The 113,691-nt window shown below is 55.6% G+C and carries 106 protein-coding genes, 6 tRNA genes, 2 other RNA genes and 4 pseudogenes (2 of these 118 running past the window's edge); 56 read left to right on the forward strand and 62 right to left on the reverse strand.

Annotated features, from left to right (window positions below; translation table 11 throughout):
• The 12 genes and pseudogenes from ACA373_RS08640 to ACA373_RS08695 form a co-directional block, all read right to left on the reverse strand.
• Window positions 1-43, reverse strand: partial view of a M949_RS01915 family surface polysaccharide biosynthesis protein gene (locus tag ACA373_RS08640; RefSeq protein WP_370734336.1) — the start only. The gene continues 494 nt to the left of window position 1, outside the view; 43 of the gene's 537 nt are visible here — the first part of the coding sequence; it begins with the start codon at window positions 41-43; the stop codon falls past the left edge of the window.
• A complete protein-coding gene (locus tag ACA373_RS08645; RefSeq protein ID WP_370734337.1) occupies window positions 40-1,173 on the reverse strand; it encodes a TIGR02594 family protein in 1,134 nt (377 codons plus the stop codon). Before ACA373_RS08645 ends, ACA373_RS08640 begins: the two co-directional genes overlap by 4 nt.
• A 31-nt stretch (window positions 1,174-1,204) precedes the next feature.
• Window positions 1,205-1,714, reverse strand: a complete 510-nt coding sequence (locus ACA373_RS08650; protein ID WP_370734338.1) for a hypothetical protein — start codon at window positions 1,712-1,714, stop codon at window positions 1,205-1,207.
• Window positions 1,715-1,859: 145 nt separating this feature from the next.
• A complete protein-coding gene (locus ACA373_RS08655) occupies window positions 1,860-2,378 on the reverse strand; it encodes a hypothetical protein (protein ID WP_301253569.1) in 519 nt (172 codons plus the stop codon).
• Complete coding sequence (locus ACA373_RS08660) at window positions 2,375-4,279, reverse strand: TIGR02594 family protein (protein ID WP_370734339.1); 1,905 nt, start codon at window positions 4,277-4,279, stop codon at window positions 2,375-2,377. Before ACA373_RS08660 ends, ACA373_RS08655 begins: the two co-directional genes overlap by 4 nt.
• 18 nt (window positions 4,280-4,297) lie before the next feature.
• A complete protein-coding gene (locus tag ACA373_RS08665) occupies window positions 4,298-4,714 on the reverse strand; it encodes a DUF4431 domain-containing protein (RefSeq protein WP_301253295.1) in 417 nt (138 codons plus the stop codon).
• A 3-nt stretch (window positions 4,715-4,717) separates the two neighbouring features.
• Window positions 4,718-7,417, reverse strand: a complete 2,700-nt coding sequence (locus tag ACA373_RS08670) for a type VI secretion system Vgr family protein (protein ID WP_370734340.1) — start codon at window positions 7,415-7,417, stop codon at window positions 4,718-4,720.
• Window positions 7,414-7,615, reverse strand: a pseudogene (locus ACA373_RS08675) (hypothetical protein); the annotation flags it as partial. The pseudogene ACA373_RS08675 and the gene ACA373_RS08670, both read right to left, overlap by 4 nt.
• A gap of 525 nt (window positions 7,616-8,140) precedes the next feature.
• A complete protein-coding gene (gene hcp, locus ACA373_RS08680; protein WP_370734466.1) occupies window positions 8,141-8,632 on the reverse strand; it encodes a type VI secretion system effector Hcp in 492 nt (163 codons plus the stop codon).
• Between the two features lie 4 nt (window positions 8,633-8,636).
• Window positions 8,637-8,864: pseudogene (locus ACA373_RS08685) on the reverse strand (OmpA family protein); the annotation flags it as partial.
• 59 nt (window positions 8,865-8,923) lie between these two features.
• Window positions 8,924-9,202, reverse strand: a pseudogene (locus tag ACA373_RS08690) (type VI secretion system contractile sheath small subunit); the annotation flags it as partial.
• An 843-nt stretch (window positions 9,203-10,045) separates the two neighbouring features.
• A complete protein-coding gene (locus ACA373_RS08695; protein ID WP_369895753.1) occupies window positions 10,046-10,273 on the reverse strand; it encodes a DUF333 domain-containing protein in 228 nt (75 codons plus the stop codon).
• Window positions 10,274-10,456: 183 nt separating this feature from the next.
• Between ACA373_RS08695 and ACA373_RS08700 the strand changes: the two genes are divergently transcribed.
• The 3 genes from ACA373_RS08700 to ACA373_RS08710 all read left to right on the forward strand — a co-directional run bounded on the left by ACA373_RS08700 (window position 10,457) and on the right by ACA373_RS08710 (window position 12,866).
• Window positions 10,457-10,780 carry a hypothetical protein gene (locus tag ACA373_RS08700; RefSeq protein ID WP_253459578.1) on the forward strand — a complete coding sequence of 108 codons (324 nt, stop codon included), beginning with the start codon at window positions 10,457-10,459 and terminating at the stop codon, window positions 10,778-10,780.
• 117 nt (window positions 10,781-10,897) lie between these two features.
• Window positions 10,898-11,110, forward strand: coding sequence for a hypothetical protein (locus tag ACA373_RS08705; RefSeq protein ID WP_125290841.1), 213 nt, complete (start codon window positions 10,898-10,900; stop codon window positions 11,108-11,110).
• Window positions 11,111-11,252: 142 nt separating this feature from the next.
• Window positions 11,253-12,866: an NAD-dependent malic enzyme gene (locus tag ACA373_RS08710; protein ID WP_370734341.1), complete on the forward strand. Its 1,614-nt coding sequence runs from the start codon at window positions 11,253-11,255 to the stop codon at window positions 12,864-12,866.
• A 106-nt stretch (window positions 12,867-12,972) separates the two neighbouring features.
• Here ACA373_RS08710 and ACA373_RS08715 read toward each other — a convergent pair whose 3' ends face one another.
• Entirely contained in the window at window positions 12,973-14,892 is a 1,920-nt protein-coding gene (locus ACA373_RS08715) for a methyl-accepting chemotaxis protein (protein ID WP_370734342.1), read from the reverse strand.
• Window positions 14,893-15,175: 283 nt separating this feature from the next.
• On the opposite strand from ACA373_RS08715, the gene ACA373_RS08720 reads away from it, so the two are divergent.
• Window positions 15,176-16,420, forward strand: coding sequence for a mechanosensitive ion channel family protein (locus ACA373_RS08720; RefSeq protein WP_253459568.1), 1,245 nt, complete (start codon window positions 15,176-15,178; stop codon window positions 16,418-16,420).
• Between the two features lie 319 nt (window positions 16,421-16,739).
• Window positions 16,740-17,963, forward strand: coding sequence for an MFS transporter (locus tag ACA373_RS08725; protein WP_301253304.1), 1,224 nt, complete (start codon window positions 16,740-16,742; stop codon window positions 17,961-17,963).
• 19 nt (window positions 17,964-17,982) lie between these two features.
• Here ACA373_RS08725 and ACA373_RS08730 read toward each other — a convergent pair whose 3' ends face one another.
• Window positions 17,983-18,864, reverse strand: coding sequence for an SMP-30/gluconolactonase/LRE family protein (locus ACA373_RS08730; protein WP_369895761.1), 882 nt, complete (start codon window positions 18,862-18,864; stop codon window positions 17,983-17,985).
• Between the two features lie 290 nt (window positions 18,865-19,154).
• Between ACA373_RS08730 and ACA373_RS08735 the strand changes: the two genes are divergently transcribed.
• Window positions 19,155-19,298 (forward strand): hypothetical protein, encoded by a 144-nt coding sequence (locus ACA373_RS08735; protein ID WP_370734343.1) that lies wholly within the window; start codon window positions 19,155-19,157, stop codon window positions 19,296-19,298.
• A gap of 111 nt (window positions 19,299-19,409) precedes the next feature.
• Here the strand turns inward: ACA373_RS08735 and ACA373_RS08740 are convergent, their stop codons facing one another.
• From ACA373_RS08740 to ACA373_RS08750, 3 genes are all read right to left on the reverse strand, one after another.
• Window positions 19,410-19,694, reverse strand: coding sequence for a hypothetical protein (locus tag ACA373_RS08740; protein ID WP_253459560.1), 285 nt, complete (start codon window positions 19,692-19,694; stop codon window positions 19,410-19,412).
• Between the two features lie 332 nt (window positions 19,695-20,026).
• Complete coding sequence (locus ACA373_RS08745; protein WP_125290848.1) at window positions 20,027-20,479, reverse strand: universal stress protein; 453 nt, start codon at window positions 20,477-20,479, stop codon at window positions 20,027-20,029.
• Between the two features lie 12 nt (window positions 20,480-20,491).
• Window positions 20,492-21,274, reverse strand: a complete 783-nt coding sequence (locus tag ACA373_RS08750) for an IclR family transcriptional regulator (protein WP_253459558.1) — start codon at window positions 21,272-21,274, stop codon at window positions 20,492-20,494.
• A 162-nt stretch (window positions 21,275-21,436) separates the two neighbouring features.
• Between ACA373_RS08750 and ACA373_RS08755 the strand changes: the two genes are divergently transcribed.
• The 3 genes from ACA373_RS08755 (at window position 21,437) to ypdK (ending at window position 24,332) form a co-directional block, all read left to right on the forward strand.
• A complete protein-coding gene (locus tag ACA373_RS08755; RefSeq protein WP_370734344.1) occupies window positions 21,437-23,035 on the forward strand; it encodes an MFS transporter in 1,599 nt (532 codons plus the stop codon).
• Window positions 23,036-23,040: 5 nt separating this feature from the next.
• The gene (locus ACA373_RS08760; protein WP_301253310.1) at window positions 23,041-24,063 is read left to right on the forward strand and encodes an HlyD family secretion protein; all 1,023 of its coding nucleotides are present in this window, start codon (window positions 23,041-23,043) and stop codon (window positions 24,061-24,063) included.
• 197 nt (window positions 24,064-24,260) lie between these two features.
• Entirely contained in the window at window positions 24,261-24,332 is a 72-nt protein-coding gene (gene ypdK / locus ACA373_RS08765; RefSeq protein WP_125290871.1) for a membrane protein YpdK, read from the forward strand.
• A gap of 52 nt (window positions 24,333-24,384) precedes the next feature.
• Here the strand turns inward: ypdK and alaC are convergent, their stop codons facing one another.
• Both alaC and ACA373_RS08775 read right to left on the reverse strand, forming a co-directional pair.
• Entirely contained in the window at window positions 24,385-25,623 is a 1,239-nt protein-coding gene (gene alaC, locus ACA373_RS08770; RefSeq protein ID WP_370734345.1) for an alanine transaminase, read from the reverse strand.
• Window positions 25,624-25,728: 105 nt separating this feature from the next.
• The gene (locus tag ACA373_RS08775) at window positions 25,729-26,253 is read right to left on the reverse strand and encodes a GNAT family N-acetyltransferase (RefSeq protein WP_253459546.1); all 525 of its coding nucleotides are present in this window, start codon (window positions 26,251-26,253) and stop codon (window positions 25,729-25,731) included.
• Between the two features lie 218 nt (window positions 26,254-26,471).
• On the opposite strand from ACA373_RS08775, the gene ACA373_RS08780 reads away from it, so the two are divergent.
• Together ACA373_RS08780 and ACA373_RS08785 are read left to right on the forward strand one after the other, a co-directional pair.
• Entirely contained in the window at window positions 26,472-28,151 is a 1,680-nt protein-coding gene (locus ACA373_RS08780) for a sensor histidine kinase (RefSeq protein WP_301253332.1), read from the forward strand.
• A gap of 24 nt (window positions 28,152-28,175) precedes the next feature.
• Entirely contained in the window at window positions 28,176-28,904 is a 729-nt protein-coding gene (locus ACA373_RS08785) for a LytR/AlgR family response regulator transcription factor (protein ID WP_370734346.1), read from the forward strand.
• A gap of 28 nt (window positions 28,905-28,932) precedes the next feature.
• On the opposite strand, the gene glk is transcribed toward ACA373_RS08785, so the two are convergent.
• Window positions 28,933-29,898, reverse strand: a complete 966-nt coding sequence (gene glk / locus ACA373_RS08790; protein WP_125290855.1) for a glucokinase — start codon at window positions 29,896-29,898, stop codon at window positions 28,933-28,935.
• Between the two features lie 181 nt (window positions 29,899-30,079).
• The gene (locus ACA373_RS08795; RefSeq protein ID WP_370734347.1) at window positions 30,080-31,726 is read right to left on the reverse strand and encodes an alpha-keto acid decarboxylase family protein; all 1,647 of its coding nucleotides are present in this window, start codon (window positions 31,724-31,726) and stop codon (window positions 30,080-30,082) included.
• Window positions 31,727-31,926: 200 nt separating this feature from the next.
• Here ACA373_RS08795 and mgrA point away from each other — a divergent pair, with 200 nt between their 5' ends.
• Window positions 31,927-32,916 (forward strand): L-glyceraldehyde 3-phosphate reductase, encoded by a 990-nt coding sequence (mgrA, locus tag ACA373_RS08800; RefSeq protein WP_370734348.1) that lies wholly within the window; start codon window positions 31,927-31,929, stop codon window positions 32,914-32,916.
• A 155-nt stretch (window positions 32,917-33,071) separates the two neighbouring features.
• On the forward strand, window positions 33,072-33,413 hold the full coding sequence (locus ACA373_RS08805) for a DUF2502 domain-containing protein (RefSeq protein ID WP_253459530.1): 342 nt from the start codon (window positions 33,072-33,074) through the stop codon (window positions 33,411-33,413).
• A gap of 53 nt (window positions 33,414-33,466) precedes the next feature.
• Here ACA373_RS08805 and ACA373_RS08810 read toward each other — a convergent pair whose 3' ends face one another.
• Window positions 33,467-34,705, reverse strand: a complete 1,239-nt coding sequence (locus ACA373_RS08810) for an Nramp family divalent metal transporter (protein WP_253459527.1) — start codon at window positions 34,703-34,705, stop codon at window positions 33,467-33,469.
• Between the two features lie 363 nt (window positions 34,706-35,068).
• Between ACA373_RS08810 and ACA373_RS08815 the strand changes: the two genes are divergently transcribed.
• The 9 genes from ACA373_RS08815 (at window position 35,069) to ACA373_RS08855 (ending at window position 44,804) form a co-directional block, all read left to right on the forward strand.
• On the forward strand, window positions 35,069-36,256 hold the full coding sequence (locus ACA373_RS08815) for a NupC/NupG family nucleoside CNT transporter (RefSeq protein WP_253459524.1): 1,188 nt from the start codon (window positions 35,069-35,071) through the stop codon (window positions 36,254-36,256).
• A 165-nt stretch (window positions 36,257-36,421) separates the two neighbouring features.
• On the forward strand, window positions 36,422-36,913 hold the full coding sequence (locus ACA373_RS08820; protein WP_370734349.1) for a hypothetical protein: 492 nt from the start codon (window positions 36,422-36,424) through the stop codon (window positions 36,911-36,913).
• Between the two features lie 587 nt (window positions 36,914-37,500).
• A complete protein-coding gene (locus ACA373_RS08825) occupies window positions 37,501-38,583 on the forward strand; it encodes an LLM class flavin-dependent oxidoreductase (protein ID WP_370734350.1) in 1,083 nt (360 codons plus the stop codon).
• Window positions 38,583-39,569, forward strand: a complete 987-nt coding sequence (locus tag ACA373_RS08830) for an ABC transporter substrate-binding protein (protein ID WP_370734351.1) — start codon at window positions 38,583-38,585, stop codon at window positions 39,567-39,569. The genes ACA373_RS08825 and ACA373_RS08830 overlap by 1 nt, the downstream gene beginning before the upstream one ends.
• A complete protein-coding gene (locus tag ACA373_RS08835; RefSeq protein ID WP_301730772.1) occupies window positions 39,562-40,155 on the forward strand; it encodes a cysteine dioxygenase in 594 nt (197 codons plus the stop codon). Before ACA373_RS08830 ends, ACA373_RS08835 begins: the two co-directional genes overlap by 8 nt.
• Window positions 40,148-41,752: a rhodanese homology domain-containing protein gene (locus ACA373_RS08840; protein ID WP_370734352.1), complete on the forward strand. Its 1,605-nt coding sequence runs from the start codon at window positions 40,148-40,150 to the stop codon at window positions 41,750-41,752. The genes ACA373_RS08835 and ACA373_RS08840 overlap by 8 nt, the downstream gene beginning before the upstream one ends.
• Window positions 41,753-41,988: 236 nt before the next feature.
• Entirely contained in the window at window positions 41,989-42,852 is an 864-nt protein-coding gene (locus tag ACA373_RS08845; protein WP_125290865.1) for a glucose 1-dehydrogenase, read from the forward strand.
• A gap of 119 nt (window positions 42,853-42,971) precedes the next feature.
• A complete protein-coding gene (locus tag ACA373_RS08850; RefSeq protein WP_253459510.1) occupies window positions 42,972-44,039 on the forward strand; it encodes a class I mannose-6-phosphate isomerase in 1,068 nt (355 codons plus the stop codon).
• Between the two features lie 9 nt (window positions 44,040-44,048).
• Window positions 44,049-44,804 carry an alpha/beta fold hydrolase gene (locus tag ACA373_RS08855; protein ID WP_370734353.1) on the forward strand — a complete coding sequence of 252 codons (756 nt, stop codon included), beginning with the start codon at window positions 44,049-44,051 and terminating at the stop codon, window positions 44,802-44,804.
• A gap of 331 nt (window positions 44,805-45,135) precedes the next feature.
• Here ACA373_RS08855 and ACA373_RS08860 read toward each other — a convergent pair.
• Window positions 45,136-45,211, reverse strand: a tRNA-Ala gene (locus tag ACA373_RS08860).
• 45 nt (window positions 45,212-45,256) lie between these two features.
• Window positions 45,257-45,332: transfer RNA gene (locus ACA373_RS08865), tRNA-Ala, on the reverse strand.
• A gap of 414 nt (window positions 45,333-45,746) precedes the next feature.
• Here ACA373_RS08865 and ACA373_RS08870 point away from each other — a divergent pair.
• Together ACA373_RS08870 and ACA373_RS08875 are read left to right on the forward strand one after the other, a co-directional pair.
• Window positions 45,747-46,535 carry a formate/nitrite transporter family protein gene (locus tag ACA373_RS08870; RefSeq protein WP_125290868.1) on the forward strand — a complete coding sequence of 263 codons (789 nt, stop codon included), beginning with the start codon at window positions 45,747-45,749 and terminating at the stop codon, window positions 46,533-46,535.
• A 152-nt stretch (window positions 46,536-46,687) separates the two neighbouring features.
• Window positions 46,688-47,047, forward strand: a complete 360-nt coding sequence (locus ACA373_RS08875; RefSeq protein ID WP_253459506.1) for a YfeC-like transcriptional regulator — start codon at window positions 46,688-46,690, stop codon at window positions 47,045-47,047.
• A gap of 72 nt (window positions 47,048-47,119) precedes the next feature.
• Here ACA373_RS08875 and gltX read toward each other — a convergent pair whose 3' ends face one another.
• Window positions 47,120-48,535 carry a glutamate--tRNA ligase gene (gene gltX, locus ACA373_RS08880; RefSeq protein ID WP_253459503.1) on the reverse strand — a complete coding sequence of 472 codons (1,416 nt, stop codon included), beginning with the start codon at window positions 48,533-48,535 and terminating at the stop codon, window positions 47,120-47,122.
• 262 nt (window positions 48,536-48,797) lie between these two features.
• Between gltX and ACA373_RS08885 the strand changes: the two genes are divergently transcribed.
• From ACA373_RS08885 to ACA373_RS08920, 8 genes are all read left to right on the forward strand, one after another.
• Window positions 48,798-48,873 (forward strand) — tRNA-Val (locus tag ACA373_RS08885).
• Between the two features lie 48 nt (window positions 48,874-48,921).
• Window positions 48,922-48,997: transfer RNA gene (locus tag ACA373_RS08890), tRNA-Val, on the forward strand.
• A 32-nt stretch (window positions 48,998-49,029) separates the two neighbouring features.
• Window positions 49,030-49,105 (forward strand) — tRNA-Val (locus tag ACA373_RS08895).
• Window positions 49,106-49,109: 4 nt separating this feature from the next.
• Window positions 49,110-49,185, forward strand: a tRNA-Lys gene (locus ACA373_RS08900).
• A gap of 31 nt (window positions 49,186-49,216) precedes the next feature.
• Window positions 49,217-49,341, forward strand: a non-coding RNA gene (locus ACA373_RS08905) — RtT sRNA.
• 31 nt (window positions 49,342-49,372) lie between these two features.
• Window positions 49,373-49,497, forward strand: a non-coding RNA gene (locus tag ACA373_RS08910) — RtT sRNA.
• 164 nt (window positions 49,498-49,661) lie between these two features.
• The gene (locus tag ACA373_RS08915; protein WP_370734354.1) at window positions 49,662-51,179 is read left to right on the forward strand and encodes a hypothetical protein; all 1,518 of its coding nucleotides are present in this window, start codon (window positions 49,662-49,664) and stop codon (window positions 51,177-51,179) included.
• A 175-nt stretch (window positions 51,180-51,354) separates the two neighbouring features.
• Window positions 51,355-51,705 carry a FlxA-like family protein gene (locus ACA373_RS08920; RefSeq protein WP_253459500.1) on the forward strand — a complete coding sequence of 117 codons (351 nt, stop codon included), beginning with the start codon at window positions 51,355-51,357 and terminating at the stop codon, window positions 51,703-51,705.
• Here ACA373_RS08920 and ACA373_RS08925 read toward each other — a convergent pair.
• On the reverse strand, window positions 51,702-52,622 hold the full coding sequence (locus ACA373_RS08925; RefSeq protein ID WP_301251982.1) for a LysR family transcriptional regulator: 921 nt from the start codon (window positions 52,620-52,622) through the stop codon (window positions 51,702-51,704). The genes ACA373_RS08920 and ACA373_RS08925 overlap by 4 nt on opposite strands.
• Before the next feature lie 95 nt (window positions 52,623-52,717).
• On the opposite strand from ACA373_RS08925, the gene ACA373_RS08930 reads away from it, so the two are divergent.
• The gene (locus tag ACA373_RS08930) at window positions 52,718-53,734 is read left to right on the forward strand and encodes a bile acid:sodium symporter family protein (protein ID WP_253459494.1); all 1,017 of its coding nucleotides are present in this window, start codon (window positions 52,718-52,720) and stop codon (window positions 53,732-53,734) included.
• Window positions 53,735-53,766: 32 nt separating this feature from the next.
• Here the strand turns inward: ACA373_RS08930 and ACA373_RS08935 are convergent, their stop codons facing one another.
• The 3 genes from ACA373_RS08935 to zipA form a co-directional block, all read right to left on the reverse strand.
• Window positions 53,767-53,982 carry a DUF3820 family protein gene (locus ACA373_RS08935; RefSeq protein WP_125289609.1) on the reverse strand — a complete coding sequence of 72 codons (216 nt, stop codon included), beginning with the start codon at window positions 53,980-53,982 and terminating at the stop codon, window positions 53,767-53,769.
• Window positions 53,983-56,001 carry an NAD-dependent DNA ligase LigA gene (gene ligA, locus ACA373_RS08940; protein ID WP_370734355.1) on the reverse strand — a complete coding sequence of 673 codons (2,019 nt, stop codon included), beginning with the start codon at window positions 55,999-56,001 and terminating at the stop codon, window positions 53,983-53,985. It abuts the gene before it with no gap.
• A 73-nt stretch (window positions 56,002-56,074) separates the two neighbouring features.
• Window positions 56,075-57,103: a cell division protein ZipA gene (gene zipA, locus ACA373_RS08945; RefSeq protein ID WP_253459487.1), complete on the reverse strand. Its 1,029-nt coding sequence runs from the start codon at window positions 57,101-57,103 to the stop codon at window positions 56,075-56,077.
• Window positions 57,104-57,322: 219 nt separating this feature from the next.
• On the opposite strand from zipA, the gene cysZ reads away from it, so the two are divergent.
• The 5 genes from cysZ to crr all read left to right on the forward strand — a co-directional run bounded on the left by cysZ (window position 57,323) and on the right by crr (window position 62,289).
• Window positions 57,323-58,084: a sulfate transporter CysZ gene (gene cysZ, locus ACA373_RS08950; protein ID WP_253459484.1), complete on the forward strand. Its 762-nt coding sequence runs from the start codon at window positions 57,323-57,325 to the stop codon at window positions 58,082-58,084.
• A gap of 128 nt (window positions 58,085-58,212) precedes the next feature.
• Complete coding sequence (gene cysK, locus ACA373_RS08955; protein WP_301251988.1) at window positions 58,213-59,181, forward strand: cysteine synthase A; 969 nt, start codon at window positions 58,213-58,215, stop codon at window positions 59,179-59,181.
• 390 nt (window positions 59,182-59,571) lie between these two features.
• Window positions 59,572-59,829 (forward strand): phosphocarrier protein Hpr, encoded by a 258-nt coding sequence (ptsH, locus tag ACA373_RS08960; RefSeq protein ID WP_125289603.1) that lies wholly within the window; start codon window positions 59,572-59,574, stop codon window positions 59,827-59,829.
• A gap of 185 nt (window positions 59,830-60,014) precedes the next feature.
• Window positions 60,015-61,742 carry a phosphoenolpyruvate-protein phosphotransferase PtsI gene (gene ptsI / locus ACA373_RS08965; RefSeq protein WP_253459478.1) on the forward strand — a complete coding sequence of 576 codons (1,728 nt, stop codon included), beginning with the start codon at window positions 60,015-60,017 and terminating at the stop codon, window positions 61,740-61,742.
• A gap of 43 nt (window positions 61,743-61,785) precedes the next feature.
• Window positions 61,786-62,289 (forward strand): PTS glucose transporter subunit IIA, encoded by a 504-nt coding sequence (crr, locus tag ACA373_RS08970; protein ID WP_125289601.1) that lies wholly within the window; start codon window positions 61,786-61,788, stop codon window positions 62,287-62,289.
• A gap of 48 nt (window positions 62,290-62,337) precedes the next feature.
• On the opposite strand, the gene ACA373_RS08975 is transcribed toward crr, so the two are convergent.
• The 11 genes from ACA373_RS08975 to ACA373_RS09025 form a co-directional block, all read right to left on the reverse strand.
• Window positions 62,338-63,021: a GntR family transcriptional regulator gene (locus ACA373_RS08975; RefSeq protein ID WP_253459474.1), complete on the reverse strand. Its 684-nt coding sequence runs from the start codon at window positions 63,019-63,021 to the stop codon at window positions 62,338-62,340.
• Between the two features lie 57 nt (window positions 63,022-63,078).
• A complete protein-coding gene (locus tag ACA373_RS08980; RefSeq protein WP_370734356.1) occupies window positions 63,079-64,428 on the reverse strand; it encodes an ATP-binding protein in 1,350 nt (449 codons plus the stop codon).
• Window positions 64,425-65,105, reverse strand: a complete 681-nt coding sequence (locus ACA373_RS08985; protein ID WP_253459466.1) for a response regulator transcription factor — start codon at window positions 65,103-65,105, stop codon at window positions 64,425-64,427. Before ACA373_RS08985 ends, ACA373_RS08980 begins: the two co-directional genes overlap by 4 nt.
• A gap of 168 nt (window positions 65,106-65,273) precedes the next feature.
• The gene (gene cysM, locus ACA373_RS08990) at window positions 65,274-66,164 is read right to left on the reverse strand and encodes a cysteine synthase CysM (RefSeq protein WP_301251991.1); all 891 of its coding nucleotides are present in this window, start codon (window positions 66,162-66,164) and stop codon (window positions 65,274-65,276) included.
• Window positions 66,165-66,238: 74 nt separating this feature from the next.
• Window positions 66,239-67,333 carry a sulfate/thiosulfate ABC transporter ATP-binding protein CysA gene (gene cysA / locus ACA373_RS08995; protein WP_253459460.1) on the reverse strand — a complete coding sequence of 365 codons (1,095 nt, stop codon included), beginning with the start codon at window positions 67,331-67,333 and terminating at the stop codon, window positions 66,239-66,241.
• The gene (cysW, locus tag ACA373_RS09000) at window positions 67,330-68,190 is read right to left on the reverse strand and encodes a sulfate/thiosulfate ABC transporter permease CysW (protein ID WP_253459457.1); all 861 of its coding nucleotides are present in this window, start codon (window positions 68,188-68,190) and stop codon (window positions 67,330-67,332) included. Before cysW ends, cysA begins: the two co-directional genes overlap by 4 nt.
• The gene (cysT, locus tag ACA373_RS09005; RefSeq protein ID WP_253459455.1) at window positions 68,190-69,023 is read right to left on the reverse strand and encodes a sulfate/thiosulfate ABC transporter permease CysT; all 834 of its coding nucleotides are present in this window, start codon (window positions 69,021-69,023) and stop codon (window positions 68,190-68,192) included. The genes cysW and cysT overlap by 1 nt, the downstream gene beginning before the upstream one ends.
• On the reverse strand, window positions 69,023-70,039 hold the full coding sequence (locus ACA373_RS09010) for a sulfate ABC transporter substrate-binding protein (protein ID WP_370734357.1): 1,017 nt from the start codon (window positions 70,037-70,039) through the stop codon (window positions 69,023-69,025). The genes cysT and ACA373_RS09010 overlap by 1 nt, the downstream gene beginning before the upstream one ends.
• Before the next feature lie 345 nt (window positions 70,040-70,384).
• The gene (locus ACA373_RS09015; protein ID WP_253459451.1) at window positions 70,385-70,996 is read right to left on the reverse strand and encodes an RpoE-regulated lipoprotein; all 612 of its coding nucleotides are present in this window, start codon (window positions 70,994-70,996) and stop codon (window positions 70,385-70,387) included.
• Window positions 70,997-71,090: 94 nt separating this feature from the next.
• Window positions 71,091-71,582 carry a DUF2919 domain-containing protein gene (locus tag ACA373_RS09020; RefSeq protein ID WP_370734358.1) on the reverse strand — a complete coding sequence of 164 codons (492 nt, stop codon included), beginning with the start codon at window positions 71,580-71,582 and terminating at the stop codon, window positions 71,091-71,093.
• Window positions 71,563-71,988: a GNAT family acetyltransferase gene (locus tag ACA373_RS09025; RefSeq protein WP_125289591.1), complete on the reverse strand. Its 426-nt coding sequence runs from the start codon at window positions 71,986-71,988 to the stop codon at window positions 71,563-71,565. Before ACA373_RS09025 ends, ACA373_RS09020 begins: the two co-directional genes overlap by 20 nt.
• 276 nt (window positions 71,989-72,264) lie before the next feature.
• Here ACA373_RS09025 and amiA point away from each other — a divergent pair, with 276 nt between their 5' ends.
• The 6 genes from amiA to tkt all read left to right on the forward strand — a co-directional run bounded on the left by amiA (window position 72,265) and on the right by tkt (window position 78,814).
• Complete coding sequence (gene amiA, locus ACA373_RS09030) at window positions 72,265-73,125, forward strand: N-acetylmuramoyl-L-alanine amidase AmiA (protein ID WP_370734359.1); 861 nt, start codon at window positions 72,265-72,267, stop codon at window positions 73,123-73,125.
• 48 nt (window positions 73,126-73,173) lie between these two features.
• Entirely contained in the window at window positions 73,174-74,082 is a 909-nt protein-coding gene (gene hemF / locus ACA373_RS09035; protein ID WP_253459447.1) for an oxygen-dependent coproporphyrinogen oxidase, read from the forward strand.
• 116 nt (window positions 74,083-74,198) lie between these two features.
• The gene (locus ACA373_RS09040; protein ID WP_301251994.1) at window positions 74,199-74,732 is read left to right on the forward strand and encodes an RNase A-like domain-containing protein; all 534 of its coding nucleotides are present in this window, start codon (window positions 74,199-74,201) and stop codon (window positions 74,730-74,732) included.
• Window positions 74,725-75,393, forward strand: a complete 669-nt coding sequence (locus ACA373_RS09045) for a contact-dependent growth inhibition system immunity protein (protein WP_301251996.1) — start codon at window positions 74,725-74,727, stop codon at window positions 75,391-75,393. Before ACA373_RS09040 ends, ACA373_RS09045 begins: the two co-directional genes overlap by 8 nt.
• A gap of 376 nt (window positions 75,394-75,769) precedes the next feature.
• On the forward strand, window positions 75,770-76,720 hold the full coding sequence (gene tal, locus ACA373_RS09050; RefSeq protein ID WP_253459445.1) for a transaldolase: 951 nt from the start codon (window positions 75,770-75,772) through the stop codon (window positions 76,718-76,720).
• Window positions 76,721-76,813: 93 nt separating this feature from the next.
• Window positions 76,814-78,814 carry a transketolase gene (tkt, locus tag ACA373_RS09055; protein WP_253459443.1) on the forward strand — a complete coding sequence of 667 codons (2,001 nt, stop codon included), beginning with the start codon at window positions 76,814-76,816 and terminating at the stop codon, window positions 78,812-78,814.
• Here tkt and ACA373_RS09060 read toward each other — a convergent pair.
• Entirely contained in the window at window positions 78,811-80,190 is a 1,380-nt protein-coding gene (locus ACA373_RS09060) for a heavy metal sensor histidine kinase (RefSeq protein ID WP_253459441.1), read from the reverse strand. The two genes, tkt and ACA373_RS09060, sit on opposite strands and share 4 nt — an antisense overlap.
• Window positions 80,183-80,863, reverse strand: coding sequence for a response regulator transcription factor HprR (gene hprR, locus ACA373_RS09065; RefSeq protein WP_253459439.1), 681 nt, complete (start codon window positions 80,861-80,863; stop codon window positions 80,183-80,185). Before hprR ends, ACA373_RS09060 begins: the two co-directional genes overlap by 8 nt.
• A 134-nt stretch (window positions 80,864-80,997) precedes the next feature.
• On the opposite strand from hprR, the gene hiuH reads away from it, so the two are divergent.
• Window positions 80,998-81,408 carry a hydroxyisourate hydrolase gene (gene hiuH / locus ACA373_RS09070; protein ID WP_253461251.1) on the forward strand — a complete coding sequence of 137 codons (411 nt, stop codon included), beginning with the start codon at window positions 80,998-81,000 and terminating at the stop codon, window positions 81,406-81,408.
• Between the two features lie 100 nt (window positions 81,409-81,508).
• On the opposite strand, the gene ACA373_RS09075 is transcribed toward hiuH, so the two are convergent.
• The 4 genes from ACA373_RS09075 to ACA373_RS09090 all read right to left on the reverse strand — a co-directional run bounded on the left by ACA373_RS09075 (window position 81,509) and on the right by ACA373_RS09090 (window position 85,926).
• Window positions 81,509-82,594: a DUF1176 domain-containing protein gene (locus ACA373_RS09075; RefSeq protein WP_253459437.1), complete on the reverse strand. Its 1,086-nt coding sequence runs from the start codon at window positions 82,592-82,594 to the stop codon at window positions 81,509-81,511.
• Window positions 82,595-83,174: 580 nt separating this feature from the next.
• A complete protein-coding gene (gene nudK, locus ACA373_RS09080) occupies window positions 83,175-83,756 on the reverse strand; it encodes a GDP-mannose pyrophosphatase NudK (RefSeq protein WP_369895784.1) in 582 nt (193 codons plus the stop codon).
• Between the two features lie 116 nt (window positions 83,757-83,872).
• Complete coding sequence (gene ansP / locus ACA373_RS09085) at window positions 83,873-85,342, reverse strand: L-asparagine permease (RefSeq protein WP_253459433.1); 1,470 nt, start codon at window positions 85,340-85,342, stop codon at window positions 83,873-83,875.
• A gap of 311 nt (window positions 85,343-85,653) precedes the next feature.
• Entirely contained in the window at window positions 85,654-85,926 is a 273-nt protein-coding gene (locus ACA373_RS09090) for a YdgH/BhsA/McbA-like domain containing protein (RefSeq protein WP_370734360.1), read from the reverse strand.
• A 395-nt stretch (window positions 85,927-86,321) separates the two neighbouring features.
• Between ACA373_RS09090 and ACA373_RS09095 the strand changes: the two genes are divergently transcribed.
• Window positions 86,322-87,836 (forward strand): type IV pili methyl-accepting chemotaxis transducer N-terminal domain-containing protein, encoded by a 1,515-nt coding sequence (locus ACA373_RS09095; protein ID WP_253459431.1) that lies wholly within the window; start codon window positions 86,322-86,324, stop codon window positions 87,834-87,836.
• Window positions 87,837-88,016: 180 nt separating this feature from the next.
• Window positions 88,017-91,133 carry a multidrug efflux RND transporter permease AcrD gene (acrD, locus tag ACA373_RS09100; protein WP_370734361.1) on the forward strand — a complete coding sequence of 1,039 codons (3,117 nt, stop codon included), beginning with the start codon at window positions 88,017-88,019 and terminating at the stop codon, window positions 91,131-91,133.
• A 94-nt stretch (window positions 91,134-91,227) separates the two neighbouring features.
• On the opposite strand, the gene ypfM is transcribed toward acrD, so the two are convergent.
• Together ypfM and ACA373_RS09110 are read right to left on the reverse strand one after the other, a co-directional pair.
• Window positions 91,228-91,290, reverse strand: coding sequence for a protein YpfM (gene ypfM / locus ACA373_RS09105; protein WP_148101251.1), 63 nt, complete (start codon window positions 91,288-91,290; stop codon window positions 91,228-91,230).
• Window positions 91,291-91,710: 420 nt separating this feature from the next.
• Window positions 91,711-91,905 carry a hypothetical protein gene (locus ACA373_RS09110; RefSeq protein ID WP_125289573.1) on the reverse strand — a complete coding sequence of 65 codons (195 nt, stop codon included), beginning with the start codon at window positions 91,903-91,905 and terminating at the stop codon, window positions 91,711-91,713.
• Between the two features lie 132 nt (window positions 91,906-92,037).
• On the opposite strand from ACA373_RS09110, the gene ACA373_RS09115 reads away from it, so the two are divergent.
• The 3 genes from ACA373_RS09115 to ACA373_RS09125 are packed head-to-tail and all read left to right on the forward strand — an operon-like array spanning window position 92,038 to window position 93,725.
• Window positions 92,038-92,397, forward strand: a complete 360-nt coding sequence (locus ACA373_RS09115) for an ArsC family reductase (RefSeq protein ID WP_253459427.1) — start codon at window positions 92,038-92,040, stop codon at window positions 92,395-92,397.
• Between the two features lie 2 nt (window positions 92,398-92,399).
• On the forward strand, window positions 92,400-93,527 hold the full coding sequence (dapE, locus tag ACA373_RS09120; protein WP_253459426.1) for a succinyl-diaminopimelate desuccinylase: 1,128 nt from the start codon (window positions 92,400-92,402) through the stop codon (window positions 93,525-93,527).
• Between the two features lie 9 nt (window positions 93,528-93,536).
• A complete protein-coding gene (locus ACA373_RS09125; protein ID WP_253459424.1) occupies window positions 93,537-93,725 on the forward strand; it encodes a YpfN family protein in 189 nt (62 codons plus the stop codon).
• Window positions 93,726-93,749: 24 nt separating this feature from the next.
• Here the strand turns inward: ACA373_RS09125 and ACA373_RS09130 are convergent, their stop codons facing one another.
• The 5 genes from ACA373_RS09130 to dapA all read right to left on the reverse strand — a co-directional run bounded on the left by ACA373_RS09130 (window position 93,750) and on the right by dapA (window position 99,606).
• Complete coding sequence (locus ACA373_RS09130; RefSeq protein WP_370734467.1) at window positions 93,750-95,768, reverse strand: tRNA(Met) cytidine acetyltransferase TmcA; 2,019 nt, start codon at window positions 95,766-95,768, stop codon at window positions 93,750-93,752.
• A gap of 1 nt (window position 95,769) precedes the next feature.
• Complete coding sequence (locus ACA373_RS09135) at window positions 95,770-96,633, reverse strand: neutral zinc metallopeptidase (protein WP_253459420.1); 864 nt, start codon at window positions 96,631-96,633, stop codon at window positions 95,770-95,772.
• Between the two features lie 169 nt (window positions 96,634-96,802).
• Window positions 96,803-97,516: a phosphoribosylaminoimidazolesuccinocarboxamide synthase gene (gene purC / locus ACA373_RS09140; RefSeq protein WP_253459418.1), complete on the reverse strand. Its 714-nt coding sequence runs from the start codon at window positions 97,514-97,516 to the stop codon at window positions 96,803-96,805.
• A gap of 164 nt (window positions 97,517-97,680) precedes the next feature.
• Window positions 97,681-98,712, reverse strand: coding sequence for an outer membrane protein assembly factor BamC (gene bamC / locus ACA373_RS09145; protein WP_253459416.1), 1,032 nt, complete (start codon window positions 98,710-98,712; stop codon window positions 97,681-97,683).
• 15 nt (window positions 98,713-98,727) lie between these two features.
• Window positions 98,728-99,606, reverse strand: a complete 879-nt coding sequence (gene dapA, locus ACA373_RS09150; RefSeq protein ID WP_125289566.1) for a 4-hydroxy-tetrahydrodipicolinate synthase — start codon at window positions 99,604-99,606, stop codon at window positions 98,728-98,730.
• 158 nt (window positions 99,607-99,764) lie between these two features.
• Between dapA and ACA373_RS09155 the strand changes: the two genes are divergently transcribed.
• Window positions 99,765-100,376: a glycine cleavage system transcriptional repressor gene (locus ACA373_RS09155; protein WP_370734362.1), complete on the forward strand. Its 612-nt coding sequence runs from the start codon at window positions 99,765-99,767 to the stop codon at window positions 100,374-100,376.
• Window positions 100,336-100,809, forward strand: coding sequence for a thioredoxin-dependent thiol peroxidase (bcp, locus tag ACA373_RS09160; RefSeq protein WP_370734363.1), 474 nt, complete (start codon window positions 100,336-100,338; stop codon window positions 100,807-100,809). Before ACA373_RS09155 ends, bcp begins: the two co-directional genes overlap by 41 nt.
• A 62-nt stretch (window positions 100,810-100,871) precedes the next feature.
• On the opposite strand, the gene ACA373_RS09165 is transcribed toward bcp, so the two are convergent.
• The 5 genes and pseudogenes from ACA373_RS09165 to ACA373_RS09185 form a co-directional block, all read right to left on the reverse strand.
• Window positions 100,872-101,354: a hypothetical protein gene (locus ACA373_RS09165; RefSeq protein WP_369895790.1), complete on the reverse strand. Its 483-nt coding sequence runs from the start codon at window positions 101,352-101,354 to the stop codon at window positions 100,872-100,874.
• Between the two features lie 36 nt (window positions 101,355-101,390).
• Window positions 101,391-102,119 (reverse strand): annotated as a pseudogene (locus tag ACA373_RS09170) (zeta toxin family protein).
• A gap of 95 nt (window positions 102,120-102,214) precedes the next feature.
• The gene (locus tag ACA373_RS09175) at window positions 102,215-103,288 is read right to left on the reverse strand and encodes an AI-2E family transporter (protein ID WP_369895792.1); all 1,074 of its coding nucleotides are present in this window, start codon (window positions 103,286-103,288) and stop codon (window positions 102,215-102,217) included.
• 79 nt (window positions 103,289-103,367) lie between these two features.
• Window positions 103,368-104,966 carry a sensor domain-containing diguanylate cyclase gene (locus tag ACA373_RS09180; RefSeq protein WP_370734364.1) on the reverse strand — a complete coding sequence of 533 codons (1,599 nt, stop codon included), beginning with the start codon at window positions 104,964-104,966 and terminating at the stop codon, window positions 103,368-103,370.
• Window positions 104,967-105,202: 236 nt separating this feature from the next.
• Entirely contained in the window at window positions 105,203-105,808 is a 606-nt protein-coding gene (locus ACA373_RS09185) for a DsrE family protein (protein ID WP_253459402.1), read from the reverse strand.
• Between the two features lie 658 nt (window positions 105,809-106,466).
• Between ACA373_RS09185 and ACA373_RS09190 the strand changes: the two genes are divergently transcribed.
• Together ACA373_RS09190 and arsC are read left to right on the forward strand one after the other, a co-directional pair.
• Window positions 106,467-107,921 carry a M48 family metallopeptidase gene (locus ACA373_RS09190; protein WP_253459397.1) on the forward strand — a complete coding sequence of 485 codons (1,455 nt, stop codon included), beginning with the start codon at window positions 106,467-106,469 and terminating at the stop codon, window positions 107,919-107,921.
• Between the two features lie 7 nt (window positions 107,922-107,928).
• Window positions 107,929-108,282 (forward strand): arsenate reductase (glutaredoxin), encoded by a 354-nt coding sequence (gene arsC, locus ACA373_RS09195; RefSeq protein WP_253461249.1) that lies wholly within the window; start codon window positions 107,929-107,931, stop codon window positions 108,280-108,282.
• Here arsC and hda read toward each other — a convergent pair.
• The 3 genes from hda to upp form a co-directional block, all read right to left on the reverse strand.
• Entirely contained in the window at window positions 108,279-108,986 is a 708-nt protein-coding gene (gene hda / locus ACA373_RS09200; protein ID WP_125289556.1) for a DnaA inactivator Hda, read from the reverse strand. The two genes, arsC and hda, sit on opposite strands and share 4 nt — an antisense overlap.
• Window positions 108,987-109,071: 85 nt before the next feature.
• On the reverse strand, window positions 109,072-110,349 hold the full coding sequence (gene uraA, locus ACA373_RS09205) for a uracil permease (RefSeq protein ID WP_253459394.1): 1,278 nt from the start codon (window positions 110,347-110,349) through the stop codon (window positions 109,072-109,074).
• A 177-nt stretch (window positions 110,350-110,526) separates the two neighbouring features.
• Window positions 110,527-111,153: a uracil phosphoribosyltransferase gene (gene upp / locus ACA373_RS09210; RefSeq protein WP_125289554.1), complete on the reverse strand. Its 627-nt coding sequence runs from the start codon at window positions 111,151-111,153 to the stop codon at window positions 110,527-110,529.
• A gap of 241 nt (window positions 111,154-111,394) precedes the next feature.
• Here upp and purM point away from each other — a divergent pair, with 241 nt between their 5' ends.
• Together purM and purN are read left to right on the forward strand one after the other, a co-directional pair.
• Window positions 111,395-112,435 carry a phosphoribosylformylglycinamidine cyclo-ligase gene (purM, locus tag ACA373_RS09215; protein ID WP_253459391.1) on the forward strand — a complete coding sequence of 347 codons (1,041 nt, stop codon included), beginning with the start codon at window positions 111,395-111,397 and terminating at the stop codon, window positions 112,433-112,435.
• Entirely contained in the window at window positions 112,432-113,070 is a 639-nt protein-coding gene (purN, locus tag ACA373_RS09220) for a phosphoribosylglycinamide formyltransferase (RefSeq protein WP_253459388.1), read from the forward strand. The genes purM and purN overlap by 4 nt, the downstream gene beginning before the upstream one ends.
• Before the next feature lie 28 nt (window positions 113,071-113,098).
• Here the strand turns inward: purN and pstB are convergent, their stop codons facing one another.
• Window positions 113,099-113,691: the 3' portion of a phosphate ABC transporter ATP-binding protein PstB gene (gene pstB, locus ACA373_RS09225; protein WP_253459385.1), read on the reverse strand. The gene runs 175 nt beyond the window's last position; only the last 593 of its 768 coding nucleotides appear in the window; its start codon lies off the right edge, out of view — the gene reads right to left on this strand; the stop codon is at window positions 113,099-113,101.

Here is a 113,691-nt window from a genome sequence, read left to right on the forward strand (position 1 = left end):
GTAAAGCCACCAAAATTAAAGTAAGTGTTATTTTTAGAATCATCTTGTACTCTCACGTCCAGTTGTTTTGGAATGAATACCAATCATTTCATTGAGCTCATTTACATCAAAGGTTTCTAATTCTTTATGTGCGTTTGACTCGTAATATCCTTTGTATGCCACTGGTAAAAAAAATCTCAAACCATTAAAGGGAGAGAATTTTATCGTGTCACCTTGATTCCCTCCCAAGCAAATTAATGCTCCCGACTTCGATTTGCCATATACAAAAGTTGCGTGATGTCCTGATGATGCGGCACAACCGTAAATAGGTTTTTTGATCTCAAAAAAATTGCCCCTATCTCTAAAAAAAGAAATTGCACGATACGGGTCTGGAACTGTTTTATGATACCCACTCTCTTGAAAACAATAATTTACAAAAGACGAACACCAGGCATTTAATGTTCCAACTAGATTTTTTAACCATCCATGACCTATTAATGCATGGTAATTACTAGTGATACGGTTTTCCTTAGTCCCATGCCATTTTTTTGCCTCACTCAGTGCTATATTCATCCATGGAGCCTCTCTCTGATCATGAGGGAGTAACGCAATCGGATTACCAGAATTTTTTCCTCCAACCGGTTCTAGCGCTTTCTTATGAGTATTGATTTCGCTATTTTTTTTCTGTTGTTTACTCACTTTTTTTGAGGTTGGTGGATTAACTGCTGATTTTTTGGTCTCGCCCGCAGTGTTACTACCATTTTTGTCTATAGAAATTGATTGTCCCGGGTATATTTTATTAGGATCTGATATATTATTCTGCCGCGCAATATCTTCAACATTCACACCATTTTTTTCTGCGATCTTCGCCAAAGTGTCCCCTGGAGCAACGGTATAGATCGAATGACTATTAGCATTGACACCATATATCGTCAAATGCTGACCTGGAAAGATCTTACTCACATCTTTTATATTATTGTTTTTGGCTATTTCATCAGCGTTTGACTTATAACGTTCGGCAATTTTCGAGAGAGTGTCACCTGACATGACTATGTACTCAATCGGCTTCTGAGTGCTCTTCTCACGTGGAGCTTCGGGAGTCTCGGAAAGTGTTTTTGCAGAGAATTGCGAAAATTTTCTTGTAAGCAGTATATTCTTCGTTTCACCCCCGGCAATAGCTGAATAAACAACCACCTCTTCTCACAAGCTTTTTTTCTGCATGAATTTATTGCAGCTTTGCAAGATAAATTTCCGACGAGAAGAGAATCAAACAAAAAGGTAAAGTTATATAGAATTGTTTTTCCAATAACTTTCTTAAATCCAATAAAATACCCATAAGCATCATCATCACATTTTTTCTCATGGACTCCGGAAGTGCAAAAGATACATTCCAGATACACACTTTTTCATTTTGGAAAACTGCTGATGTATTAACAGGATATTTTGATTTTTTGTTCACATCCCAGCCATAGTAAACTTCAGATATATTAACAAGGATGATGATTTTATTTTTGATAAGTAAATCATACTCAATATAATGTTTTACTGAATCAACAACTATATCAATCAGTGATTGCTTATCATTTTTTTTGAAAGTCATAATAAATGACTCAACATCTGATATAGCTATACATTCGTTAGCCGAAGCATAGGAAGAGTAAATAAGCAATAATGCTATAGAAAGAAACTTCATATTATCCTCAACAAGCAAACCAATTAATATGGCATTTTTCATCCTTACCAGATGGTTTGCATGTCAAATGTATTCACTCTGTCATTCAATATTAGAAAGTGAAGATTATCATTTCCTAATACTCAAAAACAATTTCGATGCCATAAAATCACTTTATTAACTAACTCAGAAAAACGCCCCCATCAAATTATGGTGAAGGAGGAAGTATTTTTGAACTAATAGAGTTGCATATTGCCTCACCAAGTGATTTTTTAGATATCAAATTGTAAACTTTAATTTTAGTTGTGTACAACTTATCAGGATCTCTCGAATCAAATGTATAAATAATTATTTCATCTTTTTTTAGCTCATAGAACATAATCCCATCAAACCCAGACACTTTATCATCCTTAAACTTTGATAAAATATTGGCTACTCTTATCCGAGTTTCATGAGAATGTATAGCTTGAAGAAGGTCATGATCGCCCACCCCTTTTAAAGGGGTATTTAAATATACCTTATCTACATAAGGGTTGTAGTCATTTAAGTTACATGTTGGCGTATTTACATTGTCAATCCCATAATAATTCCTAAAAAAACCATCAATTACATATTTATAATCTATAGCTGAAGATAATGGCTTAACATACAAAGTTATTCCTCCGGGCTCACCAGAAAAAACATTCATTGAATAGAAAAAAATAAATATGGGCATTAATATCTTCATCGACCACCGCCTTCATCTCGAGAGGAAATTTCTTTATTATCAAAACAGAATAAATTATTATTTACATCATCCACATCAACAACCATCAACTCTGCAGAACTTTCTTTTGCATAGTTTTTATAAACTACTGGGACATAGAATCTAAAAAATTTTTGATATACGGGGACGTTCCTTTCCTCCTTGACCGTCATTCTAAATCTGGACACCACTTTAGTAGTGCTATATATGGACAATTTTATTGTACCTCCGCCAAATTTAGAACCACCTTGATTCCCCCCAAGCCCAGCAATATCCCCATGTATAGTTTTACCATAAACCAATGATACATGTCCATTTCCAGTAAAACGATCCCCAGAATTTGTATAGGTTCGAAATACCATTAATGCGCCATAAACTGGCTTATCAATTTCTACAAATTTTACTTTATCATATGCAGGAAATTGAGAAGACTGAGGGTAACTTTTTGAGTAATCATAAGAAGATTCTTTCAAACAATAATTTACAAATGATGCACACCATGCAGTATTCGATAAGGAACCTTTAGCGTTAATTAAATAGTGGTAATTATCTTCTATACTTTTTTCTCCAGTTCCCTTCCATTTTTTAGCTGCTTTAATTGCAACCGCCATCCATGGAGCCTCTCTCTGATCATGAGGGAGTAACGCAATCGGATTACCAGAATTTTTTCCTCCAACCGGTTCTAGCGCTTTCTTATGAGTATTGATTTCGCTATTTTTTTTCTGTTGTTTACTCACTTTTTTTGAGGTTGGTGGATTAACTGCTGATTTTTTGGTCTCGCCCGCAGTGTTACTACCATTTTTGTCTATAGAAATTGATTGTCCCGGGTATATTTTATTAGGATCTGATATATTATTCTGCCGCGCAATATCTTCAACATTCACACCATTTTTTTCTGCGATCTTCGCCAAAGTGTCCCCTGGAGCAACGGTATAGATCGAATGACTATTAGCATTGACACCATATATCGTCAAATGCTGACCTGGAAAGATCTTACTCACATCTTTTATATTATTGTTTTTGGCTATTTCATCAGCGTTTGACTTATAACGTTCGGCAATTTTCGAGAGAGTGTCACCTGACATGACTATGTACTCAATCGGCTTCTGAGTGCTCTTCTCACGTGGAGCTTCGGGAGTCTCGGAAAGTGTTTTTGCAGAGAATTGCGAAAATTTTCTTGTAAGCAGTATATTTTTCGTTTCATCCCCAGCAACACCTGAATAAACAACATCCTCTTTTCCAGCAGAATTCATATATTTGACAACAATAGCCATTCCTTGTTTCGTATGGATGATTGTCTTGAGCTTGCCGTAAGCATCTGTTTTCCACTCGTAGCTAGTGCTTCCTAGTGTCACTTTAAATGGCACATCAGCAACTGGTCGAGAGCCATCAGAAACAGTCACATTTGTCACATACACCCATTTTTCAGTGCCCGGCTTCAAGCCACCTTCCTTTTTGCTAATTGCCTTGATTACCTTACTGAATTTTGTATCGTCAAGATCTCCTACTTTCTCCCCCTTGGCGACCCCGCTTTCAGACATGATAAAATCGGCATAAGCTTCAGGGTTATTACCATCACTCCACGGTGCATATTTTTCCATCATTTCTGGAATAGTATAATCATTATATTTTCTTTTAAGAAGAGATCGTTTTGCATTATCACCAGCTTCTATGCTAGAAAATATAGCAAATGAATGTTTTCCTGGATTGTAGACAACCCCAACACCGATTTTTCCTTGCTGGTTTTTTACAGAAATGAGATTCCCTGGGTTATTGAATCGCCAATTCAGTGAGCCCCCAGTTTTTAACAATCTTGTGCCACTCGATGACTCATATTCTACCGTTTTCGTCGATGCATGATAGATAGCATTTATAAAGCGCATTTTAATTAATCCTCTCTACTATTTGCTCGCAACTTCAAACCTGGCATCATCTAATAAAACTGGCGTCATGTGATATCCGGTCTCGGCAAGAAATATTACACCATCAATAGTGACACTTTTCCCAAGAAGATTTTTATTTACTTTATACTCATTACTATCATGCATTATCAACTGAACGTCCTGATTCCAGTTTTGATTGTCAGTATCTGCGTCTATTACACATGTGAGTGGCTGTTTTAAATGCAATATCCACTCATATAGTTTCTCATCATTGATTTTATCCTCTCCCCAGCCAGGAGGGCCGTAGTATAATTCTTCGCTAACAACTCCTGTGAGACTTACTTTATCCCCTTCCTTTAGGCAAGTTGCAGATGCACTAAAGCCAGAAAGCACGATTATAAAGCAAAAAATAGACTTCCAAATTTCCTTTAACATAGTTCATCCTGTCGTAGTTAAATTTAATAGTTTTGCAATCATTGATTCAGTTAGCGCAGAAGTATGACTTTCAGCTGTCTCGGTATCATCCGAATCAGTATCAGGCTCCAGTGATTCTATATCTTCCGCACTATCTACCTCAGCCTCTGCAACTGATGTTGGAAGCTCTTCTTTAACCCAGGTTTCTCGCCCTATGATTAAGTTTAATGTATCGCTTTCAGGAAGCACTATTTTCGGGAAGCGACCTGAACTGTCTACTGTGCCGGTCGACAGGATTTTCCCATTGCTGTCAGTAATGTTGTATGGCTGATTTGTCATCCAGTCCATACTTTGAATGACACTATCGGCACCAGGGAAAGCAAAACGTAAACTTTGTTCGCCAGGTTCCATTACAGGAAATACAGGCAGCGTGACCTTTTCTGATGCGCTTGCCTTACGCCCATAGTGTCCTGCTTTCGTACGATATTCACCTGCAGTAGCAGATTCAATCGCACTTGCATCAATCCTGATATAGCTTCCACCACCATTCAGAGTCAGCTTCTTCTTTGCGATGATTTTGATCTCATCCTCAGTGCTGGTAATACTGAGTTCCCCACGCGCCACCAGTTCCATCAAATCATTCTGCGCCTGTATTTTTACCGGCCCCTGGTTCGCGATGAGCTTGATCCCCAGCTTCCGAACAAACACGCTCAGGGCATTACCCACGCCGATGAACAGATTTTTCACCACGCTGACGTCTGCATTTTTACCGGCAGTGGCTATCAGGTTCTGGCCAGCAGATACCTGCAGATGTTGTCCACTGGTCATCGCCATACCCTCCGGCGCGCTGAGCAGCAGCACCGATTTTTTGAGGCCCGTCAGCTGCTGTTCCAGCAGCGTGACCTGCGCCTGGAGATCGGCCGGGTTCGCGGTCGCCTTCTGCGCGTCATCGGAGATGGATGTCATCTGCTCCCGGGCATTACCCAGATTGCTGACCGCCGGCTGCATCTCCAGCACCTGGCCCTGCGCTTTCGTCTGGCCATCAGCGCTGATGAACATCCCTTTCTGTGCCCGGATGGCTCCCCAGCTGTCGGTTCTGAGCTCAAAACCCTCACCGCGCTTCTGCTTCTCAGCATCCACTAAATGTCCCAGATTCAGCTGACTCTTGCCGCCGTACTCGGTGGAGACCTTGATATGCTCCTGATCACGACTGTCATCGAGGCGGATTTTGTTGTTCGCCGGGGTGCGCAGGACGTTACGTTTGTAGTTTCGGATAGTGACATGGTCACCGTGGGCCGAGTCGTGCAGCACGCCGGAGATGTACGGCCGGTCCGGGTTACCGTCTTCAAAGCCAATCGCCACTTCGGTGCCCGCCAGCAGCGGCAGGTGCAGACCGTAAGTATCGCCGGCATAGGGACGTGACTGCCGGACCCACAGGCTCTCGAACCCGGTCTCCCGGTTATCACGGTCAAACAGCATGTTGACGCGGTAGCGGCCGTCTTTATCGATATGGCCGTAGGTGTCATTTTCGATGGTGCTGGTGACGCGGGCCGGTAATGTGCCGGCCATCACCGGGCGTGAACCGGGCTCAGGACGATAACAAAAGTCGGTGCTGTCCGGGATACCGTCAAACCTGACGCCGAAGTCCTCATCACGCCGCGCATGGCTGTGCATCGCCGTGATGACCACGCCATGAGCAAACACGTCGGCCACTTCGTACCCGCCGGTGACTTTCAGAACCTGCCCCGGAGAGAGCGTCGGGCAGCTGGTGATGGCATGGGTCTGCGTCTGGCCATTCAGGTAGCGCTCATGACGAATGCGGGCATAAAACACCCCGGACTCCGGTGCCGGATTGTGGTCATGGGTATCACCCGCCGTCAGATAGTTATCCGCATAGTGATAGGCCTCACCGTAGGTGGTGGCATCCCCGCGGGTGGCATCGACCCGGGTGTCCATGTCATCCGTGGCCTGACGGTAGTTGTAATCACGGGTGCTGACCTGCTTCTGTACCACGTTATGGTGGCTCTCCATGCCCCAGACCGGGTCCACGCCCTCCGAATGCTGTCCTGATGGCGGAACCGATGGCAGCGTCAGGCCTTTTTCATACCCCTGCTGACCGTCGTAAAACTCCACGACGTCGATGTTCAGACGCGTATCAGTGGTAAAGCGGAACCAGATACCCACCTCACCCAACAGGCGGGTGATGAAGTGCAGGTCGTCTTCACCGTACTGCATCACCTGTTCACGCCGCGGGTATTCACGACTTAGCGAGAACAGAAAATCCTGACCGCGCATGTTGTGACGCTCGCGCAGGACTTTTTCCACGATTTGTGGCACCGACATGTCCTGGTAAATGGCGTTCTGGTGTGAACGGTCAAGCAGGGCCAGGCGTGGCCGGAGCGTCAGGGCATAATGCGTCTCATCTTTTGAGGTACTGAGACGTTCAAAGCCCGTAACCACGCCCTGAATTACCCGCACTGGCTGCTGCACTTTAATACCGTAACCCCGGTCAACCGGGGCCTGCAGCGTCAGAGAGGAGGCTTTCATCAGCATCATTTCTTTGCTGATGGCATGGTTACCGCTGGTAAATTCAATACGGTAGCTGAACGGCGTGCTCAGGGCTTCATCACCTTCAAACGCCAGCACATCAAGCTCCGAACTGCACTCTTTTACCGCCAGCTGATGGTGGTTATGGCTGAATCTTATCGGCAAGTTGATGCTCATACGTTCACTCCTTGTGTACGGCCAAACTCCAGTCCGATACCCTCTTTCTCACTCGAGCTAAGGCGTACGACCGGGTTTCTGTTTTGCAGCCATGTGGGTCAGCAACTGCTGACTCAGCACCGGCAGAATTTGTTGATTGAGCAGACTGTTGACGTTGCGTGCGCCGGTATCCGGCAGCAGGCAGGCGGCGGTCAGCGCGGTTTTACCCACGCCAGGCTCGCCAACCAGGATCGGGTTGTTCTTACGACGAAGGGAAAGAATGTCCACCCTCTGATGGTCTTCCCCCTGTTCGGGCAGCGTCAGCAGCCAGTGCTCAGGCAGGATTTCTGCATGGGTGCGGGTCTGACACAGGGAGGCAGCCCCTTCCATCGCACGGGCGCAGTAGGGATTAAGACGTCGAAGAAGGCTTGCCGGATTCTCCATGAGATTCTCTCTTTATCGGTTCCTGGTCACGCTACCGCCCTTCGCTGTTTCCCTTTGTTCAGGGGACCAAAGCGCACAAGGTCAGGCTGGCAGACAGTTTGTCGGTTTCTTTGCTGAAAGCCCGCGTACTGCAGACGTTCAGCAAAACAGCAGAAAGGTTATCCCCTCCGCTTAAAAACGAGGATTACGCTAAAGAGTTCGTGTCGCAGGAAGGCGGCAAGTTCGTAAGTCTCCGGGAACATAGATAACTGTATGACCGGAGCGAGCCAACGCACCTGCGGCGCGAAATATGACGCGTAATCAGGCGGTGGCGCGTTCGTTCCAGGAGTCGGAATGAATGATGTTGCCGTCTTTGTAGGTCCAGGTGATTTTTTCGTAACGCAGCTCGATCTGCTCAAGGTGGTTATGCTTCTCGTAAGCAGGATCCTTGATGTCGTGCATCACCGGGTTTACTTTCACCACTTTCACGTTTTCCAGTTTGGTGTTGAAGTACTCCACTTCCTGGCCCGAGTTGTTGATTTTGTACCACTTGAATTCCGCAGATTTCAGGGTCTGACCGGTGGTCACCGCCTTGTACAGATACGGGCTGGACGAGTCGATTTCCCTGGTGAACAGGAACGGGGTGTGGATACGGGTACCGGTCAGCTTGCCGGTGTTATTGTTGGTCGGGATGTACAGGTTATGCTCCTGCGCCACCACTTCGATGCTACCGTCACGATCCTGAACGTCCACAGACCCTTTAATGGCCGCACCACCGTCGTCTTTCAGCCAAAGATAAACAGGAATTGCCATGAAATTACTCTCCATTGTGTTGTGATGCGTCATCATCCTGCGATGACGCCAGGGTTTTGCCCGATATCTGACAGGCGTTGGCCTGCGGTACCAGACTGATTTCGACACGGCGGTTGAGTGCACGGCCCTTCGGGGCGTCATTGGTTGCGATCGGACGGCTTGCGCTATAGCCCTGCACCGCAAAACAGCTTTCCGGCACATCGCCGGTGTCACGCATCCAGTCGCGTACCGCTGCGGGATTTGTCGGGAAACCTGCTCCGGGGAGAATTCATTTATGCTCCGGAATGTCAGACTGACGTTGTCTTCGCAACCGTCACCGGCAAGCGTATTTTTAACGGTCAGATTTATTTTTGGGGAATATTCAGAAAGAACTGAGTCAAAGTTATTTTTGTTCAGATTAACTTTTTTGCGCTCAGATAGTGGTGCAGACTCCCGGCCGTTGCTGAAATCGCCCGCAACCAGTAATTTCAGGGGGAGCTTGGTTTTCTTGCTCGCTCCACCCGTATGCAAATCAAGTTTTAAATTAATACGTGCCTTGGGTATTTCGCACTGAAAGGAAGAGTCAGACATGGCTGTCCCTGTTCTATGAAATTATAGAAACGGTCAATACCAGTGAGAAATTAACGAAAAAGGCAAACCCTGCCAGAACAACATCCCGGTTCTCATCATCCGACAAGAATCAACACCCCGGAATTAAAAGCGAGCGCATTCCATTCACCAGCATATCGACACTATATTTTTTGGGCTTTTATCTGAAATCGAAGATTTTCGGACAAGACCTTATAGCCGGAGTGTAAGAATGTTTGCGCATGACTAAAAACAAAATAATGTAACTAAATATTACATAGAAAAGGTTTAACAAAATTAGATCATCTTTATGATTTGTATGAATTTTATTGCATAGCCCTTTCAGACCTTATGGAATAAGGGTGTGCAACAAAAGATCAATTTAACTTAGGGATAAAACCGTATAAAACCTCCTTCAATCACGTGAATTTTTGATTTTGTATTTTTATCAAAAATGAGAGCCAGGACGTGACTGAGCATGTACAAAACTGATGAAATATACAGAATTTCATACCTTTTTATTATTCACTTGAACGAGGCTTATTTATTTTTATCAAAACAATAACGTCAGCCAGCCGGTACAAATCCAACTGTGTAGACCCACGGCCAGCGTAAGATTGTCGGTGGCGAAGGATGACGAGCCTGCAGGCGTTGACGCGAATACTCACTCATACGCAACCAGACTTCAAAAATACATTGCAGCTTTGCCTTAAAATACTCAATCAACTACGGCATAGCAAAAACGTACCTTTATAATTTTACAAGACAGATAAACCGCGTTGTACAGCAATGCCGGCACATAAAGTTATTCCCTTTACTACCGGCATTTCTTTGCTGAGCCCGCCTTTATTTATGATCCCGTCGATAAAGCTGCCACTCGTCGATGCGCTCGCCGCCAGGCAGCGTGCAGTAGCCTCTCTGGCCCTGCGCCGTTTTCACGATCTCTGATGTACCGCCCTGCTCAATGCACCAGGCCGCCGCCGGGTTTTTCATGTTCAGCGAGGCTGGTTTACTGACATTCTGCGCACAGCCGGTTGCCAATAAGGCACAGATAAACAATAAATTATTTCTCATTATCACCTCTGTTCAGATGGATCCCATTGCGTCTCATTATCAGTCAGATAACAATAGTAAGCGCTATAGTTTAAGGTGTTGTACGTCAATCACCGCTCACTGAGTTAACGATTAACGCCAAAGGATTGGGATTGATACTCGCCTCAGCGCCTGCAACGGCCGACTAACGACAAGGAATGCTCTATGCGAACCGCCACTTTTACCCTGCGTCTTACCCGGGACGTCAGCCAGTTTCTGCTGCCGGATCTGCGCGCGCTGCTGCCGCCGGAAAGCGTACAGTTTTTTTCCAACGAGCTGGATGAGGAGTGGCATTACACGCTGCTCTGTCTGCAAAGCGACCATACCTGCTCGCTGACGGTTTCCGCTATCCTGGTCTGGCATCAGCTGAAGAAAATCCATGTGATGCGCTACCGTTCACCGCAGCTACAGCAGGAGCTTGCTGACCCTTCCTCTGCGGAGCTTTACACCCTGCTACAGGTGCCGGGCGCGGTGCTTTATCTTTCCTGACGCCTGCACCGCCGGGATTTGACGCCGTTATTCTGCGGTATTCCACTGATTGGTTTTTACGCGCCCGCCGTAAAATCACCATAAAGTCACTGAAAAACCGTACCGGAGTCCCCCCTGATGCCAGATAAAGATCCTGTTGTTGAACGTCTTACCGTCGAGCTGCTTGCGCTCAGGCAGATCGTGCAGATGCTGATTGCCTATGGCAACGTGCCGACCGGCGGCAAGCTGAATAAATACCTGCAAAAAGTGGCCGATGATACGGAACAGCGCGAGGATCACCGCGGTCCGAACAAAGCCATTGCTGAGGCTATCCGCAGCTATATTAAGTAGGTTCCTGACCTCGCCAAGGCGAGGTTTTTTTTTGCCCTTACCGTTTATCCTCTTTGATTTTGTTACATTTTCCCTCCAGCAACGTTAAGCGCTTTCAGCCAGGCTTACCGAATTGATGTATTGCGACCAGTAAGGGAATGTGATGACCAGACCAGACTACCGCCTGTTGGCTTCCGCCACGCAGAATAAAGATACCGCTTTCAGCCAGCAGGAAAGAGCGGACGCGCATCTTGAAGGGCTGCTGCCGCCTGCGGTGGATTCGCTGGCAACGCAAATGCAGCGTGTGCTGGAACATCTGGACAACAAACCCGACGATATTGAGAAGTATATCTATTTGCAGGAGCTGGCTGACCGCAACGAAACGCTGTTTTACGCCACGCTGATGTCCGATCCGGTTACTTTTATCCCGCTGGTTTACGATCCGACTATCGCCGACGCCTGCCGAAAATATGGCCATATCTATCGACGTCCCAAAGGCATGTATCTGACCCGGCAAATGAAAGGCCGACTGAAAGAAGTTTTGCGTAACTGGCCGCAAAAAGAGGTGCGCTTTATCTGCGTGACCTCTGGTGGCCGCATCTTAGGGCTGGGCGATATTGGCGCCAACGGCGCGCCCATTCCGGTGGGCAAGCTGCAGCTTTATACCGCCTGCGCCGCCGTGCCGCCTCAGGGGCTGCTGCCGGTGCATCTGGATATCGGCACCGGCAACGAACAGCTTCGGGACGATCCGCTTTATACCGGCCTGCGGGAAGCAAAGCTTGACCAGCAGGCGCTGGACGAGCTGCTGGATGAATTTGTCGCCGCCGTCAACGACGTATTTCCCGGCTGCTGCATCCATTTTGAGGACTGGCAGGGCGACGACGCCATCCGCTATCTCCAGCGCTACCAGCAGCAGGCGCTGGTGTATAACGATGATATTCAGGGCACTGCCAGCGTGGTGCTTGCGGGCCTGCTGACCGCGCTGGAGACAACCGGCGGCAGGCTGGCGGAACAGCGCGTGCTGTTTGCCGGTGCAGGTTCGGCAGGCACCGGTATCGCCAATATGCTGGTTGACGCTATGGTGCAGGAAGGTGCCGATCGGAAACAAGCGCAACAGGCAATTACGCTGTTTGATAAACAAGGACTGATTACCGCTGAGCGCGACGACCTGAATACATCGCAAAAAGCCTATGCGCACGACATGCCCGCAGAAAGCGATCTGCAAAAAGTGGTTGAGCGCGTTAAGCCCACCATGCTGATTGGCGTCAGCACTCAGGGCGGGCTGTTCAGCGAAGGCGTGGTAAAAGCGATGAGTAAGCTGAACGACCGGCCAATCATTTTTGCACTCTCCAACCCCACCGAAAATGCGGAATGTACCGCAAAACAGGCCTATGAATGGAGCGACGGCAAGGCGCTGTTTGCGGCGGGCGTGCAGTTCGGAGAAGAAAAAATTAACGGTGAAACGCGCTATCCCGGCCAGGCGAATAATTTTTATATTTTCCCGGCGGTCAGCCTGGCGATTTACGCCGCCAGACCGGCGCGCGTGGACGACAAGCTGTTTATCGAAGCGGCCCGCCTGTGCGCACGTCAGGTCAGCAAGGCGGAGCGGGAAAAAGGCAAGCTCTATCCTTCCCAGGCCGATATCGTTAAAACGGAAATCGCCATAGCCAGCGGCCTGATACGCTACCTGTTTAAGCACGGTTTGGCCGGTGTGGAAGAGCCGCAGGAGATTGACGACTGGCTGCAAACGCTGATCTACAGGCCGGATTACGCCTGATAAAGATCGCGTAACCCTTTATCCTGAAGCCATCGCCCTTCTCCATAAAGCGATGCAGGAACGAAAATAAAAACCCGGCACGATGCCGGGTTTTTATTAGTTAGCGTCAGGCCACTCTGAACGCGGAGATATCCTGCGCCAGCTGGGCGGCTTCCGTGCGCAGCGCTTCGGTGTTTTCCGCCGTCTGCGTCACCAGCAGCAGGTTCTGCTGAATGCCGCGCTCCATCTGCGACACCGCCAGGGTGACCTCGCTGATGCCTTTGCTCTGTTCGTCGCCCGCTACGCGGATTTCACCCACTACCTCTTTGACTTTCAGCACGTCGTTCACCAGGCCCGCCAGCTTTTCGCCCGCGCCTTCCACCAGCCGACTGCCGGCCAGCACCGTGGTGTCGGACTCGCTAATCAATGCTTTGATCTCCTGCGCCGCAGCGGCGCTGCGCTGCGCCAGAGCACGCACTTCCGCCGCGACCACGGCGAAGCCACGCCCCTGTTCGCCCGCCCTGGCCGCTTCCACCGCCGCGTTCAGCGCCAGTATATTGGTCTGGAAGGCGATCCCATCAATCACGCTGAGGATTTCGCCCACGCGGCTGGAGGACGTTTTGATCGAAGCCATAGTAGCAATCACCTGATTCATTACCTCGCTGCTGCTGCGGGCGATCTGCGCCGTCTGCTCCGTAAAGGAGTCCGCCAGACGGGTATTTTCCGCATTCAGCTGTACCGTGGCGTTGAGCTGCTCCATTGCCGCCGCGCTCTGCTCCAGCGCCGCCGCCTGATCGCTGATTTTCGCCGAGAACGCCTGGTTGCCTTCCGCCAGCGAACTGGCGCTGGCGGCCACGTTGACGCCGCTGGCCTGTACGCTGGTGATCACGCCTGCGATTTTATCGACGAACTGGTTAAACGACACCGCGATTTCGGCGATTTCATCTTTACCGACCGTGGCCAGACGACGGGCCAGGTCGCCGTCGCCGTTGGCGATTTCATCCAGCGCCGCGCGGGTTGACTCCAGCCTTGCCGCCAGACGACGGGCAAACAGCCAGACCAGCACCAGCAGAACCACCAGCGCCGGGATCAGTACGATAAAGATATCCTGCAGGATATTATCCGCCAGCGCGGTGACTTTCGCCTGCGGCGTTACCAGGCCGATAATCCAGCCTGTGTCGGGCATCCTGAACAGCGTAACCTGCGCCTGCTTATTCAGTACGCCATCCTGAATGTGATTCAGGGTAGTCATGGTTTTATTTTCCGCGATGCCCTTCAGCACCGGTGCCAGCCAGGGTTTTTCCGCCGCCAGCGCGCTGAACTTCTTCAGCGCCTTATCTTTGCCGCCGGGGAAATAGAGCACGTTGCCCGCGCCATCCAACGCAAAGGCGTAGCCGCCGGTCAGATTGCCGTGGCTCTGCATAAAACCGGAAAGATTATCCAGCAGCACGTCAAAAGTCGCCACGCCGGCAAACTTTTCGCCCTGCACGTAAGGCACGCTACAGGTGACCATATTCACCTGGGAAATCGGATCCTGATAAACTTCCGACCAGCTGCATTTGCTGCGCGACGCTTCCCGGGCAGAGGTATACCAGCTCTCGTTATGGTAGCCCGCGCTGCCCGGCTCGTTGTAGCCGTCTGACCAGACCAGCGCGCCGCCTGCGCCACGAGACCAGAAGAAGCTACGTCGAGCAACGCCTTCGGTAAAGGCGTTGGGTTCCGGCCAGATACCGCCGCCCGCAATGCTTTTATCGCCCTTGCTGTCGATAATCTGCGGCAGCACGCTTTTCACCAATGTCTCCTGGTGCGGCAGCACTTCCGCCAGGCGCGCCATGCTCACCACTTCACCTTCAATGCGCAGCAGTTGCTGATTCAGCTGGCCCACGATGTTTTCACCGGTTTGCTGGATCAGGCTGTTGCTGGCCTCGACCACGCGCGGCTGTCCGCGCAGGGTAATAGCGAACCAAACCAGCAGCATGGTTAACAGCAGCATCGAAATGCCGCCAAAGATCAATTTCCCTGACAGACGAACTGGTATCCCCGGCATAATGTATTCCTCAAAACAGAACAGTGGCAAAACGGCGCCTGAATAGTTGAATTGCGCGATATTTCGTCAGCGCTTACGCGGATTATCGGCAAAGCTGGCTAAAACCTGAACGCGCCTGCCGGGTGATAACGCCCGTAGCGCAGCATAAAACCCTGAGGAAAATCCGATTTGATTTTGCCACAGCGGCCAGGCTACCCTGACGCCGCGCAGAACGTCTGCTTCTGCGTCATAACGCGCTGTTTTCGCGCGTTCTGGACTGACCTGATTAGAGGGAACTAACCATATGCACCATTTTATTCTTGCGCAGCTCAACGCGTTCGCTGTGCCCTGGGCGCCGCTGATTGCGCTCGTGGCCGTTCTGGCCGTCATTCTGCTGATTTCCCTGATAGCGCACGGCCTGTTACACCGCGTGCTGCTGCCTCTGCTGCGGCGTATGGCGGAAAAATCGAGCCGTCAGTGGCCAAAATCACTGATAGATAACAAGCTTTTCAGCCGCTTTGCGCTGCTGATGCAGGGCGTTTTTCTGCAAATCCAGCTGGAGCTGTTTCTCTCCGGCCTGGAACCGGCTTACAGCGCGCTGATGATCCTTAGCGAGGTCTGGATCATGGTATTCGGCCTGCTGATGTTCTTCTCGCTGCTGGATATCTTTCTGGAGCTGTCGGAGAAAAGCGCAATGGCCAGCCAGATGCCGCTGCGCGGGATTTTCCAGAGCCTGAAGCTGATTGCCGCGCTGCTGGTGGCGCTGATGATTATCTCGGTGCTTATCGGTAAATCGCCGCTGGTGCTGCTGACCGGTCTGGGCGCGATGACCGCCGTGCTGATGCTGGTCTTTAAGGATCCCATTCTGGGGCTGGTGGCCGGGATCCAGCTCTCCGCCAACAATATGCTGAAGCTGGGCGACTGGCTGGATATGCCGAAATATGGCGCGGACGGCTCGGTGGTGGATATCGCGCTGACCACGGTAAAAGTGCGCAACTGGGATAACACTATTACCACTATTCCTACCTACGCGTTGATTTCCGACTCCTTTAAAAACTGGCGAGCAATGTCGGAGTCGGGCGGCCGCCGCATCAAACGCAGCATTAATATTGATACCACCAGCATTCACTTTCTGAGCGAAGATGAGGTAGCCAGACTGAAGCGCGCTCAGCTGCTGACGCCCTACCTGGAAAGCAAAATGCAGGAGGTTTCGGCCTATAACGCCGGTCTGGATACCAGCACGCCGCTGAACGGCCGCCGCATGACCAATATCGGCACATTTCGCGCCTGGCTGGAGGCCTGGCTCAGGGCGCATCCGCACACGCATAAAGGCATGACGCTGATGGTGCGTCAGCTGGCGCCGGGCGCGGACGGCCTGCCGCTGGAGATCTACGTTTTTACCAACACCACCGTCTGGCTGGAATATGAAAGGATCCAGTCCGATATCTTTGACCATATTTTTGCCGTTCTGCCGGAGTTCGGTTTGCGCGTGCATCAGACGCCGACCGGCAACGATCTGCGTAACCTGCGCATCCAGTCGGCGGAGTAACGCCTCGGACGGGCGCAGCCTTGCGCCCGTCGCTTAGCCTGTTTTTGTTCGCCTGCACCCGTCGTTTCGCCGCTGCTCTTGTCTGCCTGCCTCCGTCGTTTCGCCGCTGCTCCTGTCTGCTTGCGCCCGTCGTTTCGCCGCTGCTCCTGTCTGCTTGCGCCCGTCGTTTCCCTGCTTTCGCTGCATTTTACGCCGCCGTTCATTCCGCCTCAGCGGCATTTCATTCCTGAATGACGGCAGTTCATGCCCTCTTCGCCCCGCATTGCTAAAACGCGCCGTATTCTGTGCTTAATTTATTACTCTTTCCGGGAGCATCCCCATGAGCACACCAACCGTCAGTTCTCGCGTTCGCTGGCTAACCCTGGCCGGCACCATTATTACGCAGTTTGCGCTGGGCTCGGTTTATACCTGGAGCCTGTTCAACGGCCAGCTCTCCCACAAGCTGGAGGCGTCGGTTAGCCAGGTCGCCTTCTCTTTCGGCCTGCTGAGCCTGGGGCTGGCCATCTCCTCTTCGCTGGCCGGAAAGCTTCAGGAACGCTTTGGCGTGCGCAACGTAACGATCGGCGCGGGCGTGCTGATGGCTTTCGGCTTCTGGCTGACTTCGCAGGCCGACAGCCTGTTTATGCTCTATCTGAGCGCGGGCGTACTGGTTGGTCTGGCCGACGGCGCGGGCTACCTGATGACGCTTTCCAACTGCGTGAAGTGGTTTCCCGAACGCAAAGGCGTGATTTCGGCCTGTGCGATTGGCGCTTATGGGCTGGGCAGCCTGGGCTTTAAATTTATTTGCAGCTATTTGCTGAGCGTAAACAGCCTGGAGCACACTTTCCTGATCTGGGGCGGTATAGCGATGGCGATGATTATCGCCGGCGCGCTGCTGATGAAAGACGCGCCGAAACAGCAGGCGGTAGCAGGCGACGCCGCCAGCGTTCGCGACTTTTCGCTGACCCAGGCGGCGCGTCTGCCGCAGTACTGGATGTTAGCGGTAATGTTTCTGACCGCCTGTATGAGCGGGCTGTACGTCATTGGCGTGGCGAAGGATATTGGCGAAGGCATGGTTAATCTTTCCACGCAAACCGCAGCCAGTGCCGTTACGGTTATTGCTATTGCCAACCTGAGCGGTCGTCTGGTGCTGGGGATCCTTTCCGACAGGATGGCGCGCATTCGCGTGATTACGCTGGCGCAAATCGTTTCGCTGGCGGGCATGGGCATTTTACTGTTCAGCCATATGACCGAAACCACCTTCTTTATTTCCGTAGCCTGCGTGGCCTTCAGCTTCGGCGGCACCATCACCGTTTATCCTTCGCTGGTCAGCGACTTTTTCGGCCTGAACAACCTGACCAAAAATTACGGCCTGATCTATCTGGGCTTCGGCATTGGCAGCGTGCTGGGCTCGCTAATTGCTTCGCTGTTTGGCGGCTTTATGGTGACCTTTAGCCTGATTATGGCGCTGCTGGTGCTGTCGCTGATTATGTCGCTGACTATCCGTCTGCCGCACTGTCCGGCTAAAGCCGCAGAAGGGCTGCGCCAGGCGCAGCCGCTGTAGTTGACTCTTCTTACTTACCTTATGCCTGCCGGAAAAGCGGTTCCGGCAGGCCCGCAACGGCGACCTCCACGGCAAACACATCGCCAGACTGCGGATAAGCCGCCAGCTCCTCTGCGCTTCGATCTTCGCGTGAACTCGTAATATAGAGCGTTTTCAAATCTGGCCCGCCAAAAGCGACCATCGTCGGCCAGCGCACCGGCAGCGGGATCTCATCCACGATTTCGCCGGTGACCGGATTAAGACGAATGACCCGCGAGCCGTCAAACATCGCCGACCAGTAGAACCCTTCGCAGTCTACCGCTGCGCCATCGGGCAGGCCGCCTTGTTCCTGCACAAAATGCCGAATGACTTCACGCGGGCCGATATCGCCCTTGTCATCGACCGGATAGCGATAAAGCACGCCGTTGGGCGTGTCGGTGTGGTACATCCATTTATCATCAGGCGAAAAGGCCAGCCCGTTGGAAATTTTGATGTCTTCCGCCTCGACGGTCAGGCGCAGATGCTCGTCCAGGCGACAGAGCTTGCCGCCGTTGCGATCCTGCGGCTCCCACAGGCTGCCGCACCAGAAGCGCCCGTGTCGGTCAACGCGGCCGTCGTTAAAACGGCTGAAGGCAGCTTCACCAGGATTGGCCGCCACGCGCCGGGTGATGATGCCTTCTTCATCCAGCAGGCAAACGCCGCTGCGCAGCGCCGCCACGAAGCCGCCCTGCTCGTTCAGGCCAAAACAGCCGATATGTTCCGGCACCGGCATGATTTTATGCTCGCCGCTTTGCGGATCGAAGCGATGCAGCGCAGGCGCCAGAATATCGACAAAGTAAAGCGCCTGTTCGCGCACTGACCAGACCGGGCACTCGCCCAGCTCTGCCTGGGCCGCCAGCACATTTTTAACCTGATAACGCATAGCATGTCCTTGTCTTGAAAAATTGCCTTAAGTCTATCGCATAAATCCTTTTCTGCCGTTATTAACGCAAATTTTTCATTCGACCGGATAAAGAAGTCTATTTAAGAACATTCTGTGTTAAAAGTGGGTCTTTTAAGCCTTCTCTTATTTCTTTCTGGTGGAATAGATCGCAAAATTTCCATACTGAATTATTTGGAAATATTTACTCTAATAACTCTACAAAAGCGGCATTATTCCTCCACTTTTGTTTTGTAGAGTGTTAGCTATTGGAAAGCGAGAGAGTAAGAATAATGAAACTAATTAGACCGATTGCGCTTCTGGGCGTAATAAGTATGCTGAGCGGCTGTATTATTCATGACGGCTATCGCGGCCACCACCACGGCGGGCCGGGCTATCATCACGGCGGACACCATGGCCAGCACAGGGGCTGGTAAAGAATTATAAATGGGTGAAGTTCTTTCATCCTGAAAGCGGGCAAAGCCTGCACACGGCAATATAAAAATAAAATGCAGTCTTCAAGGCGGGTAATTACCCGCCTTCTTTTATTAGCTTTTAATGCTGTAATTACACTGATACCAGGCTTTCATTAACCCTGGCAGTCGACTTTCCTGCGGCTTTATCGGCTCGACTTTATCAAAGCCGCGCTCTGCGCAATAATGCTCAACGTCCTGCTCCATGGCCGTTTTGTTTACCGTATCGGGATCGAAACGATAAAGCACGCTATTTACCGCAGGGTCTTCTGCTACCTTTTCAAAAGCGCCGGGCTTGTGGGAAGTACAGCCAGCGGACAGCAAAACAGCAAGCGCCAGCGCGCCAATTATTTTTTTCATCTTAACTCCTTTCTTTGCCGACGCATCTTACTTAAGCGGCACGGCGATACCATCGGAAAAAACCGCTTTTGCACTTCTTTAACCTTGATGCAATATTTTACCGATTGAATCGATTCAGGCTGCCGTGTAGCGCGAGGCGAAAATGAATGCCAATATACATCCAGACACAGCGACATGTCTGCGCAACACCAGGAATTTTATTTATAATTACAAAGATTTATGCCCGCGGCGAGCGGGCTTTTTTTTGCGCTAAATTCGGGAAGCGGACGCTATTATATTCGCTGCGCCCGCTGAGAAATTAACCTGAAGTGCCGTTATTAAAAGGCGTGCGCTCAGTCGGCGCGCACGTCGACCAGCACCGGGCAGCTGGCTCGCTCAATAACGGCAGCGCTGACCGATCCTTTCAGCAGGCGATTAAAGGAAGAGAGATGGCGGCGGCCCATAATAATCATCGCGGCGCCAATCTGGTTGGCGTGGGCTACGATAGTTTCGGCGGATTCGCCCGCCAGCACCCGCCCCGTAGCGCGAACGCCGCTGCCCTGTAGCTCCGCCAGCGCCTGGCGAACGGCGGCTTCCGCCGTGTTTTGCTCGTCCAGCGCGCTGCCGAAGTCGCCGGGATCTTCCCCCGCCTCAATAACGTAATCCGCCGTCGTGCTGGCATAGCTGGCGTCGACACAGCACAACACCACCACGTCCGCATCAAGCGCGCGCGCCTGCTCTGTCGCCAGGGAAACCACCTTGCGCGCCAGCGCCGAATTATCCACCGCCACTAAAAGCTTTTTCATTTGCCGCTCCTGTCAGTCACGTAAAGTCGCTTTGCCAATTTCATCCACCAGAGCCTCTTTGCACTTCAGGATCTCTTCGCGGAAGAGCGCTTCGTGCTTTTGAAAACGGGCAGAAGGCACCAGCAGGCTGATGGAAAAGCGTCCCAGTATGGTATCTATCGCTACCGCCATGGTGGAGATCCCTTCCAGCGTCTCGCCACGATCGTAAGAGAGACCGGTGCGGCGGATTTCCTGCAGTCTTTCCATCAAATCGGGATACGCTTTGACGGTCAGTTCGGTAATCGCTTCGTAGGCATCACCTACCCACGCCCTGGCCTCTTCGTCGCTGTCCAGCGCCAGCAGCGCGCGGCCGCCGGAGGTGCTGTAAAGCGGCAGGTTCAGCCCGATGCGCGGCACCACGCGCAGCTCGCGATCGGCGACCACGTAATGCACGATAGCCAGCTGTAATCCGCTGGCGCGGGCCAGCGACACTGTTTCGCCCGTGGCGTCGCTCAGCGCCTGTAGCCACGGCTGCACAATCGCCACTACATCGGTGTGCACGCTGGCGATCAGCCGCAGCAGCGCCGGGCCAAGACGTACGCCGCCCGCGCCGTGACTGCGCACCAGCTGCACCGAATCCAACGCGCCAACGATACGCTGCACGGTTGAGCGAGGCAGATCGACGGCCTGAGCGATTTCGCCCAGGCTCATGCCGTTGGGGCTGTCGCCTAAAGCGTCCAGAATTTTTGCCGCGCGCGAGATAACCTGGATACCGCCGGTACGCTCCTCGTCGCGTAAAGCTGCAGGTTCAGACATGAGATCTCCTTCCTTGTTGATGGCGATACTGTAGCACTCTTTTCCCCTCTCCGGCAGGCTGTATCGCATTGCAATACAGTCAATCACCATGTAATATCTGCCGCCAATGTATCACAATGCAATACAGTGCATCACTTCATCTTTTCTTGCGGAGCACCGGCTATGAACGCTCAACCCGCAGCCCCGGCCACCCACCCTTTTACCCTGCGTCTGGCGCTGGGTCTGGTGGGCGTGCTGATTGCTGCGCTGACCTCAGGACTTAACGATCGCGTAACCGACTTAGCGCTGGTCGACGTTCGCGCCGCTATCGGTTTTAGCTACGATCGGGCGACCTGGATTACCTCGGCCTATCAGGCTGCCGAAGTGGCGGCGATGATGGTCGCGCCCTGGTTTGCGGTGACCTTCTCGCTGCGCCGCTTTGCGCTGGCCGTCGCGTTTGGTTTTGCGCTGGCCGGCATACTGCAGCCCTTTGCCGCGACGCCAGGGCTGTTTATCGGCCTGCGTGTTATCCAGGGCCTGTTCGGCGGCGCGCTGCCGCCGCTGCTGATGACGGTAGCGCTGCGTTTTTTGCCGCCGGGCATCAAGCTTTACGGGCTGTCCGCCTATGCCTTAACCGCCACTTTCGGCCCCAACGTGGCCGCCTCGCTGGCAGCTTTCTGGACCGATGCCGTCGGCTGGCAGTTTGTGTTCTGGCAGATTGTGCCGCCGCTGCTGCTTGCCGGCGTGCTGATTGGCTGGGGATTGCCGCAGGATCCGCTGCGCCTGGAGCGTTTTAAGCAGATAGATTTGTTCGGCATGCTGACCGGCTGTAGCGGCGTTGCGCTGATGGTGCTGACGCTGTCGCAGGGCGAGCGGCTCGACTGGCTGCAATCGCCGTTGATTACCGGCATGCTGTGCGCGTCCGTCGCGCTGCTGGTAGCGTTTTTAATCAACGAGTGGTCGCATCCGCTGCCGCTGTTTAAATTGCAGCTGCTACAGCGTAAAAATTTAACGCACGGGCTGCTGGTGCTGGCTGGCGTGCTGCTGGTGGCGCTTTCCGGCTCCGCCCTGCCTTCGGCTTATTTCGCTCAGGTGGAAGGGTTCCGCACCGTGCAGTTTGCGCCGCTGGCGCTGGCTATCGGCCTGCCGCAGCTGCTGATTGCGCCTTTTATGGCTTTCCTGCTGAACCTGCGCTGGATCGACTGCCGCTGGATGCTGACCTGCGGCGCGGCGCTGCTCAGCGTGTCGTGCCTGATGGGCGCGCAGCTGACCGACGACTGGGCCAGGCAAAATTTCTGGCTGATCCAGTTGCTACAGGCTTTTGGGCAGCCAATGTTGATTCTGCCGGTGTTGATGAGCGCCACCAGCGTGATCCTGCCGCCTGAAGGGCCGTACGCCTCGGCGATGTTTAATACCGTGCGCGGCTTTTCCAGCGTGGCGGCCGGCAGCCTGGTAGAGAATTTTCTGACCCACCGGGAAAAGTTTCATTCACACACCCTGGTCGATCAGCTGGGCAATCGTCCGTGGCTGATGACGGCGGCGAACAGCACCGATGCCTCGGCGATGAAGCCGCTGCTGCCGGACGGTTCAGCCAGCTCGGCCGAAAATTTAGGTCATTTCGCCACGCTGCTTAAGCACCAGGCGGTGATCCTTAGCATCAGCGACGCCTACCTGCTGCTGATCGGCTTCGCGCTGCTGCTGGTGCTGCTGACTGCCTGGCTGCCTAAACGTGTCTGGCCGCCGCAAACCCTTATTCAAACTCAAACTAAAGCCGTGAGATAATAACAATGTTCACACCTGCAAAAAGAACCTTAACGCTGGCCGCGCTGCTGCTGGTCCTGCTGGGGATCGCCTTTTTCGTCTGGTCGGCCATGAGCCGCCATCAGGCCCGTACCGATGATGCCGTAGTGACCGCCGACTACACGGCCATCGCGCCGAAAGTTTCCGGCTATATTCGCACCGTTAACGTCGGCGATAACCAGCAGGTAAAAGCGGGCGACGTGCTGGCGACGATTGACGATCGTGACTACCGCGTCGCGCTGGAAACTGCCGAAGCGAACCTGGCGGTCAGCCAGGCGAAGCTGGCCAGCGTTCAGGCCCAGCTTGAGCAGCAGCAGGCGACCATTGCGCAAAACGACGCCGCCGTCGCGGCCAGCCAGGCGACCCTGAACTATGCAGGGCAAAATGCCGAACGCTATCGCCGCCTGCTGAAAAGCGGCACCGCCACGGCAGACGAGCAGCAGAAAACCAGCGCATCCATGCAGGAAGCGGCGGCGCAGCTGCGTCAAAGCCAGGCCGCCGCGCTGGCCGCCCGTAAAGAAGTGGGCGTGCTGGAAGCCAGCCTGCGCCAGGCTAAAGCGGATATCGCCGCGTCAACCGCCAGCGTCGATCAGGCTCGGCTGAATCTTTCTTATACCGTTATCACCGCACCAATCGATGGCGCCGTCGGTCAGCGAGCGGCACGCCAGGGCGCCTGGGTTGCCGCCGGGACGCGTCTGATGGCCGTGGTGCCGCTACAGCAAACTTACGTGGTGGCAAACTTCCTGGAAACGCAGCTGGCTGGCGTAGAGGCCGGTGCTGGCGTTACGCTGAGCGTGGACGCGCTGCCTGGCGTCACGCTGCGTGGCCATGTGGATAGCATAGCGCCTGCCACCGGCTCGACGTTTGCCGCTATCGCCGCCGATAACGCCACGGGCAACTTCACCAAAGTGGCGCAGCGTTTGCCGGTCAAAATCCTGCTTGAACCGGGCCAGCCCGATCTGGCGCGCCTGAAGGTAGGTATGTCGGTGGTGCCGGAGCTGGCCCGCTGACCGGACGCGGGCGGTTTATTCAACGCCCGCGCGTAAAGCAGGGTCCTGAAAAAAAAGATAATTCCTGGAAATGCCGGCTTTATTTTGCCGCGCGGTGCGGGTAAATTAGCGGGCGATCCTGTGACGGAAGCTGACGGCCCGAGCCGGAAAACGCGGCGACGCAGGTTCCGGCTATCATCGCTCAAAGGAGTTTTTTCGTGAAATATGCATTAATGGGCATTTCGTTTCTGTTGCTGGCCTGGGCAGGCACCTTCTATCTGATGCTGTAGTCCGCTGGCTAACGAAGAAGGCAGGCGCCTGGCCTGCCCTTAACAGTTGTTCTTAACTACCCTGGTCCGCCTCGCTTTTTACCGTTCCCGGCAGAATACCGTCGGCGCGGAACATCGCTTTAATCCCTCTTACCGCCTGGCGAATACGGTCGCTGTTTTCAATCAGCGCAAAGCGCACGTGCGTATCGCCGTAGTCGCCAAAACCGATACCCGGCGAGACGCAGACCTTCGCCTCCTGCAACATATGCTTAGCGAATTCCAGCGAACCCATATGCGCATAGTGGTCCGGGATTTTCGCCCAGACATACATCGAGGCCTTGGGCGTTTCCACCATCCAGCCCGCCTCGTGCAGCCCTTTCACCAGCACGTCGCGGCGGCGCTTGTACTGCTGCGCGATATCCCGCACGCACTGCTGATCGCCCTCCAGCGCGGCGATGGCGGCAACCTGCAGCGGCGTAAAGGTGCCGTAGTCGTGATAGCTTTTGATCCGCGCCAGCGCGGCGACCAGCTCTTTGTTGCCGACCATAAAGCCGATACGCCAGCCCGCCATATTGTAGCTTTTGGAGAGCGTGAAAAACTCTACTGCCACGTCGCGAGCGCCCGGCACTTCCATAATCGAAGGCGCTTTCCAGCCATCATAGACGATATCGGCATAGGCCAGATCGTGGATCACCAGCACGTTATATTGTTTGGCCAGCGCGATCGCGCGCTCGAAAAAGTCCAGCTCGACGCACTGCGCAGTAGGATTGGACGGAAAGCCAAGGATCATCATTTTGGGTTTGGGATAGCTTTCGCGAATGGCACGCTCCAGCTCGTTAAAGAAGTCCACGCCTTCCACCAGCGGCACGGAGCGCACCTGAGCGCCCGCGATAACCGCGCCGTAAATGTGGATGGGGTAGCTGGGATTCGGCACCAGCACGGTATCGCCATGATCGAGCGTAGCCAGCATCAGGTGCGCCAGCCCCTCTTTCGAGCCGATGGTCACAATCGCTTCTGACTCCGGGTCGATATCCACCTGATAGCGATCGGCATACCAGCGTGAAATTGCCCGACGCAAACGCGGGATGCCGCGCGAAGTCGAATAGCCGTGCGTGTCCTCTCGTTGCGCCACCGAGCAGAGTTTTTCAACGATATGGGGCGGCGTAGGGCCGTCCGGGTTGCCCATGCTGAAATCGATAATATCTTCGCCGCGACGGCGCGCCGCCATCTTCAGTTCGGCAGTGATATTAAAAACATAGGGCGGAAGGCGTTCAATACGGGAAAATCGGCGTGCGGAGCTGTTGTCAGCCATAAAGACCTCTGAGTACGTTAGCGCCCGGAACCGTCCGAGCGACGCTGACCAGAAAATGGTCGAAGAGCCAACATAGCGCAGAGTTCGCCAGGCTGTCGAGCCGAATTAATCAGATTCCAGCTTGCCGAACAGCCAGTCGTCAACCCACTCGCCGCGCAGCAGATAATTTTCCCGCAGCGTGCCCTCAAGCCGGAAGCCGTTTTTTTCCAGAACGCGTCGCGAAGGCCAGTTGCCCTCCACCACCTGCGCGGTCAGCTTGTGGAAGCGACACTGGCTGAGCAGGTAAGCGGCCATCGCGCCAAGCGCCTCGCTGCCGTAGCCCTTGCCGGTATAGCGGTTCAGCAGCGAGTAGCCGACTTCGGCCTGCCGCCAGGGCGTCCATTCCGCATTCGCGCCTATCAGCCCTATCGCTTCGCCGCTTGCCCGCAGCCGCACAGTTAAACAAAGCATATGCAGGCTGGTTACCTGCCAGGGCTGTAGTCGGGTCTGAAAGCGCTGCCGGATATCCGCCAGCTGCGGGACGGCGCTGATAAACTGCATACTGACGGGATCGCTGTGCACCTCGTGGAACAGCGACCAGTCTTCCGGCTGGAGCTTTTCCAACAGCAATCTTTCGGTCGTTAATTGCATGATACATCCCCTTTTTGTTACCAGGGTTTCCCCTTTTCACCCAGGCTTTGCAGCGAGGCTACCTTGATACCTTACGCACGGCTAATCGTAACAAAATTGATCCAGACAGGGATTGACTGAAATCGGCGCGCGCTTGCCTGGCGCATCCCGTTCGCTTTCCTTATTATGTCGCTACTGTTTCTCCGCCAGCCGAGGCGCCCGTGCATTCGATGTTTGAGATGTTGCTTGCGGTATTAGATCGCGCCGCTCTTATGCTTATCTGCCTGTTTTTTATGACACGCACCCGTCATTTTCGTCAACTGTTACAGAAAGATGAGCACTCACGTCAGGAGCTGGTGGCGGTAACGGCTATCTTCTCGCTGTTCGCGCTGTTTGGCACCTGGAGCGGCATCAACGTTGACGGCTCGCTGGTGAACGTGCGCACCATTGCGATTATGGCCGGCGGTATCCTGTTTGGCCCGTGGGTCGGTATTGTGACCGGCGTGGTGGCCGGGCTGCACCGTTTTTTAATCGATGTCCACGGCGTCACCTCGGTGCCCTGCCTGATTACCAGCATTATCGCGGGCATCGCCGCAGGCTGGATTAACCTGAAGGTCGCCAAAGCGCGGCGCTGGAGCGTCGGCATTATCGGCGGCATGCTGTGTGAGTCGTTGACGATGATCCTGATCCTGGTCTGGGCCAGACCTTACGCGCTGGGCCTGGCGATCGTCGAAGAGATCGCCGTGCCGATGATCCTGGGCGCGGTCAGCATCGGCCTGATCGTGCTGCTGATCCAGAGCGTCGAGGGCGAAAAAGAGGCGATAGCCGCCCGTCAGGCCAAGCTGGCGCTGGATATCGCCAATAAAACGCTGCCGCTGTTTCGCCAGGTCAACAGCCGTTCGCTGCGTAAAGTCTGCGAAATTATTCGCGACGATATCAGCGCGGATGCGGTTGCCATCACCAACAAAAATCAGATCCTGGCCTATGTCGGCGTCGGCGAGCAGAATTACCGCGAAGGCGACGACGGCATCAGCCCGACCACGGCCAGAGCTATCGCCAATGGCGAAATCATTATCCGCAACAACGATGAGGCGCACCGCACGCCGGAAATCCATTCAATGATTGTGATCCCGCTGCGGGAGCTGGGCGAAGTCACCGGCACGCTGAAAATTTACTATCGCCACGCGCACCGCATTACCTGGTCGCTGCGGGAAATGGCCATCGGTCTGTCGCAAATTATCTCCACGCAGCTGGAAGTTTCCCGCGCCGAACAGCTGCGTGAAATGGCGAATAAGGCCGAGCTACGCGCGCTGCAAAGCAAAATAAACCCGCACTTTCTGTTTAACGCGCTGAACGCCATCTCGTCGTCGATCCGCCTGAATCCCGATACCGCCAGGCAGCTGATCAGCAACCTTTCGCGCTATCTACGTTACAACCTGGAGCTGAACGACGACGAAATCATTGATATTAAAAAAGAGCTTTATCAAATCAAAGATTATATCGCCATCGAACAGGCGCGTTTTGGCGATAAGCTGACGGTCATTTATGAAATTGACGAAGACATCAGCTGCTCGCTGCCCAGCCTGCTGATCCAGCCGCTGGTGGAAAACGCCATCGTGCACGGCGTACATCCCTGTCGCGGCAAAGGTGTGGTCACCATCAGCGTGCAGGATGCGGGTGAGCGGATACGTATTGCGGTGCGCGATACGGGCAACGGCATCAGCGAAGAGGTGATCCAGCGCGTGGAGCGCAACGAGATGCCCGGCAACAAGATTGGCCTGCTCAACGTGCATCACCGCGTCAGGCTGCTTTACGGCGAGGGGCTGCATATTCACCGTCGCCATCCGGGCACCGAAATTGCTTTTTATATCACCAAAAAAGGGGCGACTCTGCCCGAACGTGTTTCACTGACGGCTTAGGGCCGCATTCACCGGGAAAGCGATGTGAAAGCCATTATTGTCGAAGACGAATTTCTGGCGCAGCAGGAGCTGAGCTGGCTGATCCGCCAGCACAGCCAGCTGCAAATCGAGGCCACGTTCGACGACGGGCTGGACGTGTTGAAATATCTGCAAAACCACCAGCCGGACGTCATCTTTCTGGATATTAATATTCCGTCGCTGGATGGCGTGCTGCTGGCGCAAAATATCAGTAAATTCGCCCATCGTCCGCATATCATTTTTATCACCGCCTATAAAGAGCACGCGGTAGAGGCCTTCGAGCTGGAGGCGTTTGACTATATCCTTAAGCCCTACCATGAAATGCGTATTATCACCATGTTGCGCAAGCTGGAAAATACGCTACAGCAGGCCGCTTCCGGCGGCACAGACAGCCCGCGTAGCCAGGTGCATACCATTAACCTGACGCGGGACGAGCGCATTATCGTGACGGATATCAACGATATTTATTACGCCGAAGCCCATGAAAAAATGACATTTGTTTATACGCGGCGGGAGGAGTACGTGATGTCGATGAATATCACCGAATTTTGCAGTCGGTTGCCCGAAGAGGCTTTTTTCCGCTGCCATCGTTCTTACTGCGTGAATCTGAGCAAAATCCGCGAAATTGAACCCTGGTTTAACAATACCTATATTCTGAAGCTGCGCGACCTGGAGTTTCAGGTGCCGGTCAGCCGCAGTAAAGTGCGGGAGTTTCGCCAGCTGATGCGGCTGTAAAAAAGGCCGGAAAACCGGCCTTTTTTGCTTACAGAATGGTGCCTAACGTCTGACGCAGATGCGCACCCGCGCCCAGCAGGCCAGGCTTTTCATGCGTAATCAGGTAGACAGGAATATTCTGCACGTAATCTTTAAAACGGCCCTTGTCTTCAAAAGCGGCACGGAAACCGGAGGCTTTAAAGAATTCCAGGAAGCGAGGCACGATGCCGCCAGCGATATAGACGCCGCCGAAGGTGCCCATGGTCAGCGCCAGGTTACCGCCGAAACGGCCCATGATCACGCAGAACATCGCCAGAGCGCGACGGCAGTCGGTGCAGCTGTCGTCCAGCGCGCGCTGAGAAACGTCCTTCGGCTTCAGATTCTCCGGCACGCGGTTGTCGGCTTTGACAATCGCGCGGTAAAGGTTGACCAGGCCCGCGCCGGACAGCACGCGCTCGGCGGACACGTGGCCCAGCTCTTCGCGCAGCACTTCCAGGATCAGATCTTCCTCTTCGCTGTTGGCGGCGAAATCCACGTGGCCGCCCTCGCCCGGCAGGCTCACCCAGCGTTTATCCACATGAACCAGATGCGCCACGCCCAGACCGGTTCCGGCGCCGTAGACGGCGACCGGTTTGTCTTTAACCGGCGTCGTGCCGCCAAACTGCATCACGTCCTGCTCGGTCAGCATCGGGATCGCCATCGACACGGCAGTGAAGTCGTTGATGATCTCAAGATGATCAAAGCCCAGATTCGCCTTCATCTTGCTGGTGGAGAAAGCCCAGTCGTGGTTGGTCATATCCACCCAGTCATCGGTGATCGGGCAGGCGATGGCGATGCAGCCATCCGTGACATCCTGCTGCTGCTCGGCAAGATAAAAACGGATGACTGCCTCAAGGCTATCGTAGTCTGCTGTGGAGAACGTTTTGGCTTGTGAGATGGCACCGTTCTCGACTTCGCACAGTGCCAGGCGCGCATTGGTGCCGCCTACATCACCTACCAAAGCATACTTAGTCATTATTGTTTTGCTCCGCTTACGTCATTTGTACACACTATAAATTTCCCCCACTCAAACAACAACGCCCAACCCTCACGGGCGAACGTAAAATCGCGCTGCGACCGACTACCTTACCTGCACTGGCCGCAATTTCCCACGGGCATCAATCTGAATCTGGCGTCTGAATCCGTTATCAGATTTTTCAGGACGCGTTGCGCTTGTCCAGCGCCGCCGTTACCGCCTGCAAAAGGGGCGGCACATCCAGCTGCGGCAGCATAACCTCCACCAGCGAGAGACGCGAGGTCTGTTCAATCACTTTTACCACTTCCTGCAATTGAGCGCTCTCTTCTACCCGCCAGCTTTGCGCCTCGCCGCGCGTGCTCAGCGCCTGCGGCAGCTGTGTCCAGTTCCACTGAGCAATGTCATTGTAGCGCTGATGCTCGCCGTGAATAGCCCGCTCAACAGTATAGCCGTCATTATTAAGAATAAAGACGATCGGTTTCAGGCCGTCGCGTAGCATCGATCCCAGCTCCTGGATGGTCAGCTGGGCCGCTCCGTCGCCGCAGAGCAAAATCACGCGCCGCGCCGGACAGGCAAGCTGTGCGCCCCAGGCGGCGGGCAGCGTAAAGCCGATCGATCCCCACAGCGGCTGACAGATAAAGGTAACGTCTTCAGGCAGCCGCAGCGCCGCCGCGCCAAACGCGGCCGTGCCCTGATCTGCCAGCACGATATCGCCGGGACGCAAAAAGTCCTGCATGATGCGCCAGAACGCATTCTGACTTAGCGCGCCAGCGGTCAGCTCGGGCAGCGCCGGCGGCAGCGCCTGCATATCGCGCCAGCCTTCGCCATAGCGTGTTGCCAGCTGATGCAGCACGGCAACGGCATCCTTCATGGCGATCTGACTGAACGTCTGTGTACCAACCCGGCAGCGATACAGGCCAATATCAATATTACGTAGCGGATCGATATGCTGGGTGAACCCGGCAGTGATGGTATCCGTCCAGAGCGTGCCGACGGTGATCACCACGTCGCGCTGTTCGATATGCCGCTGCGTATCGCCCGCGCTGGCGGCGCCTGAGTAGGTGCCGACAAAGCCCGGCTGCTGTTCCGGCAGCACGCTTTTGCCCATCAGCAAGGTTGAAAAAGGCAAAGCCGTTGCCGTTACCAGTTTATGCAGCGGCTCACGCATTGCGGCGCGATCGGCAAGAAAATCGGCCAGCAGCGAGACGCTTTCAGCTTCCGCCAGCAGGGCTTCCGCCGCCGCGCTGAAGGAATCCAGACTGCTTTGCAGCGATTCGGCCCGGTAAGTCAGCGTGCCGATGGGCGGCTGGATGGGCGCTTCCGCCACGTCCGTGGGCATAAAGAGGTAAACGGGACGATGTTCGCGCAGCGCGGTCAGCAGCAGTCGATCGATTTCCGCCGCCGCGTTTTCCCTGGTCAATACGGCCTGTGCCACGGTGACCTCACGGGCAATGCGTAGAAAATGCGCGTAGTCGCCGTCGCCCAGCGTATGGTGCAGCAGTAGCTTCTCTTCCTGCGCCGCGCTGGCTGGCGCGCCGACGATATGAATAACCGGCAGATATTCGGCATAGCTGCCCGCCACGCCGTTTAAGGCACTCAGTTCACCCACGCCGAAAGTGGTGAGCAGCGCCGCCGCGCCGCGACAGCGCGCATAGCCGTCGGCGGCATAGGCCGCGTTCAGCTCGTTGCTGCTGCCCGCCCAGGCAATCTTTTTGCTGGCGATAACGTGATCCAGAAACTGCAAATTGTAATCGCCCGGCACGCCGAACAGATGCCCGATGCCGATTTCCTGCAGACGCAGCAACAGATAGTCTCCAACGCTTTGCATGGCTTTCTCCTCTGATAGGTTGTAATGAGTATTGCGCATCCTTTGCGTGCCATGTGAAATCCGTCGTCGCCCGCGATGGCAAGCAAAGATGACGCCTGAGACTTTTCCGCAAGTTGCGATCCGCCGCGCGAACCGGTTCGGTGTAACCGTATACACTGCTATGCTCATTTTGCCTTTCCTTCTGAGCACAGGAACTTTTCATGGTTTATCAGCCTGACGAAAATCGTTATCAGACAATGAGTTATCACCGCTGCGGCCGCACCGGCCTGAAGCTGCCCGCCATCTCGCTCGGCCTGTGGCATAACTTTGGCGACAGCACGCTGGTAGAGAACAGCCGCGCGCTGCTGCGCCACGCCTTCGACCAGGGCATTACCCATTTTGACCTTGCCAATAATTACGGCCCGCCGCCCGGCTCGGCAGAAGAAAACTTCGGTCGCATTCTGCGTCAGGATTTCGCTTCGCTGCGCGACGAGCTGATTATCTCTTCCAAAGCAGGCTATACCATGTGGGACGGGCCTTACGGCGACTGGGGCTCACGTAAATATCTGATCGCCAGCCTCGATCAGAGCCTGAAGCGTATGGGCCTGGACTATGTCGATATTTTTTATCACCACCGTCCCGATCCGGAAACGCCGCTGGAAGAAACCATGACCGCGCTGGATCACCTGGTGCGCCAGGGGAAAGCGCTTTACATCGCGCTTTCTAACTATCCGGCGCAGCTGGCGGCGGAGGCCATTGCCATCCTTAAGCAGCTGGGTACGCCCTGCCTAATCCACCAGCCGAAATACTCCATGTTTGAACGCGCGCCGGAAAACGGCCTGCTGGACGTGCTGCAACAGCAGGGCGTCGGCTGTATTGCTTTCTCACCGCTGGCGGGCGGCGTGCTGACCGATCGTTATTTGCAGGGCATTCCGGAAGATTCACGCGCCGCCAGCGGCAGCCGTTTCCTCAGCAGCGAGCAGCTGACGCCGGAGAAGATGGAGAAAGTGCGGCAGCTGAACGAGCTGGCGCAGCAGCGCGGCCAGAAACTGTCGCAAATGGCGCTGGCCTGGGTACTGCGCGGCGGTCGCGTCACGTCAGTGCTGATCGGCGCCAGCAAAACCAGTCAGATAGACGATGCCATAATGATGCTGAACCAGCGCGAATTCAGTCAAAGCGAGCTGGATCGCATCGACGCGATCCTCGCCTGATCCCTTTGCCGCCGAGTCCTGCGGCGGCCTGTCTTACTGACATTTCCTTTAACACTTTTTCGACACTTTTAGGAATTAGCCAGGCGAAACCCCTGCGCTCTCCTTATAATACTGGCATCAGGGCGGAGCAGTTGTGCCGCTGATAAGGAGAGAAAATGAAACATCTATTGCTTATTGCCGCTTTGCTGGCAGGTTCAGCCTTACACACAGCACAGGCTGACAGCGCCCGGATTATGTTAGCGCCGGGCGTTTCGCTTCATCTGGGCGATCGCGATCGTCACGGGCGTTACTGGGACGGCGGCCGCTGGCGCGAAGGCCACTGGTGGCGCAACAACTATCGCTATGGCGAAGGCCGCTGGTGGCGCCATGAACAGTGGCGCCGTCAACAGGAGATGCGTCAACGGCATGAATGGCGACGCGACCAGCGCTGGCGCGACCACGAACGGCAGCGCGAATGGCGTCACGAGCGGGATCGTCACCACGACGGACGCTGGTAAAAAAAAGGGTGCTCACAGGAGCACCCTTTTTCACTTGTTGCTTAGCGTCTCGCCTAAAGCTCCATCGCTATAGATATCAGCAGATAGAAGTTCAGCGCCACCACCACCACCACGATAACCTTGCCTGCCGCCTGCATCAGGCGCGAGTTCACCAGTTCGCCCATCAGTTCGCGATTGCCGGTAAAAGAGAGCAGCGGGATAAGCGCCAGCGCGATACCGAAGCTGAGCAGCACCTGGCTCATCACCAGAATGCGCGTCGGCTCCCAGCCAGCCAGGATCACGATAAACGAGGGCAGCATCGTCACAACACGCCGCACCAGGAGCGGAATACGTATATGGATAAAGCCCTGCATTACCACCTGCCCCGCCATCGTTCCCACTACGGTGGAAGAGAGTCCGGCCGCCAGCAGGCTCAGACCGAAGACTATGGCCGCCGCACGGCCCAGCAGCGGATCGAGCGTCAGATAGGCCTGATCCAGATCCGCGATGCCGGTATGGCCGCTGAAGTGAAAAGCCGCCGCCGCCGTCGCCATCATCGCCAGATTCACAAATCCCGCGATGGTCATGGCGACCGCCACATCCAGTTTTGTCGAGGAGTAGCGCTCTGCGCGGCTGCCGCCGTCAGGGCTTTGCGTTAAGGAAGAGTGCAGATAAATCACGTGCGGCATAATCGTTGCGCCCAGCACGCCCGCCGCCAGCAGCACCGCATCGGCGGTCGGCAGCGTCGGCACGGCAAGGCCCTGCATCAGATCCATCACTTTTGGCTGAGAGAAAAACAGCTCGATCACATAGGCCGCCGCCACAAACAGCAGCAGGCCGCCGATGACCAGTTCCAGCGGCTTCTGGCCCCGGCTTTGCAGCATCAAAATCAGGAACGTCACCACGCCCGTCAGCACCGCACCCTGCAGTAAACTGACGCCAAAGAGCAGCTTAAAGCCGATAGCCGCGCCGATAAACTCGGCCAGGTCGGTGGCCATGGCGATAATTTCCGCCTGGATCCAGTAGAACCATACGGCAGGACGCGGAAAGCGATCGCGGATATGCTCCGCCAGGTTTTTGCCGGTGGCGATGCCCAGCTTAGCGGACATTAACTGGATCACCATCGCCATGATATTGGCCCAGACCACCACCCACAGCAGCTTATAGCCATAGGAAGCGCCAGCCTGGATATTGGTCGCGAAGTTGCCGGGATCGATATAGCCAATCGCCGCAATAAAAGCGGGCCCCATCAGCGCGAATTTGATTTTACGGGAACTACGGACCGTCTGCTCCGCGGTGCGGCCTTCAAACATCGTCTTACCCCTTAATACACCCGAGGAAGGTATTGTCATTCAAATGATAATGATTATCAACATCATTTGTACTGGTTAAACTTATCGCTGTAATAGCCTACGCTAAAAAGTATAGCCTTTGCTATACCCAAAGGTAGCGTTTCGTGTGGCCGATTTGTAAGCGATAAACTTACTTTAGGTTAAAAAGTATTCCCCCACAAGTTGACGGGTGGTTTTTTAAACAGTATCAGGATGTGACAGGAAAGCAGAATGTCGATTTAAGCCGATAGGAATTTATTATATTGAGGCTTTAGTCTCGTTTTTCTGCAACTTGTTACATAGAATGTGCAGCGAAATATAACAGCCTTCAAATTTGGAGCACTCATGTCCCGCATTCTGCATTTTGCTTTGGCGCTGGTGGTGGTGACGTTACTGGCCTTACTGGTCAGCAGCGATCGGAAAAATATCCGCGTCCGTTTTATTATTCAGCTTCTGGTGATCGAGGTGCTACTGGCCTGGTTCTTCCTGAACTCCGAAATCGGCTTAGGGTTTGTCAAAGGCTTTGCCGGCTTCTTCGACAAGCTGCTGGGCTTTGCCGCTCAGGGCACCAGCTTTGTCTTTGGTGGCATGAACGATAAAGGCCTGGCGTTCTTCTGGCTTAACGTACTCTGCCCTATCGTCTTTATCTCCGCCCTTATTGGTATTCTGCAACACTTCCGTATTCTGCCCGTGGTTATCCGGGCAATCGGCACCGTGCTGTCAAAAGTCAACGGCATGGGTAAGCTGGAATCTTTTAACGCGGTAAGCTCGCTGATTTTGGGACAGTCAGAAAACTTTATCGCCTATAAAGATATTCTGGGCAAAATGTCGCAGCGCCGCATGTACACCATGGCCGCTACGGCGATGTCGACCGTATCGATGTCCATCGTCGGCGCCTATATGACCATGCTCCAGCCGAAATATGTGGTGGCCGCGCTGATCCTGAATATGTTCAGCACCTTTATCGTGCTGTCGTTGATCAACCCGTACCGCATCGAAAACGAAGAAGACCTGAAGCTGAACGATCTGCATCAGGGACAGAGCTTCTTTGAAATGCTGGGCGAATATATCCTTGCCGGTTTCAAAGTGGCGGTCATCGTCGCCGCGATGCTGATTGGCTTTATCGCGCTGATCTCCGCCGTCAATACGCTGTTTGATACGATTTTTGGTATCAGCTTCCAGGGCGTGCTGGGCTATGTGTTCTATCCTTTTGCCTGGGTAATGGGCGTGCCCGCCAGCGAAGCGTTGCAGGTCGGCAGTATCATGGCGACCAAGCTGGTTTCCAACGAATTCGTGGCGATGATCGACCTGCAAAAAATTGCCGGTACTCTGTCGCCGCGCGGCGAAGGCATCCTTTCCGTGTTCCTGGTTTCTTTTGCCAACTTCTCCTCTATCGGCATCGTGGCGGGCGCTATCAAAGGCCTGAACGAAGAGCAGGGCAACGTAGTGTCGCGCTTCGGCATGAAGCTGCTGTACGGTTCGACGCTGGTTAGCGTGCTCTCCGCTTCCATTGCAGGCCTGGTGCTGGGCTGATAGCGGTCTGGCTCGACAAGAAAGGCGAATCTCCGGGTTCGCCTTTTTTTTGCGTATCGTCTCGCAGTAAAACATTTTATGTCGCGCATCCGGGAAGATCGCCTTTAACCCATAATAAAAGTAATGCTATAAAGCAGCCCATGAGACTCAGGATGAGGATTTGTTATGGCGGGCTGCCACTATGAAATCTTACATAGCGAGCTGCAGGGATTTGATGTCTACAGGACGATGGATATCAGATTTATGTTTGCTGCCCAGGTAAATCGGCAGATGACTTTCCGATTGGCCTTTTTTGCGAAAGCGGCAGCCGAAATACCGCTACTCATAAAGCTGTTCGGTGATGAAGTAGCTGACGCCAACCTGGCCGTCGTCAGCTTTTACAACCTTGAAGCACAGGATAATCCCGACTGCGATATGTTCGACAGGCCGCCAGCCGCCGCCGCGCTTACGCTGCATGAAACGCTGTTTTTTTACGCGTCTCTGATCGACATCATTCTGCAGGTTGCCAGGCGAGAAAACATACAACTCTTGGCCTTCCAGGCGTATACTCCTCAACTGATTAAAGTTTACGATCGGCTGGTCAGACAGCAGGCTGGCCAGCGCAACCTCAGGGTATTTAAAGAAGGAGCGAACTATGTGCTACAAACGGACAATTGAAACCCCAACCCAACATATTGATTTCGACGCTATCCGCATGCAAAAAAAGGCAATGATTAGGCAGCTCCTGCAGGCGAAGAAAAAAGCGGAACAGGCAGGCGAGATAGTCAGCAAGCCTTTTAAGATGGGTGACTGAAAGCTTTTGCCTTTCCTGACCCGCCTTTCGCGGGTCGGTTCGATAAGCCTCCCAGGCTTCCGGCGCGCTGCTTGCTTCGCGTTATCTTCTTAGCCAGCACGCCTTCTCTTTTAATCAGCACGCCGCAGCATTCAGCCAACATACCTCAGCGTTAAATCAGTGCACCTCAGCGTTTAGCCAGCATCTCGCCCGTTTAGCTAAAACACAACAGCGTTTATCCAGCGGCTCGCCCGTTTAGCCAACACACAGCAGCGTTTAGCCAGCATCTCGCCCGTTTAGCCAATACACTTCAGCGTTTAGCCAGCGGCTCGCTCGTTATGCGCCAAAAGCCGCCTTCGCCATAGCTGTTTTTTAACTTTCCTCAGCACATATAAGAATTTCACAGCTTACGTCTCTGAAAGTAGGGTTCCTTCTACGCCCTTTTCTGCCCGCCCACTTCGGAGAATTCAAGATGAGCATTCAGTTTCTTGGCATGATCGGCCATCGCCTGGCCTCGGAAATCATTCCGCCCAGCGGCCCCATTTTTAACAAACAGTATATCGCCGACTTCGCCCGCGCCCATGAACAGGCCGGCTTCGATCGCGTTCTGGTCGGTTACTGGTCAGATCAGCCCGACGGCTTTCTGGTCACCGCCCACGCGGCGGCACATACCTCAAAAGTGAAGTTCCTGCTGGCGCACCGTCCCGGCTTTGTCTCCCCTACCCTTGCCGCCCGCAAGCTGGCGACGCTGGATCAGCTGACCGATGGCCGCCTGGCGGTGCATATCATCAGCGGCGGCAACGATGCCGAACAGCGTCGCGACGGTGATTACCTTAACAAAGCCGAACGCTATGCGCGCACCGATGAGTTTTTGCAGGTACTGAAAAACAGCCTCACGGCCGAAGCGCCTTTCGACCATCAGGGCGAGCTTTATCAGGCTGAACAGGCTTTTTCCGCCGTCAAGCCGCTACAGCCGCAGCTGCCGGTCTATTTTGGCGGTTCCTCGCCGGAAGCGATTAGCGTGGCGGCGAAACATGCCGACGTTTTTGCACTGTGGGGCGAACCGCTGGCGGGCGCGGCCGAAACCGTGCGTGCGGTACGTGCCGCCGCCGCTCGCCATGGTCGACAGATCGGTTTTAATATCTCTTTCCGTCCGATTATCGCCGCGACCGAAAAAGAAGCCTGGGAAAAAGCGGAGTATATCCGCGAAACGGCCCGGCAGAAGCTGCTCGCTACCGGCCACGACTTCGGCCTGCCAAAACCGCAGAGCGTCGGTGCGGAACGGCTGTTCGCCGCTGCTAACGAAGGCGATCGCCTGGATAAAAATCTGTGGACCGGCATCGCCAAACTGGTCGGCGGCGGCTATAACTCCACTTCGCTGGTCGGCACGCCGGATCAGGTTTCCGACGCGCTACTGGATTACTACAACCTGGGCATCGAAAGCGTGCTGATCCGGGGTTTCGATCCGCTCAACGACGCGCTGGAGTATGGCAAAGAGCTGATCCCGCTGACGCGCGAAAAAGTTGCGGCGCGCCGTGTCGCAAGGAGCGCCTGATGCGTGTGGTCGTCGCCATCCTGCTTTCGGTTATGGCTGGCGCCGCTACGGCGGCAGAAAAAGTGACGCTGCGCCTGGGTGACGTTAAGGGCGATCGCTTTATTTCGCTACGAGAGTCCGGCGAGCTGAATAATTTACCTTATGAGCTGAAACTGACCTCATTTGACTCCGGCGCGCCGGTGCAGGAAGCGCTGAATGCCGGCGCGCTGGACGTAGGTTTTACCGGCGATCTGCCTTTCCTGTTTGTCTATGCCGCCGGCGCGCCGGTGAAGGCGGTAGGCGCATGGCAAAACAATCCCGACAGCATCGCCCTGCTGACGCGGCCAGACAGCGGTATTCACAAGCTGAGCGATCTGAAAGGCAAACAGATCGCCGTCAATCGCGGCGGCTGGGGACACTATCTGGTGCTGGGGCTGCTTGAGCGCGCCGGACTGAAGCCCGCCGACGTTAAGCTGCGTTTTCTTGGCCCGGTTGATGGCCGCGCCGCGCTGGCCAGCCATGCCGTAGATGCCTGGGCGACCTGGGAACCCTATGTCTCTTCGGCTATCGTGGTGGATAACGCGGTACTGGTGCCGCAGGGCGGCGGCAAGGGCATTCTTTCCGGCTATTCGTATGCGCTCGCCCGCGAGGAAGCGTTAAAGGATCCGGCTAAACGTCAGGCGATCGCCGATCTTCAGGGCCGACTGGCCAAAGCGCAGATCTGGGCGATACAGCATCCGGCAGCCTTTGCCGACGCGCTGAGCAAATCGCTGGGGATGCCGCCCGCCATTACGCAGCGCTGGATCGCCAACGCGCAGATCCGTCCGGTCAATTTCACGCCCACGCTGGCGGATTCGCTCCAGCATTCCGCCGACTTTTTCTTACGTTACCGCGTGCTGCCGAAAGCGGTGAATGTCCGCCAGGCTTTCGATTATCAGCTGGCGGGCCAGGCTAATCAGGCGGCCGCCGGATTAACACAGCCTGCCGGGGAGAACAGCCATGAGTAACCTTCAGCACCATCGTTTGCGCGCCTTTGTCGGCGATCTGGCTACGCTGCTGGACACAAAGCCTCCAGAACAGCGCGTGCTGCAAGAAGGCAGCGAGCTGCTAAAACAGCTTATCCGCCACGATGACTGGCTGGCTGAGCCTTTTGCGCAGACCGATCCGCAGCGCTATCAACAATATCTGCTGTATGCCGACGCGCAGCAGCGCTTTTCTGTTGTCAGTTTCGTCTGGGGAGCGGGCCAGTCAACGCCGGTGCACGACCACCGGGTCTGGGGGTTAATTGGCATGCTGCGCGGCGCGGAAGTTGCGCAGCACTTTCGTCGTGATGAGCAAGGCGCACTCTGGCCCGAAGGCGAGCCCGTTCGCCTGAATGCTGGCGACGTAGAGGCCGTTTCGCCTGAGGTGGGTGATATCCACCGCGTCAGCAACGCTTTTGCCGATCGCCCCTCCATCAGCATTCACGTTTACGGCGGCAATATCGGCGCGGTGAAACGGGCCGTTTATGACGAGGACGGCAGCGAAAAACCGTTCATCTCCGGCTATAACAACGCTTTTTTACCAAATATTTGGGATCTCTCACATGGCTAAGCAATCACTGCCTTTACGTCACTACAGCGATATTCGCTACGCCCTGCTCCAGCGCCAGGAAACTGCGCTGCTGGACGTGCGGGAAGAGGCTTATTACGCCGAAGGCCACCCGCTGTTTGCCGCTAATATTCCCTTGTCGAAGCTGGAACTGGAAATAATTAACCGCGTCCCACGCCTGGCGACGCCCGTCACGCTGTATGACAACGGCGAAGGCCTGGCGCAGGCCGCCGCCGAAAGGTTAATCGCGCTGGGCTACAGCAACGTGGCGCTGCTGGCGGGCGGCCTGCAGGGCTGGATCGAAGCGGGCGGCGAAATCTTTATCGACGTCAATTCGCCGAGCAAGGCGTTTGGCGAACTGGTCGAAAGCCGTGCCCACACGCCTTCGCTGCCCGCGCAGGAGGTCCATGCCCTGCTGCAAAGCGGTGAGCCGGTAGTGGTGCTGGACAGCCGCCGCTTTGACGAATATCAGACCATGAGCATTCCGGGCGGCATCAGCGTGCCGGGCGCCGAGCTGGTGCTGCGGGTCAGGGATCTGGCCCCGTCGCCGGAAACAAAAATTATCGTCAACTGCGCCGGACGCACTCGCAGCATTATCGGTACGCAGTCGCTGGTCAATGCGGGCGTGCGTAATCCGATTTATGCGCTGCGCAATGGCACCATTGGCTGGACGCTGGCCGGGCTGGCGCTGGATCATCAGCAGAACCGCCGTTACGGCGAGGTGAGCGAGACCGCGCAGCTTCAGGCCGCACGCAGCGCCCGGAAGGTTGCCGATCGCGCTGGCGTCAGGCAGATTACGCTCGCTGATTTGACCGCTTTGCGGCAGCAAACCCAGCGCACGGTTTATCTGTTTGACGTGCGCGACGCCGAAGAATACGCAGCGGGTCATTTACCCGGCGCTCGCCACGTGCCGGGCGGCCAGCTGGTGCAGGAAACGGATCACTATGCCAGCGTGCGCGGTGCAAAAATCGTGCTGGTTGACGACAAAAAAGCGCGCGCCGATATGAGTGCCTCCTGGCTGACGCAGATGGGCTGGGACGTTGCGGTTGTGGATAATATCAGCCGACAAGATTTTATCGAGCACGGCGACTGGAAACCCACGGTGCCGCCCCTGCCCGCCCTGCCGGAAGTGGAGCCAGCCGGGCTGGCCGCATGGCTGGAAGCGGGCGACACGCAGGTGCTGGATTTCACCACCAGCGCGAACTATGTGGCGGGCCATATCCCCGGCGCGTCCTGGCTGCAACGCTCGCTGCTGACGCGGACGGGCAGCGCTGCGCTGCCGCCGGCAGAGCGTTACGTGGTGACCTGCGGCAGCAGTCTGCTGGCTCGCTACGCCGTGGAAGAGCTGTCCGCGCTGACGCAAAAACCGGTAACGGTTCTTAAAGGCGGCAACGCAGCCTGGCGAGCTGCCGGTTTACCCATACAGCAGGGTGAAACAAGACTTCTGCAACCGCGGGACGATCGCTACCGTCGCCCTTATGAAGGCACCGACAACGCCGCCTCTGCGATGCAGGCCTACCTTGACTGGGAATATGGCCTGATTGCGCAGCTGGATCGCGACGGCACGCACGGTTTTAACGTCCTTACGCCCTCCGCCTGACTTTGCCAGGCCGTGTTAAAGCGGCCTGGTTTCCCGCCCGCCGCTTTTCTGCCCCGTTGGTCGAATCGGTTTAGCACTTTGGTTTTTTTTGACTATGCTTAGTCCTTAACGGTCAGAAATCACCGAATCCGTTGTAAAAATCATTGTTATTCATTCTGTTGCCGAGCGAACTCCGGTTCCTGCGGCAGCATAATTCATTTATCACCGGCATTCTTGCTGGTTCAAGAGGAGAGCCTATGTCGACGACAAATCGCCCCCAACCTCCACTCCCAGAACAACAGCAAACATGGCCGGGAGCGACTAACGAAATGCAGCCCGTTCCCGATCACGGCGAAGCCAGCTATCAAGGCTCCGGCCGTCTGAAAGGTAAAAAAGCCATTATTACCGGTGGCGACTCCGGTATCGGCCGCGCCGTGGCTATCGCCTATGCTCGTGAAGGCGCGGACGTGCTGATTTCCTATCTGGACGAGCACGAAGATGCGAAAGAAACCGCGCGCCTGATTGAAGAAGCGGGACAGAAAGCAGTACTGGTGGCTGGCGACGTGACCGAAGCGGAACACTGCAAGGCTATCGTTAGCAAGGCCGTGGAAGCCTTCGGCGAAATCAATATCGTGGTCAATAACGCCGCCTTCCAGATGACCCGTGAGTCGCTGGATGAGATCAGCGATGACGAGTTTGACCGCACGATGAAAACCAATATCTATGCCATGTTCCGCATCTGTAAAGCGGCGGTGCCGCATATGCCTGCGGGCGGCTCTATTATCAATACCGCCTCGGTTAATGCCGATCAGCCCAAGCCGAAACTGATTGCCTATTCCGCCACCAAAGCGGCGATTATCAACTTTTCCGGCAGCCTGGCTGCTCTGCTGGCGGATAAGGGTATTCGCTCCAACGCCGTGGCCCCTGGCCCGATCTGGACGCCGCTGATCCCTGCCACGATGCCGACCGAACAGGTTAAAAACTTCGGCAGCGAAGTGCCGATGCAGCGCGCCGGGCAGCCTGCCGAGCTGGCACCTGCCTATGTGATGCTGGCCAGCGACGAAGCCAGCTATATCTCCGGCGCGACCATTGCCGTCACCGGCGGCGTTGCCGTCATCTGATCGTCTGGCTATGGGGCTGCGGCTCCATAGCCTTCTCGCCCGTTCTCTTCCCGCTTTCCTGCCCGGACGGCCTCGTCACGCCCTAAGGACAGAGAACGGACGTCTTTTAAGGAGCGAAGATGAAAGCCTATCCCTTACGGCTGACGCTGCCGATTGCCACCCATATCTTCGGTGGCGAACTGATTAAAACCCGCCTCGCCAAAACGGGCCTGCCTGACGGACGCATAGCGGAAACCTGGGAAGTTAGCGATGTGGAAGGCATGCGCGCCACCGTTAAAAACGGCGACTATGCCGGTATGAGCCTGCACGAGCTGACCGAACGCTATCCCGACGAGCTGGTTGCGCCCGGCTGGCGCGGCCCGCATTTCCCGCTGCTGAGCAAATTTATTGACGGCACCGGGATGCTGCCGGTGCATCTGCACGCCAACGATGAGGCAGCGCAGCGCCTTGAGCAGCAGCCCAACGGCAAAAGCGAGGCCTGGCATATTTTATGGGCCGCGCCCGGTGCCAGCTGCCTGGCAGGCATCAAGCCCGGCGTCAGCCAGCCACGCCTGCGCGCTGCTCTGCTGGCTGAAGAATACGACGAGGTAATGGAACGCTATCCGGTTAAAACCGGCGACACTTTTTATGTGCCGGGCGGCATGCTGCACTCTTTCGGCCCGGATACGCTGATTTATGAAATTGAGCAAACGTCCAATATCCAGCAGCACGCCATGCCGTGGCAGATGGAGGACGGCAGCAAAATATCGCCGCAGGAGCGGGAGAAGAACATCGACGCGCTGCTGGCGGAGCTGCGTCCGGAGCTGACCACGCGGCCGCATCAGGGCCTGACCGTGGAAGAAAACGATCGGGTCACGCGGCTGTTTTGCTGTGCCGGGCCTTATTTCGCGCTGGAACGCTGGCGGGTTTCCGCCGCCTGTGACTACGGCTTCACGCGCGCGCGCATTATTTCCAACCTGGGCGAGCCGCTGCAAATTGAGGCGGCGGGCGAAAGCTGGACGTTGGAACGCGCGGAAACGCTGCTGCTGCCCGCCGCGCTGGGCAAAGTCACTTTCAGCACACCCGGCGAGTTCCTGGTGGGCTATGTGCCGGATCTGGAAGCCGAAGTGAACCAGCCTTTGCGGGCGCGCGGTTATGATGAGCAGGCTATCGCCATGCTCGGTGACGTCAAAGATCAATTACGTTAGGAGTGTTTTATGCTGCCCTGTTCTCTGCACGGCAAGGCAAACGATGCGCCGGTTTTCGTCCTGCTGCACTATTTAGGCGGCTCTGGACATACCTGGTATCCGACCATCAGCTGGCTGGACGAGCACCACCGCTGCGTAACGCTGGATACGCCAGGCTTTGGCGCAGCGACCAATATTCCCGGCTATGACGTAGCGTCGATGGTAGCGCAGTTCGACGAAAGCATTCGTGCACTGCAGCTCAACAACTGTATCCTGGTCGGTCATTCGATGACCGGAAAAGTCGCCCTGGCGCTGGCGGCGCGTCGGCCAGACTATCTGAAAGGACTGATTCTGGTCGCGCCTTCGCCGCCCGGCCCGCAGCCGATGAGCGAGGGAGATCGCCGTAGCCAGATTAACTATGGCGGCAGCCGGGAAGAAGCGGAACAGTTTGTGGATACGGCAGCCAGCGAGCGTTTGCCCGATGTGGTGCGCGAGATAGCTATCCGCGACGCCCGCCGCGCGAATCTTAACGCCTGGCGTGCCTGGCCTGAAGCAGGGAGTCGGGAAGACTGGTCGACGCGTATCGGTACCGTCGACTGTCCGGCCTTGTTGATCGCCGGCTCGGCCGACGATCAGGTGCCTTCTGCTGAAGATCAGCAGAAAATGACGCTCTCGCACCTTCCCGCCGGGCGGCTGGAAGTGATTGCGGGCGCGGGCCACCTGATGCCGCTACAAACGCCACAAGAGCTGGCTGAAAGAATGCTGACCTTCGCCGCCACGCTTTAACCTGCCCCAGCGGAGACTAACGTCTCCGCTTTTTCTCAATCACTGGCGCGCGTTTTGTAAACGGGATTAGCGTAATTGTTCACATTAATGCCATTGTTGCGGCGTTCTCAGGAGAAATACGCGGCCCTGGCCTTACGGAAGATCTAACCCAGATTTTAGCTGCGGCCCCTTATTCAGCTATTCAGCTGGAGGATTTAACGCATTTACAGGATTAAGGCCCGATTTATCAGGTAACAGGCAAAACAGGATCGGGAGCTGATAAACAGAAGAAAAAAACAGGGATGCGGCTGCGCAAGCGCTGCCAGAAACAGAGAAGAACGAAAGAAGTGATTGGTGGAGATAAGCGGGATCGAACCGCTGACCTCTTGCATGCCATGCAAGCGCTCTCCCAGCTGAGCTATACCCCCACAACAAAATACCGGTTTTTCGCGCCAAATCGTCTGGTGAAGATTTGGTGGAGATAAGCGGGATCGAACCGCTGACCTCTTGCATGCCATGCAAGCGCTCTCCCAGCTGAGCTATACCCCCGAGCCGAAAAACCTTTGTCGTCTTGACGGCGGGCATAATATGAAACGGGGCCGAACGTGTCAACGGCAAAATGCCAATCTGTGTGCGATCGCTGAAAAAGCGGCCAAAGCGATGCAAAAGGCCGCATCCGCACCTTTTGCCACACAGCATAATCCGCCTTAATCGCCGTTATGTCAGCGATCAAATGGTGTCGTGAATGCAATCCGGCAACGTTCCCGCTGCAATCACAGCGCGTCGGGTTTAATCCTGTAAACAGAGCGTTAATTGTGCGCTTAATTGCGCTTGTTTTTGTTAAAATCTCGTGCAAAACTTCCCGCGTTTTCGAATGCCGAACCCTTCTCAGCGCTGGATGCGCGCGTATAACGCGACGGATTCGGCCATTCTTTCTTTCACTACACCAGAATCAGAGCCACTATGTCCTTGTACTCACCTAAAGAAATTGCGGCGGTCGCTATTCAGGCTGGTATCGCCAAAAGCCGTTCGTCTGTCCCTACCCTGTTGATCCTCGGCTTTATTGCAGGGGCTTTTATCGCCACCGGCTTCCTGCTGGATCTGCACGTTATTAATCAACTGCCCGCTAACTGGGGCTCCTTTGGCGGCCTGCTTGGCGCAGCGGTGTTTCCGGTGGGGATTATTCTGACCGTGCTGGCTGGCGGTGAGCTGCTGACCGGCAATATGATGACCATGCCGATCGCCTGGTTCGCCCGTCAGGTCAGCGGCTTTAGCGTAGTGCGTAACTGGTTCTGGGTAACCATTGCCAACTTTATCGGCAGCATAGCCGTAGCATGGTTCTTTGGCCATGTGCTTGGCATGACCGAAGGCGACTACCTTAAAAAGACCGTGGCTATCGCCTCGGCCAAAGTCCACGCCGACTTTATGCACTCTTTCATTTCCGGTATCGGCTGTAACTGGCTGGTGTGTCTGGCGACCTGGATGGCGTTCGCCAGTAAAGACATGGTCGGCAAGATTTTTGGCATGTGGTTCCCGGTGATGGCGTTCGTGGCTATCGGCTTCCAGCACGTGGTGGCGAACATGTTTATTATCCCGGCCGCTATTTTTGCCGGCCAGCTGAGCTGGGCCGACTACCTGCCTAATTTTGCTGCCGTTTTCCTGGGCAATACGGTCGGTGGCGCGGTATTTGTCGGTCTGGCTTACTACATCGCCTATCGTCCGCAAAATCAGTCTGCTGCTACCCCACAGTAAGGCTTTCTTCCCTCTGCCGCCCGGCAGGGGGAAATATCATTTCTCCCCGCTGCTAATTATCTGCTCAGATTAGTCTTGCCTGTTAGTTGTTCGAACAATAAATTCCTGTAATATATGTCCGTTACATATCAACGCAAAAAGGATATTGCATAATGAAAAAGGAATGGTTAACGCCGGAAGAACTGGCACAGGAAACAGGTTTCAGCCGTCAGACTATCAATAAATGGGTTAAAAAAGAGCAATGGACGACCGTACCCAAGCCCGGCGTACAGGGCGGCAAGGCCCGTATGATCCATATTGATGAGAATGTAAGAAATTTCCTGAAATCCACCCGCCACGTCGCCGAGCCGACCGCCACCTATCGCGTCACGCAAAACTCTCTTCCCGCTCTGCTAATGACCTCTATTCAGCAAATGAACAGCGATGAACAAGAGAAGCTTTATGCATTACTGTTACGTGAAGGCATTCAGGGTATGCTGCAACGGCTGGATATTTCTCAGGTTGAGAAGTAGGTTTCCACGCCTGCCGTGCAGGTTGCACGTTGAAAAAAGAACCGGCTGATGCCGGTTCTTTTATTTAGAGGATTAAGCCTGCGCTTCGCGAGCCGCAATCCAGCTCAGCGCTTTTTCGATACGCGCAACGCTGCGCGACTGACCAATTGCTTCTACCGTCACGTCCAGCGCAGGTGACTGGCCTGCACCGGTAACGGCAACGCGCAGCGGCATGCCGACTTTGCCCATGCCCACTTCCAGCTCGTCCGCAGCGGACTGAATAGCCTGATGCACGTTTTCCGCGTTCCAGACGCTGATGGCGGCCAGCTTGTCACGAACCACTTCCAGCGGCTGACGGGCTACGGGACGCAGATGTTTTTTCGCCGCATCCGCATCAAATTCTGCAAAGTCTTCGTAGAAGTAACGGCAGGAAGCGGCCATTTCTTTCAGCGTCTTGCAGCGCTCGCCAAGCAGACGAACCAGCTGAGCCAGCTCAGGGCCGGTGCGGGTATCGATATTTTCCTGCTCGATATGCCATTGCAGATGCGTCGCCACGTACTCCGGCGCCAGCGTGGTGATGTAGTGATGGTTCAGCCACTGCAGTTTTTCGGTGTTGAAGGCGCTGGCGGATTTGCTGACCGCATCCAGATCGAACAGCTGCTTCATCTCTTCAATGCTGAAGATCTCCTGGTCGCCATGCGACCAGCCCAGACGCACCAGATAGTTCAGCAGCGCTTCCGGCAGATAACCGTCGTCGCGATACTGCATCACGCCTACGGCGCCGTGACGTTTGGAAAGCTTTTTGCCGTCGTCGCCCAGGATCATGGAGACGTGCGCGTAAACCGGCACCTGTGCGCCGATCGCTTTCAGGATGTTGATCTGGCGAGGCGTGTTATTGATATGATCTTCACCGCGGATAACGTGGGTAATTTCCATATCCCAGTCGTCGATCACGACACAGAAGTTGTAGGTCGGCGAACCATCGGTACGGCGGATGATCAGATCGTCCAGCTCCTGGTTGCTGAATTCGATGGGGCCACGGATCTGGTCGTCAAAAATGACCGAACCTTCCTGCGGATTGCGGAAACGCACTACGCAAGGCTCATCATCGGCATGGTGTTCGTGGCTGTCGCGGCAGCGACCGTCATAGCGTGGCTTTTCATTGTTCGCCATCTGCGTTTCGCGCAGCGCTTCCAGACGCTCTTTGGAGCAGTAGCATTTGTAGGCCGTGCCCGCTTCCAGCATCTGATCGATCACTGCATTGTAGCGATCGAAACGTTTGGTCTGATAGTACGGGCCTTCATCCCAGTCCAGGTTCAGCCAGTTCATGCCGTCCATGATCGCGTCGATAGCCTGCTGGGTGGAGCGCTCCAGATCGGTATCTTCTATACGCAGCACGAATTCGCCGCCCTGGTTACGGGCAAACAGCCAGGAATAAAGCGCGGTACGAGCGCCGCCAACGTGCAGGTAGCCCGTCGGGCTGGGTGCGAAACGGGTTTTGATTTTCATTAACAGCTGCCTTTTTACGCTATCAGAAGCGGGGAGCTCTGATAAATCCAGAATAAAGTGGGCAACATTCTATCATCACAAGATGAATCCTCAACGGCAATCCCCTGCTTTCGCGCCGCCTTTGCTGCAAAAGCCGACGGCACCGTGACGCTTTTGCCTGAAATCGCAACATCTTGTTTAATTTTAAGACGAACGCAATTTTTCCTTCTAAAAATCGTTGACTCATTTTGCGCGATCCCTATAATGCGACTCCACACAGCGGGGGTGATTAGCTCAGTTGGTAGAGCATCTCCTTTACACGGAGGGGGTCGGCGGTTCGAGCCCGTCATCACCCACCACTCTAAACGGTGGCTTCGCAGTGTAGCAGTTCCCAGAGTGTAAGAAATGGGTGATTAGCTCAGTTGGTAGAGCATCTCCTTTACACGGAGGGGGTCGGCGGTTCGAGCCCGTCATCACCCACCATCTCTTGCAGGCCTGGTTTGAAGTACCGAAGTGGGTGATTAGCTCAGTTGGTAGAGCATCTCCTTTACACGGAGGGGGTCGGCGGTTCGAGCCCGTCATCACCCACCACTTCGGGTCGTTAGCTCAGTTGGTAGAGCAGTTGACTTTTAATCAATTGGTCGCAGGTTCGAATCCTGCACGACCCACCAATGTAGAAAGGCGCCCTAAAGGCGCCTTTTTGCCGTTTGTAATTCGGGCGGGGTTCGAACCTGCCGCAGGTCGAGTCGACCAGAGGGAGACAGCGTTGCCAAAGGCAACGACCCGAAGGGCGAGGCTTCAGCCGAGTCATCCTGCACGACCCACCAATGTAGAAAGGCGCCCTAAAGGCGCCTTTTTGCCGTGCGTAATTCGGGCGGGGTTCGAACCTGCCGCAGGTCGAGTCGACCAGAGGGAGACAGCGTTGCCGCAGGCAACGACCCGAAGGGCGAGGCTTCAGCCGAGTCATCCTGCACGACCCACCAATGTAGAAAGGCGCCCTAAAGGCGCCTTTTTGCCGTGCGTAATTCGGACAGTTTCCATTTACCACGGGGTGTCATTTTCCTTCAGTCATTGCTACTAAACATTACATCCATTAATCTGTTATCTTCGTTACTGACCTGCGTGGCTGAAGTACGGACTGATGATAATGGATAATATAAGTAAAGTTGCGGGACTCATCACGGCGCTGGCAGCTGTAGCGGCATTGCTATTTTTTAACCATACCGCCTTTTTCTTCTTCCTGAATTATTGGCGAACGCCAATAATTAGCCTTTCAATAGCCCTGATTCTGGCTATGTCCGGTTACTTTTATTACAAAAAGAGGTGGCCTGGCAAAAATGGCTGCGTTGTTTTTATCCTGGCAATAGCAACCAGCCTTACCGCATTGTTCTATAATCCCTATCCATCGGCATCCCTGATCGGTATTTCAGGTTTTTATAGCGAAAAAGACGGCGCATGGGTCAGCGCGGCGACAGATACCAATGCGGAAAAAATTAGCCAGAATTTAAAGCGAATCAGCCAAAAAATTAGCGCGAAAGAAAATCCATATTTTACTTTTACCTCACCAGATGAGACAGAAAGCTGGCGTTTCCCCTCTTTATTTCTGACGAATATGTCGAAAGAAGAACTGATTGCCCTGGCGCAAAAGAAATCGCAGGCGCCGGTCACTCTGGTCGGTTTTTCTCAGGAAGGCAAACTCAGCGAGCTGCGTTACAGTATCAATCAAAACTATATGGATCCTAATGCCCATTCATTGACACATGAAAACGATTGGTATAACCATCTTTTCGCTAAAGTTATCAGTAATAAAACGCTAAGTGAAGATCGGAAGCATTCCATCATTGCTACCATCCTCTTTATCGATATTAACGCGCGGTCATTAAGGGCTAAAAAAGCAGAGATCGGCTCAATTGGTATCGCTAATCAGATCGTTAAGACGCTTGATGCAATCAGTGAACTACAAAAAGCGCATCCCTTTATCAAACCCGAGCTCAATTATTTAATGAGCGGACTCATCATCTCTTTCAGTGATGTCTATAATGATGAGCTCGATAACGCCACACATGCCGAACTGCTGATGCAGGCGCTAACGACTTATCCTTATTACCCCTATACGGATGAAGCAACGTTTAACCGGAATTTTGCCAAAGGTAATTATGCTTCCTGGCAATTAGATAAAGATACCACTGCCGATCTGACACTGATCGATCGTTTGATTCAGATTACGGAGACGCTGCCACAAGAGATTAAAAATCAGGTTATTGGCGATTTTTATGAATATGTCTTTGAAAAAAACCCTACGCCCGTCATGTTCTATTCCTGGTTGGAATTAATCAAGGCCGATCGTCCGCTTAATACGTTTACAAAAGAGGAAGCACCATTTGTAAAATTCCTGGAAGATTTAACGGACCATTTTCTCAAGGAACATGCCGATATGGATGACGATTATATCGCACTAAAAAGCGCGGCGCTCTATGCGGTATACAACTCTTATTATCAACGCATTGGCCAACCTAAAAAAGCACGACGTCTGGAAGAAAAAATCGGTAAGATTTTTTCTGACCATCCTGGCGTGTCGATCCTGTCTACAGAAATAGCTAAAAAGTGTGAGCTGGACGAGAAGGAGGATAAATGCAATAGCGGCGGCAATAAGGCCTCTCCCTGAGCCGGTGTTGCGGATGTTCCATTTTATGCGAGGGTTAACTTTTGCACGCAAATCTGCCATTAATGTAAGTTCTCGCCCCCTTTCGAATTCTTATCACTTCTTTTACGCTTTTTGTAGTCAAGTCTCCCGTGGTGCTTACCGATAACCGTAGTGGTTAAATACAAAGGAGATAGCGATGACAACAATTACAACCAGTACCAACACTTCGATCGGTTCCGGCAGTTCATCGGCCGGCTCGACGTCCAAAATTGCTGCGTTGAACAAGCAGGTAGTCAACCTGCAAAACCAGCTAAAATCGCTGGCGACGGATACCACCCTCACCAATGAGCAGAAAACGGAGCAGGAACAGGTTATCAATAGTCAGATCCAGCTGCTACAGGCACAAATTACTCAGCTGGAGCAGCAGCAGGCGCAGAAAGCGCAGGATAAAAAGGAAGCACAGCAGGATCCGGCCTCGGCCTACAGCAAAGTAGCCGACGGCGTAAACCGGCCAACCGCAGCTAATTCGCTCAACGTTTATATCTAAAACGCTGGCGCAAGCGCGCGTTGCTGCGTCAGCAGGGCAGCCTGCTGGCGCACTTCCTGCCAGATAGCTTCCGCCGCGGGCGACAGCGAGCGGTTCTTGCGTCTGACCAGCATAATCGAGCGATTGATTTCCGGCGTTATTCTTCTTACCAGCAGCGGCCTCCCCTGCGGCAGCGGCAGCGCAAGCGCCGGCAAAATGCTGATGCCTATTCCCGCTTCCACCATCGGGTAAAGCGTCGCCGGATGCCCTATCTCCTGCACGATTTCCACTTTTACCTGTTGCTGGCGCAGCGCCTCGTCGATTAATACCCGACTACCTGATGAATAGTCCTGTAGCACCAACAGCCGTCGGTTCAGCATTTGCCAGCTAATTTCTTTCTCTGCAGCGAGCGGATCGTCCTGACGACAGAGCAGCAGAAAGGGTTCTTCCAGAATCGCTTCGCCCTCCAGATCGTCTACCTGGAGCGGCCCTATCACGATCCCGAAATCCACTTCCGCGTTGCGGATGCTTTGCAGTACCCACTGCTGTGGCCTGTCGCGAAGCATGATTTTAATTTCAGGAAAATGCAGCTGGCTGGCGGCCAGGCACTGCGGCATCAGATGCGCGGAGATGGTCTGGCTGGCGGCGATCCTGACCGTGCCGCTGCGCTGCTGACCGTAGCTGCGCACGTCCAGCAGCGTGGTATTCAGCTCTTCCAACAGGCGCTCCAGGCGGCTGGCCAGCTGGACGCCAGCTTCGGTCAGCATCACTTCACGCGTTGTACGGTCCAGCAGACGGATACCCATCTCGCTTTCCAGCTCTTTGACGCTGTGGCTGACGGCCGACTGGCTCAGCCCTATCATCTGGCCCGCCTGGCTGAAGCTCCTCTGCTGCGCGACGGCGACAAACACCCGCAGCTGCCTGAGCGTATAATTCATCGATTTAACTCATATATGAATTCAATAAATCAATTTTATTTCTAAACCCTGCTGACGCACAATAGCGACATTGATTTATTAACGAGGCATTAACAATGCGGTTTCTCCGGCTCGATCCCATGATGGTTAAACTGATTATTACCGTACTGCTGGCAACGTTCCTGCCCGCGCGCGGCCACTTTGTGACTTTCTTTGAGTGGCTGACCACGGCCGCTATCGCCCTGCTGTTTTTTATGCACGGCGCCAAGCTGTCGCGCGAAAAAATCATTGCCGGCGGCGGCCACTGGCGGTTGCATTTATGGGTAATGATCAGCACCTTCGTGCTGTTTCCTTTGCTCGGCCTGCTGTTTGTCTGGTGGCATCCGCTGCCGGTCAGCGCAGAAATCTATACCGGCTTCCTCTACCTTTGTATTTTGCCCGCGACCGTGCAGTCGGCAATTGCGCTTACTTCGCTGGCTGGCGGCAACGTGGCGGCTGCGGTGTGCAGCGCGTCGGCTTCCAGCCTGCTGGGCGTGTTTATCTCTCCGCTGCTGGTCGGGCTGGTGATGAACGTGCATAACGATGCCGCCAACGGTAGCCTGACGCAGATAGGCAGCATTATGCTGCAGCTGCTGGTGCCTTTTATTCTGGGGCATATCTCGCGTCGCTGGATTGCAGAGTGGGTCGAAAAACATCGCGGGCTGATTGGTAAAACGGATCAGGCTTCTATTCTGCTGGTAGTCTATTCCGCCTTTAGCGAAGCGGTGGTAAACGGCATCTGGCACCGCGTCGGCGCGATGACCCTGCTCTATATCCTGATCGGCAGCCTCGGCATTCTGTTTGTGGCGCTGGCCATTAATCTGCTGGCCGCGCGTCTGTTTGGCTTTAACCGGGCGGATGAAATTACCATTCTGTTTTGCGGATCGAAAAAGAGCCTGGCGAACGGTGTGCCGATGGCAAATATCCTGTTTCCTTCTGCTGCGGTCGGCATCATCGTGCTGCCGCTGATGATTTTCCATCAGGTGCAGCTGATGGTCTGCTCTATGCTGGCGCAACGCTATAAAAAGGCAGGAGAAAAACAGGTGGAAAAGCAGGTATCGAAAGCTAAAACGGTGGTGGAATCGCAGAAATAGCCGCAGCGGGGGAAGCGACTTCCCCCGTTATTTCAGCTTTTTTTAAGTGGTTTAAGCAGGCCTTCCAGGCCTTCAATCTTTATTGCCAGCGTAAGACGCATTAACTCGCCCAGATGACCTGCCGGAAACTCGTCCTTACGCGCAAACCACAGCAGATAAGGCTCCGGCAAATCGATCAGGAAACGCCCTTTATATTTTCCAAAGGGCATTTCGGTATTGGCAATCTCAATCAGGTGCTCTTTTTCCATTTATTCACCCAGCAGTCGAATCATCTCCGCTTCGTCGATCACCTTAATTCCCAGCTCCTGCGCCCTGGTCAGCTTGGAGCCTGCTGCTTCCCCGGCAATCACCAGATCGGTTTTTTTCGAGACGCTGCCGCTGACTTTAGCGCCCAGTGCGGCCAGGCGATCTTTGGCCTCATCGCGCGAAAGCTGCGTCAGCGACCCGGTCAGCACCACGGTTTTGCCGGCGAAAGGACTGTCGATCTCCTCCGCTTTGACTACCGCAACCGCTGGCCAGTGAATACCGGCCTCTTCCACCAGCTGGCGGATAACCTCGCGGTTGCTCTCCTCGTCCATGAAATTTCGCACATGGGCAGCCACTACCTTACCGACATCCTGCACGCCGATCAACGCGTCCAGATCGGCGCTGATGATGCTTTCCAGCGAGCCAAAATGCGCGGCGAGGTTGGCTGCCGTCGCCTCGCCCACCTCCGTAATGCCCAGCGCATAAAGGAAACGGGCCAGCGTGGTTTGCTTCGATTTTTCCAGCGCGTCCACCACGTTCTGTGCAGACTTCGGCCCCATGCGATCCAGGCCGGTGAGCTTGCCCGCGGTCAGCTTATACAGGTCGGCAGGCGTTTTGACGTACTCTTTTTCCACCAGCTGGTCGATGATTTTATCGCCCATGCCGTCCACGTCCATCGCACGGCGGGAAACGAAATGTTTTAACGCGCCTTTGCGCTGCGCGCCGCAAATCAGGCCGCCGGTACAGCGCGCCACCACTTCGCCTTCTACACGCTCCACGTCCGAGCCGCAAACCGGGCAGTGCGTAGGAAACTCTACCGCTCTGGCATCTGCCGGACGATCGGCCTCGATCACGCCGACTACCTGCGGGATAACGTCACCCGCGCGGCGGATCACCACCCGATCGCCGATACGCAAGCCCAGACGGTCTATCTCATCAGCATTGTGCAGCGTGGCGTTGCTGACCATCACGCCCGCGACCTGTACGGGCTCCAGCCTGGCGACCGGGGTAATCGCGCCCGTCCGGCCAACCTGGAATTCAACGTCGCGCACGTGCGTCATCTGCTCCTGGGCCGGGAATTTAAACGCTATCGCCCAGCGCGGCGCGCGCGCCACGAAGCCCAGCTGCTCCTGGAGATCCAGCGAGTCCACTTTTATCACCACGCCGTCAATATCGAAGCCCAGCGTGGCGCGATCCTCTTCCACCTTGCGATAGAAAGCCAGCACCTCTTCCGGCGTGTGGCAGAGGCGCACACGGTCGCTGACCGGCAGCCCCCAGGCCTTAAACTGTTGCAGGCGGCCCAGGTGGCTGCGCGGCATTTCACCGCCTTCCAACAGCCCCAGCCCGTAGCAGAAAAACGTTAGCGGACGCTTAGCGGTAATACGCGGGTCGAGCTGGCGCAGCGACCCGGCCGCAGCATTACGCGGGTTGGCGAAAACTTTGCTGCCGGTACGCCGCGCTTCTTCGTTCAGCGCCTCGAAACCTGCCTGCGGCATAAAAACCTCACCGCGTACTTCAACGCGTGCCGGGATATTGTCACCGTGCAGCCGCAGCGGTATAGCGCGGATGGTGCGCACGTTAGAGGTGATGTTCTCGCCGGTGGTGCCGTCGCCGCGCGTTGCCGCCCGCACCAGCAGCCCGTTCTCATACAGCAGGCTGACGGCCAGGCCGTCCAGCTTTAGCTCACAGCAGAAAGTGATTTCATCAACGCTTTTTAGCCTGTCCTGCACGCGTTTGTTAAAGGCAAGGTAACTTTCATCATCAAAAGCATTGTCCAGCGACAGCATCGGGATTTCATGACGCACCTGCTCAAACGCGCTCAGCGGCGCGGCGCCTACGCGCTGGGTCGGCGAATCGGGCATCACCAGATCGGGATGCGCCGCTTCCAGCTTGCGCAATTCGCCCATCAGGCGATCGTATTCGGCGTCCGGCACTACCGGTTCATCAAGGACGTGATACTGGTATTCGTAATGGCGAAGCGTGGTTTGCAGAGCGATGATTTTGTCTTGTACGGATTCCATAGCGGCACCATAGCGATAAAAAACCCCCGGCTGGCGGGGGTCTTGTGTACAGAGAGGAAGGCGTGCCGGTAACTCAGGCGTTCGCCTCAATAACGTCACGAATGCGGTTTTTATAGGTTTCCAGCTTTTGCGGCGTCATCATCCGGCGCTCGTCATCCAGCACCACGCCGCCAACGTCGTCAGCGATGCGCTGGGCGGACTGCAACATCAGCTTAAAGTTCTGATTCGCATCGCCATAGGAAGGCACCATCATAAAGATAGAGACGCCGGGCGTAGAAAAATCTGACATTTCATCAGGATTAAACGAGCCGGGCTTGACCATATTCGCCAGGCTAAACAGCACCGGGCCGCTGCCCGCCGGGCTGAGATGACGATGGAAAATGTTCATTTCGCCAAACTGGAAACCGGCCTGCAGCACGCCCTGCAGGAGCGCCTCGCCGTTCAGTACGCCGCCGGCATGGGCGCTAACGTGCAGCACCAGTACCGTTTCTTTAGGTTTTTCCTGCGGTGCGACCGGGCGCTCAGGCTGCGGCGCGGGTTCCGGTTCCGGCTCGACGAAGGTCGGTTCAGACTGTACCGGCTGCGGCCGTGCCGGAGCAGGCTGAACAGACGGGGACGGCTGCGGCTGTACCGGAGCAGACTCAACCGGCTGAGGCCGTGCCGGAGCAGACTGAACCGGCTGCGGCGCTTCCGGCTGCCTGCGGCTTACCGGAACGGAAGGTTCGTCATCGGCTTCCTGCGGCAAATCGCCGCCGAAGAGCGGATCCAGCTCGGGAGACTCATCAACCGGATGCTGATGGCGAACAGGTTCTGGCTGAGCGCGCGGTTTTACCGGGCGCGGCGGCGCCTGCTCGTCAAAGCTGCCGACTACCGGCTCATCTTCTTCTGCTTTACGCGGACGCGGGCTTTTGCCGCGAGCACTGCCCGCGTCATCATCGACGTCGTCAAAAGCCTCTTCTCTATCCTGTTTTAAACGTTTGTGAGGACGATCGCGAAAAACGGATGAGCGCTCTTTACGGCTGGTCCAGAAGCCGTGAAGCAGAAGCGCTATTATAGCGATCGCGCCAACAACGATTAATATCAGACGCAAATCCTGCATCATTGTATTCTCTGTTGTTCCAATACCTTGCCACCGCGGCAAACTTTATCCCCTAACTGTATTTGCCCCGCTGCACAAGTGCAAGTCCGTGCAGTATTTTCTGACAAATAAGCGTGAAACGACACGGTTATTTGCTGTTTTTTCGCGCAAATCTCTTCTGCTCAGCGCAAACGGCTGAGTTATGATAGCCGCGCACGGCTTGTTAACTTAAGGAAAGCAGACATGGCTCTTCACCGTACCGGCGCTTCCGGCAATGGGATCCACTATTTTGCCCAAGGCTGGCAGCTGATCCGACTGCCCGGCATTCGCCGCTTTGTTATTGTGCCTTTGGCGCTTAATTTTTTATTGATGGGTGGCGCGTTTATCTGGCTGTTCTTCAGGCTGGAGCAGTGGCTTCCCGCTTTAATGTCTCATGTGCCCGACTGGCTGCACTGGCTCAACTATCTGCTGTGGCCGCTGACGGTTATTTTTGTGCTGCTGGTATTCAGCTATTTCTTTTCGACCGTGGCCAACTGGATAGCCGCGCCCTTTTGCGGGCTGTTAGCCGAACAGCTGGAGGCTAAACTCACCGGAAAACCGATGCCGGACAGCGGCTGGGCGGGCATGGTGAAGGATATTCCGCGCATTATGAAGCGCGAATGGCAAAAGCTGGCATGGTATCTGCCGCGCGCGCTCGTTCTGCTACTGCTCTATTTTATCCCCGGATTTGGGCAAACGGTCGCGCCTGTTCTCTGGTTTTTATTCAGCGCCTGGATGCTCTCGATTCAGTACTGCGATTATCCGTTTGATAACCATAAGGTCAGTTTTCGGCAGATGCGTACATCGCTAAAACGGCATAAAACGGATGTGATGCAGTTCGGCGCGCTGGTGAGTTTATTTACCATGGTGCCGATACTGAATCTGGCGATTATGCCGGTAGCCGTTTGCGGCGCGACCGCCATGTGGGTCGATCGCTATCGCGGCGCGCTGGGGCAGGTAAAATAAGGCTTATGCTTTTTGCTTCACCCTTATTGCCGCAGAACATATATATATACTATTTCTTTACTTCCTTGAAAAATTGAACCGGGTATGCTTGATGCAGTTCCCATTTTTCATACAGTTAAGGACGGGTTATGAGTAAGATCTATGAAGACAATTCGTTAACAATCGGCCATACGCCTCTGGTTCGCCTGAACCGGATTGGTAACGGACGCATTCTGGCTAAAGTCGAATCCCGTAACCCGAGCTTCAGCGTGAAATGCCGCATCGGCGCCAACATGATCTGGGACGCCGAGAAAAGAGGCATTCTGAAACCTGGCGTCGAACTGGTTGAGCCAACCAGCGGCAACACCGGCATCGCGCTGGCCTACGTGGCCGCCGCGCGCGGCTACAAGCTGACGCTGACCATGCCGGAAACCATGAGCGTGGAGCGCCGCAAGCTGCTGAAGGCGCTGGGTGCGAATCTGATCCTGACGGAAGGCGCTAAGGGCATGAAGGGCGCGATTGCCAAAGCGGAAGAAATCGTCGCCGGCGATCCGGACAAATTTGTGCTGCTACAGCAGTTCAGCAACCCGGCTAACCCGGAAATTCATGAAAAAACCACCGGCCCGGAAATCTGGGAAGATACTGACGGCGAAGTCGACGTCTTTATCGCCGGCGTGGGCACGGGCGGCACGCTGACCGGCGTCAGCCGCTATATCAAAAATACCAAAGGCAAAAAGGATCTGATCGCCGTCGCGGTAGAGCCGTCGGATTCGCCGGTCATCGCCCAGGCGCTGGCTGGTGAAGAGATCAAGCCTGGCCCGCATAAAATTCAGGGTATCGGTGCCGGCTTTATCCCTGGCAACCTGGATTTGGATCTGGTCGATCGTGTGGTGGCTATCACCAACGAAGAGTCTATCTCTACGGCGCGCCGTCTGATGGAAGAAGAAGGCATTCTGGCCGGGATCTCCTCTGGCGCTGCGGTTGCCGCTGCCCTCAAGCTGCAGGAAGATGAAGCTTTTGCCAATAAAACTATCGTGGTGATCCTGCCCTCTTCCGGCGAGCGCTACTTAAGTACGGCGCTGTTTGCCGATCTCTTTACCGAGAAAGAATTACAGTAGCGATTGCGGTTGCCTGAAACTGTCTGAAAAAGCACCCGCCAGGGTGCTTTTTTGTGGAGCACGTCAAACTTTTGCCACTTTCCACATTGCTTTTACCTGCGGGTGTCTGGTATCTAAGCAACCAATTATTTCGAACCTCAAAATTAATCGCTGCGTGAATTGCCTGTAGCTGAATCGATTTACCGGTTTGGCGCGAAAGCAGAAAGCACGGCATAATGAAGAGGAAGAAAGCGCAGCCGGTGTGCCATGTTATCCGCGCGCTATCTGTCATATTTCGGCGCATTTCTGGCACGTTGTTAAACACGGACCTGCGCGAGACATTCAGGCCAAAGCGGCGCCGCCAGGCTAAGCTTTGGAATAACGCCAAATAAATTAAGTTGGGGAAACAACATGTTCCAGCAAGAAGTCACCATTACCGCGCCTAACGGTCTACACACTCGCCCTGCTGCTCAGTTTGTTAAAGAAGCCAAGGCTTTCGTTTCTGAAATCACCGTGACCTCTAACGGCAAATCCGCCAGCGCCAAAAGCCTGTTTAAACTGCAGACGCTGGGCCTGACTCAGGGCACCGTCGTGACGCTTTCCGCCGAAGGCGAAGACGAGCAGAAAGCCGTTGAGCACCTGGTCAAACTGATGGCCGAACTCGAATAAGCGTCAGCTTTTTCTACGCGACAGGCACTTTATTGCAACATAATTGATCGCGGACAGCATGTCCGCGTTGTTGTTTTAATACAGTGGAGCGCCTGTCAGATGCGGGTGGCCGCCGGGTTTCTCGCCGGTGCCGGGTTCGCCGCAGTTTCTCGCTCGCGATTATCAGTAATTAAAAAGGTAGGGTTATGATTTCAGGCATTTTAGCATCACCGGGTATCGCTTTTGGCAAAGCGCTTCTGCTGAAAGAAGATGAAATAGTCATCAACCGGAAAAAAATTACTACCGACCAGGTTGAGCAGGAAGTTCAGCGTTTTCTCGATGGTCGCAGCAAGGCTGCCGCGCAGCTTGAGGCGATCAAAACCAAAGCCGGGGAGACCTTCGGCGAAGAGAAAGAGGCCATCTTTGAAGGCCACATCATGCTGCTGGAAGATGAAGAGCTTGAGCAGGAAATCATAGCCCTGATTAAAGACGAGCTGGCCTCAGCCGACTCGGCCGCCCACTCCGTGATTGAAGGCCAGGCGAAAGCGCTGGAAGAACTGGACGACGAGTACCTGAAAGAGCGCGCCGCCGACGTGCGCGACATCGGTAAACGTCTGCTGCAAAACATTCTCGGCCTGCATATCGTCGATCTCAGCGCCATTGCCGAAGAAGTGCTGCTGGTTGCCAAAGATCTGACGCCGTCTGAAACCGCGCAGCTGAACCTGAACAAAGTGCTTGGGTTTATTACCGACCTGGGCGGCCGTACTTCCCACACCTCCATCATGGCGCGCTCGCTGGAGCTGCCGGCCATCGTCGGCACGGGCGACGTAACCAGCCAGGTGAAGAATGGCGATTATCTGATTCTGGACGGCGTGAACAACCAGGTTTACGTTAATCCAACGCCGGAGCAGATCGACGAACTGAAAGCTATCCACACTCAGTACGTGACGGAAAAGAACGATCTGGCCAAGCTGAAAGATCTGCCTGCGGTAACGCTTGACGGTCATCAGGTTGAAGTCTGCGCCAACATCGGCACCGTGCGCGATGTAGCTGGCGCGGAGCGTAACGGCGCGGAAGGCGTGGGCCTCTACCGTACCGAATTCCTGTTTATGGATCGCGACTCGCTGCCGAGCGAAGAAGAGCAGTTCCAGGCCTACAAAGCCGTGGCGGAAGCGATGGGTTCGCAGGCCGTTATCGTACGCACGATGGACATCGGCGGCGATAAAGATCTGCCCTATATGAACCTGCCAAAAGAAGACAACCCGTTCCTCGGCTGGCGCGCCATCCGTATTGCGATGGATCGCCCGGAAATCCTGCACGCCCAGCTGCGCGCCATCCTGCGCGCTTCCGCTTTCGGCAAGCTGCGCATTATGTTCCCGATGATCATTTCCGTTGAGGAAGTGCGCACGCTGAAGGCCGAGCTGGAAACGCTGAAGGCGCAGCTGCGTGAAGAAGGCAAAGCCTTTGACGAGCAGATTGAGGTCGGCATTATGGTGGAAACGCCAGCTTCAGCCGCAATCGCGCATCATCTGGCTAAAGAAGTCGATTTCTTCAGTATCGGCACCAACGACCTGACGCAGTACACGCTGGCGGTCGATCGCGGTAACGATCTGATTTCGCATTTGTACAACCCAATGACCCCTTCCGTGCTGACGCTGATCAAGCAAGTTATTGACGCATCTCATGCTGAAGGGAAATGGACAGGGATGTGTGGTGAGCTGGCAGGCGATGAACGTGCTACACTACTGTTACTGGGAATGGGGCTGGACGAATTCAGCATGAGTGCCATTTCTATCCCGCGCATCAAAAAAATTATTCGTAATACGAATTTTGAAGATGCTAAGGCGTTAGCAGAACAGGCTCTGGCTCAACCGACAGCGGAAGAGTTGATGAACCTGGTCAACAAGTTCATTGAAGAAAAAACACTCTGCTGAGATCCAGAAGCGCTGGCCAAATATTACTGCTTAGGAGAAGATCATGGGTTTGTTTTCAAAACTTTTTGGCGATAAGTCAGATACCGCATCTGGTGCCATTGAGATCGTGGCACCGCTGTCCGGCGAAATCGTAAACATTGAAGACGTGCCGGACGTGGTATTTGCGGAGAAAATTGTTGGCGACGGTATCGCAATCAAACCTGCCGGCAACAAAATGGTGGCGCCTGTTGACGGCACCATCGGTAAAATCTTCGAAACCAATCATGCATTTTCCATTGAATCGGACAGCGGCATTGAGCTGTTCGTTCACTTCGGGATTGATACCGTTGAACTGAAGGGTGAAGGGTTTAAGCGTATCGCTGAAGAAGGCCAGAAAGTGAAGAAAGGTGACGTGATCATCGAATTCGATCTGCCTTTGCTGGAAGAAAAAGCGAAATCTACGCTGACGCCGGTGGTGATCTCTAATATGGACGAGATCAAAGAGCTGGTTAAGTTGACGGGTAGCGTTACCGTGGGCGAAACACCGGTGATCCGCATCAAAAAGTAAGCCGTGCCTGTCTGAAAGGTCGCCTGAGCAATCAGGCGGCCTTTTTTTTCAGGCTAACGCATCGCGCAGGCTGGGCACTTCTTCTATCTCATCCAGCGACAGCTGTAGCTCAAGTTCATGCATATGATGATGCATCAACTGCTGTGCGCGGTGGTTGTCACCCGCCTGCAGCGCAGCGACTATCGAGCTGTGCTGTTCGCAGTGGCTGGCCGGATCCTCATTGCGCTGGTAGAGCGCGACAATCAGCGAGCTGCGTACGGTAAGATTGGTAAGAATTTCGCTGAGCACGCGGTTATCGCTGATTTCCGCCAGCAAAAGATGGAACTGCGACAGCTGCCGTACAATTTCCAGGCGGTTATTGCTGGCAATTGCCTCTTTCTCCGCCTGTCGCTGCGCGATCAGCTCAGTCTGATAGCGCTGCATCTGCTGCGTGGTGATACCGGCTATAATGGCGTTCTCTACCGCTCGCCGGGCGGTAAAGACTTCCCGGGCTTCGCGCGCTTCCGGTTTGGCGACCATCGCGCCGCGATGCGGTTCAATGGTGACGATATGCTGCATCGCCAGACGCTGTAGCGCGCTCTGCACGTGATTGCGGTTGGCCACCAGCACCTCGACAATCTGGGCTTCGATTAACCGTGTGCCCGGCTTAAGCCGATGCTGCGCAATGGCGTTGGAGATGGCATCCACAATCCGCTGCACTTCCTGTTGCTTACTGGACGACGCTTTATTCATCCTTTACCTCATAAATGCGAATAAAAGGTGTCGGACAATGATAGCACCCTCGTTAAGCTAAGCCACCCAGTGCGGTAGCTTCAGCGTCAGTTCCAGCCCGCCGTTTTTACCGTTCACCGCGCTGACCTCGCCCTGATGCGCCAGGATCACCTTACGCACAATTGATAGCCCCAGGCCGTAGCCTTTGCCGGATAGCGGCGAATTCACGCGCACAAAGGGATCGAAAATGCTGGAAAGCTTGTCCGCATCCACGCCGGGGCCCTGGTCGCTGACGCCGATGGTGAGCCAGCCGCTGTCCTGCTGTAGCGAGATCCTGACATGCTGCCCCTGCCCGGAAAAACGCAGCGCGTTACGCACCACGTTTTCCACTGCGGAACGGATCAGCTTGGCGTCGCCTTTAACCGTGTAGTCGCCGTTCTGGTCCGCATTCAGCATGATTTCCACGCCGGAACCCTGAGCCTCGTAGCGCGCATCGTTGGCGACCGCCTCCAGCAGCCCAAGCAGATCGAAATACTGCTCGTCCGGCAGGCTTTGATGCTCGGCGCGCGACAGCGTCAGCAGCTCGCCGATCATCTTATCCAGCCGCCGCGCCTCTTCGTCGATCCTGTCGAGCGATTGCCCTACCGACTCCGGCGTTTGCCGCGCCAGCCCGGTCGCCAGCTGAAGACGCGCCAGCGGCGAGCGCAGCTCGTGAGAAACATCGTGCAGCAGCTCCTCGCGCGCCTTAACCAGCACGGAAAGGCGTTCAACCATGGCGTCAAAATCCTGCGCCACCACCGACAGCTCGTCATGCCGCCGACGCATTTTGGGAAACAGCCGCACGGAGAGATCGCCTTTGGAGACGCGATCGAAACCTTCTCGCAGCTGACGCATAGGTCGGGTCAGGTTCCACGCCAGAAACAGGCTGAACAGCAGCCCGCCGCCGCCCGCCATAAACAGCATGGGTTCAGGAATATTCAGAAAGCTGCGGTGGCCACCGGCCATATGGCTGTCTTCGCGCAGCCCCTGCACGTCGTAGCGCAGCTGATACTGCTGACCATCGGCACCGGTCACCCATTCGATCACTTCTTTCGGGAACTCGCCGGGCCGCAAATCGCGGTTAAGGTCGCCGTGCGGTAGCTCCTGCGGCGGCTTTTTCATCACCTGTACCGAGAAGAAGCGGCGATCGTTGGCGGACCAGTCCGCCATCATATCGTTGAGCGCATCCATGCCGCCGCGCTGCAATACCGACACGGCCGAGGTCATCTGCAAATTAACGATGCGCCGGGCCGCCAGGTTTTCCGGCGGTTCGTGGTGCCGGCCATACAGGGAAAAGCTCAGCCACAGCAGCTGGCTCATAATCAGAAACGTCAGCCAGAAACCCAGCAGGATCTTCCAGAAGAGCAGCCCACGAAAGCCCGCTGTCATCGGATGCGATAGCCGATGCTGCGAACGGTTTCGATGGTGATGGCGTCACAGGTTAAAGCGGAAAGCTTCTGGCGGATATTGCTGATATGCACGTCCACGCTGCGATCGTAGGCTTCGCGAGGACGACCCAGCCCCTTTTCCGACAGCTCATCTTTAGAAACCACGCGATCGGGCGAGCGCAGCAGCAGATCCAGCAGATTAAATTCCGAAGCGGTGAGATCGAACGGCTGCTTCTGCCATTCGCTGATGCGCGTGGCCGGGTTTAGCGTCAGCTCGCCCCAGCTGACCACTTCACGGCTTTCCACCACCACCGGCTGTTCTTCAACGCGGCGCAGCACGGCGCGCAGCCTGGCGACCAGCTCGCGCGGATAGCAAGGTTTAGGCATATAGTCATCGGCACCCATTTCCAGGCCGATGACGCGATCGATATTGTCGCCCTTCGCCGTCAGCATGATGACCGGCAGGCGGCTACTCTGCCGCACCTGACGCAGCACATCAATGCCGCTCATATCCGGCAGCATGATGTCCAGGATCATTGCGCTATAGCCGCCCGACATCGCCCCTTCAATCCCCGCTTTGCCGCTCAGTACCAGCGTGGCGTCAAATCCTTCGGCAATCAGATACTGGCTGAGCATGGTGCCCAGCTCCAGATCGTCATCAACCAGTAAAATTTTCATGCGTTATCTCTCTCCAGGCCAGGCGCTATTTTCACCTGTTGCTCAAACAATAGCAGCAGGTTTTACCCAATCCTTACAGTGTAACGGCATGAGCACAAATTGAGCGGCCCGAAAGCGTGGGCCTGCCAGGAGGGAGATCGGTCTGGCGTATGCACGCCGATAGAGGGATCAGTCTGGTGACGAATGCACGCCGGTAGAGAGGTACCTGTCGCCACGATCGCAGACGATAGCGACAATAACGCTGCCGGGCTGCTCTTGCGCAATACGCAGCGCGCCGGCCACCGCCCCGCCGGAACTGACGCCGCAGAAAATGCCTTCACGGCGCGCCAGCAGGCGCATGGTTTCCTCCGCCTCCTGCTGGGTCATATCCAGGATACGATCGATCAGCTCCGGTCGATAGATGGCGGGAAGATAGGCCTGCGGCCAGCGGCGAATGCCGGGAATGCTGTTGCCTTCGGCGGGCTGTAACCCCACGATAGCTACCGTTCCGCTCTGCTCTTTCAGATAGTGTCCCACGCCGGTGATGGTGCCGGTAGTGCCCATGCTGGAAACAAAGTGCGTCAGCCTTCCTGCGCTTTGCTGCCAGATTTCCGGGCCGGTGGTAACGTAGTGGCCCAGCGGGTTATCAGGATTGTTAAACTGATCGAGCACTTTGCCCTCTCCGCGCGCTTCCATATCGCGGGCCAAATCGCGCGCGCCCTCCATGCCCAGCTCGCGGCTTACCAGCAGCAGCTCCGCGCCGTAGGCCCGCATCGCCGCCTGACGTTCCATGCTCATGTTATCGGGCATCAGCAGCTTGATACGGTAGCCTTTCATCGCGGCGATCATCGCCAGCGCGATGCCCGTATTGCCGCTGGTCGCTTCGATCAGCATATCGCCGGGCCGGATTTCGCCACGCCGCTCCGCCTGCTGGATCATCGACAGCGCGGCGCGATCTTTGACCGAGCCGCCGGGGTTATTGCCCTCAAGCTTCAGCCAGATTTCGCTGCCGTTGTCTGGCGTCAGCCGCTGAAGCTTGATCAATGGCGTGTTGCCGATGGTGTGTTCGAGCGTGGTCAAGTGATGGTTCCTGAAGAAGGCCTTACCGGCAAAAAAGGTCAGGCATAACCTGACCCGGATGGCGGTAGAAAATATCAGGCGCTCTGCGCAAAGGCAACCTGCCGCAGCGGCGTATCGCCTTTATAAAGGCGCGCCTGTTGCAGGCCGACAAAAAGACGCTCGCCGCGGATCGGCGCGGTTTGCTCGCCTTCCATCACTACGGTGATCGGTTCATGCTGCTCACCCCAGCCCGTGGGCTGTGCCACCAGCTGCCAGTAGTGGCCGCGCGGGCTGACTTCCAGCACCTGCACCGGCAGCGGCGTTTCCAGGCTGCTCTGGCGGCTGACGTCGATTTCCCACGGGCGCAGGAACAGTTCGACCGCACCCTGGTGCGCTGGCGCATAGCCCAGTGGCCAGCGATGCGCGCCGACATGGAACTGCGAACCGTGCACTTCAGCATCAAAGCGGTTCACTTCGCCCAGGAATTCCAGCACGAAACGGGTGGCCGGATCGCGCCATACTTCATCCGGCGCGCCAGCCTGCTCGATATTGCCCTGGCTCATCACCACCACGCGATCGGCGACTTCCATCGCCTCTTCCTGATCGTGGGTAACAAAGACGCTGGTGAACTTCAGCTCTTCGTGCAGCTGTCGCAGCCAGCGGCGCAGCTCTTTACGCACCTGCGCATCCAGCGCGCCAAAGGGTTCATCAAGCAGCAGAATTTGCGGATCGACCGCCAGCGCACGCGCCAGCGCCACCCGCTGTTTCTGACCGCCGGAAAGCTGTGCCGGGAAACGCCCGGCCAGATGTCCCAGCTGCACCATCTCCAGCAGGCGCGTGACTTTTTCTTTAATGGCCGCCGCAGAAGGACGCTCGCGGCGCGGCAGCACGGTCAGTCCAAACGCGATATTGTCGAATACCGTCATATGGCGAAACAGCGCATAGTGCTGGAATACAAAGCCGACGCGACGGTCGCGGGCGTGCAGCCGCGTCACATCGTTGCCGTGAAAGCTCAGACGGCCGCTGTTCTGGCTCTCCAGACCGGCGATAATACGCAGCAGCGTGGTTTTCCCGGAGCCGGACGGGCCCAGCAGCGCCACCATCTGACCAGAAGGGATATCCAGCGAAATATCGTTCAGCACTTTAGTCCGGCCAAAGGATTTGTTGATGTTACTGATTTCAATGCTCATTGTTCCCCCTCCCGTTGCGCGCGGCGTTCTAAACGCCATTGCAGCGCGCTTTTCAGAAACAGCGTGACTATCGCCATCAGGGTCAGCAGCGCGGCGGCGGTAAAAGCGCCCACGCTGTTGTAGTCCTGATGCAGCAATTCTACCTGTAGCGGCAGCGTGTAGGTTTCGCCGCGAATCGATCCCGAAACCACCGAAACCGCGCCAAACTCGCCAATCGCGCGCGCGTTAGTTAATACCAAGCCGTACAGCAGCGCCCAGCGGATATTTGGCAGCGTAACGCGCCAGAACATCTTCCAGCCGGAGGCGCCAAGCAGCACCGCGGCTTCATCTTCGCTGCTGCCCTGGCTCAGCATCACCGGCACCAGTTCGCGCACCACAAACGGACAGGTCACGAAGATAGTGACCATCGCCATACCCGGCCAGGAGAACATCAGCTGAATGCTGTGCTCGTCCAGCCAGCCGCCCGCCGGGCCGTTTACGCCCCAGAACAGCAGATACATCAGCCCCGCCACCACCGGCGACACGGCAAAAGGAATATCAAACAGCGTCAGCAGCAGCTGGCGGCCGGGAAAGGTGAAGCGCGTCACCAGCCAGGCCAGCAGCGTGCCGAACACCAGGTTAACCGGCACGGTGATCAGCGCCATCAGCACGGTCAGCCAGATGGCGTGCAGCATGTCGCCATCTTTCAGGTTGCTGAACATCGCCGTCACGCCGTCGGAAAAGGCGCTGGCGAAAATAGCGATAAGCGGCACCACCAGCAGGCCGAGCGAGACGATCATGCCCGTGGCGATCAGCAGCCATTTGCCCCAGCGCGGACGCTCGCGTCCAACGTGATTCAGTTCGGTAACGTCAGCCATTATTGACCTCCAAGACGACGGCCAAAGCGGCTTTGTAGAGTGTTAATCGCAAACAGCAGCAGCAGCGAGGCGGCCAGGATCACTGAAGCGATGGCGCTGGCTGCCGGATAGTCGAACTCCTGCAGACGCACGAAAATCATCAGCGAGGTCACCTCGGTTTTCCAGGCGATATTACCGGCAATAAAGATCACCGCGCCGAACTCGCCCAGGCTGCGGGTAAAAGAGAGCGCCGTGCCGGCCAGCAGCGCCGGGCCAACTTCCGGCAGCACCACGCGGCGGAAGCTCTGAAACGGCGTGGCGCCGAGGGTTTCCGCCGCCTCTTCATATTCCGGGCCAAGCTCTTCCAGCACCGGTTGCACCGTGCGCACCACGAAAGGAATGCTGGTAAAGGCCATCGCCACGGCGATCCCCAGCCAGGTGTAGGAAACTTTAATATCGAACTGCGCCAGCCACTGCCCGTACCAGCCGTTCACGGAAAAAAGCCCGGCCAGCGTCAGGCCTGCTACCGCCGTCGGCAGCGCAAAAGGCAGATCCATTAAGCCATCCAGCAGCGCGCGCCCCGGAAAACGGTAGCGCGTCAGGATCCAGGCCATCAGCATGCCGAAAAAGGCGTTAAACACCGAGGCGACGCCCGCCGACAGCAGCGTCACCTTATAGGCGGCAATCATCTGGGGATTGGTTACCACATCCCAGTACTGTGCCAGCGTCATCTCAGACAGCTGCATCAGCAGCGCGCTGATCGGCAACAGCAGGATCAGACAGGTAAAAAACAGACTACTGCCCAGGCTCAGTCCAAAGCCGGGCAGCACGCGCTTACTTTTAGTGGCAAACATTACTCACGTCCCGCTGCTAACAACTTATCCAGTTCGCCACCGCTGGCGAACTGCGTTTTCATGACCTGCTCCCAGCTGCCGAATACCTGTTCCACGCGGAACAAATCGACGGCCGGAAAGCGCTGCCGCTGCTGCGCCATCAGCTCAGGATTATTTACGCGGTAATAATATTGAGTGATGATTTTCTGCGCCGCAGGCGTGTAGAGATAGTTCAGGTACGCTTTGGCCGCTTTTTCCGTATGGTTGGCCGCCACGTTTTTATCGATCCATGTGACCGGGAATTCCGCCAGCACGTTGCTGTGCGGGATAATTACCTCAAAATCCTGCTGCGGGTACTGATTACGGATAGTGTTCACTTCCGACTCAAAAGTGATCAGCACGTCGCCAAGCCCGCGCTCGACGAAAGTGGTGGTCGCGCCGCGCCCGCCGGTATCAAAAACCTCGACGTTTTTAAGGAACTGCGCCATAAACCGTTCGGTTTTTGCTTTGTCGTGTCCGTCCGCTTTATCCGCCGCGCCCCACGCCGCCAGCCAGGTATAACGACCATTGCCGGAGGTTTTTGGATTAGGAAATATCAGCTTTACGTCGCTTTTGACCAGGTCGCGCCAGTCATGGATCTGCTTTGGATTGCCCTTGCGCACCAGAAAAGCCATGGTGGAATAGAAAGGCGAGCTGTTGTTGGGCAAACGCTGCTGCCAGTCCGCCGGAATGAGGTTGCCGCGATCGTGCAGGATCTGCACGTCGGTCAACTGGTTATAGGTTACGACATCGGCTTTCAGGCCCTGCAAAATGGCCAGCGCCTGTTTGGACGACCCGGCGTGTGACTGCCTGATCGTCAGCTTGTCGCCGCCGTTTTGCTGCGCCCAACGCTGTTCAAAAGGCGTGTTCAGGGCCGCAAACAGTTCGCGTGAGACATCATAAGAGCTGTTCAGCAGCTCTGTCGCCTGGGCTGACCCGGCCAGCAGCAGCAGAACGGCGCCGCTACAGATTTTTTTCAGTGTGGTCATGCTGTTCATCCCGGAATGATGGCCCGTCTCACGGCCTGAGAGGGTTCAGTTTATTTATAACCACACGAAAAGGAGTAACTGTTTTATATACCGTTTGGTGATTTGGAAGTTTAAAAAGCTATAAGCGGGCGGGACAGGTTATGCAGCGGGCAGAAATAGAAAGCCTGTTTGAAGCAACGATCGCGCAAGGGGAACACCATGTCCAGGGAACTGTCGCGGATACGCCGGGCGGCGTGTGCTGGCTGCGCGCGTGGAACAATCGGGAAAGGGACAGCAAGCGCAATGACTATCCCGATCTGTTTCTGATAACGGTAGCGGCGGCTATCTGTCCTGTGACACACAGCCGCAGGCCAATCAGCGGCGCCAGACGATCTGGCTTACCTGCCATTTCTTCAGCGTATCATCAGACGGCAACAGCCCTTCCGGCCCGTGCCATTCGCCGGTAAAGACGTAGCTGATATGCTGGCTGTCCGGCGCGCGGCACTCTACTCCCTTGCCGCCAGCAGCCTTCTGACAGGCACCGAAAGCGCGGCTATAGAGGTCGCTGAAAGGCGTGCCGATCTTCACACCAGAGGTAGTCTGGATGCTGTCATCCATCACCCGCACCTCGCTGACGCTGGTTTCGCCCGTGATTTCCAGCTTCACCTCTTTGCCGTCGAGCGCCTGGAAGAAGGTGATAACCTTGCCGTTTTCGCCGCGCATCCCTTTACGTATCTGATAGTCGTCGTTCAGCGCTTCGCCAACCGCCTGCTCGTTCATCGCGGTCGCGCCGTTCAGGCCGCCAACGCCCTGCTCGCTGACCTCAGTAGCAGAACCGAACCAGTGCCAGGGCGAGAGGCTGGACCAGGAATAGGTCAGCGGGTTCCACCAGGTGGCCCCGTGAGTGGCCGGTGCGGCGTCGCCGGAACTGGCGCAGCCAGCCAGCATAACGGCCGCGGCCAGGGCTAAAGGACGAACGGTTTTCATGAAAACTCCTGACAAAAAGAGAGGCGGCTGCCATAGCACAACGCCTTTTACGGCAGCCCCAAAGAAAGGTTGGAGTACGGATCGGCAGAAAAGTTTATTCGAGGTGCTGCTCTGGCGCAAAACAGTCGCGCAGCCGCGCGCTGAAGGCAAACCAGCCCAGCGCCAGCAGATCGAAACCGGTAAACAGGATCATCCACGGCGACAGCGTGTCCTCGCCCAGCCAGAGGCTGGCGAACTGCACGCAGAGCATCACGGCCAGCGACAGGCAGAGTACCCAGCGCCACGCCTGCCAGAGCCGCGGCAGACGCTGGCGATAGCCGGTCAGCAGCAGCCCTACCGCCGCAGGCACGCCCAGCGCAATGCCCGTCCAGAACGCGCGCGTATCCGGATAGAACAGCGCCAGCAGCGCCGTGCCCTGATCGCGAGAGGCACCGGCCATAATAAACAGTAGCCAGGTGCGCGCCTGCAGCAGCAGCACGCCCCAGAAGGTCAGCGGCAGCTTCAGCTGGCCTTTGGCATCGTAGTCGTCGGGCGTGTAGAGGCGCGTGGCGGAACGGTCGGCTGGCTTAATATTCGCGGTCTTCAATCAGGCGCTTACCGAGTAACATGCTATCCTGCGTCTCGTAGTCCAGCTTTTCATAGAAACCCAACACCGCGTCGTTCTCTTCCCGCACCATCACGTTGATTTTCGGACAGCCGCGCGCAATCAGCTTTTTTTCAAGCCGGTTGATCAGCGCATTGGCGAAGCCACGGCCCTGATAGTCGGGATGCACGCCCAGATAGTAGGCTGAACCGCGATGGCCATCATAACCGCCCATCAGCGTACCGACCACGGCGCCGCCGACCACCGCCACCAGAAACAGGTCGGGATCGTGATTAAGTTTGCGCTCAATATCCATTTCCGGATCGTTCCACGGGCGCAGCAGATCGCAGCGTTCCCACAGGGTGATCACTTCTTCAAAATCGTCCTGGCTAAATACGCGAATTTCCATAGCGTTGTCCCAGATGTTAACCACAATTCGCTGATTATCGCGGTTTCTTTCGCGGGCGCAACCCTCCGAAGAGATAATTGCCAGAAAGTGGCAGAAAGCGGCTACATAATCCCCAGATAGCACGCGATCGCTTTTCCAGCTGGCTGCATGAGCAGTGAATTTACGCTGCCGTTAGCGGCCTGAAATAAAAAGTAAAACGTTGAAATAGTTCCCGCCTCGCTGTCGTCTTATTGTTACGATATAACAGTAAGCACTTTGCGCCCTGAGGATGTTGTAATGAAAAAGTTTGGCCCGATGACCCCGCTTACTTCCCGCCGTCAGCTGCTGCTTTCCGGCCTGGCGCTGGCGCTGCTGGGCGGCAGTGCCGCCAGGGCAAAAGAAGCACCGCTTAAAACAGCATCCGCGCACGGGGCCACGCCGCCTGAAGCAAAGGGTAAAAGGATTGTGATGATCGATCCCGGCCACGGCGGCATCGATTCTGGCGCGGTAGGTGAAGAAGGTTCGGAAGAAAAACACGTGGTGCTGGAGATAGCCGGACATATCCGTCAGATGCTGAGCGATCATCCTCATATCGAGGCGCGACTGACGCGGGATAACGATCGCTTTATCCCGCTGGGCGAGCGCGTGGAAATTGCACACCAGCACGGCGCCGATCTTTTTATGTCGATACACGCCGACGGTTTTACCAGCCCCGATGCCAACGGCGCTTCGGTTTTCGCCCTTTCTAACCGTGGTGCCAGCAGCCGAATGGCCCGCTATCTGTCCGAGCGCGAAAACGCTGCCGATGCCGTGGGCGGCGTCAAGGTAGCGCAAAAGGATCACTATCTACAGCAGGTGCTGTTTGATTTGGTGCAGACCGATACGATTAAAAATAGCCTGACGCTGGGCAAGCACGTGCTGAGCCAGATCCGGCCGATTCACCATTTGCACAGTCAGCATCCCGAGCAGGCCGCTTTTGCCGTGCTGAAATCGCCTTCTATCCCTTCGGTGCTGGTGGAAACCTCTTTTATTACCAACCCCGCCGAAGAGCGCTTGCTGGGCACCACCGCTTTCCGTCGGAAAATCGCCGGCGCTATAGTGGATGGCGTTATCAGCTATTTTAATGAGTTCGATGCCAACAACCGCCGCCCCGGCTAGGGCATTTTGACGTATACTTCGCGCGTCATTTTACAGTCAGGCAAAACCATGAATACACCCGATATCGCCCTGGTAAAGCAGTTTCTGCTCAGGTTACAGGACACAATCTGTCAGCAGCTGGCGCAGGCTGACGGCAAGGCGCAGTTTGCGGAAGACAGCTGGACGCGCGAAGGCGGCGGCGGCGGCAGAAGCCGCGTGCTGCGCAACGGCGCGGTGTTTGAACAGGCTGGCGTTAACTTTTCTCATGTGCACGGCGACCAGATGCCCGCCTCCGCCACCGCGCACCGGCCGGAGCTGGCCGGCCGCAGTTTTGAAGCGATGGGCGTATCGCTGGTGATCCATCCGTCCAATCCTTACGTGCCCACCAGCCACGCCAACGTGCGCTTTTTTATTGCCGAAAAGCCGGGCGCCGACCCGGTATGGTGGTTCGGCGGCGGTTTCGATATGACGCCTTACTATGGCTTTACGGAAGACGCGGTGCACTGGCATCAAACCGCGGCCGATCTCTGTCAGCCCTTTGGCGAAGAGGTCTATCCGCGCTACAAAAAGTGGTGTGACGACTATTTCTTTATCAAACACCGTAACGAACAGCGCGGCATCGGCGGCCTGTTTTTTGACGATTTGAACACGCCGGATTTTGACCACTGTTTTCGCTTTATGCAGGCGGTCGGCGAAGGCTTCCTCAACGCTTATTTGCCGATAGTGGCGCGGCGCAAAACGCTGCCGTGGGGCGAGCGCGAGCGCCAGTTCCAGCTTTACCGCCGTGGCCGCTATGTAGAGTTCAACCTGGTGTGGGATCGCGGCACGCTGTTTGGTCTGCAGACCGGCGGCCGTACCGAATCCATTCTGATGTCGATGCCGCCGCTGGTACGCTGGGAATACGACTACCAGCCGCAGCCGGGCACGCCGGAAGCCGCGCTGTACACCGATTTCCTGCCGGTTAAAGCCTGGATTTAATTATTCAGCCTGTTATGCGAGACCGCTTCAAAAGTTAGCAGCCGCTGCTATCACTTACCTTAAGCCTGTCATATTATTGTGAGAGGCTTAAAATATTTATGCTAAGTGAGACCTGAATGGATCTGTGGAATCAGCCTTTGACAGTTGACGTTGAGGCAAAGCGGCTGACTGACATCATGTCAGATATCATGAAAACCGATTTAAGACAGCATGAGGCACCCACAAAACCCGGCGGCCATACGCTTGCGCGTCACGTTAATAAAACAGATACGGAACTGAATGCGCGATTTTCTCAGCCCCGTGCACCTTCCAAAAACGGCGGCTTTTATCACGATAGAGAATTTGTGGAAACCATTATCGCTAAGGCTCTGCTGTCAAATCTTGAAAAAGTGTATGATTGGTATACAACGCCAAAAACGGCTGGTGCGGCAGCTGGAAGCGATGAGGATGAAGTCCGGGATTTAGCAGTGGAATATACGAATAATTATCCCATCGGACGTTTTTTTCGTCGCCATCCCGCAGGCGGTGCGCCGATAGTTAGCAGGACATTAATTGTTATCCTGCAATGGGCGGAAGAAGGCCTGACGATTCATGATCGTGACAAGTTTATTTTGACGGCTTATCCAAAACCGGAGACGACTTATGATTGACAGCTACCCGCGATTGAAACAGCTAATGATGACGTACATCAATATGGATGCTGAAGAGATCACCGGCGAAGATACGCTTGAAGGAATGCTTCGTTATTACACGACTCGCGTTTCCGGTAAAGCGATCCGGGAACTGCTGGCCGAAGTTTCTGCTTTCCGGCAGGCATATCAGGACGATCTTGACACCGCCTTTTTACGCCGTTTCGATTATGGTGCCGATATTCCTGACGTAGCGTCATTTTTTTCAACCATTGAGCAAGTGCTGGCCAGTAAGCAGCCTGCGCAAGCTGACAAGCCGGCCTTAACTTTAACGACGCCGATTAACGAGCAAAGTACGGTAGCAAATGTGTTACTGAAAGCTATTGCCCGTGTCGGCTTCAAAGCGTTTTTAAATGAAATGGAGTCTTCAGACGCTGTCAGGGCGCTGGTAAAGTCGCTGCGCGGTTCCGCATTCCCGGAAAACGAGGCGCAAGCTTCACTATCCTTTCAGAAAGATCTTTATCATCAGCTGGTGAACTTGACGCTTAATACCTATGGCCCTGAAAGCAGCGAGTATCAACATGCTCTAAAGAGCGCCGTTAAGCATTCAGGCTATCTGCAAGAGAGATCGCAGGGGACAACCGATTATAAAAACTTTTCTGAACAACTCCCCAAACACTAGCTCACGATAAACAAGCAGCCGGTGGCGGAGGCATTGTCCCCGGTAGCCCGGCTGGATGTGTTCCATGATTCCAAAAAAGTAGCAGCCAGTGCTACCGCCTGCCGTAATCCTGAAGAAGTGCTACACTTTCAGGTACCGCGTTTTACCAGCCATTGGGCTAACCCATTGCAACAATCAGAGAAAACGCATTCCCATTACAGGACGTCTGATGCAATGTTTGGCCTGAGAATAATCCACCGCGTCGGAAGCCGGCCCTGCGTAAATGCACAGGATTGCGGCCCGGTTCGTTCGCTATTGGGCTTTGTAGCCCGGCGACAGCCGATGTTCCGGCACGGTCATCATTAGTTTTGCAGATTGCCCATCAAGGAGCCATGAGATGAACCAGCTAGACGCACTGAAACAATACACCACCGTGGTGGCGGACAGTGGCGATATCGAATCTATTCGTAATTATCACCCTGAAGATGCCACCACCAACCCATCTCTGATCCTGAAAGCCTCCAGCCTCGACTCTTACAAGCACCTGATCACCGACGCTATCGACTACGCCAAAAAACAGGGCGGCAGCAAAGAGACGCAAATCATCAACGCCAGCGACAAAGTCAACGTCAACCTCGGTATGGAAATCCTGAAAAGCGTGCCTGGCCGCGTTTCTACCGAGGTGGACGCTCGCCTGTCGTTTGACCGCGGCATGTGCGTGACCAAAGCCGAGAAGCTGGTGAGAATGTACGAAGACAACGGTATCGACCGTTCACGTATTCTGATCAAGCTCGCTTCCACCTGGGAAGGCATCCGCGCGGCGGAAGAGCTGGAGAAAAACGGCATCAACTGTAACCTGACGCTGCTGTTCTCCTTTGCCCAGGCGCGCGCCTGTGCGGAAGCGGGCGTGTTCCTGATTTCGCCGTTTGTCGGCCGTATCTACGACTGGTACAACACCCGCAAGCCGCTTGACCCTTATGTGGTGGATGAAGATCCAGGCGTGGTTTCCGTTCGTAAAATCTACGAGTACTACAAGCAGCACCGCTATAACACCATCATCATGGGCGCCAGCTTCCGTAAAACGGAACAAATCATCGCGCTGGCGGGCTGCGATCGCCTGACTATTTCACCAAACCTGCTGGAAGAGCTGCAGGCCAGCGACGCGCCGGTTGAGCGCAAGCTGACGCCGTCAACTGAAGCTTTCCACCAGCCTGCTCCGCTTTCTGAATCGGAGTTCCGCTGGGAGCACAATCAGGATCCTATGGCGGTAGAAAAACTGGCCGAAGGTATCCGCCAGTTTGCCGTTGACCAACAGCACCTGGAAGACGTGCTGGCCGCTAAGCTGTAATTTCGTTCACGGGCCTCCCCGACGCGCGTCGGGGAAAGTCGCCCGACGTTTATTTGCCCAGTTCGTCCCCCCAAAAATATCAGGGAGAAAAATATGTCTTCACGTAGAGAGTTGGCTAATGCAATCCGTGCGCTGAGTATGGATGCGGTGCAAAAAGCCAAATCGGGTCACCCAGGCGCCCCAATGGGCATGGCAGATATTGCAGAAGTGCTGTGGCGCGACTTTTTGCATCACAACCCGACTAACCCTGCCTGGGCCGATCGCGACCGTTTTATCCTTTCCAACGGTCACGGCTCCATGCTGCTGTACAGCCTGCTGCACCTGAGCGGCTATGACCTGCCGATTGAAGAACTGAAAAACTTCCGCCAGCTGCATTCCAAAACGCCGGGCCACCCGGAAATCGGCTACACGCCAGGCGTGGAAACCACTACCGGCCCGCTGGGTCAGGGTCTGGCCAACGCCGTGGGTCTGGCGATTGCCGAACGCACGCTGGCCGCGCAGTTTAACCGTCCCGATCATGAGATCGTCGATCACCATACCTATGTGTTTATGGGCGACGGCTGCCTGATGGAAGGTATCTCGCATGAAGTTTGCTCGCTGGCCGGCACGCTGGGCCTTGGCAAGCTGATCGGTTTCTACGATCACAACGGCATTTCGATCGACGGCGAAGTGGAAGGCTGGTTCAGCGATGATACCGCCAAGCGTTTTGAAGCCTACAACTGGCATGTGATCAGCGAAGTAGACGGTCACGACGCCGAAGCGGTAGCGAAAGCGATCAAAGAAGCGCAGAGCGTGACCGATAAGCCTTCTCTGATCATCTGCCGTACCATTATCGGCTACGGTTCGCCAAACAAAGCCGGTAAAGAAGAAGCGCACGGCGCGGCGCTGGGCGATGAAGAGATCGCACTGACCCGCAAACAGCTGGGCTGGAACTATCCGCCGTTCGAAATCCCGCAGGAAATTTACGCACAGTGGGATGCCAAAGAAGCGGGCCAGCAGTATGAGAAAGCATGGAACGACAAGTTCGCAGCTTATAAAGCGGCTTATCCGGAACTGGCGAAAGAGTACGCTCGTCGTATGGATGGCGGCATGCCGGAAAACTGGCAGCAGGAAACGCAGAAGTTTATCGAAGAGCTGCAGGCTAATCCGGCGAAAATCGCCAGCCGTAAAGCTTCCCAGAACTCGCTGGAAGCCTATGGCAAGCTGCTGCCGGAATTCCTGGGCGGTTCCGCTGACCTGGCGCCAAGCAACCTGACTATCTGGTCCGGTTCCAAATCGATTAAAGATGACCTGGCGGGTAACTATATCCACTACGGCGTGCGCGAATTCGGTATGACCGCTATCGCTAACGGCATCGCGCATCACGGCGGCTTTGTGCCTTACACCGCTACCTTCCTGATGTTCGTCGAGTATGCGCGTAACGCCGTGCGTATGGCGGCGCTGATGAAGGCGCGTCAGATCCTGGTCTACACACACGACTCCATCGGTCTGGGCGAAGATGGCCCGACGCACCAGCCGGTTGAGCAGATCGCCAGCCTGCGCGTTACGCCAAACATGAGCGTCTGGCGTCCTTGCGATCAGGTAGAAACCGCCGTGGCCTGGAAACACGCGATTGAGCGCCACCACGGCCCGACCGCGCTGATCCTTTCCCGTCAGAACCTGGCGCAGCCGGAGCGTACCAAAGAGCAGCTGGAAAACATCTCTCGCGGTGCCTACGTGCTGAAAGATAGCGAAGGCACGCCGGAAGTGATCCTGATCGCAACCGGTTCTGAAGTGGAAATCACGCTGGGCGCGGCAGCAAAACTGACCGCCAACGGCCATAAAGTTCGCGTGGTGTCTATGCCTTCAACCGACCTGTTTGATAAGCAGGATCTGGCCTATCGCGAATCGGTGCTGCCTTCCGGCGTTACCGCTCGCGTGGCGGTGGAAGCGGGCATCGCAGACTACTGGTATAAGTATGTCGGCCTGAACGGCGCGATTGTCGGAATGACCACCTTTGGTGAGTCCGCACCGGCAGAGAAGCTGTTTAACGAGTTTGGCTTCACGGTGGAAAACATCGTCAGCCATGCAGAAAAACTGCTGAAGCCTCACTAAGCCTGTTCTCCTGCCCGCCCCTGGCGGGCAGGAGTCTCACCGCCCAGCCTGATACCAAACAGATTTTCCCCTTCGCGATGCTGATACCAGGCGTAGCCGCCGTGCAGTTCCGCAATAGCTTTAACCAGCGCCAGACCCAGTCCCGATCCCACGCTGTTGCGCGCCTCGTCTCCGCGCCAGAAGCGCTCAAATAATTTTTCCGTCTCCGCCAAAGGCTCACCCTTATTACCCACGGCTATATCGACAGCTTCTCCTGTCGCCTCGGTTTTTATGCGAACCAGCGTGTTTTCCGGCGCGTGGCGAACGGCATTGGTAATCAGATTGACCAGCGCCCGCTGAAACAGCATTTTATCGGCCTGAATATCGCCTTCCGCCTCCAGCGCAAAACGTAGCCCTTTTTCTTCCGCCAGCGGCTCCAGAAAATCGGTGATATTTTCCAGCGTGTCGGGCAGCGAAAAAACCTCTTTTCTGAGCGCCACGTTGTGGTGATCGGCTCTGGCCAGGAACAGAATGTTGTCGGTCAGGCGAGAGAGATTCTCCAGCTCTTCGATATTTCCTTCCAGCAGCTGCTGGTACGCTTCCGGCGTGCGCTCCTGCCCCAGTGCGACCTGATTCTGGCTGAGCATCACGTTGACCGGCGTGCGGAGCTCATGCGCCAGATCGTCGGCAAATCGGGTCAGCCGGGTAAAATCGTGCGCCAGGCGGCTGCGCATCACGTTAAGCGCCTCGCCCAGCGGCAGCAGCTCGCGGGGCAAAGTATTCAGCGGAACGCTGTCAGAAAGCCTGTCGGCGTGGGTGGCCGCGGTGATTTTGCTGAGCGCGCCTATGGCTCTTAGTCCCCGCCGGATCAGCAGAGGACTCAGGATAGCCCCAAGCATCAGCGCAGCCAGGCACACCAGCAGGCTTTCCTGGCGATACTGCTCCAGCATTTTGGCTCTTTCGCGCGCCAGCCGCGCTACCGTCAGCGTCACCGCGCCGCCGTTCGATTCGCCTTGCAGACTGAGAATGGTTAGCTCTTCACCTTCTTTGGTGCGCTGTCGGCGAAGCACGCCCGGCTGGTTTTCTGCGGTCAGCGCCGCCAGCCCAATGCCCGTCTGGTTAATCGTCACGTCCGGCCCCGCAGCCTGACGGATCAGCAGGATATCCTGCTGCGTGTCCACCATGCGGCTGAAATAAAGCGGCAGCATTTCCGGCTTCGCGCCATCCTGCAACAGCTGGCGCAGCTGAAGCGCCCGATTAATCAGCGTGCGATCGTCACGCCAGATCAGCTCGTGGCGTAACGCGCCGTAAAGCGTCAGCGTGATGCCGCCGCAGGCCGCCGCCATAATCAGCACAAAAATGATCGTGAGTCGGGCCGTCAGCGAGATCTTACGCATGCGGTTCTCCCGGCTCTGCCAGCCGGTATCCCATCCCGCGCACGGTGTCGATCAGTTTCGGCTCGTAGGGGTCGTCTATCTTGCGACGCAAACGGCGGATGGCTACGTCAACCGTGTTCGTTTCGCTGTCAAAATTAATGCCCCAGACCTCGCTGGCGATCAGCGTTCTCGGCACTATTTCTCCGCGTCGGCTGGCAAGCAGCCACAGCAGCGCGAATTCTCTACGGGTCAGTGCGACCGATTCGCCCTGCCGGCTGGCCGTCTGCCGCACCGAATCCATGACCAGATCGCCAACCGTCAGCACCGCTTGTGTAGGGTGATTCTGGCGCAGCTGCGCTCTGATGCGGGCCAGCAGCTCGGCAAAAGAGAAAGGTTTGACCAGGTAATCATTGGCGCCCAGCTCCAGCCCTTTAACGCGATCGTTTACCGAATCTCTTGCCGTCAGGCAAATTACCGGCGTGGCGCGGGCGGTGCGTAGCGAGCGTAATACCTGCCATCCGTCCATGCCGGGCAGCATGATATCCAGCACGATAAGCGCATAGTTCTGGCTCAGGGCCAGGTGCAGTCCGTCGCGGCCGTCGGTGACGCTGTCCACCACAAATCCGGCTTCGCGCAGGCCCTGACAAAGCCAGTCGCTGGCTTTCTGGTTATCTTCAATCAGCAATAGTTTCATAAGCACAAGTCTGCCACGAGGCGGAAATTTTGTCCCCGAACTTCAGCCAATCTGACATTTTTGTCATGCTCGCGTCAGGTTGTTTCCCTTTGTTCTACGTTATAAAGAGGCATATTCAAACAGGAGAAGTGATGATGAAACAATATTTCAACGCGGCAGCGCTGGCGCTCGCCCTTACCGCTTCTGCCTCCGCGATGGCCGCAGAGCAGAATCTTTTAAGCGTACACGTGCTGAACCAGCAAACTGGCAAACCGGCATCGAATGTGGAAGTTACGCTGGAGCAGAAACAGGACGCGGGCTGGAAATTCCTTAACAAGGCCAGCACCGATAAGGATGGACGTATTAAACAGTTCTGGCCTGCGCAGCCTGCAGCCACCGGCGATTACCGCGTCGTATTTAAAACCGGACGCTATTTTAGCGAGCAAAAGCAGGAGAGCTTCTTCCCGGAGATCCCGGTAGAGTTTCATATCAGCAACACGGCCGAGCATTATCATGTGCCGCTGCTGCTTAGCCAGTACGGCTACTCAACCTATCGCGGCAGCTGATCGCGTAAACGGGCGCCTCACCGGGCTGGGGCGCCGTGAATCAGGTAAAAGCTTTGCGCTTTTCTACGCCGTTCAGGAAAGCATACTCAATGAAGCCTTTTCACTCCGTAGACGCCTGCTCTGGCGCAGGCGGCATATCCCTTTTGCTGGTCCAGAGCGTCGGCCAGTCGTCGCTGCCGTGCCAGGCATCGCAGGTTCCCTCTTCCGCATATTCCGTCAGCACAAACTCGCGCCCGTCATACTGCCAGCGGGTAGCCGTACCGCAGTCGCCAAGGCCTCTTCCTTTGCCAAACGTCAGCAGCTCGCCGCGGCTGGCATCATAATCGGCATTGATCAGCTCCAGCTTTTTTTCTCCATGACGCGGCGGCGTAAAAGGCAGCGTCAGGGTCAATCCTCTGGCCATATAGGGCTGGCTGCGGGTGACCTCGAAAGCAAGATCGATAACGTTATAGGCACCCATTTCACAGCTGACCAGCAACAGGGCTTTTTTATCGTTCAGCGGCGCGACGCTGACCTGGCGACGCTGAGGATCCAACGAGCAGCGATCGGTATTGACGCGCCAGGTGCCGTAATCCAGCAGGCCGGTAGTTTCTTCACGCGTCAGGGCGGGCGGCACCGGTTGCAGACGGGGAGCTTCGGGGAAATCGGGCGGTGGCGGCACGTCCATTGCCGGACGTTCACCCTTTTTAATCCAGGCGCTCATGCCGTTGACCCGCCCCTGGATATCATCCATCAGCAGCAGCGCCGCTTTCAGGCCGTGCAGCGAGATAGTGGCGCGCGGCCGATAAAGCAGCTGTAGATTATCAGCGTCCATCACCAGCGACAGAAACTCATTGATGGAGATAGCATGGCCGGTAGAAAGGTGATGCGGCTGAACCTCCCAATGTTTTAAATCGGGCTTCAGCCGCTGGCCGTCCAGCAGCAGATTGTCCTGCAAAGGCGCGCCGCTCAGCTTGCCGGTATAGCGACTGCCGTAATCAATACGCAGAAAGGGCCGATCGTTAACGCCGGCATGACGACTGATGGTCATCACCAGCCCGTTGACGCCCGGCACGCTCCGGGCCACGCAGTAGTTCTGGTTATTACAGGTTATCTGCCAGTCAGAAAAGGTTTTTTGCAGGGGTTCGGCATGCAGTCCGGCGGCAAAAAACAGCAGCGCCAAAGGTAACTTTATCCAATAATGCATCGATACCCGTATCCCCGAATGACAGTTAAGCAGTAAGCATAGCGTAGCGGTTACCGCTCGGCACAATTAAATCAGCCGCAGCGCATTAAAAGAATAATTACCCGCTTTAATTATATTGAACTTTATGTGCAGGCGGCTCAATCAGATAAATCGGACAAGGAAAAAAGCGCCGCAGGACCGTCAAAAAATCGCTTATTATCAGATGAAAATAAAGTTTTTTTGTTTAGAAAGGATTAAAACTGCGGTAATAGTGTGAGCTTCATCACCTTTTGCACCCGGCGCGGCAAAGCCTGTGCGGCGGCTGCAAGCTGTCCGAATAAGATTGTTAAGCCTGAAATTTCATCATATAAGCAGATAGTTCTGATGCCAGCCTGAATAGCCTGCTCAGAGGCACATGCAAAAAGTTTATTCTCCTCCCTGTTTAGCTTATATTTATGCCATCGTCTGCGAAGATATTAAATAAATAATTAACTGAAGTTAACCCGCAAAAACTAAGGTTAATATTTGCGGATTATTTTATTTATTGACCCGGACGCTCTTATCTTATTAAGACCAGCTGTTAATCATCAGTCCGTCATTTTTAACCCAGCGTTAACCAACCTTCAATCAGCGCATACTGGAGCAGCATCACCGTTTTAGCATCTTTAATCTGCCCTGTTTTCACCCTGCTCCAGGCATCGGCAAAGCTCAGCTCCATCACGTCAATATCTTCATCGTCAACGCCGCCGCCTGCCGTGGCCCGCAGCGAGTCGTTATACTCTGCGGCAAAAAAATGCAGCCGTTCGGTTACGCCTCCTGGCGACATATAAAGATCGTAAAGCTTGACCACTTCTCCCACTTCATAGCCGGTTTCTTCAACCGCTTCCTTACGGATACAGACTTCCGGCGAATCATCGTCCAGCAAGCCGGCGCAGGTTTCGATCAGCAGGCCGCTGTCGTTGCCGTTCAGCCAGGTGGCGATACGAAACTGACGGGTCAGGACCACGCTGTTTTTTTCACGGTTGTAAAGCAGGATGGTGGCGCCGTCGCCGCGATCGTAAACTTCGCGCTTATGACGCAGGGTTTCCCCATTTTTCGTCGTAAGGTCATAGGTGAAGTTGCGCAGCAGGAACCAATTTTCCGACAGGATTTTATCTTTGATCACTTCGACTTTGACTGACATACAGGCTCCGTTGCCTTTAGCGGAAGTGAGCCATCATAAGGCCTGCCCTGGGGGAAAACTATCAGCGGACATAAAAAAGGCGGCCACCGGGGCCGCCTTTTACTGCTGCTTCAGCTTCAGCGCGACGTCTCTTCCGCCACGTGATCGTGCTCGGTCTGCGCGATTTGGTTAGCGCGTTTACGCACGCCGAACCAGCCCAGCACCAGCACGACGGCGATCAGCGGCACGGCGGCGATAGTGTAGGTGCCGTTCGGGTAGTCAAACGCCATCAGCACCAGCACGCTGGCCAGGAACAGCAGCGTCAGCCAGGACGTAAACGGCGCCCACGGCAGCTTAAAGCTGACGTCTTCCGCGCGGCCTTCTTTAATCGCCTTACGCAGACGCATCTGGCAAACCACGATAAAGGCCCAGGAAGAGATAATCCCTAAGGAAGCGATATTCAGTACGATTTCGAACACGCGCGAAGGCACGATATAGTTCAGCCAGACGCCCACGATATAGACGGCTATGGTGACCAGGATGCCCATATAAGGCACCTGTTGACCGCTCATTTTAGAGAGGAACTTTGGTGCCGATCCGCCCATAGACATCGAGCGCAGAATACGGCCGGTAGAATAGAGGCCAGAGTTCAGGCTGGAGAGCGCTGCGCTGAGCACCACGATATTCATGATGCTGCCGATATAGGGCACGCCCAGCTTCGAGAAGAAGGTAACAAACGGGCTTTGACCCGCCTGATAGGCGTTCCACGGCAGCAGCAGCACCAGCAACACCACGGAGCCGACATAGAACAGGCCGATACGCCAGATCACGCTGTTGATCGCTTTCGGCAGCATGGTCTTCGGATCTTTACACTCTCCCGCCGCCGTGCCAACCAGCTCGATAGAGGCGAAGGCGAAAACGACGCCCTGCACCAGCACCAGCGCAGGCAGCAAACCGTGCGGGAAGAAGCCGCCGTTATCGGTAATCAAGTGGAAGCCGGTGGCGTTGCCGTCCAGCGGCTTGCCGCTGCCAAGAAACACCACGCCCACAATCAGGAAAAGCGCGATAGCCAGCACCTTCACCAGCGCAAACCAGAACTCCATTTCGGCAAACCATTTTACGCCGATCATGTTCATGGTACCGACGATAGCCAGCGCGCCCAGCGCGAATACCCACTGCGGCACATCACCAAACGCGCCCCAGTAGTGCATATAAAGCGCTACGGCGGTGATATCCACGATCCCGGTCATCGCCCAGTTAACAAAGTACATCCAGCCTGCAACGTACGAGGCTTTTTCGCCCAGGAATTCACGTGCGTAAGAAACGAAGCTGCCGCTGGAAGGACGATGTAAAACCAGCTCGCCCAACGCGCGGAGTATAAAGAAAGAGAAGATGCCGCATACCAGGTAGACGATAGCCAGCGCCGGACCGGCAATTTGCAATCGCGCGCCCGCACCCAGGAACAGGCCGGTACCAATAGCCCCGCCGATAGCAATCATCTGCACATGGCGATTGTCCATCGCTTTGTGATAGCCGGAATCATGAGAATTTAACCAACGTCTTCTTGCGGCGCGCTTGTCTGCTACCGCTTTTTTATCAGCTTTCATTTTCTTTCCTAATTATCCTGTCCACAGTGATACGGCTACCATTCCCGGGCGACCTGATTTCTGTTGCGCTAACCAAACGATTGCGTTGCCCGCAGGCGTTCGGGCGTTTTCCCCTCTTCCTGTAGTTATTGTGTTGACGGAAGCGGGAAAATCACGGCGATGCATCCTAACCGTTCTGTAAAGCCGACGCAAAAAATCTGTAGGCGAAATCGTGAGGTTTTGTGACTTCCATCAGAGGAGGCAAAAAAAAACCGACCGCTTAAGACGGTCGGTTCTCCAACAGGGAAAGGCTACATGGGACAGGACAGGTTCTAGCGGTAAATCTCGGCGTTGCCGCTCCACAGGCTGGAGTCGCCGGGGGTGTCGGCACGGATCACGCGATAGTGGCTGGCACCCATTTCTTCGGCTTTTTGCGCCAGCTGCGCGGTGGCGTCATCCAGCGAGCCGGTCACGCCGGTCACGGAAACCGTGCCCATTTGTTGCAGGTTTTGACTCTGTTCAGTGCTGACCTGGGTGGCGGCCAGCGTTGAAAATGAGGTGGCGGCCAGAATGGCAGCGGCAATCGTTGTAGGCAGTTTATTCATAGTTAGCTCCTTATCCGGATTAGCGGATAGCATGATTCGGGATACGGCGTTAACTATGACGGATGAGGTGCAAAGCAGGGTAAGCGCGCGGTAAAAGCGTTAAAGGAATGTGGGCGTGACAAACATTTATCCCAAGAAGCGTCAATAAAAGTTACTTTTTCTGCATGATGTAACTTTATATTAATGCGCAGCGTAATTTTATGACGACTTTTTAACTCTACCCGCCGCCGCGTCTGGCTTCAAGTGCGCGACCGCACACTTTTGATCTTTCGCAAAGCGCCGGCGTTCGTGCGCTGCACCGCGCGAGGAAAAGCTTATACTGCGGCAGGCCTTATCTGGCTGACGCTGGCCGATGACGCTATCCGCAGCGTTAACGCCCTTTACGGGAGCATTGCATGTTAAAACGTTCCGTTACCCGCAGCCTGGCTCGCGCGCTGTTCGCTATCGTGCTGCTGGCCGTGTGCTGTTCTTTTCTGGCGCTGCTGACGCTTTCAGCCAGCCTGCGCGATGCCGAGGCGCTCAATATGGCCGGTTCGCTGCGCATGCAGAGCTACCGCCTGGCGCTGGATGCCGCAACCCGCTCGCCCTCGCTGGACAGCGATATCCTCAGCTATCAGCAGTCGCTTCAGGCGCCGGTGCTGCTTTCGCTACAGCATGCCTGGGTGCCAAACAATGTTAAAGCGCGCTATCACGAAATGCTGACGGCCTGGCAAAAGCTACAGCCCGAGCTGACCAGGGACGATGGTCAGCGCTTCCGGCAGCATGTCTCGCACTATGTCGCGCAGATAGATCGATTTGTGCTTGCCCTGCAGCGCTGGGCGGAGCTGAAAATGAAACTGGTGGCAGGCGCCTGCCTGCTGGGCTTTATTGCCATTGCCCTGCTGGCGAAAGCCTTTGCCCGCATGTCGGGCGATTTAGAAAAACAGTATCTGTGGCTTGAACAGGCGGTCAAAGAGCGAACCGGCGATCTGCGCCAGGCGAATCGCCGCCTGAAACTGCTTTATCGCTGCTCCGAGATGCTGCGCGGACACGATAAGGCCTATGCGCAGGTGCTTGAGCTGGCGAAAGAGCATGAAAATCTGCCGATTATCGCTCTGGACGTGGCGCCTCGCTGGCAGCTGACCGCTGGCGAAGAGGATAAACGTCTCGCCTGGCACAGCCTGCCGCTGGAGCAGACGCAAGGCGGGGTGCTGCGCTGGCAGGCAAGTGACAGCGAACCCTCGCTGATGCAGGGGCTGGCGACGATGCTGGGCCGCTCGTTACAGCTGGACGACGCTGAAGAAAAAGGCCGCCATTTGCTGCTGATGGAAGAGCGCGCCACTATCGCCAGAGAGCTACACGATTCCCTGGCGCAGTCGCTGGTTTACCTGCGCATTCAGCTGGCACGGCTGAAGCGCGTGGTCGACAAAGAGACGCCGCCGGCAGCTATCGTCGGCGAAATCGACGTGGCGCTGGCCGAAGCCAATCGCCAGCTGCGCGAACTGCTGACCACTTTTCGCCTGTCGGTGGAGCCGGCCGACCTCACGACCGCGCTGGAACAGGTCGTCGCGCAGCTTAACCGGCAAACGGAAGCGGATATTAAGCTTATCAGCGAGGCGCGGCAGCAGCGTTTGAATGCGCAACAGCAGGTACACGTTTTACAAATCGTCCGGGAAGCGCTGCTCAACGCTCTCCGCCACGCGCGCGCCAGCGACATTGCGGTACGCGTTACGCAGTCGGCCGCCGATTTGCTGCATATTGAGGTCAGCGATAACGGCCAGGGATTTTGTCTGGCCGATGCCAAACCCGGCCACTACGGTTTGGCTATAATGCAGGAGCGCGCAAAAAGTCTGAACGCGCAGCTGGAAATTACCCCGCAAGCGCAAGGCGGCACGCGGGTGCTCCTCCGTTTTATACCGGACAAAAGCTAAGGCGCACGGCGCTGAAATTTTGCATGATAATTTACATTTTATCCTCATTTTCTCCACGATTCCGCCAGGGACGCCGGGTAAAGTGAAACGCTCTGCTTAAACGCTTTGTTACGGGCAGCGATGCATTCTGCACGGCGTCGCCCGGTCGTAACCTTTCCCGACGCTAGCCTGGAGCCGCTGATGGCGAATTTTTTTATCGATCGCCCCATATTTGCGTGGGTGATAGCAATTTTGCTGTGTCTGACCGGTACTCTGGCTATTTTTTCGCTGCCCGTAGAGCAATATCCGGCGCTGGCGCCGCCTAACGTCCGTATTACCGCTAACTATCCCGGCGCTTCCGCGCAGACGCTGGAAAATACGGTTACTCAGGTGATCGAGCAGAATATGACCGGCATCGATAACCTGATGTACATGTCTTCGCAAAGCAGCAATACCGGCCAGGCGACGATTACGCTGACTTTTGTTGCGGGCACCAATCCCGACGAGGCGCGCCAGCAGGTGCAAAACCAGCTGCAAACCGCGCTGCGCAAGCTGCCTCAGGCCGTGCAGTCTCAGGGGGTGACGGTAACCAAAACCGGTGACACCAATATTCTGATGGTGGCCTTCGTCTCTACCGACGGCAGCATGGACAAACAGGACATTGCGGATTACGTCGCCAGCAACGTGCAGGATCCGCTGAGCCGCATCGACGGCGTGGGCCAGGTAGACGCCTACGGCTCGCAATACGCCATGCGCATCTGGCTCGATCCTGACAAATTGATCAACTATGCGCTGACCACCTCCGATATCGTCAGCGCCATCGAATCGCAAAACAGCCAGGTTGCCGTGGGCCAGCTGGGCGGCCTGCCTTCCGTAGAACGCCAGGCGCTCAACGCTACTATTAACTCTCAGTCGTTACTGACCACGCCCGAGCAATTTCGTCAGATTACGCTGCGCGTTAATCAGGATGGTTCGGAGGTGCGGCTGGGCGACGTGGCGCAGGTGGCATTGGGCGCGGAAAAATATGACTATCTGAGCCAGTACAACGGCCAGGCCGCTTCGGGTCTGGGCGTAAAGCTGGCTTCGGGCGCGAACGAGCTGCAAACGGACAAGCTGGTCAGAGCGCGCATTGAAGAACTTTCCCACTATTTCCCGCCCGGCCTTAAGGCGGAAATCGCTTATGAAACCACGCCTTTCGTGGTCGCCTCTATTGAAGACGTGGTGAAAACGCTGCTGGAGGCCATCGTACTGGTGTTCGTGGTTATGTATCTGTTTTTGCAGAATTTTCGCGCCACGCTTATTCCCACCATCGCCGTGCCGGTGGTACTGCTTGGCACTTTTGCCATTCTCTCTGCCTGCGGATTCAGTATTAACACGCTGACGATGTTTGCGATGGTGTTGGCGATCGGCCTGCTGGTGGACGACGCGATTGTGGTGGTGGAAAACGTTGAACGCATAATGAGTGAGGAAGGCCTCTCGCCGCGCGAGGCCACGCGAAAGTCGATGGGGCAAATTCAGGGCGCGCTGGTGGGGATAGCGCTGGTGCTCTCCGCCGTTTTCGTGCCGATGGCCTTTTTTGGCGGCACCACCGGCGCCATTTACCGGCAGTTTTCCATCACTATCGTTTCCGCTATGGTGCTTTCCGTGCTGGTGGCGATGGTGCTGACGCCCGCCCTCTGCGCCACGCTGTTAAAACCGCTGCCGCCGGGCGCGCATCATGAACGGCGAGGATTCTTCGGCTGGTTTAACCGCACCTTTAACCGTAACGCAGACCGCTATAAGCGCGGCGTAGGGCGCATCGTAGCGAAAGCGGGACGCTGGCTGCTGCTTTATGTGCTGCTTATCGCCGGCATGGCGCTGCTGTTCCTGCATCTGCCGACCTCTTTTCTGCCGCTGGAAGATCGCGGCGTCTTTACCACTCAGGTGCAGCTACCGCCAGGCTCCACGCTGCAACAGACGAATAAAGTGGTGAATAGAGTTGAGCAATATTACCTGACCCGGGAAAAGGATAACGTGCTGTCGGTGTTTTCAACTATCGGCGCCGGGCCAGGCGGCAACGGACAGAACGTGGCGCGCATGTTTGTCCGGCTGAAAGACTGGCGGGATCGGCCGGGCAAGGACAACAGCTCGTTTGCCATTATTGAACGCGCAACCGTGGCTTTTAAATCAATCCGCGAGGGCCGCGTGATCGCCAGCAGCCCGCCCGCAATCACCGGCATGGGCAACTCGGCCGGCTTCGATATGGAATTGCAGGATCATGCCGGTCTGGGCCACGACGCGCTGATGCAGGCGCGCGATCGGCTGCTGGCGATGGCGGAGAGCGATCCGTCACTGGCTCGCGTGCGTCATAACGGCCTGGACGATACGCCGCAGCTGCGGATCGATATCGATCAGCACAAGGCGCAGGCGCTGGGCGTGTCGGTGGACGATATCAACGACACGCTCACCACCGGCTGGGGCTCGACCTATGTAAATGACTTTCTCGATCGCGGACGCGTAAAAAAAGTCTACGTGCAGGCGGCCGCGCCTTTCCGCATGCTGCCGGACGATATCAATAAATGGTACGTGCGCAACAGCAGCGGCGGCATGGTGCCCTTTTCCGCTTTCGCCAGCACCCGCTGGGAAACCGGCTCGCCGCGTCTGGAGCGCTATAACGGCTATTCATCGGTAGAGATCGTTGGCGAATCCGCTCAGGGCGTCAGCACCGGCACCGCGATGGACAGCATGGAGCAGCTGGTCAGCAAGCTGCCGACCGGTTTTGGCGTGCAGTGGACCGGCGCGTCGTTTCAGGAGCGGATGAGCGGCTCGCAGGCGCCCGCGCTCTATGCCATTTCTCTGCTGGTGGTTTTTCTCTGCCTGGCGGCGCTTTATGAAAGCTGGTCGGTGCCTTTCTCCGTGATGCTGGTCGTCCCGCTGGGCGTGGTGGGCGCGCTGGCGGCGACCTGGCTGCGCGGGCTGGAAAACGACGTCTATTTCCAGGTAGGGCTGCTGACGGTGATCGGGCTGTCGGCGAAAAACGCCATTCTTATCGTGGAGTTTGCTAACGAGATGAACAGTAACGGACGCGATTTGCTGGAGGCGACGCTGGAAGCCTCGCGTCAACGCCTGCGCCCTATTCTGATGACGTCGCTGGCCTTTATTTTTGGCGTGCTGCCGATGACTGTCGGCAACGGCGCAGGCTCCAGCAGCCAGCACGCGGTAGGCACGGGCGTGATGGGCGGGATGATCGCCGCCACCGTACTGGCGCTGTTCTTTGTGCCGATTTTCTTTGTGCTGGTGCGCCGACGCTTTCCGTTAAAAGAGAGGCCGATCGCATAAAAGAGCAAAGGCAGCCTGAAGGCTGCCTTTTTTAAATTCGGTTACTGAAGGTAAAGCTTGCCGGCGTGCTGCCGGATTTTTCTTTATGAATGTGTTACTTACGAGTCAACATCGTTTCGATGAAGTCTTTCCAGTTCCCCAGTTCTAAATCAATCATACATCACCTCTCTCGTTGTGTTGCGGTCATTATAGGATTATTCCTAAGGCGAAGTGAACAACTTTCGGCCATGAACAGGGGGTATAAAATTAAGAATTATCTTAAAACGTGCGGCCGCGCACATTTCTTATCGGTTGATTTTTAAGGGAATTAATAGCCTGCTTATCATCAGGGATCGGACGATCGGCTAACCGCTTGATTAGGCTAGTATGTTGGTAAAAGGCATTTGGCAAGACACAACCGGGCTTCAGATACGAAGCGCGCGGTAAGAGACATCAGGCACGAAGTTCAAGGTTTGAAATACGCAGTAAGAGACATCAGGCACAAAGTACGAGGTACGCGGTAAGAGACATCAGGCGAAGCACGAGGTATGAAGCACGGGAAATTTTTGAGGGGGCCTGAAGCCCCCTCGCGCATTTACTACTTCAGCACAATAATTTTGTCGTAGCCGCCGCTCTCGCTGTCTATATGGGTTTTGGCATCGGGATGCTCGGCCAGTACCGCTTCAACGATGTGATTAAACTCATCGCAGCGGGTCTCTTTTTTTCTGGCGATCACAATTGTCGATTTCGTCTCTTCAACCGTATGGGCGGAAGACGCTTCCATATAGTTCATATTATCCCTCCCTCTCCTCTGTTCCTGGGTTTATGCCGTCTTCCGTGCCTCGCAGGCGTATCCATTGTAAACTCAGCGCCTGAGCAGTATCGAATATAGATGAAGCCCACAGAAAATAGAAGGGAACCCGCCATGCTGACGATGTACGGCATTAAAAACTGCGACACCATCAAAAAGGCACGAAAGTACCTGGATGCTAACGGTGTAGCTTACCAGTTTCACGACTATCGCGCCGACGGGCTGGAGGCGGATTTGCTCCAGCGCTTCAGCGATACGCTGGGCTGGGAGGCGTTGCTGAACACGCGTGGAACCACCTGGCGCAAACTGGATGAAGCGACGCGCAGCGCGGTAGACAACGCGGCGGCCGCGCAGCAGCTTATGCTGGCACAGCCGGCGATGATTAAACGCCCATTGCTCTGCCGGGCCGACGGCTCTATGCTGCTGGGTTTTAACGAAACCGCTTACGCATCTTTTATCGTGGAGAAGTCCTGATTATGTATTGTCCGGTCATTGAGCTGACGCAGCAGCTTATTCGTCGCCCTTCCCTCAGCCCGGATGATGCCGGTTGCCAGGCTGTGATGATCGAGCGCCTTAAGGCGCTGGGCTTTACCGTTGAATTAATGAATATTGGCGATACGCAAAATTTCTGGGCATGGCGCGGCGAAGGCGAAACGCTGGCCTTTGCCGGGCATACCGACGTGGTGCCCGCAGGTGATGCCAACCGCTGGATCAACCCGCCGTTTGAACCCGCCATCCGCGACGGCATGCTGTTTGGACGCGGCGCGGCGGATATGAAAGGCTCGCTGGCCGCCATGGTTGTCGCCGCCGAGCGTTTTGTCGCCGCCCATCCGCACCACAAGGGCCGCCTGGCCTTTCTGATTACCTCCGATGAAGAAGCCAGCGCCGTAAACGGCACGGTCAAAGTTGTCGAGACGCTGATGGCGCGCAACGAGCGCCTGGACTACTGCCTGGTCGGCGAGCCTTCCAGCACGGAAATCGTGGGCGACGTGGTGAAAAACGGCCGTCGCGGTTCGATGACCGCCAACCTGACCATTCATGGCGTACAGGGCCACGTCGCTTATCCGCACCTCGCTGATAATCCGGTACATCGCGCGCTGCCTGCGCTGAACGAGCTGACGGCGACAGAATGGGATCGGGGCAACGAGTTTTTCCCGCCGACCAGCATGCAGATTGCCAATGTCCAGGCCGGAACCGGCAGCAACAACGTGATCCCCGGCGAGTTTTTCGTGCAGTTTAATTTCCGTTTCAGCACCGAGCTGACCGACGCGCTGATCAAAGAGCGCGTACAGGCGCTGCTGGATCGGCATCAGCTGCGCTATACGCTTGACTGGGTGGTTTCCGGCCAGCCTTTTTTAACCTCTACCGGCAAACTGGTCGAGGCGGTGGTAAACGCCGTTGAGCACTATAATGAGATCAAGCCGCAGCTGCTGACGACCGGCGGCACGTCCGACGGCCGCTTTATTGCCCGTATGGGCGCGCAGGTTGTGGAGTTAGGGCCGGTCAACGCCACCATTCACAAAATAAATGAGTGCGTTAAGGCTGCCGACCTCCAGCTGCTGAGTCGGATGTATCAGCGCATTATGGAACAATTGATAGCGTAAGGATCAAATATGGAATGGCTGAAAGAGTACTGGTGGTTGCTGGGGATTGTGCTGATGGTGGGCATTCTGATGAATGTGTATAAAGACCTGAAGCGTATCGACCATAAAAAATATATGGATAACCGCCCGGATTTGCCGCCGCATCGCGATTTTAACGATAAATGGGACGATGAAGACGACTGGCCGAAGAAGAAGTAAACGACAGGGGCGATGGCCCCTGTTTTAATTTATGTCCGACTGCCCTGTCTTCATTATCTTTAGCCGCCATGTTTCTGCCCGCTCATTATCCAGCGCTGTCAGCGCCCGTTCCGCCTCCTGCCGCCAGCCGTTCAGCAACGCCTTACGCCCCGACAGCCCCGACAGTTTGACCAGCTCTGCCTGAGCCAGCCCTTCCGTCAGCGCGCCCTGTAATAACGGCAGCGGCTGCGGGGCGTTTTCCAGCAGTCGGCCCAGCGCACCGATAGCGGCCTCGAACGAGCGCTGCGCCCACGCAAAGCCCGCCAGCTCGCGCCAGTCGTCCTCATCCAGGCCAGTGGCCTCAACGTTCGGGAAAGTCAGATCGACGTCATGAAGAAAAGGACGCAGCCAGCGCCAGTCGCGCGCCAGCCGACGCTCCGCCCTGTCGGCCAGCGCCCTTCCCCGTTCGCTCAGCGGCAGAATCGCCATCGCGGTGTGGCAGCCGCTGCTCGCTTCCGTTCGCGTGCCCACCCGCGCCAGCCGGAACCCGCAGGCCTGCCAGAAACGCCATAGCGAAGGCGTATAGCCAAAACTCACCGAGAAAAAGTCCAGCCCTTCCGCCTGACTGACGCTGTGCCGCACCATCTCCCTGCCGACACCCTGCCGCCGCAGCGCGGGCATGATGGCGATGCGGCTGATACGGCGTGAGCGCATCTGCGCCGCTTCCGGCCAGCCGCCGTGGGCCGCCAGCGACTGCGCCACCAGGTTGCCTGGCGGACGACGCAGTCCCGCCCACACGGCCTGCGCCAGCTCCGCCGTTAATCCGCCTTCCTCCACCAGCCAGAGCGCGCCCTGAACTTTGTCCGCCTGCAGCGCGGCGCTGAAGCGCATGCCCGGCGCGTCCATCATGCGCCGAAGATCGATCGGCGAAGTGCGGTAGTGCGCGCTGGCGAGCAGCTGATAAATCGCCTCCAGCACCGCCGGGTTTTCCTGCCATTCCGCCTGCTGCGGAAAACAAAAGCGCACCGGCGCGCTGACAATTTCAGGCTCCGCTTCGCTGAACAGCAGGGCGCGATCGATAAACTGCTCAAGCGGATCGTGCGCCGACCAGCGCAAAGGCTGGTCAAGTCGGCACAGCGTAGCGTTGGGCAGGCTGTCGCAGAACTTCAGCATAAAGCCGCGCCCCGTCCCTTCATAACCCTGCAAGGTGGTGGTTAACAGCGTGCGCGGAAAAAGCCTGACCAGCTGCTCAAGCATCGGCGCGGGGATCGCTGCCGCTTCGTCAATCAGCAGCCAGTCAACATCCCGGGGACACGCCGCCGGGTCGAGCGCCAGCAGCCTGTCCGGCGCGATAAAATCAAAAGCGTCGCCCGCGTAGGTTGCCAGCACGTCGGTGGCGGCTTTCGCGGGGGCGGAGATAAGCGCACGGCCGGGCCAGCGGGCGGCAAGCAACCCGGCAAGCGCGGATTTGCCTCGTCCTCGCGGCGCGGTGACCACGTAGATACCCGGTTTCGCCATCAGCAATTGCTCCAACAGAGCCTGCTGCTGACCGTCGTCATCGGGCTGCCAGTCTGGCGCGAACGGCGGCGCAGGCAAAACGGGCGCCTGATGCTGGCAAAACCGCGCGGCCTGTGGATCGGCCAGCAGCAGCTTTTGCAGACGGGAGACAAAATTAGGCGTGGCGAGCGGCGTAGCGGTATCTCCCCAGCGCAGCGAATCTTTATCGGGTTGCGTTGGCCAGCCGGCCCATTCCGGCACCAGCATCAGCAGCCAGCTTCCCGCTTTCAGCGTGCCCGCCAGCACCGCCAGCGCCTCGGCGTTGAAGCCGTGACGCGCGTCAAACACGGCGTGCAGAAACTCCTGCCCCAGCAGCGTCCGCACCGCTTCGGGCGCGCAATGCAGCGGGCTTTGCGGCGCATCGCCAAGCCACAGCCAGTCGCCGGGCAGCAGCGATAGCCACTGCTGCGCCTGCTGCTGGCACCACTCCGCCTCGCCGCTGATAACCATCAGCCTGCGCATTCCCTGCCGCTGTAGCTGTTCCGTTTGCGTAATGACGTCGCGCAGATCAGCCACTGAAAGTGTCACACTGGCCAGGATTGCCGCTGTCGAACCCTTTTTTAAACCAGCTGTAGCGCTGCTCCGAGGTGCCGTGGGTGAAACTGTCCGGCACTACGCGTCCCTGGCTTTTCTGTTGCAGACGATCGTCCCCGATCGCTTCGGCGGCGTTCAGCGCCTCCTGCAAATCGCCCGGCTCCAGCACGTTTTCCTGCTGCATGTAGTGGCCCCAAACGCCGGCAAAGCAGTCGGCCTGTAGCTCCAGCTTCACGGAAAGCTGGTTCGCCTGCTTTTGGCCGCCCTGCTGCTGCAGCTGACGCACCTTAGGTTCAATACCAAGAAGATGCTGCACGTGGTGTCCGACCTCGTGCGCGACCACGTAGCCCTGCGCAAAGTCGCCATCGGCGCCAAGCTTGTTTTTCATTTCATCATAGAACGACAGATCGATGTAGACGGTGCTGTCGGTCGGGCAGTAGAACGGCCCCATCACGGACTGTCCCGTGCCGCAGCCGGTACGGGTTGCACCGCGATACATCACCAGCTTGGGTGGCGTATAGGTTTTGCCCATTTTCTCGAAGATTTTTTGCCAGGTGTCTTCCGTGGTGGCCAGCATCACCGAGGTGAATTTCGCCGCCTCATCCTGCTGCGGCGTGCTTCGCTGCTGCTGCTGTTGTGAAGAGAGCGAGGTCGACTCGCCGGTCAATAAAGGCGTTAAATCGTAGCCGTAGTAGCCCGCAATCATCACGACGATCAGCAGAATAATGCCGCCTTTGCCGCGCGGAATACGCATCCGTCCCGCGCCCATTGAGTTACCACCGGATTCATTACGGCGATCTTCCACGTTATCGCTCTCACGGCGCCCTTGCCAACGCATACACTACCTCGGATTATGAACTGTTGGAGTGATTTTAGTCGCGCATAGCCGCTAACACCAGCCTTGCGGCGGCTGCCGGGCCGGAACGGAAAGGTATTTCAGAATAGAGGTAGATTAGCGGAGCAGGTAAGAGAAAAGCGGCCGTGGCGACACCCACGGCCGGGGGAAATCAGTCCAGCTTCACGCCCAGACGATTCGCCACTTCTTCATAGGCTTCAATCAGACCGCCCAGACTCTGGCGATAGCGATCTTTATCCATTTTATTCAGCGTCTCTTTGTCCCACAGGCGCGCGCCATCCGGGGAAAACTCATCGCCCAGCGTGACTTCGCCGTGGAACAGGCCGAACTCGAGCTTGAAGTCCACCAGGATCAGACCGGCATCGGAGAAAAGCTGGCTCAGCACGTCGTTGGCTTTGTAGGTCAGCTCGCGCATACGCGCCAGGTTCTCTTTGCTCACCCAGCCAAAGGTTTCACAGTAGGATTCGTTGATCATGGGATCGTGACGCGCATCGTCTTTTAAAAACAGATCGAACAGCGGCGGGTTCAGGATGGTGCCCTCTTCCACGCCCAGGCGCTTCACCAGCGACCCTGCCGCGCGGTTGCGCACTACACACTCCACCGGCACCATTTCCAGCTTTTTGACCAGCGCTTCATTGTCCGACAGCAGCGCTTCCATCTGGGTAGGGATGCCCGCTTCCGCCAGCTTGCTCATGATAAAGTGATTAAATTTATTGTTAATCATTCCTTTGCGGTCAAACTGTTCGATGCGCTCACCGTCCAGGGCTGATGTATCGTTGCGGAATTCGAGTATCAGCAGATCCGGATTTTCGGTGCTGTAAACGGTTTTCGCTTTGCCGCGATACAACTCAGCTTGCTTTTTCATCTCTTTACTCCAAACGTGAAATGCCCGGTGCTTTGCGCCTGCGAACAGGCCGAAACCGGTCGGGTATGAACTGTTGCGTCCATTGTATGATCGGACGCGAAAAAACCGAAGCAATCGATTACGCGGCAGCAAATAAAAAAGGCCGACGCGCGTCGGCCTTTCGATTATTTGTTAAATGCCGCCTGGAACACGGCGACCAGCGCATCGTTTTGCGACTGGGTCAGCGCATGGCCTTTTGGATCCAGGAACTGCAGGCTGCTGCGGTTATCCAGATCGCCGACCTGTAGCTTATAGTTGCCGTCGGTCAGCTCAGGATCTTTCGCGCCAATGCTGTCCCAGGTCTCGCTGGACGGGGCGCTGTAGGTCACGTTCAGGCTGCCCTGCGGACGGTTGCGGTCGGTGATCTTCATGCCCACGCGCTCCAGCGCGGTCGGCAGACGCTCCCAGACCAGGTTAAACGGCGCGCGCACCACCAGCGTAGGCAGGCCGGTATCGTCCGCGCCGCTCTGCACGTTGATTTGCGCAGTGCTGCCTTTAACCGCCGCGTCGTCGCGAGTCGTGGCGATTTTATCCAGGCCAGCGCTCAGCTCGTTCAGCATCTGCGCGGTGTAGCGCTGCAGCTGGACGGGTGAAGTAACGGCTTTACCTTCCTGCTCCAGCTCCAGCAGCTTCACGCTCAGCGCCTGCTGATAGCCCTGCTGCTGCACGGCTATCTGGTAGCGGCCGCGATACTGATGATCTTCATCAGCGCGGTTCCACTGCACCCAGTCGGTGGTCAGCGTCTGGCTGCCGTCGGTGCGGCTGGCAATCGGATAGTTGCGCGTCTGCACTACCGTCACAACCTGCGGCCACAGCGCGCCGCTGGCGTTATCGATTAGCAGCACGCCGGAGTTGCCGGCAAACTGAGTGCGGGCGCCGTTGATCAGCGCCAGCGGCTGGGCCGGTGGACGGATATCCAGCTGCTTGCCGACGGCGCCTTTCGCGCTGGCGGAAGGGATATCAAAATCACCGTTTTGCAGCGGCAGGATCATTCCTGCTGGCGCGTGCAGCTCGTTGATATCCGCAGCTTTGAGGTAAGATTCGTCGCCGCTGACCTGGCGCTTGTAGCGCTGATCGCTCGAACATGCCGCCAACAACATCACCAGCGACAGGCCAACCACTTTTGCGATTGCCGACTTTTGTACTGAGTAAGCCATTACTTCTCCCTAAATTTACAGCAGGCCTGCGTCTTTCAGTGCCTGCTCAACAACCGGACGACCGGCATCAGTCATCGGCGTCATTGGTAGACGCAGCGTATCGGTTGCAATTAATCCTAATTTTTTAGCAGCCCATTTTACCGGGACAGGATTAGGCTCAATAAATAGCTTCTGATGCAGAGGCATCAGACGCTGGTTAAGGCGGCGCGCTTCCCGGAAGTTGCCCTGCTGCGCAAGCGCGCAGAGCTCCGCCATTTCGCGCGCGGCGATGTTGGCCGTTACGGAGATAACGCCCCTGCCGCCCAGCTGCATAAAGTCGAGGGCAGAAAGGTCGTCGCCGCTGACCAGCACGAAATCGTCATCGACCAGCTCTTGGATCTGGCTAACCCGCGATAAGTTCCCGGTCGCCTCTTTGATTCCGATAATATTTTTGATCTTCGCCAGACGGCCTACGGTTTCCGGCAGCATATCGCAACCGGTACGCGACGGCACATTGTAGAGCATTTGCGGAAGATCGGTGCTTTCGGCGATGGCTTTAAAGTGCTGGTACAACCCTTCCTGGGTTGGACGATTGTAGTATGGGGTGACGGTAAGGCAGCCTACCACGCCGCTGTTTTCAAAACGATGCGTCAGCGCGATGCCTTCTGCCGTGGCGTTGGCGCCGGTACCGGCAATGATGGGAATGCGCCCGTCGGCCAGCTCCAGCGTCAGCATGACCACGTCACCATGCTCGTCGTGGCTTAATGTTGCCGATTCGCCCGTTGTTCCTACGGAGACAATTGCCGCTGTTCCGCTGGCAACATGATAATCAATCAGTTTTTTCAGACTTGCGCGACAGACGGACCCTTTGTCGTCCATCGGCGTAACGAGCGCAACAATACTTCCCGTAAACATTAGCCATCCCCTCCACAAACAAGTGCTTCATGGTACGTTTGACGGCCCACGAAAAGCAAGCGGGCAAGCCTGCCAGGCCCCTTGGCACAGGGTATTTTTTATGTTTACCTAAGAGTTATCACAATTGCTAATCACTGAGACGTACAGGAAGCATTATTTTGCCGCAGTCAGAGCAACATCACCTGGTTATTACCGCCGTGGGCGTCGACCGACCGGGGATTGTTAATACCATTACCCGCCACGTCAGCAGCTGCGATTGCAATATCGAAGACAGCCGCCTGGCCATATTGGGTGATGAATTCACTTTTATTATGCTGCTTTCAGGAAGCTGGAACGCTATCGCGCTGATTGAATCGACGCTGCCGCTGAAAGGCGCCGAGCTGGAGCTGCTGATCGTGATGAAGCGCACCACCTTTCGCGAAAGGCCGCCTATGCCCGCTACCGTCTGGGTGCAGATTGAAGTCACCGACTCCGCGCATATTATCGAACGCTTTACCGATCTCTTTGATTCCCATCAGATGCATATTGCTGAACTGGTCTCACGCACGCAACCTGCGGCAGAAAATCAGCCGTCCTTGCTCTATATTCAAATTACCGCGCACAGTCCTGCCAGCCAGGATGCTGCCATTATTGAGCAGGCGTTTAACAGCCTCTGTACAGAGTTAAGTGCACAAGGCACTATTAGCGTCGTCCAGTATCCACAGCATGATGAAAAAACGGAGAATAGTGATGAATCCACTGAAAGCCGGCGATCCCGCACCCGTCTTTAGCTTGCCCGACCAGGATGGCGAGCAGGTAAACCTGACCGACTTCCAGGGACAGCGCGTTCTGGTCTATTTTTACCCAAAAGCCATGACGCCGGGCTGCACCGTACAGGCGTGCGGTCTGCGCGACAGCATGGACGAGCTGAAAAAAGCGGGCGTGGAAGTGCTGGGCATCAGCACCGATAAACCGGAAAAACTCTCGCGTTTTGTCGAGAAGGAGCTGCTGAACTTCACGCTGCTGTCGGATGAAAATCATCAGGTTTGCGAGCAGTTCGGCATCTGGGGCGAGAAAACCTTTATGGGCAAAACCTATGACGGCATCCACCGCATCAGCTTCCTGATTGGTACCGACGGCAAAATCGAAAAAGTGTTTGATGATTTCAAAACCAGCAACCACCACGATATCGTGATGGACTATTTGCAATCGGCTCAGGCCTGACTGACAAAAAACCCCGCTTATGCGGGGTTTTATCGTAATAAAACTGTCGTTTACATCTTTGCTTATTTACTCAACTTTTTTAAGCCTGCAGCCGGATTACGCGCGGCTCTTTTTAAACCTGGCAGGCGAGCGGAAGACACCCTGAACACCGTAATATTCTTATCTGCATCTTCAAGAATTTGTACAGAGGCACCTTTATAAGCCAGCGTGTAAATTTTTCCCTCAACCGGTAGCGCAGCCTGTTTCATAAACTTCGGATTTAACTTTTTGGCGCGCTGCCTGGCTCCGAAAGATGCTCTTCTGTAAAACGCACTGGAATAGGCTTCTGCCAGGTGCTTTTCGCGATCGGTAAGTTCTTTAATGCTTGCCTGCAAAAACTTTTCCGAGGTTAGTTCTTTTGCGCTTTCATACTGATCAATAGCATCTAGCTGAAGCCGAGTGGAACGCTCGGCCACCTTCGTCATCATCTGTTCGACCTCGGGTGATACGCGATCGGCAAACAGATCCAAGGGATCGATTTTATCTTTAACCATCGTCTGCGCCATGTTAGCCCCCTTCGTTCATTTGCTGCTGCTGATTAATCATACCACAAAATCCTCTAAATCTTCCCTGCTGTACATCATTGGCGCTACCATGTCCAGCATGGTCACGTTAGCGTTTTGAGTAACTTTTTTATATAAAATCAGGTCCCTGATCGGTTTATCACGCTCTTCCAGATCTACCCATTTATGCAATATCGTAAGTCGAACATTTTTCGCGGATTCATGTTGCAATAACTTGACTAATACTTCCCGAACAAGGAATACATTACGCTTAAAAGTCTCAGGTAAAATTTTTCGCGTGCGGGTTTTTACAAATCGCCATGCTATGTATGGGTCTAAAGACACATGATAAACCATTATTTTATAGCCAAAGCCCGATGCCTTAAGAAGATTCCTCATGGCCACGTCAAAATTAATAAGATTTGTGTCTAATATGATGTTGAGCTTATTTTTTACCGCATTTTCATAAACATGACTCAACAGAGCAGTACAAGCCCCCTGAAAAAGATGTGAATTATCACCGTTGTATTCTTTAAATAAAGGGCGATAACTATCCGGGTCTATGCTGTTTATGTTTCTTAATTCTTACATAAGCTCTTGTACTACTTCTGTTTTCCCCGCCCCAGGCGCTCCCGACATCATAATCAAGACAGGCTTTTCATTCGCTACAATATCTTTTGAGAAGTCCAAATAAACAGCTTTTTTTAGCGTTTTTGCCTCCGCTTTTGCTCGGTTTGCTATGGCTACTTCTTCAGCATTTAGCTCCATCTGGTTTGCTCCGACCTCAAAAGAAAAGCGTGTAGTAAAAGTTGCTCACTAATCCAGCACGTACGTTGTAAATTACACAACTGCTGATATTTAAATCAATCTTTTTTATTATAAGCGTCGCCATATTCATCAGGCCAGGCATGAAGCACCGCTTTCACCAGCGAGGCCAGCGGAATAGCGAAAAATACGCCCCAGAAGCCCCACAGGCCGCCAAAGATAACCACCGACAGAATAATTACCAGCGGATGCAGATTCACCGCTTCGGAAAACAGCACCGGCACCAGAATATTGCCGTCCAGACCCTGAATAATCAGATAAACGATAATCATCGTCCAGAAATCGCCGCCCAGCCCCCACTGCGCCAGGCCTACGCCAATAACCGGCACGGTCACGGCCAGCGCGCCTATGTAAGGGATCAGTACCGACACGCCAACCAGCACCGCCAGCAGCAGCGCGTAGTTCATGCCGATAGCCAGAAAACCGATCCAGCTCGCCACGCCGACCACCACCATTTCCAGCACTTTGCCGCGAATATAGTTGGAAACCTGCTGATTCATCTCCAGCCAGACCTGTCCGGCCAGGCCGCGATTACGCGGTAAAATGCGGCCGATCGCCGCCAGCATCTGCTCTTTATCCTTAAGCAGGAAGAACACCATCAGAGGCACCAGCACCAGGTAAATCGCCAGCGTCATCAGGCCCACCAACGAAGCCAGAGAATAGCGCAGCAGCTGATCGCCGATACCGCTCAGCCTGGCGCGCAGGTTTTCCACCACGATATCGACCAGCCCGACATCTATCAGCGCCGGGAAACGCTCCGGCAGACGCGTGGCAAAGTGATACAGGCTGGTTAGCATCGTAGGCAGCTCGTGCGCTAAATTGATGCCCTGTTGCCAGGCGACGGGCGCCACGACCAGGATCAGCACCAGCACAATAGTGGCGAAGAAAATCAGTACGATAGTAGTGGCCCAGGCGCGCGAGCAGCCAAGCCGTTCCAGACGTACCGTCGGCCACTCCAGCAGATAAGCAACAACCAGCGCCACCAGCAGCGGCGCCAGCAGGCCGTTAAAGAAGAAAAGGATGCCGAAAGCGGCAAGCAGTATCGCCAGCAGCGCGATAGCCTGGGGATCGCTAAAGCGCCGGCGATACCACTGTAGTAGAAGATCCAGCATGGAAAAGTCCTGGCTTACTGAAGGAAGCCGCAGAGTCTACCTGAAAAAATGGCTGGCCGCGCGGCTTCCAGCGCCGGCCTCAGCCATACTGACGGTAAATCTCCTGCGCCGTTTCCTGCCATTGCCCGCTCACCACCACGCGGTTGCGTCCGGCATGTTTGGCGCTGTAGAGGGCGTCGTCCGCCTGTTTAAATACCTGCTCCAGCGGCATCTCGTCCGCGTTCCACAGCGCTACGCCAATCGACAGCGTCACGCATCCCACCGGGGCCAGCACCAGCTGTTCAATTTTTTTACGCACGCGCTCGGCAATTACCGCCGCCATTTCCCGGTCCGCGCCCGGCAGGATCATCAAAAACTCTTCGCCGCCGTTGCGGCATACCACATCGGTCTGGCGCGAGCTTTTGCTCAGCTCCTGCGCCACGCTTTTAATCACGCTGTCGCCCACGTCGTGGCCCCAGCCGTCGTTGACGCGTTTAAAGTGATCGATATCCAGCGCCAGCACGGCAAAAGGCTGGCGCGTGGCGTAAAAATACTCCAGCACGGCGTGCAGGCCGCGACGGTTCAGCAAGGAGGTCATAGGATCGGTCTGCACCTCAAACTTCAGGCGACCAATTTTATCCTGCAGCAGGCCGAGGCCGGTGAGCATTGCCCGCTTGATCTGCGCCGCTTCGTAATACCAGGAGCGGATGGCGCCAATCTCCGTAGACGCGCCGGGCGCATCCATCTGGCTGGCGTTGTCCGCCAGCTGCCCCAGCGGCCGCGCGATCAGCCAGGCAAACAGCCAGGCTAACGCCAGCGTCAACAGCGCCAGCGGAACGGCGCGCTGCACCACCTGCAGCATCATGCTGGTAAGCGGCGTCAGCGTGGTGGGCGTCGGCTTCATCGCCACAATCATCCAGCCGGGCGTGGCAACCATTGCGTAGCCCGCCAGCATCGGCTCGCCGTTTTGCTTCGACACCTGCTGAGAGCCGTTATCCTGTTTCATCTCGTCGCTAATCAGCGGCGCGATTTTCTGCCCGATTAACGTGCCGTTTTGGTGATACAGCACGCGGTTGCCGCTGTCGACCACGTAAAGAGAAGAGCCGTCACGGTAGAACTGCTCGCCCAGTAGCTCGTTGAGAATACTCTTTTTCTTCAGGTAGATGGTGCCGCCAACAAAACCCAGATAGACGCCGTTGGGCGACCAGATAGGATAGGAGACGAACACCATTAAATTATTGGCGACCGACAGCGAAGGCTGGCTGACCAGCGGTTTACGCTCTTTCAGCGCCTGTCGGGTAACCGGCGTGGTCAGATGCACGCCTTTGAGCATCAGCGAGTCGGGAGAGATGGCTTTTACCCAGCCGTTGGCATCGATAATCACCGCCGAGTTAAAACTGTTGGTCTGCTCGCGCAGGCGCATGACTTCACGCTGCATCAGCGCGTCATCATTGCCGCCCTGTCCCAGCGTTTTGGCACTGAAAGCCAGCTGCGATTCCGCCAGCTGAAAAAACATTTCCGTGGTAGAGGCGAGCTTGGTCGCATAAACCCGGTTGGATTCCAGCGTATTTTCGATCAGCACTTCCCGCTGCACTTGCCGGGTGGCGTACAAAGAGTTGGCCAACGTGATGGCAATGCTGGCGAAGGCCAGCAGCATAATCAGCGTGCGCAAATCCAGCTTCAGACGAGGAAGCCTCATAGATTAGCCCCGAGGAAACATTTCATAGATGTCGCTTCTTTTTTTTAATTTGGTTTGGTAACGCGTCATGCCCTGGTGAAGCATGGAGTCATACAAGGAGTATCGTCAGCATTAGGAATAATCTTAGAGATTTTAACTCAATTTTTTGCAGATGGGCAGAGGTAACTGATAAGAAGGCGAATTCAGGCGACAGCGGGGGTAGCGTCCCGCACCGATAACGGGCGGGACAAAGATGGCTACATAGCGAGGAAAGCGTAACCCTGGTTTTCCAGCGTGGCGACCGTGGTCGGGCTGGAAAGTGCATGGGTAACGGAGGTATCAATCCACTCATGCTTAAAGTGATGGAAAGCCACTGACTGATCGCAGACGGAGACGTCCACGCCTTTAGCGCGCAGTTCGCTAATCAGCTTCAGATTAGGGTTATCCACGCCGAAGACTTTTTTATATTCCGCGTTATTTAACATTGCTGGCGTACCGTCGCCGGTCACCGAGACCACAAATTTAAGCTGCTCCTGCGGCACCCCGGAAGCAATATATAAATTCACCACGCGGGCAACGCGCTCCAGGCCAAGGTTAGGGACTTTAGGGCCATTTTCCGCTTTGGTTATCTGGAACACGACTTTATTGCTGTCGCCCACGGCCGGCTTATAAGCCGCATCCGCCTCATAATGAATTTTGCCGTAGCCATCGATAGCCGGCGTGCTCCAGAAGCCGTCAGGATCGTTATCCTGAACGCCGAAGTGCTGGCTGATTTTCTCTGCAATAGCCGGGGCGGAAGAGAAGCTGGCGCCAATAAAACCGGCCACGGCAGCGATTAAAACGTAAGACACAACAGGACGCATAGTATGCTCTCCAGAAAGCGTAACGAATCGGAAACGGAACAGAGGGAAGTGAAGTTATCGTGTAAATCTGACGCAAAGATTGAGTAAATTATTTCTTGCTGTAAATAAGCGCTACTCTGCTTTTATAAGTGCGGCACTGCTCGTCGGTTTTATTTATCTGTTTTATTTAAAAGCGAGATATATTTTTAATCAGAAAAAAGTGCCAGCGTATAAAAGCATTTCCTCCTCAACGCTTTTTATTATTCCTGCTGAGTCAGCCATGGTTCTTTGGCTAAGCAAAAAATTCTGATAAAGCCTGGAGCGGGATTATAAAGATAAACGCAAGGAAGGCCTGTGCAAGAGACGGCGAGAAGGATCGGTTTACAGCCATTTTTAGGAGTAAACCTAAACAATTTTCGTGCCATATTCAATTTTACTGAATAAATTTACCTGAATTTACTTAATAATCCGCTTTCCTGCCCCTGTGTGCCAGCAGGGCCTACGTTCAGTTTTTTTCGCTGACTTTAAGGTATGCTCGTCCGGCCCGGTATTTATTCATGCTTAGCGGCGTTTCCTTCCTTATCACCTCTGGTTAAGATAGCCGCTGAAGAGCGCCGTCCTGCAGAACCGTTAATCCTTCTGCCGGGCAATTGAGGACGTTATCAGAATAGGATTTTGCATGATTAACCGACTGAAAAGGTGCGCGCTGGCGTCGCTGATCCTGCTGCCCACGATAGCCGCGCAGCCTGCCAGGGCCGACATCAGCGATACTTTGCCGGATATCGGCACCACCGCAGGCAATACGCTTTCCGTTAATCAGGAACTGGCGATGGGGGATTTCTATGTTCGCCAGCTGCGGGCCAGCGCGCCGCTGATCAACGATCCCCTGCTCAATGACTATATCAACCAGCTGGGCCAGCGGCTGGTGGCGCACGCCTGGTCGGTCAAGACGCCGTTCCACTTTTTCCTGGTCAGCAATGACGAGCTGAACGCCTTTGCCTTTTTCGGCGGCAACGTGGTGCTGCATTCCGCCCTGTTCCGCTATACCGAAAACGAAAGCCAGCTGGCCTCGGTGCTGGCACACGAAATTTCTCACGTTACCCAGCGTCACCTGGCGCGCGCGATGGAAGAGCAGCAGCGTAACGCGCCGCTGACCTGGGTGGGCGCGCTTGGCTCCATTCTGCTGGCGATGGCAAACCCGCAGGCCGGGATGGCGGCGTTAAGCGGCACGCTGGCGGGCGCGCAGCAGGGCGTGATCAGCTTTACCCAGCAGAACGAGCAGGAGGCTGACCGTATCGGCATTCAGGTCTTGCAGCGCGCGGGGTTCGATCCCCAGGCGATGCCCAACTTTCTGCAAAAGCTGTCCGACCAGTCCCGCTTCGCCTCTAAGCCGCCGGAAATTTTGCTGACCCATCCCCTGCCCGACAGCCGCCTGGCCGATGCCCGCAACCGCGCCAACCAGATGAAGCCCGTCGTGGTGCAGTCGTCACAGGATTTCTATATGGCGAAAGTGCGCGTGCTGGGCATGTACGCGACGGGAAAAAACCAGCTTGGTGACGATCTGCTGGAAACATTGAGTAAAGGCAACACGCGCGAGCAGACCGCCGCGCAGTACGGCAAGGCCGTTCAGTTCCTGCAGGCGAAAAGCTATGACAACGCCCGACGCATTATCGCGCCGCTGCTGGCCGCTCAGCCGAATAACGTCTGGTATCTGGATCTGATGACCGATATTGATATCGGCCTGAAGCAGCCGCAGCGCGCTATCGCCCTGCTGGAAAAAGCCAAAGCATCCAGCCCGGTGGTACAGCTCAACCTGGCTAACGCTTACGTCGAGGCGAAGCAGCCCGCCAGCGCCAGCAAAATCCTTTATCGCTATACCTGGACGCATAAAGACGATCCCAACGGCTGGGATCTGCTGGCGCAGGCGTCGTCCGCTCAGGGGCTGACGGATGAAGAAGAGGCGGCGCGGGCGGAAAGCCTGGCGCTGAACGGCCAGCTGGATCAGGCGATCCGCAGCCTGAGCGACGCCAGCGCCGCCGTGCCGCTGGGCAGCCTCAAGCAGGCCCGCTACGATGCCCGTATCGATCAGCTGCGCTATTTACAGCAGCGTTTCCGTCAGTATCAGAAAAGGTAAGCGAATGATGTCGAACGTTGAGATTTACCATAACCCACGCTGCTCCAAAAGCCGCGAAACGCTGGCGCTGTTGCAAAGTAAAGGGATTGAACCGGAAGTCGTGCTCTATCTGAAAAATCCGCCGACTGTCGCCACGCTGGAAAGACTGCTCCTTCAGGCGGGCTTCAGCTCTGCGCGCAAGCTGATGCGCAGCAAAGAGGCGCGCTATCAGGCGCTGAACCTGGACGATCCCACGCTTAGCGAAGCGGATTTGCTGGCGGCAATGGTCGCTTATCCGGAGCTGATTGAGCGCCCGATCGTGGTGGCTAACGGCAAGGCGCGGCTGGGCAGGCCGCCGGAGCAGGTGCTGGCTATCCTTTAAAGATCCAGCGCCTCTTTCACGAAGGGAATGGTCAGCTTGCGCTGGGCGCTGATCGAGGCGCGATCCAGCTTGTCCAGCGTCATAAACAGCGTGCGCATTTCCCGATCCAGCCTTTTTAGCAGAAAGCGGCCGACATCTTCTGGCAGTTCAAAACCGCGCAGCCGCGCCCGCAGCTGGAGCGCCTGAAGCTTGTCGTCATCCGACAGCGGCTGCAAACGATAGATTTGTCCCCAGTCCAGACGGGAAGCGAGATCGGGCAGCTTCAGGTTCAGCTGGCGCGGCGGGCGATCGCCGGTGATCAGCAGACGGGTGCGGCCCGTTTCCAGAATACGGTTATAGAGATCGAAAATCGCCATTTCCCAGGGTTCGTCGCCGGCGATGCACTCGATGTTGTCGATGCAGATCAGCGCCAGCTGTTCCATACCGTCCAGTACTTCAGGCACGAACCAGGTACGCTTGTCGAGCGGCACGTAGCCCACGGCTTCGCCACGCGCGGAGAGTTCCGCACAGGCCGCGTGGAGCAGATGGCTGCGCCCGCCGCCTTCACGCGACCAGAAATAGAGATAGCTGCCGTGCTCCTGCTGTAACGCCCCTTGCAGCGCGGCGATCAGCGACGGGTTATCCCCCGGCCAGAAGCTGGCGAAGGTTTCATCATCGGGCAAATAGAGCGGCAGTGAGAGCTGTGCCGGAGTGTTCAGAAGCACCTCAGTAATGGGTCGAAATCCGGCGGCAGTTTATCACAGTTCTTTAAGGATTATGAAACGGGCAGCGCCGCTGCCCGTCAGATCTTTACTCGCGATCCTGCGGATCCAGAATGACCTCTTCCGGGCGGATCAGTGTTATCAGCCGGAAGATCAGGCTCAGCCCGATGCCGACGATAGTCGCCAGCGCCATGCCTTTCAGCTCTGCCGCGCCAATATGCACCGTGGCGCCGCTGACGCCGATGATCAGGATCACCGAGGTCAGGATCAGGTTCTGCGCCTTGTTGTAATCCACTTTGGATTCAATCAGCACGCGGATACCGGAAGCGCCAATCACGCCGTACAGCAGCAGCGACACGCCGCCCATCACCGGCACCGGCACCGCCTGGATCGCGGCGGCCAGCTTGCCAACGCAGGAAAGCAGAATGGCAAGAATAGCCGCGCCGCCAATCACCCAGGTGCTGTAAACGCGGGTAATTGCCATCACGCCAATATTTTCGCCATAGGTGGTGTTAGGCGTAGAGCCGAACAGGCCGGAAAAAATCGTCGAGACGCCGTTGGCAAACATCGAGCGATGCAGGCCGGGATCTTTCAGCAGGTCTTTTTTAACGATGTTCGCCGTAACCACCAGATGCCCGACATGCTCGGCGATCACCACCAGCGCCGCAGGCAGAATGGTCAGCATTGCCGCCCACTCGAAGCGCGGCGTGTAGAAGGTCGGCAGCGCAAACCACGGTGCCGCTTCAACCGATGACCAGTTTACGATGCCCATAAACCAGGAAAGCGCATAGCCGACCAGCACGCCGATCAGGATAGGGATAATCGCCAGAAAGCCGCGGAACAGCACCGAGCCGAAAACGGTCACCGCCAGCGTCACCATGGAAATCAGAATGGTTTTGCCGTCGACCGCCGCGCCGTTAGCCGGCAGCAAACCGGCCATATTCGCCGCCACGCCGGCCAGCTCCAGCCCGATGACCGCCACGATAGCGCCCATCGCAGCCGGTGGAAACATCACGTCCAGCCAGCCCGTTCCGGCTTTTTTTACAATTAGCGCCACCAGGCAGAACAGCACGCCGCAAAGGATAAAGCCGCCCAGCGCCACCTCGTAGCCCAGCGGCAGCAGCAGCAGCACCGGCGAAATAAAGGCAAAGCTGGAGCCCAGATAGGCCGGGATTTTCCCTTTACAGATAAAAAGGTACAGCAGCGTGCCGATGCCGTTAAACAGCAGCACGGTGGCCGGATTGATATGAAACAGGATAGGCACCAGCACCGTCGCGCCAAACATGGCGAACAGATGCTGGAAGCTGAGTGGGATGGTTTGCAGCAGCGGTGGCCGCTCGCTTACGCCGATAGCGCGACGCGTCATGGTGAGTTACCCCTTATTTTTCACAATAAAAAACCGACTCTCTGGTCGGCTTGATCGCTGGCAGTCATGATAAAACGCGGGTTGCAGGCCGATGCCCGGCACGGCCGTTGGGCAACGCGCGGCGATGCCGGACGCTGTCCGACCCCGGACGGGCGGATAAAAAGGCCTGAGGCTTTATCATTTCGTACCGAAGATCTTGTCGCCCGCGTCGCCAAGGCCCGGAATGATATAGCCTTTTTCGTTCAGTCCCTGATCGACGGAGGCGGTATACAGCTCCACGTCCGGATGCGCTTTTTCCAGCGCCGCGATGCCTTCCGGCGCGGCAACCAGCACCAGCACTTTAATACTGCTGCAGCCCGCTTTCTTCAGCAGGTCGATAGTGGCGATCATCGAGCCGCCGGTCGCCAGCATAGGGTCAACCACCAGCGCCATGCGCTCTTCGATATTGGAAACCAGCTTCTGAAAATAAGGCACCGGCTCCAGCGTCTCTTCGTCGCGATACACGCCCACGACGCTGATGCGCGCGCTGGGCACGTGCTCCAGCACGCCTTCCATCATGCCCAGGCCGGCACGCAGGATAGGCACAACGGTAATTTTTTTGCCTTTGATCTGGTCGATTTCTACCGGGCCGTTCCAGCCTTCGATAGTGACCTTTTCCGTTTCTAAATCCGATGTGGCTTCATAAGTCAGCAGACTTCCCACCTCCGAGGCGAGTTCACGAAAACGTTTGGTGCTGACGTCCTGTTCACGCATCAGACCCAGTTTATGTTTGACCAGCGGGTGTTTGACTTCCACGATCTTCATTGTTTTACTCCCGGAGTGTATGGCTGCAAAAAAAAATCGCGAGATTATAGCGCCATTTAGCAGCCAGTACCTATTACTTAATCCGACTTCTGCCGGATCCCTGCCATCCCCTTAAGGATTAGCGCAAAGTGAGCGCGGCGCAATGGTGGCGAAGATGAGGCTCGCAAACGTTTGCCTGCGCTGTTAGAATTGCCGCGCTTTATTACCAACCACCAACCGCAAACCGCGTGGGGATTTCGCAGTGACCGACAAAACCTCTCTCAGCTATAAAGACGCCGGTGTAGATATCGATGCTGGCAATGCTTTAGTCGACCGTATCAAAGGCGTAGTGAAAAAGACTCGTCGCCCGGAAGTGATGGGCGGACTGGGCGGTTTCGGTGCGCTTTGTGCGCTGCCGCAAAAATACCGTGAACCGGTTCTGGTTTCCGGCACTGACGGCGTCGGCACCAAGCTGCGTCTGGCCATGGACCTGAAGCGCCACGATGCCATCGGTATCGACCTGGTTGCGATGTGCGTAAACGATTTGGTGGTTCAGGGCGCCGAGCCGCTGTTCTTCCTTGATTACTACGCCACCGGCAAGCTGGATGTGGAGACGGCCGCCAGCGTGATCACCGGTATCGCAGAAGGCTGCCTGCAGTCCGGCTGCGCGCTGGTCGGCGGCGAAACGGCTGAAATGCCCGGCATGTATCACGGCGAAGATTACGACGTGGCGGGCTTCTGCGTTGGCGTGGTGGAAAAGTCGGAAATTATCGACGGCAGCAAAGTCAAAGACGGCGACGTGCTGATTGCGCTGGGTTCAAGCGGCCCGCACTCCAACGGCTATTCGCTGGTGCGCAAAATTCTGGCGTTCAGCAATACCGACCCGGAAACCACCCTGCTTGAAGGCAAGCCGCTGGCGGATCATCTGCTGGAGCCAACCCGCATTTACGTTAAAAATATTCTCAGCCTGATTGAGCAGGTTGACGTCCACGCTATCGCCCACCTGACCGGCGGCGGCTTCTGGGAAAACATCCCGCGCGTGCTGCCGGACAACACCCAGGCGGTGCTGTCGGAGTCAAGCTGGCAGTGGCCTGCCGTGTTCGGCTGGATGCAGGAAGCGGGCAACGTCAGCCGCTTTGAAATGTATCGCACCTTTAACTGCGGCGTCGGCATGGTGATTGCGCTGGACGCCAGCGAAGCGGATAAAGCGGTAGAGCTGATGACCGCCGCCGGCGAAAAAGCCTGGAAGATTGGCGTGATTAAAGCCTCCGATGCCGAAGAGCGCGTGGTGATTAACGCATGAAGCGGCTCGTCGTGCTGGTTTCCGGCCAGGGGAGCAATCTCCAGGCCATTCTGGACGCCTGCCGGCAGGGACGGATCCACGGCAGCGTTGCTGCCGTGTTCAGCAACAAAGCCGACGCTTACGGCCTGACGCGCGCGCGCGAGGCGGGCGTGCCCGCTCATGCGCTGGCGGCCGCGCAGTTTGCCGATCGCGACGCCTTCGATCGCCAGCTGATGCTGGAAATTGACGCCTACGCGCCCGACCTGGTGATCCTGGCAGGCTATATGCGTATTCTGAGTGCGGATTTCGTGGCGCGCTACGCGGGCAGGATGCTGAATATCCACCCTTCCCTGCTGCCGAAATATCCTGGCCTGCACACGCATCGCCAGGCGATTGAAAACGGCGACGAAGAGCACGGCACCTCGGTGCATTTCGTTACCGAAGAGCTGGACGGTGGCCCGGTGATCCTTCAGGCCAAAGTACCGGTTTTTTCCGGAGATACGATCGATGAGGTCGCGGCGCGCGTGCAGCATCAGGAGCACGCTATTTATCCGCTGGTGGTCGGCTGGTTTGCGGATGGCCGCCTGAAAATGCAGGACGGCGCGGCCTGGCTGGACGGCGAGCAACTGCCGCCGGAAGGCTACGCCTGGGGCTAAAAGGGAAACCGGCGTTTCCCTTTTTTATTCAGCCATAGCGTCCCGTAATATAATCCTCTGTGCGTCGCTGGCGCGGCGCGGTAAAAATCCTGTCCGTTTCGTCAAACTCCACCACGCTGCCGTGATGCATAAACGCGGTATAGTCGGATACGCGCGCGGCCTGCTGCATATTATGCGTGACCAGCACCAGCGTGAAATGCTGTTTCAGCGTGCTCATCAGTTCTTCAATCACCAGCGTGGAGATCGGATCGAGCGCCGAGGTCGGCTCGTCCAGCAGCAAAATTTCCGGTTCGATGGCGATGGCTCTGGCGATCACCAGCCGCTGCTGCTGGCCGCTGGAGAGCGTTAAGGCGTTCTGCCAGAGGTTGTTTTTTACCTCTGACCAGAGCGCCGCCGCGCGCAGCGCGCTTTCCACCGCCTCGTCCAGCACGCGCCTGTCGCGTACGCCCTGAAGACGCAGCCCGTACACCACGTTTTCATAGATGGTTTTGGGGAACGGGTTTGGCCGCTGAAAAACCATGCCGACTCTTCTGCGCAGCGCCGCGAGATCCTCATTGCCGCCCAGAATCGACTGCTGCTGCAGGCGGATATCGCCCGTAACCCGACAGCCGTCAATCAGAT

Origin of the sequence: Erwinia sp. STN24, from assembly GCF_041320675.1 — a bacterium.
GTDB lineage: Bacteria > Pseudomonadota > Gammaproteobacteria > Enterobacterales > Enterobacteriaceae > Erwinia > Erwinia aeris.

Coding starts and splice junctions, on each gene's coding strand:
- ACA373_RS08650 (WP_370734338.1), bottom strand. CDS start 1,714: ATGAAAAATGCCATATTAATTGGTTTGCTTGTTGAGGATAATATGAAG.
- ACA373_RS08655 (WP_301253569.1), bottom strand. CDS start 2,378: ATGAAGATATTAATGCCCATATTTATTTTTTTCTATTCAATGAATGTT.
- ACA373_RS08660 (WP_370734339.1), bottom strand. CDS start 4,279: ATGCGCTTTATAAATGCTATCTATCATGCATCGACGAAAACGGTAGAA.
- ACA373_RS08665 (WP_301253295.1), bottom strand. CDS start 4,714: ATGTTAAAGGAAATTTGGAAGTCTATTTTTTGCTTTATAATCGTGCTT.
- ACA373_RS08670 (WP_370734340.1), bottom strand. CDS start 7,417: ATGAGCATCAACTTGCCGATAAGATTCAGCCATAACCACCATCAGCTG.
- hcp (WP_370734466.1), bottom strand. CDS start 8,632: ATGGCAATTCCTGTTTATCTTTGGCTGAAAGACGACGGTGGTGCGGCC.
- ACA373_RS08695 (WP_369895753.1), bottom strand. CDS start 10,273: ATGAGAAATAATTTATTGTTTATCTGTGCCTTATTGGCAACCGGCTGT.
- ACA373_RS08700 (WP_253459578.1), top strand. CDS start 10,457: ATGCGAACCGCCACTTTTACCCTGCGTCTTACCCGGGACGTCAGCCAG.
- ACA373_RS08705 (WP_125290841.1), top strand. CDS start 10,898: ATGCCAGATAAAGATCCTGTTGTTGAACGTCTTACCGTCGAGCTGCTT.
- ACA373_RS08710 (WP_370734341.1), top strand. CDS start 11,253: ATGACCAGACCAGACTACCGCCTGTTGGCTTCCGCCACGCAGAATAAA.
- ACA373_RS08715 (WP_370734342.1), bottom strand. CDS start 14,892: ATGCCGGGGATACCAGTTCGTCTGTCAGGGAAATTGATCTTTGGCGGC.
- ACA373_RS08720 (WP_253459568.1), top strand. CDS start 15,176: ATGCACCATTTTATTCTTGCGCAGCTCAACGCGTTCGCTGTGCCCTGG.
- ACA373_RS08725 (WP_301253304.1), top strand. CDS start 16,740: ATGAGCACACCAACCGTCAGTTCTCGCGTTCGCTGGCTAACCCTGGCC.
- ACA373_RS08730 (WP_369895761.1), bottom strand. CDS start 18,864: ATGCGTTATCAGGTTAAAAATGTGCTGGCGGCCCAGGCAGAGCTGGGC.
- ACA373_RS08735 (WP_370734343.1), top strand. CDS start 19,155: ATGAAACTAATTAGACCGATTGCGCTTCTGGGCGTAATAAGTATGCTG.
- ACA373_RS08740 (WP_253459560.1), bottom strand. CDS start 19,694: ATGAAAAAAATAATTGGCGCGCTGGCGCTTGCTGTTTTGCTGTCCGCT.
- ACA373_RS08745 (WP_125290848.1), bottom strand. CDS start 20,479: ATGAAAAAGCTTTTAGTGGCGGTGGATAATTCGGCGCTGGCGCGCAAG.
- ACA373_RS08750 (WP_253459558.1), bottom strand. CDS start 21,274: ATGTCTGAACCTGCAGCTTTACGCGACGAGGAGCGTACCGGCGGTATC.
- ACA373_RS08755 (WP_370734344.1), top strand. CDS start 21,437: ATGAACGCTCAACCCGCAGCCCCGGCCACCCACCCTTTTACCCTGCGT.
- ACA373_RS08760 (WP_301253310.1), top strand. CDS start 23,041: ATGTTCACACCTGCAAAAAGAACCTTAACGCTGGCCGCGCTGCTGCTG.
- alaC (WP_370734345.1), bottom strand. CDS start 25,623: ATGGCTGACAACAGCTCCGCACGCCGATTTTCCCGTATTGAACGCCTT.
- ACA373_RS08775 (WP_253459546.1), bottom strand. CDS start 26,253: ATGCAATTAACGACCGAAAGATTGCTGTTGGAAAAGCTCCAGCCGGAA.
- ACA373_RS08780 (WP_301253332.1), top strand. CDS start 26,472: ATGTTGCTTGCGGTATTAGATCGCGCCGCTCTTATGCTTATCTGCCTG.
- glk (WP_125290855.1), bottom strand. CDS start 29,898: ATGACTAAGTATGCTTTGGTAGGTGATGTAGGCGGCACCAATGCGCGC.
- ACA373_RS08795 (WP_370734347.1), bottom strand. CDS start 31,726: ATGCAAAGCGTTGGAGACTATCTGTTGCTGCGTCTGCAGGAAATCGGC.
- mgrA (WP_370734348.1), top strand. CDS start 31,927: ATGGTTTATCAGCCTGACGAAAATCGTTATCAGACAATGAGTTATCAC.
- ACA373_RS08805 (WP_253459530.1), top strand. CDS start 33,072: ATGAAACATCTATTGCTTATTGCCGCTTTGCTGGCAGGTTCAGCCTTA.
- ACA373_RS08810 (WP_253459527.1), bottom strand. CDS start 34,705: ATGTTTGAAGGCCGCACCGCGGAGCAGACGGTCCGTAGTTCCCGTAAA.
- ACA373_RS08815 (WP_253459524.1), top strand. CDS start 35,069: ATGTCCCGCATTCTGCATTTTGCTTTGGCGCTGGTGGTGGTGACGTTA.
- ACA373_RS08820 (WP_370734349.1), top strand. CDS start 36,422: ATGGCGGGCTGCCACTATGAAATCTTACATAGCGAGCTGCAGGGATTT.
- ACA373_RS08825 (WP_370734350.1), top strand. CDS start 37,501: ATGAGCATTCAGTTTCTTGGCATGATCGGCCATCGCCTGGCCTCGGAA.
- ACA373_RS08830 (WP_370734351.1), top strand. CDS start 38,583: ATGCGTGTGGTCGTCGCCATCCTGCTTTCGGTTATGGCTGGCGCCGCT.
- ACA373_RS08835 (WP_301730772.1), top strand. CDS start 39,562: ATGAGTAACCTTCAGCACCATCGTTTGCGCGCCTTTGTCGGCGATCTG.
- ACA373_RS08840 (WP_370734352.1), top strand. CDS start 40,148: ATGGCTAAGCAATCACTGCCTTTACGTCACTACAGCGATATTCGCTAC.
- ACA373_RS08845 (WP_125290865.1), top strand. CDS start 41,989: ATGTCGACGACAAATCGCCCCCAACCTCCACTCCCAGAACAACAGCAA.
- ACA373_RS08850 (WP_253459510.1), top strand. CDS start 42,972: ATGAAAGCCTATCCCTTACGGCTGACGCTGCCGATTGCCACCCATATC.
- ACA373_RS08855 (WP_370734353.1), top strand. CDS start 44,049: ATGCTGCCCTGTTCTCTGCACGGCAAGGCAAACGATGCGCCGGTTTTC.
- ACA373_RS08870 (WP_125290868.1), top strand. CDS start 45,747: ATGTCCTTGTACTCACCTAAAGAAATTGCGGCGGTCGCTATTCAGGCT.
- ACA373_RS08875 (WP_253459506.1), top strand. CDS start 46,688: ATGAAAAAGGAATGGTTAACGCCGGAAGAACTGGCACAGGAAACAGGT.
- gltX (WP_253459503.1), bottom strand. CDS start 48,535: ATGAAAATCAAAACCCGTTTCGCACCCAGCCCGACGGGCTACCTGCAC.
- ACA373_RS08915 (WP_370734354.1), top strand. CDS start 49,662: ATGGATAATATAAGTAAAGTTGCGGGACTCATCACGGCGCTGGCAGCT.
- ACA373_RS08920 (WP_253459500.1), top strand. CDS start 51,355: ATGACAACAATTACAACCAGTACCAACACTTCGATCGGTTCCGGCAGT.
- ACA373_RS08925 (WP_301251982.1), bottom strand. CDS start 52,622: ATGAATTATACGCTCAGGCAGCTGCGGGTGTTTGTCGCCGTCGCGCAG.
- ACA373_RS08930 (WP_253459494.1), top strand. CDS start 52,718: ATGCGGTTTCTCCGGCTCGATCCCATGATGGTTAAACTGATTATTACC.
- ACA373_RS08935 (WP_125289609.1), bottom strand. CDS start 53,982: ATGGAAAAAGAGCACCTGATTGAGATTGCCAATACCGAAATGCCCTTT.
- ligA (WP_370734355.1), bottom strand. CDS start 56,001: ATGGAATCCGTACAAGACAAAATCATCGCTCTGCAAACCACGCTTCGC.
- zipA (WP_253459487.1), bottom strand. CDS start 57,103: ATGATGCAGGATTTGCGTCTGATATTAATCGTTGTTGGCGCGATCGCT.
- cysZ (WP_253459484.1), top strand. CDS start 57,323: ATGGCTCTTCACCGTACCGGCGCTTCCGGCAATGGGATCCACTATTTT.
- cysK (WP_301251988.1), top strand. CDS start 58,213: ATGAGTAAGATCTATGAAGACAATTCGTTAACAATCGGCCATACGCCT.
- ptsH (WP_125289603.1), top strand. CDS start 59,572: ATGTTCCAGCAAGAAGTCACCATTACCGCGCCTAACGGTCTACACACT.
- ptsI (WP_253459478.1), top strand. CDS start 60,015: ATGATTTCAGGCATTTTAGCATCACCGGGTATCGCTTTTGGCAAAGCG.
- crr (WP_125289601.1), top strand. CDS start 61,786: ATGGGTTTGTTTTCAAAACTTTTTGGCGATAAGTCAGATACCGCATCT.
- ACA373_RS08975 (WP_253459474.1), bottom strand. CDS start 63,021: ATGAATAAAGCGTCGTCCAGTAAGCAACAGGAAGTGCAGCGGATTGTG.
- ACA373_RS08980 (WP_370734356.1), bottom strand. CDS start 64,428: ATGACAGCGGGCTTTCGTGGGCTGCTCTTCTGGAAGATCCTGCTGGGT.
- ACA373_RS08985 (WP_253459466.1), bottom strand. CDS start 65,105: ATGAAAATTTTACTGGTTGATGACGATCTGGAGCTGGGCACCATGCTC.
- cysA (WP_253459460.1), bottom strand. CDS start 67,333: ATGAGCATTGAAATCAGTAACATCAACAAATCCTTTGGCCGGACTAAA.
- cysW (WP_253459457.1), bottom strand. CDS start 68,190: ATGGCTGACGTTACCGAACTGAATCACGTTGGACGCGAGCGTCCGCGC.
- cysT (WP_253459455.1), bottom strand. CDS start 69,023: ATGTTTGCCACTAAAAGTAAGCGCGTGCTGCCCGGCTTTGGACTGAGC.
- ACA373_RS09010 (WP_370734357.1), bottom strand. CDS start 70,039: ATGAACAGCATGACCACACTGAAAAAAATCTGTAGCGGCGCCGTTCTG.
- ACA373_RS09015 (WP_253459451.1), bottom strand. CDS start 70,996: ATGAAAACCGTTCGTCCTTTAGCCCTGGCCGCGGCCGTTATGCTGGCT.
- ACA373_RS09025 (WP_125289591.1), bottom strand. CDS start 71,988: ATGGAAATTCGCGTATTTAGCCAGGACGATTTTGAAGAAGTGATCACC.
- amiA (WP_370734359.1), top strand. CDS start 72,265: ATGAAAAAGTTTGGCCCGATGACCCCGCTTACTTCCCGCCGTCAGCTG.
- hemF (WP_253459447.1), top strand. CDS start 73,174: ATGAATACACCCGATATCGCCCTGGTAAAGCAGTTTCTGCTCAGGTTA.
- ACA373_RS09040 (WP_301251994.1), top strand. CDS start 74,199: ATGGATCTGTGGAATCAGCCTTTGACAGTTGACGTTGAGGCAAAGCGG.
- ACA373_RS09045 (WP_301251996.1), top strand. CDS start 74,725: ATGATTGACAGCTACCCGCGATTGAAACAGCTAATGATGACGTACATC.
- tal (WP_253459445.1), top strand. CDS start 75,770: ATGAACCAGCTAGACGCACTGAAACAATACACCACCGTGGTGGCGGAC.
- tkt (WP_253459443.1), top strand. CDS start 76,814: ATGTCTTCACGTAGAGAGTTGGCTAATGCAATCCGTGCGCTGAGTATG.
- ACA373_RS09060 (WP_253459441.1), bottom strand. CDS start 80,190: ATGCGTAAGATCTCGCTGACGGCCCGACTCACGATCATTTTTGTGCTG.
- hprR (WP_253459439.1), bottom strand. CDS start 80,863: ATGAAACTATTGCTGATTGAAGATAACCAGAAAGCCAGCGACTGGCTT.
- hiuH (WP_253461251.1), top strand. CDS start 80,998: ATGAAACAATATTTCAACGCGGCAGCGCTGGCGCTCGCCCTTACCGCT.
- ACA373_RS09075 (WP_253459437.1), bottom strand. CDS start 82,594: ATGCATTATTGGATAAAGTTACCTTTGGCGCTGCTGTTTTTTGCCGCC.
- nudK (WP_369895784.1), bottom strand. CDS start 83,756: ATGTCAGTCAAAGTCGAAGTGATCAAAGATAAAATCCTGTCGGAAAAT.
- ansP (WP_253459433.1), bottom strand. CDS start 85,342: ATGAAAGCTGATAAAAAAGCGGTAGCAGACAAGCGCGCCGCAAGAAGA.
- ACA373_RS09090 (WP_370734360.1), bottom strand. CDS start 85,926: ATGAATAAACTGCCTACAACGATTGCCGCTGCCATTCTGGCCGCCACC.
- ACA373_RS09095 (WP_253459431.1), top strand. CDS start 86,322: ATGTTAAAACGTTCCGTTACCCGCAGCCTGGCTCGCGCGCTGTTCGCT.
- acrD (WP_370734361.1), top strand. CDS start 88,017: ATGGCGAATTTTTTTATCGATCGCCCCATATTTGCGTGGGTGATAGCA.
- ACA373_RS09110 (WP_125289573.1), bottom strand. CDS start 91,905: ATGAACTATATGGAAGCGTCTTCCGCCCATACGGTTGAAGAGACGAAA.
- ACA373_RS09115 (WP_253459427.1), top strand. CDS start 92,038: ATGCTGACGATGTACGGCATTAAAAACTGCGACACCATCAAAAAGGCA.
- dapE (WP_253459426.1), top strand. CDS start 92,400: ATGTATTGTCCGGTCATTGAGCTGACGCAGCAGCTTATTCGTCGCCCT.
- ACA373_RS09125 (WP_253459424.1), top strand. CDS start 93,537: ATGGAATGGCTGAAAGAGTACTGGTGGTTGCTGGGGATTGTGCTGATG.
- ACA373_RS09135 (WP_253459420.1), bottom strand. CDS start 96,633: ATGCGTTGGCAAGGGCGCCGTGAGAGCGATAACGTGGAAGATCGCCGT.
- purC (WP_253459418.1), bottom strand. CDS start 97,516: ATGAAAAAGCAAGCTGAGTTGTATCGCGGCAAAGCGAAAACCGTTTAC.
- bamC (WP_253459416.1), bottom strand. CDS start 98,712: ATGGCTTACTCAGTACAAAAGTCGGCAATCGCAAAAGTGGTTGGCCTG.
- dapA (WP_125289566.1), bottom strand. CDS start 99,606: ATGTTTACGGGAAGTATTGTTGCGCTCGTTACGCCGATGGACGACAAA.
- bcp (WP_370734363.1), top strand. CDS start 100,336: ATGAATCCACTGAAAGCCGGCGATCCCGCACCCGTCTTTAGCTTGCCC.
- ACA373_RS09165 (WP_369895790.1), bottom strand. CDS start 101,354: ATGGCGCAGACGATGGTTAAAGATAAAATCGATCCCTTGGATCTGTTT.
- ACA373_RS09175 (WP_369895792.1), bottom strand. CDS start 103,288: ATGCTGGATCTTCTACTACAGTGGTATCGCCGGCGCTTTAGCGATCCC.
- ACA373_RS09180 (WP_370734364.1), bottom strand. CDS start 104,966: ATGAGGCTTCCTCGTCTGAAGCTGGATTTGCGCACGCTGATTATGCTG.
- ACA373_RS09185 (WP_253459402.1), bottom strand. CDS start 105,808: ATGCGTCCTGTTGTGTCTTACGTTTTAATCGCTGCCGTGGCCGGTTTT.
- ACA373_RS09190 (WP_253459397.1), top strand. CDS start 106,467: ATGATTAACCGACTGAAAAGGTGCGCGCTGGCGTCGCTGATCCTGCTG.
- arsC (WP_253461249.1), top strand. CDS start 107,929: ATGTCGAACGTTGAGATTTACCATAACCCACGCTGCTCCAAAAGCCGC.
- uraA (WP_253459394.1), bottom strand. CDS start 110,349: ATGACGCGTCGCGCTATCGGCGTAAGCGAGCGGCCACCGCTGCTGCAA.
- upp (WP_125289554.1), bottom strand. CDS start 111,153: ATGAAGATCGTGGAAGTCAAACACCCGCTGGTCAAACATAAACTGGGT.
- purN (WP_253459388.1), top strand. CDS start 112,432: ATGAAGCGGCTCGTCGTGCTGGTTTCCGGCCAGGGGAGCAATCTCCAG.